The 114,522-nt window shown below is 67.7% G+C and carries 109 protein-coding genes, 2 tRNA genes, 1 pseudogene and 1 riboswitch (1 of these 113 only partly in view); of the genes and pseudogenes, 54 read left to right on the forward strand and 58 right to left on the reverse strand.

Features of this window, described 5'->3' with window-relative positions; all coding sequences use genetic code 11:
- The first annotated feature begins 20 nt into the window (after positions 1-20).
- Positions 21-170 (forward strand): hypothetical protein, encoded by a 150-nt coding sequence (locus ON33_RS40225; protein ID WP_083869479.1) that lies wholly within the window; start codon positions 21-23, stop codon positions 168-170.
- 327 nt (positions 171-497) lie between these two features.
- Here ON33_RS40225 and ON33_RS32480 read toward each other — a convergent pair.
- From ON33_RS32480 to ON33_RS32495, 4 genes are all read right to left on the reverse strand, one after another.
- Positions 498-569 (reverse strand) — tRNA-Val (locus ON33_RS32480).
- 63 nt (positions 570-632) lie between these two features.
- Positions 633-1,097, reverse strand: a complete 465-nt coding sequence (locus tag ON33_RS32485; protein WP_040863060.1) for a peroxiredoxin — start codon at positions 1,095-1,097, stop codon at positions 633-635.
- 108 nt (positions 1,098-1,205) lie between these two features.
- Complete coding sequence (locus ON33_RS32490) at positions 1,206-1,628, reverse strand: DUF3052 domain-containing protein (protein WP_040863061.1); 423 nt, start codon at positions 1,626-1,628, stop codon at positions 1,206-1,208.
- A 171-nt stretch (positions 1,629-1,799) separates the two neighbouring features.
- On the reverse strand, positions 1,800-2,357 hold the full coding sequence (locus ON33_RS32495) for an Rv2240c family protein (protein ID WP_040862980.1): 558 nt from the start codon (positions 2,355-2,357) through the stop codon (positions 1,800-1,802).
- Positions 2,358-2,600: 243 nt separating this feature from the next.
- Here ON33_RS32495 and aceE point away from each other — a divergent pair, with 243 nt between their 5' ends.
- The 6 genes from aceE (at position 2,601) to ON33_RS32525 (ending at position 11,131) form a co-directional block, all read left to right on the forward strand.
- On the forward strand, positions 2,601-5,468 hold the full coding sequence (aceE, locus tag ON33_RS32500; RefSeq protein WP_085996875.1) for a pyruvate dehydrogenase (acetyl-transferring), homodimeric type: 2,868 nt from the start codon (positions 2,601-2,603) through the stop codon (positions 5,466-5,468).
- 45 nt (positions 5,469-5,513) lie between these two features.
- On the forward strand, positions 5,514-6,815 hold the full coding sequence (locus ON33_RS32505) for a PucR family transcriptional regulator (protein ID WP_373281077.1): 1,302 nt from the start codon (positions 5,514-5,516) through the stop codon (positions 6,813-6,815).
- A 127-nt stretch (positions 6,816-6,942) separates the two neighbouring features.
- A complete protein-coding gene (locus tag ON33_RS32510; RefSeq protein WP_040862983.1) occupies positions 6,943-7,857 on the forward strand; it encodes an ACP S-malonyltransferase in 915 nt (304 codons plus the stop codon).
- A 105-nt stretch (positions 7,858-7,962) separates the two neighbouring features.
- Positions 7,963-8,268: a meromycolate extension acyl carrier protein AcpM gene (acpM, locus tag ON33_RS32515; RefSeq protein WP_033086997.1), complete on the forward strand. Its 306-nt coding sequence runs from the start codon at positions 7,963-7,965 to the stop codon at positions 8,266-8,268.
- 11 nt (positions 8,269-8,279) lie between these two features.
- A complete protein-coding gene (locus ON33_RS32520) occupies positions 8,280-9,530 on the forward strand; it encodes a KasA/KasB family beta-ketoacyl-ACP synthase (protein WP_040862984.1) in 1,251 nt (416 codons plus the stop codon).
- 170 nt (positions 9,531-9,700) lie between these two features.
- Positions 9,701-11,131 carry an acyl-CoA carboxylase subunit beta gene (locus ON33_RS32525; protein WP_040862985.1) on the forward strand — a complete coding sequence of 477 codons (1,431 nt, stop codon included), beginning with the start codon at positions 9,701-9,703 and terminating at the stop codon, positions 11,129-11,131.
- Between the two features lie 96 nt (positions 11,132-11,227).
- On the opposite strand, the gene ON33_RS32530 is transcribed toward ON33_RS32525, so the two are convergent.
- The 5 genes from ON33_RS32530 to ON33_RS42935 all read right to left on the reverse strand — a co-directional run bounded on the left by ON33_RS32530 (position 11,228) and on the right by ON33_RS42935 (position 15,282).
- On the reverse strand, positions 11,228-12,619 hold the full coding sequence (locus tag ON33_RS32530) for an FAD-binding oxidoreductase (protein WP_040862986.1): 1,392 nt from the start codon (positions 12,617-12,619) through the stop codon (positions 11,228-11,230).
- 171 nt (positions 12,620-12,790) lie between these two features.
- Complete coding sequence (locus ON33_RS32535) at positions 12,791-13,201, reverse strand: hypothetical protein (protein WP_040862987.1); 411 nt, start codon at positions 13,199-13,201, stop codon at positions 12,791-12,793.
- A 96-nt stretch (positions 13,202-13,297) separates the two neighbouring features.
- Positions 13,298-13,831, reverse strand: coding sequence for a DUF3145 domain-containing protein (locus tag ON33_RS32540; protein ID WP_040863062.1), 534 nt, complete (start codon positions 13,829-13,831; stop codon positions 13,298-13,300).
- Positions 13,832-13,953: 122 nt separating this feature from the next.
- On the reverse strand, positions 13,954-14,766 hold the full coding sequence (locus ON33_RS32545) for a serine hydrolase domain-containing protein (protein WP_040862988.1): 813 nt from the start codon (positions 14,764-14,766) through the stop codon (positions 13,954-13,956).
- 108 nt (positions 14,767-14,874) lie between these two features.
- On the reverse strand, positions 14,875-15,282 hold the full coding sequence (locus ON33_RS42935) for a hypothetical protein (protein WP_218001546.1): 408 nt from the start codon (positions 15,280-15,282) through the stop codon (positions 14,875-14,877).
- A gap of 162 nt (positions 15,283-15,444) precedes the next feature.
- Between ON33_RS42935 and ON33_RS32555 the strand changes: the two genes are divergently transcribed.
- Together ON33_RS32555 and ON33_RS32560 are read left to right on the forward strand one after the other, a co-directional pair.
- Positions 15,445-16,635 (forward strand): serine hydrolase domain-containing protein, encoded by a 1,191-nt coding sequence (locus ON33_RS32555; RefSeq protein WP_040862990.1) that lies wholly within the window; start codon positions 15,445-15,447, stop codon positions 16,633-16,635.
- A gap of 33 nt (positions 16,636-16,668) precedes the next feature.
- Positions 16,669-17,661: pseudogene (locus tag ON33_RS32560) on the forward strand (agmatine deiminase family protein); the annotation flags it as partial.
- 4 nt (positions 17,662-17,665) lie between these two features.
- Here the strand turns inward: ON33_RS32560 and ON33_RS32565 are convergent.
- Entirely contained in the window at positions 17,666-18,730 is a 1,065-nt protein-coding gene (locus ON33_RS32565) for a phosphotransferase family protein (protein ID WP_083869481.1), read from the reverse strand.
- 215 nt (positions 18,731-18,945) lie between these two features.
- Here ON33_RS32565 and pabB point away from each other — a divergent pair, with 215 nt between their 5' ends.
- Positions 18,946-21,078, forward strand: coding sequence for an aminodeoxychorismate synthase component I (gene pabB / locus ON33_RS32570; RefSeq protein WP_051153254.1), 2,133 nt, complete (start codon positions 18,946-18,948; stop codon positions 21,076-21,078).
- 191 nt (positions 21,079-21,269) lie between these two features.
- Here the strand turns inward: pabB and ON33_RS32575 are convergent, their stop codons facing one another.
- Complete coding sequence (locus ON33_RS32575) at positions 21,270-21,761, reverse strand: hypothetical protein (protein WP_051153255.1); 492 nt, start codon at positions 21,759-21,761, stop codon at positions 21,270-21,272.
- A gap of 120 nt (positions 21,762-21,881) precedes the next feature.
- Between ON33_RS32575 and ON33_RS32580 the strand changes: the two genes are divergently transcribed.
- Positions 21,882-23,480, forward strand: coding sequence for a TerD family protein (locus ON33_RS32580; protein ID WP_281033260.1), 1,599 nt, complete (start codon positions 21,882-21,884; stop codon positions 23,478-23,480).
- A 155-nt stretch (positions 23,481-23,635) separates the two neighbouring features.
- Positions 23,636-24,412 (forward strand): SDR family oxidoreductase, encoded by a 777-nt coding sequence (locus ON33_RS32585; protein WP_157184843.1) that lies wholly within the window; start codon positions 23,636-23,638, stop codon positions 24,410-24,412.
- Between the two features lie 14 nt (positions 24,413-24,426).
- Here the strand turns inward: ON33_RS32585 and ON33_RS32590 are convergent, their stop codons facing one another.
- A complete protein-coding gene (locus ON33_RS32590; protein WP_040862992.1) occupies positions 24,427-25,185 on the reverse strand; it encodes a hypothetical protein in 759 nt (252 codons plus the stop codon).
- Between the two features lie 110 nt (positions 25,186-25,295).
- On the opposite strand from ON33_RS32590, the gene ON33_RS32595 reads away from it, so the two are divergent.
- The 3 genes from ON33_RS32595 (at position 25,296) to ON33_RS32605 (ending at position 28,621) form a co-directional block, all read left to right on the forward strand.
- A complete protein-coding gene (locus ON33_RS32595) occupies positions 25,296-26,531 on the forward strand; it encodes an MFS transporter (protein ID WP_040862993.1) in 1,236 nt (411 codons plus the stop codon).
- A gap of 4 nt (positions 26,532-26,535) precedes the next feature.
- Positions 26,536-26,898 (forward strand): ArsR/SmtB family transcription factor, encoded by a 363-nt coding sequence (locus ON33_RS32600; protein WP_040862994.1) that lies wholly within the window; start codon positions 26,536-26,538, stop codon positions 26,896-26,898.
- A gap of 115 nt (positions 26,899-27,013) precedes the next feature.
- A complete protein-coding gene (locus ON33_RS32605; protein ID WP_040862995.1) occupies positions 27,014-28,621 on the forward strand; it encodes a flavin-containing monooxygenase in 1,608 nt (535 codons plus the stop codon).
- A gap of 60 nt (positions 28,622-28,681) precedes the next feature.
- On the opposite strand, the gene ON33_RS32610 is transcribed toward ON33_RS32605, so the two are convergent.
- Positions 28,682-29,707 (reverse strand): alpha/beta hydrolase, encoded by a 1,026-nt coding sequence (locus tag ON33_RS32610; protein ID WP_245550974.1) that lies wholly within the window; start codon positions 29,705-29,707, stop codon positions 28,682-28,684.
- 213 nt (positions 29,708-29,920) lie between these two features.
- The gene (locus tag ON33_RS32615) at positions 29,921-30,958 is read right to left on the reverse strand and encodes an alpha/beta hydrolase (protein WP_245550976.1); all 1,038 of its coding nucleotides are present in this window, start codon (positions 30,956-30,958) and stop codon (positions 29,921-29,923) included.
- Between the two features lie 258 nt (positions 30,959-31,216).
- Between ON33_RS32615 and ON33_RS32620 the strand changes: the two genes are divergently transcribed.
- The gene (locus ON33_RS32620; protein WP_040862997.1) at positions 31,217-31,633 is read left to right on the forward strand and encodes a PaaI family thioesterase; all 417 of its coding nucleotides are present in this window, start codon (positions 31,217-31,219) and stop codon (positions 31,631-31,633) included.
- An 8-nt stretch (positions 31,634-31,641) separates the two neighbouring features.
- On the opposite strand, the gene ON33_RS32625 is transcribed toward ON33_RS32620, so the two are convergent.
- Positions 31,642-32,256, reverse strand: coding sequence for a TetR/AcrR family transcriptional regulator (locus tag ON33_RS32625; RefSeq protein ID WP_040863069.1), 615 nt, complete (start codon positions 32,254-32,256; stop codon positions 31,642-31,644).
- Between the two features lie 98 nt (positions 32,257-32,354).
- On the opposite strand from ON33_RS32625, the gene ON33_RS32630 reads away from it, so the two are divergent.
- The 4 genes from ON33_RS32630 to ON33_RS32645 are packed head-to-tail and all read left to right on the forward strand — an operon-like array spanning position 32,355 to position 36,710.
- Positions 32,355-33,248, forward strand: a complete 894-nt coding sequence (locus ON33_RS32630) for a metal-dependent hydrolase (protein ID WP_040862998.1) — start codon at positions 32,355-32,357, stop codon at positions 33,246-33,248.
- Positions 33,245-34,279 carry a PDR/VanB family oxidoreductase gene (locus ON33_RS32635; RefSeq protein ID WP_040862999.1) on the forward strand — a complete coding sequence of 345 codons (1,035 nt, stop codon included), beginning with the start codon at positions 33,245-33,247 and terminating at the stop codon, positions 34,277-34,279. Before ON33_RS32630 ends, ON33_RS32635 begins: the two co-directional genes overlap by 4 nt.
- Before the next feature lie 14 nt (positions 34,280-34,293).
- Positions 34,294-35,793 carry a flavin-containing monooxygenase gene (locus tag ON33_RS32640; protein ID WP_083869466.1) on the forward strand — a complete coding sequence of 500 codons (1,500 nt, stop codon included), beginning with the start codon at positions 34,294-34,296 and terminating at the stop codon, positions 35,791-35,793.
- On the forward strand, positions 35,793-36,710 hold the full coding sequence (locus ON33_RS32645) for an SDR family oxidoreductase (RefSeq protein ID WP_083869467.1): 918 nt from the start codon (positions 35,793-35,795) through the stop codon (positions 36,708-36,710). The genes ON33_RS32640 and ON33_RS32645 overlap by 1 nt, the downstream gene beginning before the upstream one ends.
- 142 nt (positions 36,711-36,852) lie before the next feature.
- Here ON33_RS32645 and ON33_RS41895 read toward each other — a convergent pair whose 3' ends face one another.
- A complete protein-coding gene (locus ON33_RS41895; protein WP_157184844.1) occupies positions 36,853-37,272 on the reverse strand; it encodes a hypothetical protein in 420 nt (139 codons plus the stop codon).
- 9 nt (positions 37,273-37,281) lie between these two features.
- Here ON33_RS41895 and ON33_RS32655 point away from each other — a divergent pair, with 9 nt between their 5' ends.
- From ON33_RS32655 to ON33_RS32675, 5 genes are all read left to right on the forward strand, one after another.
- Positions 37,282-37,593, forward strand: coding sequence for a peptidase inhibitor family I36 protein (locus ON33_RS32655; RefSeq protein WP_281033261.1), 312 nt, complete (start codon positions 37,282-37,284; stop codon positions 37,591-37,593).
- A gap of 209 nt (positions 37,594-37,802) precedes the next feature.
- A riboswitch (cobalamin riboswitch) is annotated at positions 37,803-38,026 on the forward strand.
- Between the two features lie 139 nt (positions 38,027-38,165).
- A complete protein-coding gene (metE, locus tag ON33_RS32660) occupies positions 38,166-40,427 on the forward strand; it encodes a 5-methyltetrahydropteroyltriglutamate--homocysteine S-methyltransferase (RefSeq protein ID WP_040863002.1) in 2,262 nt (753 codons plus the stop codon).
- A 223-nt stretch (positions 40,428-40,650) separates the two neighbouring features.
- Positions 40,651-42,156, forward strand: coding sequence for a 2-methylcitrate dehydratase PrpD (prpD, locus tag ON33_RS32665; protein WP_040863003.1), 1,506 nt, complete (start codon positions 40,651-40,653; stop codon positions 42,154-42,156).
- Positions 42,153-43,067 (forward strand): methylisocitrate lyase, encoded by a 915-nt coding sequence (prpB, locus tag ON33_RS32670; RefSeq protein ID WP_040863004.1) that lies wholly within the window; start codon positions 42,153-42,155, stop codon positions 43,065-43,067. The genes prpD and prpB overlap by 4 nt, the downstream gene beginning before the upstream one ends.
- Positions 43,064-44,185, forward strand: a complete 1,122-nt coding sequence (locus ON33_RS32675) for a bifunctional 2-methylcitrate synthase/citrate synthase (RefSeq protein WP_040863005.1) — start codon at positions 43,064-43,066, stop codon at positions 44,183-44,185. Before prpB ends, ON33_RS32675 begins: the two co-directional genes overlap by 4 nt.
- A gap of 261 nt (positions 44,186-44,446) precedes the next feature.
- Here the strand turns inward: ON33_RS32675 and ON33_RS32680 are convergent, their stop codons facing one another.
- From ON33_RS32680 to ON33_RS32715, 8 genes are all read right to left on the reverse strand, one after another.
- Complete coding sequence (locus tag ON33_RS32680; RefSeq protein ID WP_157184845.1) at positions 44,447-45,205, reverse strand: DUF8020 domain-containing protein; 759 nt, start codon at positions 45,203-45,205, stop codon at positions 44,447-44,449.
- A gap of 34 nt (positions 45,206-45,239) precedes the next feature.
- Positions 45,240-45,893 (reverse strand): 3-oxoacid CoA-transferase subunit B, encoded by a 654-nt coding sequence (locus tag ON33_RS32685; protein WP_040863007.1) that lies wholly within the window; start codon positions 45,891-45,893, stop codon positions 45,240-45,242.
- 1 nt (position 45,894) lies between these two features.
- On the reverse strand, positions 45,895-46,659 hold the full coding sequence (locus ON33_RS32690) for a CoA transferase subunit A (RefSeq protein WP_040863008.1): 765 nt from the start codon (positions 46,657-46,659) through the stop codon (positions 45,895-45,897).
- Positions 46,656-47,258, reverse strand: a complete 603-nt coding sequence (locus tag ON33_RS32695; RefSeq protein ID WP_040863009.1) for an RBBP9/YdeN family alpha/beta hydrolase — start codon at positions 47,256-47,258, stop codon at positions 46,656-46,658. The genes ON33_RS32690 and ON33_RS32695 overlap by 4 nt, the downstream gene beginning before the upstream one ends.
- A 24-nt stretch (positions 47,259-47,282) precedes the next feature.
- The gene (locus ON33_RS32700; RefSeq protein ID WP_040863010.1) at positions 47,283-48,581 is read right to left on the reverse strand and encodes an MFS transporter; all 1,299 of its coding nucleotides are present in this window, start codon (positions 48,579-48,581) and stop codon (positions 47,283-47,285) included.
- A gap of 134 nt (positions 48,582-48,715) precedes the next feature.
- Positions 48,716-49,768 (reverse strand): beta-keto acid cleavage family enzyme, encoded by a 1,053-nt coding sequence (locus tag ON33_RS32705; protein WP_040863011.1) that lies wholly within the window; start codon positions 49,766-49,768, stop codon positions 48,716-48,718.
- A 47-nt stretch (positions 49,769-49,815) separates the two neighbouring features.
- Positions 49,816-50,709, reverse strand: a complete 894-nt coding sequence (locus ON33_RS32710; protein ID WP_040863012.1) for a TauD/TfdA dioxygenase family protein — start codon at positions 50,707-50,709, stop codon at positions 49,816-49,818.
- A gap of 25 nt (positions 50,710-50,734) precedes the next feature.
- Positions 50,735-51,709 (reverse strand): quinone oxidoreductase family protein, encoded by a 975-nt coding sequence (locus tag ON33_RS32715; RefSeq protein ID WP_040863013.1) that lies wholly within the window; start codon positions 51,707-51,709, stop codon positions 50,735-50,737.
- A gap of 297 nt (positions 51,710-52,006) precedes the next feature.
- Here ON33_RS32715 and ON33_RS32720 point away from each other — a divergent pair, with 297 nt between their 5' ends.
- From ON33_RS32720 to bfr, 4 genes are all read left to right on the forward strand, one after another.
- On the forward strand, positions 52,007-53,008 hold the full coding sequence (locus ON33_RS32720; protein ID WP_040863014.1) for an AraC family transcriptional regulator: 1,002 nt from the start codon (positions 52,007-52,009) through the stop codon (positions 53,006-53,008).
- 113 nt (positions 53,009-53,121) lie between these two features.
- Positions 53,122-54,042, forward strand: a complete 921-nt coding sequence (locus ON33_RS32725) for an SGNH/GDSL hydrolase family protein (protein WP_051153258.1) — start codon at positions 53,122-53,124, stop codon at positions 54,040-54,042.
- Positions 54,043-54,204: 162 nt separating this feature from the next.
- Positions 54,205-54,396: a (2Fe-2S)-binding protein gene (locus ON33_RS40230; RefSeq protein ID WP_083869468.1), complete on the forward strand. Its 192-nt coding sequence runs from the start codon at positions 54,205-54,207 to the stop codon at positions 54,394-54,396.
- 58 nt (positions 54,397-54,454) lie between these two features.
- Positions 54,455-54,934, forward strand: a complete 480-nt coding sequence (gene bfr, locus ON33_RS32730; RefSeq protein WP_040863073.1) for a bacterioferritin — start codon at positions 54,455-54,457, stop codon at positions 54,932-54,934.
- Positions 54,935-54,949: 15 nt separating this feature from the next.
- Here bfr and ON33_RS32735 read toward each other — a convergent pair whose 3' ends face one another.
- On the reverse strand, positions 54,950-57,751 hold the full coding sequence (locus tag ON33_RS32735) for an aminotransferase class I/II-fold pyridoxal phosphate-dependent enzyme (RefSeq protein ID WP_040863015.1): 2,802 nt from the start codon (positions 57,749-57,751) through the stop codon (positions 54,950-54,952).
- Positions 57,752-58,004: 253 nt separating this feature from the next.
- On the opposite strand from ON33_RS32735, the gene ON33_RS32740 reads away from it, so the two are divergent.
- On the forward strand, positions 58,005-58,238 hold the full coding sequence (locus tag ON33_RS32740) for a metallothionein (RefSeq protein WP_083869469.1): 234 nt from the start codon (positions 58,005-58,007) through the stop codon (positions 58,236-58,238).
- Positions 58,239-58,789: 551 nt separating this feature from the next.
- Here the strand turns inward: ON33_RS32740 and ON33_RS32745 are convergent.
- Positions 58,790-59,185: a hypothetical protein gene (locus tag ON33_RS32745; RefSeq protein WP_040863074.1), complete on the reverse strand. Its 396-nt coding sequence runs from the start codon at positions 59,183-59,185 to the stop codon at positions 58,790-58,792.
- 380 nt (positions 59,186-59,565) lie between these two features.
- Between ON33_RS32745 and ON33_RS32750 the strand changes: the two genes are divergently transcribed.
- The 5 genes from ON33_RS32750 to ON33_RS32765 all read left to right on the forward strand — a co-directional run bounded on the left by ON33_RS32750 (position 59,566) and on the right by ON33_RS32765 (position 63,215).
- Positions 59,566-60,345 (forward strand): DUF1206 domain-containing protein, encoded by a 780-nt coding sequence (locus ON33_RS32750; protein ID WP_040863017.1) that lies wholly within the window; start codon positions 59,566-59,568, stop codon positions 60,343-60,345.
- A 383-nt stretch (positions 60,346-60,728) separates the two neighbouring features.
- Positions 60,729-60,884 carry a DUF6131 family protein gene (locus tag ON33_RS42400; protein WP_085996876.1) on the forward strand — a complete coding sequence of 52 codons (156 nt, stop codon included), beginning with the start codon at positions 60,729-60,731 and terminating at the stop codon, positions 60,882-60,884.
- A gap of 332 nt (positions 60,885-61,216) precedes the next feature.
- Complete coding sequence (locus ON33_RS32755) at positions 61,217-61,420, forward strand: hypothetical protein (RefSeq protein WP_040863018.1); 204 nt, start codon at positions 61,217-61,219, stop codon at positions 61,418-61,420.
- 170 nt (positions 61,421-61,590) lie between these two features.
- On the forward strand, positions 61,591-62,010 hold the full coding sequence (locus ON33_RS32760) for a glutamate-cysteine ligase family protein (RefSeq protein WP_157184846.1): 420 nt from the start codon (positions 61,591-61,593) through the stop codon (positions 62,008-62,010).
- Positions 62,007-63,215, forward strand: coding sequence for an AI-2E family transporter (locus ON33_RS32765; protein WP_083869470.1), 1,209 nt, complete (start codon positions 62,007-62,009; stop codon positions 63,213-63,215). Before ON33_RS32760 ends, ON33_RS32765 begins: the two co-directional genes overlap by 4 nt.
- 107 nt (positions 63,216-63,322) lie before the next feature.
- Here the strand turns inward: ON33_RS32765 and ON33_RS32770 are convergent, their stop codons facing one another.
- From ON33_RS32770 to ON33_RS32780, 3 genes are all read right to left on the reverse strand, one after another.
- Complete coding sequence (locus ON33_RS32770) at positions 63,323-63,496, reverse strand: CsbD family protein (protein WP_040863020.1); 174 nt, start codon at positions 63,494-63,496, stop codon at positions 63,323-63,325.
- A gap of 441 nt (positions 63,497-63,937) precedes the next feature.
- A tRNA-Ile gene (locus ON33_RS32775) sits at positions 63,938-64,011 on the reverse strand.
- 74 nt (positions 64,012-64,085) lie between these two features.
- Positions 64,086-64,463 carry a DUF4234 domain-containing protein gene (locus ON33_RS32780; protein ID WP_040863021.1) on the reverse strand — a complete coding sequence of 126 codons (378 nt, stop codon included), beginning with the start codon at positions 64,461-64,463 and terminating at the stop codon, positions 64,086-64,088.
- 151 nt (positions 64,464-64,614) lie between these two features.
- On the opposite strand from ON33_RS32780, the gene ON33_RS32785 reads away from it, so the two are divergent.
- From ON33_RS32785 to ON33_RS32795, 3 genes are all read left to right on the forward strand, one after another.
- Positions 64,615-65,043: a nitroreductase family deazaflavin-dependent oxidoreductase gene (locus tag ON33_RS32785; RefSeq protein ID WP_040863022.1), complete on the forward strand. Its 429-nt coding sequence runs from the start codon at positions 64,615-64,617 to the stop codon at positions 65,041-65,043.
- A 175-nt stretch (positions 65,044-65,218) separates the two neighbouring features.
- Positions 65,219-66,262: a TerC/Alx family metal homeostasis membrane protein gene (locus tag ON33_RS32790; RefSeq protein ID WP_085996877.1), complete on the forward strand. Its 1,044-nt coding sequence runs from the start codon at positions 65,219-65,221 to the stop codon at positions 66,260-66,262.
- A gap of 114 nt (positions 66,263-66,376) precedes the next feature.
- Positions 66,377-66,859: a UCP032817 domain-containing protein gene (locus ON33_RS32795; RefSeq protein WP_040863023.1), complete on the forward strand. Its 483-nt coding sequence runs from the start codon at positions 66,377-66,379 to the stop codon at positions 66,857-66,859.
- Positions 66,860-67,292: 433 nt separating this feature from the next.
- Here ON33_RS32795 and ON33_RS32800 read toward each other — a convergent pair whose 3' ends face one another.
- The 7 genes from ON33_RS32800 to ON33_RS32830 all read right to left on the reverse strand — a co-directional run bounded on the left by ON33_RS32800 (position 67,293) and on the right by ON33_RS32830 (position 75,891).
- Positions 67,293-69,059 carry an SDR family oxidoreductase gene (locus tag ON33_RS32800; RefSeq protein ID WP_040863024.1) on the reverse strand — a complete coding sequence of 589 codons (1,767 nt, stop codon included), beginning with the start codon at positions 69,057-69,059 and terminating at the stop codon, positions 67,293-67,295.
- Between the two features lie 26 nt (positions 69,060-69,085).
- A complete protein-coding gene (locus tag ON33_RS32805; protein WP_040863025.1) occupies positions 69,086-70,195 on the reverse strand; it encodes a PDR/VanB family oxidoreductase in 1,110 nt (369 codons plus the stop codon).
- Complete coding sequence (locus ON33_RS32810) at positions 70,192-71,097, reverse strand: metal-dependent hydrolase (protein ID WP_040863026.1); 906 nt, start codon at positions 71,095-71,097, stop codon at positions 70,192-70,194. The genes ON33_RS32805 and ON33_RS32810 overlap by 4 nt, the downstream gene beginning before the upstream one ends.
- A 98-nt stretch (positions 71,098-71,195) precedes the next feature.
- Positions 71,196-73,151 (reverse strand): APC family permease, encoded by a 1,956-nt coding sequence (locus ON33_RS32815; protein ID WP_051153261.1) that lies wholly within the window; start codon positions 73,149-73,151, stop codon positions 71,196-71,198.
- Positions 73,152-73,276: 125 nt separating this feature from the next.
- Positions 73,277-74,068, reverse strand: a complete 792-nt coding sequence (locus ON33_RS32820; protein ID WP_040863027.1) for an N-acetylmuramoyl-L-alanine amidase — start codon at positions 74,066-74,068, stop codon at positions 73,277-73,279.
- 37 nt (positions 74,069-74,105) lie between these two features.
- On the reverse strand, positions 74,106-74,525 hold the full coding sequence (locus ON33_RS32825) for a MarR family winged helix-turn-helix transcriptional regulator (protein WP_040863028.1): 420 nt from the start codon (positions 74,523-74,525) through the stop codon (positions 74,106-74,108).
- Positions 74,515-75,891 (reverse strand): MFS transporter, encoded by a 1,377-nt coding sequence (locus ON33_RS32830; protein ID WP_040863029.1) that lies wholly within the window; start codon positions 75,889-75,891, stop codon positions 74,515-74,517. The genes ON33_RS32825 and ON33_RS32830 overlap by 11 nt, the downstream gene beginning before the upstream one ends.
- Positions 75,892-76,464: 573 nt before the next feature.
- On the opposite strand from ON33_RS32830, the gene ON33_RS32835 reads away from it, so the two are divergent.
- Positions 76,465-77,622 (forward strand): 3-ketosteroid-9-alpha-monooxygenase, oxygenase component, encoded by a 1,158-nt coding sequence (locus tag ON33_RS32835; protein ID WP_040863030.1) that lies wholly within the window; start codon positions 76,465-76,467, stop codon positions 77,620-77,622.
- Positions 77,623-78,143: 521 nt separating this feature from the next.
- Here ON33_RS32835 and ON33_RS32840 read toward each other — a convergent pair.
- From ON33_RS32840 to ON33_RS32860, 6 genes are all read right to left on the reverse strand, one after another.
- Positions 78,144-79,529 (reverse strand): YhgE/Pip domain-containing protein, encoded by a 1,386-nt coding sequence (locus ON33_RS32840; RefSeq protein ID WP_083869472.1) that lies wholly within the window; start codon positions 79,527-79,529, stop codon positions 78,144-78,146.
- Between the two features lie 667 nt (positions 79,530-80,196).
- Positions 80,197-80,667 carry an STAS domain-containing protein gene (locus tag ON33_RS40240; protein WP_051153262.1) on the reverse strand — a complete coding sequence of 157 codons (471 nt, stop codon included), beginning with the start codon at positions 80,665-80,667 and terminating at the stop codon, positions 80,197-80,199.
- Between the two features lie 760 nt (positions 80,668-81,427).
- On the reverse strand, positions 81,428-81,667 hold the full coding sequence (locus ON33_RS41900; RefSeq protein ID WP_157184848.1) for a hypothetical protein: 240 nt from the start codon (positions 81,665-81,667) through the stop codon (positions 81,428-81,430).
- Positions 81,668-81,700: 33 nt separating this feature from the next.
- Positions 81,701-81,964: a cold-shock protein gene (locus tag ON33_RS44295; RefSeq protein ID WP_063711118.1), complete on the reverse strand. Its 264-nt coding sequence runs from the start codon at positions 81,962-81,964 to the stop codon at positions 81,701-81,703.
- 58 nt (positions 81,965-82,022) lie between these two features.
- Complete coding sequence (locus ON33_RS32855) at positions 82,023-82,241, reverse strand: hypothetical protein (protein ID WP_040863031.1); 219 nt, start codon at positions 82,239-82,241, stop codon at positions 82,023-82,025.
- A gap of 520 nt (positions 82,242-82,761) precedes the next feature.
- Positions 82,762-83,184: an Hsp20/alpha crystallin family protein gene (locus tag ON33_RS32860; protein WP_040863081.1), complete on the reverse strand. Its 423-nt coding sequence runs from the start codon at positions 83,182-83,184 to the stop codon at positions 82,762-82,764.
- Between the two features lie 163 nt (positions 83,185-83,347).
- Between ON33_RS32860 and ON33_RS32865 the strand changes: the two genes are divergently transcribed.
- Entirely contained in the window at positions 83,348-83,677 is a 330-nt protein-coding gene (locus tag ON33_RS32865; protein ID WP_040863082.1) for a MerR family transcriptional regulator, read from the forward strand.
- 462 nt (positions 83,678-84,139) lie between these two features.
- Here ON33_RS32865 and ON33_RS32870 read toward each other — a convergent pair whose 3' ends face one another.
- From ON33_RS32870 to ON33_RS42405, 9 genes are all read right to left on the reverse strand, one after another.
- On the reverse strand, positions 84,140-85,153 hold the full coding sequence (locus tag ON33_RS32870; RefSeq protein WP_040863032.1) for a DUF5914 domain-containing protein: 1,014 nt from the start codon (positions 85,151-85,153) through the stop codon (positions 84,140-84,142).
- Positions 85,150-86,739 (reverse strand): FAD-dependent oxidoreductase, encoded by a 1,590-nt coding sequence (locus ON33_RS32875; protein WP_040863033.1) that lies wholly within the window; start codon positions 86,737-86,739, stop codon positions 85,150-85,152. The genes ON33_RS32870 and ON33_RS32875 overlap by 4 nt, the downstream gene beginning before the upstream one ends.
- Positions 86,739-87,068: a lycopene cyclase domain-containing protein gene (locus ON33_RS32880; protein WP_040863034.1), complete on the reverse strand. Its 330-nt coding sequence runs from the start codon at positions 87,066-87,068 to the stop codon at positions 86,739-86,741. Before ON33_RS32880 ends, ON33_RS32875 begins: the two co-directional genes overlap by 1 nt.
- Complete coding sequence (locus ON33_RS32885; RefSeq protein ID WP_040863035.1) at positions 87,065-87,415, reverse strand: lycopene cyclase domain-containing protein; 351 nt, start codon at positions 87,413-87,415, stop codon at positions 87,065-87,067. The genes ON33_RS32880 and ON33_RS32885 overlap by 4 nt, the downstream gene beginning before the upstream one ends.
- Before the next feature lie 9 nt (positions 87,416-87,424).
- Positions 87,425-88,414 (reverse strand): phytoene/squalene synthase family protein, encoded by a 990-nt coding sequence (locus tag ON33_RS32890; RefSeq protein ID WP_051153264.1) that lies wholly within the window; start codon positions 88,412-88,414, stop codon positions 87,425-87,427.
- Positions 88,411-89,937, reverse strand: a complete 1,527-nt coding sequence (gene crtI / locus ON33_RS32895; protein WP_040863036.1) for a phytoene desaturase family protein — start codon at positions 89,935-89,937, stop codon at positions 88,411-88,413. The genes ON33_RS32890 and crtI overlap by 4 nt, the downstream gene beginning before the upstream one ends.
- Positions 89,938-89,950: 13 nt before the next feature.
- Positions 89,951-91,057: a polyprenyl synthetase family protein gene (locus ON33_RS32900; protein WP_040863037.1), complete on the reverse strand. Its 1,107-nt coding sequence runs from the start codon at positions 91,055-91,057 to the stop codon at positions 89,951-89,953.
- Positions 91,054-92,310 carry a glycosyltransferase gene (locus ON33_RS32905; RefSeq protein ID WP_083869475.1) on the reverse strand — a complete coding sequence of 419 codons (1,257 nt, stop codon included), beginning with the start codon at positions 92,308-92,310 and terminating at the stop codon, positions 91,054-91,056. Before ON33_RS32905 ends, ON33_RS32900 begins: the two co-directional genes overlap by 4 nt.
- A gap of 487 nt (positions 92,311-92,797) precedes the next feature.
- Entirely contained in the window at positions 92,798-92,950 is a 153-nt protein-coding gene (locus ON33_RS42405) for a hypothetical protein (RefSeq protein ID WP_040863038.1), read from the reverse strand.
- Between the two features lie 819 nt (positions 92,951-93,769).
- Here ON33_RS42405 and ON33_RS32915 point away from each other — a divergent pair.
- A complete protein-coding gene (locus tag ON33_RS32915; protein ID WP_063711120.1) occupies positions 93,770-95,200 on the forward strand; it encodes a lipase family protein in 1,431 nt (476 codons plus the stop codon).
- A gap of 5 nt (positions 95,201-95,205) precedes the next feature.
- Here ON33_RS32915 and ON33_RS32920 read toward each other — a convergent pair whose 3' ends face one another.
- Together ON33_RS32920 and ON33_RS32925 are read right to left on the reverse strand one after the other, a co-directional pair.
- A complete protein-coding gene (locus tag ON33_RS32920; RefSeq protein ID WP_040863085.1) occupies positions 95,206-95,937 on the reverse strand; it encodes a serine hydrolase in 732 nt (243 codons plus the stop codon).
- A gap of 79 nt (positions 95,938-96,016) precedes the next feature.
- Positions 96,017-97,006: a zinc-binding dehydrogenase gene (locus ON33_RS32925; RefSeq protein WP_040863040.1), complete on the reverse strand. Its 990-nt coding sequence runs from the start codon at positions 97,004-97,006 to the stop codon at positions 96,017-96,019.
- Positions 97,007-97,260: 254 nt separating this feature from the next.
- Between ON33_RS32925 and ON33_RS32930 the strand changes: the two genes are divergently transcribed.
- The 10 genes from ON33_RS32930 (at position 97,261) to ON33_RS32975 (ending at position 105,389) form a co-directional block, all read left to right on the forward strand.
- The gene (locus ON33_RS32930; RefSeq protein ID WP_040863041.1) at positions 97,261-97,956 is read left to right on the forward strand and encodes a hypothetical protein; all 696 of its coding nucleotides are present in this window, start codon (positions 97,261-97,263) and stop codon (positions 97,954-97,956) included.
- A 7-nt stretch (positions 97,957-97,963) separates the two neighbouring features.
- Positions 97,964-98,596, forward strand: coding sequence for a TMEM175 family protein (locus ON33_RS32935; RefSeq protein ID WP_040863042.1), 633 nt, complete (start codon positions 97,964-97,966; stop codon positions 98,594-98,596).
- A 203-nt stretch (positions 98,597-98,799) separates the two neighbouring features.
- A complete protein-coding gene (locus ON33_RS44170; RefSeq protein ID WP_281033259.1) occupies positions 98,800-100,245 on the forward strand; it encodes a sensor histidine kinase in 1,446 nt (481 codons plus the stop codon).
- Positions 100,242-100,655: a roadblock/LC7 domain-containing protein gene (locus tag ON33_RS32945; RefSeq protein ID WP_040863043.1), complete on the forward strand. Its 414-nt coding sequence runs from the start codon at positions 100,242-100,244 to the stop codon at positions 100,653-100,655. Before ON33_RS44170 ends, ON33_RS32945 begins: the two co-directional genes overlap by 4 nt.
- Positions 100,652-101,005, forward strand: coding sequence for a DUF742 domain-containing protein (locus tag ON33_RS32950; protein WP_040863044.1), 354 nt, complete (start codon positions 100,652-100,654; stop codon positions 101,003-101,005). The genes ON33_RS32945 and ON33_RS32950 overlap by 4 nt, the downstream gene beginning before the upstream one ends.
- A 76-nt stretch (positions 101,006-101,081) precedes the next feature.
- Positions 101,082-101,627 (forward strand): GTP-binding protein, encoded by a 546-nt coding sequence (locus tag ON33_RS32955; protein WP_218001549.1) that lies wholly within the window; start codon positions 101,082-101,084, stop codon positions 101,625-101,627.
- Positions 101,624-102,886, forward strand: coding sequence for a cytochrome P450 family protein (locus ON33_RS32960; protein ID WP_040863087.1), 1,263 nt, complete (start codon positions 101,624-101,626; stop codon positions 102,884-102,886). The genes ON33_RS32955 and ON33_RS32960 overlap by 4 nt, the downstream gene beginning before the upstream one ends.
- Before the next feature lie 35 nt (positions 102,887-102,921).
- The gene (locus ON33_RS32965) at positions 102,922-104,109 is read left to right on the forward strand and encodes a cytochrome P450 family protein (RefSeq protein WP_083869477.1); all 1,188 of its coding nucleotides are present in this window, start codon (positions 102,922-102,924) and stop codon (positions 104,107-104,109) included.
- Between the two features lie 84 nt (positions 104,110-104,193).
- Positions 104,194-104,901, forward strand: coding sequence for a hypothetical protein (locus ON33_RS32970; protein ID WP_040863047.1), 708 nt, complete (start codon positions 104,194-104,196; stop codon positions 104,899-104,901).
- Positions 104,902-105,125: 224 nt separating this feature from the next.
- Entirely contained in the window at positions 105,126-105,389 is a 264-nt protein-coding gene (locus ON33_RS32975; RefSeq protein WP_040863048.1) for a GlsB/YeaQ/YmgE family stress response membrane protein, read from the forward strand.
- Positions 105,390-105,609: 220 nt separating this feature from the next.
- Here the strand turns inward: ON33_RS32975 and ON33_RS32980 are convergent, their stop codons facing one another.
- Positions 105,610-107,112 carry a PucR family transcriptional regulator gene (locus ON33_RS32980; RefSeq protein WP_040863049.1) on the reverse strand — a complete coding sequence of 501 codons (1,503 nt, stop codon included), beginning with the start codon at positions 107,110-107,112 and terminating at the stop codon, positions 105,610-105,612.
- A gap of 124 nt (positions 107,113-107,236) precedes the next feature.
- Here ON33_RS32980 and gabT point away from each other — a divergent pair, with 124 nt between their 5' ends.
- From gabT to ON33_RS32995, 3 genes are all read left to right on the forward strand, one after another.
- Positions 107,237-108,580, forward strand: a complete 1,344-nt coding sequence (gene gabT, locus ON33_RS32985) for a 4-aminobutyrate--2-oxoglutarate transaminase (protein ID WP_040863050.1) — start codon at positions 107,237-107,239, stop codon at positions 108,578-108,580.
- A 34-nt stretch (positions 108,581-108,614) separates the two neighbouring features.
- Entirely contained in the window at positions 108,615-110,069 is a 1,455-nt protein-coding gene (locus ON33_RS32990) for an NAD-dependent succinate-semialdehyde dehydrogenase (protein ID WP_040863051.1), read from the forward strand.
- A 179-nt stretch (positions 110,070-110,248) separates the two neighbouring features.
- The gene (locus ON33_RS32995; protein ID WP_245550978.1) at positions 110,249-111,685 is read left to right on the forward strand and encodes a cytochrome P450; all 1,437 of its coding nucleotides are present in this window, start codon (positions 110,249-110,251) and stop codon (positions 111,683-111,685) included.
- Here ON33_RS32995 and ON33_RS41905 read toward each other — a convergent pair whose 3' ends face one another.
- The 4 genes from ON33_RS41905 to ON33_RS33010 form a co-directional block, all read right to left on the reverse strand.
- Positions 111,686-111,976, reverse strand: a complete 291-nt coding sequence (locus ON33_RS41905) for a helix-turn-helix domain-containing protein (protein WP_157184849.1) — start codon at positions 111,974-111,976, stop codon at positions 111,686-111,688. It abuts the gene before it with no gap.
- Entirely contained in the window at positions 111,973-112,923 is a 951-nt protein-coding gene (locus ON33_RS33000; protein WP_051153266.1) for a ParB/RepB/Spo0J family partition protein, read from the reverse strand. Before ON33_RS33000 ends, ON33_RS41905 begins: the two co-directional genes overlap by 4 nt.
- 335 nt (positions 112,924-113,258) lie before the next feature.
- A complete protein-coding gene (locus tag ON33_RS33005; RefSeq protein ID WP_040863053.1) occupies positions 113,259-114,275 on the reverse strand; it encodes a GAF domain-containing protein in 1,017 nt (338 codons plus the stop codon).
- A 14-nt stretch (positions 114,276-114,289) separates the two neighbouring features.
- Positions 114,290-114,522: the final stretch of an SDR family NAD(P)-dependent oxidoreductase gene (locus tag ON33_RS33010; RefSeq protein WP_040863054.1), read on the reverse strand. The gene runs 583 nt beyond the window's last position; only the last 233 of its 816 coding nucleotides appear in the window; its start codon lies off the right edge, out of view — the gene reads right to left on this strand; the stop codon is at positions 114,290-114,292.

Consider the following 114,522-nt stretch of genomic DNA (forward strand, 5'->3'; position numbering starts at 1 on the left):
TCGACTGGGGTAACGAATCGGTGGCGAGGTTGGCGGCGGGCGCGTCGACGCCGACCACGTTGCCGTTCACCGGGCTCCAAAATCCCCAGGGCATGGCGGTCGACACGGCGAACAACGTATACGTCACCGACATGGGCTCCAATGCGGTGGTGAAACTCCCGGTCGGCTGAACCCCCGTTCCACGTACTGGCGGTCGTCGCAACACCCCGAACCTGGAGTCGTGCATGACAAATCGCTTCGCTGTGCGAGCGATGTGTGAGTGTTCGGTATCCGGGGTGGCAGCGGGCGATAGCGCGGCCCGGTAGTGGTGGCAGGCGGCTTGGGCCCACGGCTCGTATCGCACGAGTTACGCGACCCGCCATGGGACACTCCCCGCGCTTGCGCCCACATCGGCGAACAATCAGCTAGCGATAGCGGCTGCACAGATGCGAGCACGAAACGCATCAAAGATCGAATCTGATACCCGAAATCCCAGGTATGACTTGGGTTTTCGAATGTGGGCGCAGAGGGGATCGAACCCCCGACCGCTGGTGTGTAAAACCAGTGCTCTACCGCTGAGCTATACGCCCCAACTGCCGGGCCTGGGCCCGGGTTGGATGGTTGCGTTGGGCAACGGGTGCCCGGGCAACGGGTTATGAATCTAGTGTGGCGAGGGCTTTTTCCCAAGCGTGCTGGTCACGGGGCTCGCCGGGGCCGTTCATTTCGGCGAAGCGGATGATGCCGTCCTTGTCGATGACGAAGGTGCCGCGGTTGGGGTAGCCGGATTTGGCGTTGAAGACGCCGTAGGTCTGGGCTACCTCGCCGTGGGGCCAGAAGTCGCTGAGGAGGGGGAAGGTGTAGCCCTGTTCCGCCGCCCAGATCTTGTGGGTGGGCGGGGGGCCTACGGAGATGGCGAGGATTTCCGCGTTGTCGTTCTGGAACTTGGGCAGTTCGTCCCGAACCTTGCAGAGTTCGCCCTGGCAGATGCCGGTGAAGGCCAGCGGGTAGAACACGATCAGGACGTTCTTCTCGCCGCGGAAGCTCGACAGCGTGACGTCCTGATTGTTCTGGTCCTTCAGCGTGAAGTCCGGTGCGACCGAACCGACCTCGAGCGGCATAACCTTCCCCTCCATCCTCATGTCCTGAGCACAGCACCGAGCGACACGCCGTGGAAACACACGGATTCCACCGTTGTCACTCGGTTGACCGAAACCTTAGTGGAGGCCTCAGCGCTGCTTGGAGGGCGTCTTGGGCTGGGTGAGTTTGGTGCCCGTCCAGGTGCCCAGGGAGACCGGGGTGGTCGCGGTGAGGCCGGCGGGGGTGGCCGACTCGCCGATTTCGCTCGGATCGACATGGCCAGGTTGGCCGGTCTTGGGGGTGAGCACCCACACGACGCCGTCGTCAGCGAGGGGGGTGATCACGTTCAGCAGTTCATCCACCAGGTCACCGTCACCCTCACGCCACCACAGCAGCACGACGTCGACCACCTCGTCGGTGTCTTCGTCGAGCAGCTCGGAACCGGTGGTTTCCTCGATCTCGGCGCGGAGCGCGTCGTCGGTATCTTCGTCCCAGCCCAGTTCCTGAACCACCATGTCGTGTGAAATGCCAAGCTTCTGAGCGTAGTTCTGCGCGTCCGCCGCGGCGACCACGGTGGTGTCCTCCTCAACTCCCGACAATAGGTAGTTGCAAGCGAACATGGTAAAAGCCCTCAGCGCAAGCCGATCGGCCGAAATCGCACCCTAAATGTCGTATGTGAGACCGGTGAGATCCGTCGGACAGCCCGGTCTCACATCCCCGGACACCCGGCACGCGGGCCCGGATCACTTGGCCGGACAGGCGTTGCGAACCGCGGTCAGAGCATCGTTGACCTTGCGACTTGCGTCGTTCAGCGGCGCCACGGACGAGCTGGCCGTCATCTTCCGCACCTCCGCGCCCAGCGCTCGCGCCGCGGTCACGTAGTCGCCGAACTTCTGCCCCAGATCCGCCGGCAGGTCCGCGCCCGACGCGCCGACCTGAGTCTCGACCGTCTTCGCCGCGTCCTCGAGTGCCCCGGCGGCCGCGTCGCGCTTGGCGATCTGGTCGGCCGCGTTCCCGTCGTGCGCGTCGACGAATTCGTTGTAGCGGTCGACAGCGGTTCCGGTGGTCTTGCGGAACGGGTCGCAGTTGTCGGCGGTCGCCTTGGCGGTCGCCGCGGCCGCTTTCGAGGAGGCGGCCGCCGCCGAGGAAGACGCGGCCTCTGCCCTATACGACGTCACCTGAACCTGATTCGCGGTCGGGGTACCCTCGACCGTGTTCGCGCACCCGGCTAGAACCAATCCCCCCGCCACCGCCGCGGCCGCGCACACCAACCCGAACCCCTGCGGGTTCAGTAACTTCACTTGGTTCCTCCCCGATCCAGCCCGGCGGTGTTGGATGGCGTCGCGAGCGGCGCGGTTCCCTGCGCAACCGTACTGGATTTCCGGCTGACATGATGACCTGGGTCGCATCATCGACAAGGATGTGAGATGCGCCCCAAACCAATCGTTACGGGTATGCCGCCCATCAGCGGATACCCGGGGTATTGACGCCACACCAGATGTCCCACCCCATGTGTACGAGGAGCAAACGTCTTGACCGACTTGATGCACCCGACTTCGTCGAATTCCACCAATGGATCGACACGCAAATCCCCGGCGGGAGGCCGGGTTCGAGTGATTCGCGAGGGGGTGGCGTCATACCTGCCGGACATCGACCCGGAGGAGACCAGTGAATGGCTCGACTCCTTCGATGAAATGCTCACCCGCGAGGGCCCCGGCCGCGCCCGCTACCTCATGCTGCGCCTGCTCGAACGCGCCGGTGAGCGCCACGTCGCCATCCCGGCGCTGACCTCCACCGACTACGTCAACACCATCCCCACCGAGAACGAGCCGTGGTTCCCCGGCGACGAGGAGGTGGAGCGCCGCTTCCGCGCCTACATCCGCTGGAACGCCGCGGTCATGGTGCACCGTGCCCAGCGGCCGGGAATCGGTGTGGGCGGCCACATTTCGACCTACGCGTCCTCGGCGGCGCTCTACGAGGTCGGTTTCAACCACTTCTTCCGGGGCAAGGACCACCCGGGCGGCGGCGACCAGGTGTTCATCCAGGGCCACGCCTCCCCCGGCATCTATGCCCGCGCCTTCCTGGAAGGCCGCCTCACCACGGACCAGATGGACGGCTTCCGCCAGGAGTACAGCCACGGCGGCCCGGGCCACGGCCTGTCGTCGTACCCGCACCCGCGCCTGATGCCGGACTTCTGGGAATTCCCCACGGTGTCAATGGGTCTGGGCCCGATGAACGCCATCTATCAGGCCCGCTTCAACCACTACCTGCACGACCGCGGTATCAAGGACACCTCCGATCAGCACGTGTGGGCGTTCCTCGGCGACGGCGAGATGGACGAGCCGGAGTCGCGCGGCCTGATCCAGGTGGCCGCCAACGAGGGCCTGGACAACCTGACCTTCGTCGTCAACTGCAACCTGCAGCGCCTGGACGGCCCGGTTCGCGGCAACGGCAAGATCATTCAGGAGCTGGAGTCGTTCTTCCGCGGCGCCGGCTGGAATGTCATCAAGGTGGTGTGGGGCCGCGAGTGGGACGCCCTGCTGCAGGCCGACCGCGACGGCGCGCTGGTGAACCTGATGAACACCACGCCCGACGGCGACTACCAGACCTACAAGGCCAATGACGGCGCCTACGTGCGCGAGCACTTCTTCGGCCGCGACCCGCGCACCAAGGAACTCGTCAAGGGCCTGTCGGACGCGGAGGTCTGGAACCTCAAGCGCGGCGGCCACGACTACCGCAAGATCTACGCCGCCTACGCCGCGGCCATGGCCCACAAGGGTCAGCCGACGGTCATTCTCGCCAAGACCATCAAGGGCTACGGCCTGGGCAAGCATTTCGAGGCCCGCAATGCCACGCACCAGATGAAGAAGATGACCCTCGACGATCTGAAGGCGTTCCGCGACGTGCAGCGCATTCCGATCACCGACGCCGAGCTCGAGGCGAATCCCTACCTGCCGCCCTACTACCACCCCGGCCAGAATGCGCCCGAGATCCAGTACATGATGGATCGCCGCAAGCAGCTGGGCGGTTTCGTGCCCGAGCGCCGCACGCTGGCAAACCCACTGCAACTGCCCGGCGACGACGCCTACCGTTCGGTCCGCAAGGGTTCGGGCAAGCAGCCGGTGGCGACCACCATGGCCTTCGTGCGCCTGATGAAGGAGCTGTTGCGCGACAAGGAAATCGGCAAGCGCATCGTCCCGATCATCCCCGACGAGGCCCGCACCTTCGGTATGGACTCGTGGTTCCCTTCGTTGAAGATCTACAACCGCAACGGCCAGTTGTACACATCGGTCGACGCGGATTTGATGCTTGCCTACAAAGAGTCGAGCATCGGCCAGATTCTGCACGAGGGCATCAACGAGGCCGGTTCGACCTCGAGCTTCACCGCGGTGGGCACCTCCTATGCCACCCACGGCGAGCCGATGATCCCGCTCTACATCTTCTATTCGATGTTCGGCTTCCAGCGCACCGGCGACGGCCTGTGGGCGGCGGCGGACCAGATGGCACGCGGATTCGTGCTCGGGGCAACCGCCGGGCGAACCACGCTGACCGGTGAGGGCCTGCAGCACAACGACGGTCACTCGCTGCTGCTGGCGTCCACCAACCCGGCCTGTGTCGCCTACGACCCGGCCTTCTCCTTCGAGATCGCCCACATCGTCCGCGACGGCATGCGGCGCATGTACGGCGGTGGCCTGGCCCAGGGCTATCAGGAGGCGCTGCCCGGCACCGATCCCGAATCCCATTCGGTGCACCACGAATTCGGCGGCGAGGACATCTTCTACTACATCACCCTCTACAACGAGCCCTACGTACAGCCGCCCGAGCCGGAGAACCTGGACGTGGCGGGCCTGCTCAAGGGCATCTACCTCTACCGTCCCGCGGGCGCCGGCGACCTGCGCGCCAACATCCTGGTCGCGGGCGTCACCATGCCCGACGGTGTGCGGGCACAGGAGATGCTGGCGCAGGAGTGGGGCGTGCAGGCCGATGTCTACTCGGTGACCTCATGGGGTGAGCTCCGCAAGGAGGCGCTGGCCAAGGAGATCGCGAAACTCCGTCACCCCGACCAGGATCCGGGTCTGCCGTACATCACCGAGGTGCTGTCCAAGGCGCAGGGCCCGGTCGTGGCCGCCTCCGACTGGATGCGCGCGGTGCCCGACCAGATCCGCCAGTGGGTGCCCACCGAATACATCACCCTGGGCACGGACGGTTTCGGTTTCTCCGACACGCGCCCGGCGGCACGCCGCGTATTCAATGTGGACGCCGCGTCCATCGTGGTCGCCGCGCTGCAGGGTCTCGCTGCTCAGGGCCGTATCTCACCCGCCACGGTGGCCGAGGCGGCGAACCGCTACGCCATCGACGATGTGAACGCCGCGCCGAAGGCGGCACCCGGTACCGAAGGCGGCGACGCATAACCGAACATAAATACCGTGGAACGTAAACCGCCGAGGCCGCGCCGGATCAACGAAGAGGGCACCTCCTCCCACGAGGTCTATCTCCCGACCGGCGCGCTCTCCCCGAATCGGCAGACGCGCGACCCGCTTCCGGACACCCTCCTGAAACGGGTCAAGCAGTTCTCCGGTCGCCTGTCCACCGAGGCCGTGGCCTCGATGCAGGATCGGTTGCCGTTCTTCGCCAATCTGGACGCCGCCCAGCGGGCCGGCGTCCAGATGCTGGTGCAGACGGCGGTGGTGAACTTCCTGGAGTGGCTGCAGGACCCGGAATCGGATATCCGGTTCAGTCTCGATGCCTTCCAAGTGATTCCGGACGATCTGGCGCGGCGGCTCACACTGCGCCAGACCGTCGACATGGTCCGGGTGGCCATGGAGTTCTTCGAACAGTGGCTGCCGGCGCTGGCGCGCAACGACCGTCAGCTGGTGGCGCTCACCGAGGCGGTGCTGCGATACGGGCGTGAGCTCGGCTTCGCGGCCGCCTCGGTGTACGCCTCGGCCGCGGAGTCGCGCGGCGCGTGGGACACCCGATTGGAGGCCCTGGTCGTCGACGCGGTGGTGCGCGGCGACACCGGCCCCGAGATGCTCTCGCGAGCGGCCACTCTCAATTGGGACGCGACCGCTCCCGCGACGGTCCTGGTGGGAACTCCCCCCAAGGATCAGGTGGCCGTTGTCAGTTCCGTACATAGTGTGGCCGCCCGGCACGGCCGCAACGCGCTCGCCGTGGTGCAGGGTTCGCGGCTGGTGATGGTAGTCAGCGGACATCTTGGAGACACGCTGTACCCGTCGCAGTTCCTCGCGGATCTGCTCGCGGAGGCGTTCTCGGAGGGGCCGGTGGTGATCGGCCCGACCATGCGGGCCCTGTCCGCCGCGCATGTCAGTGCGGTGGAGGCGATGGCCGGAATGGAGGCCGTGGTGGGCTGGCGCGGTGCGCCACGCCCGGTGCACGCCTCCGAACTCTTGCCCGAGCGGGCCCTGCTGGGTGACCGGGCCGCGGTGGACGCTCTGAACGAGCTTCTCGTACTACCGTTGGCCGCCGCCAGCGCCGATTTGTCGGACACGCTGGACGCGTATCTGGATTGCGGTGGAGCCGTCGAAACCTGCGCCCGCCAGCTGTTCGTTCATCCAAATACAGTGCGCTATCGCTTGAAGCGGATCGGCGACATAACGGGCCGGGATCCGATGAACCCGCGCGATGCCTACGTGTTACGAATCGCCGCCACAGTGGGCAGGTTGACACGAACTCGTAACGAATCGCCGACTCCTGCCACTGATGTGACTCCCATCACAGACACTAAGGATGGGGTGTAACAAGATTCGGGCATCGGGCGATCCGGACAGCCCACTAGGTCTTTTGTGGACTCCTCACAAAACTGCCAACCAAGCTTCATTCGCGCCGACATCTCGTGAGAGCGGCCTCACAGTGTTTTCTTGAGTCGTGATCGCATTGCTCGCCCCTGGACAGGGCTCTCAGACCCCCGGCATGCTCACCCCTTGGCTCGAACTTCCCGGCGCCGCGGACCGCCTCGCGCTGTGGTCGAAGGCCGCGGGGCTGGACCTGCTGCGGTTGGGCACGACTGCGACCGCCGATGAGATCGTCGACACGGCTGTCACGCAGCCCTTGGTCGTCGCGGCCGCCCTGATGGCTTTCGCGGAAATCCCCCAGGATTCGCTTTCCGCGGATACAGTCGTCGCCGGACACTCGGTCGGCGAATTCGCCGCCGCTGCCGTCGCCGGAGTCATCTCCGCCGATGACGCGGTGGTCCTGGCCGCCATCCGCGGAGCGGAAATGGCCAAAGCTTGCGCACTCGAGCCGACCGGTATGTCCGCGGTGCTCGGTGGTGACGAAGCGGAGGTGCTCGCTCGTCTCGACGAACTCGGCCTGATTCCGGCCAACCGCAATGCGGTGGGTCAGATCGTGGCCGCGGGTAAGCTCGAGGCGCTCGAAGCCCTCGCCGCGAACCCGCCCGAAAAGGCCCGCGTCCGCAGCCTGCCGGTCGCCGGCGCCTTCCACACCGCGTTCATGGCACCCGCCCAGGACGCAGTGGCGGAGGCCATCGCCAAGATCGCTCCCAACGAGCCGGTCCGAACGCTGCTGTCGAACTTCGACGGGCAGCCGGTGAGCTCCGGCAAGGATGCGATCGACAAGCTCGCTGCCCAGGTCACGCGCCCCGTGCGCTGGGACCTGTGCACCGAAACGATCCGTGCGGCAGGGGTTTCCGCGGTGGCAGAGCTGCCGCCGGCGGGCACCCTGGTCGGCATCGCCAAGCGGGAGCTCAAGGGCACCCCGAATCTGGCGCTGAAGACACCCGCGGACCTCCCCGCGCTCGCCGAACTCACCGCGGCAAGCTAGCTTGGCTCGCGGCCCGCTCCCATCAACGGCGATGGAGCAACCGGGTCGCAAACAAAGAAACAACACATCCAACCCTCTACAGGAAACAAGAAGGGAGCCACCACAGTGGCCGCTCTGACCCAGGAACAGATCGTCGAAGAGCTCGGGAAGATCATCGAAGAGGTGACCGGTATCGAGCCCTCCGAGGTCACCATCGAGAAGTCCTTCGTCGACGACCTGGACATCGACTCGCTGTCGATGGTCGAGATCGCCGTCCAGACCGAGGACAAGTACGGCGTCAAGATCCCCGACGAGGACCTGGCGAGCCTGAAGACCGTTGGCGACGCGGTGGCGTACATCCAGAAGCTCGAGGCCGAGAACTCCGACGCGGCCGCTGAGCTGAAGGCCAAGTTCGGCGCCGAGGGCGAGTAGGAACCGACACCGTGACCACTCCTTCCACCTTGAACGGGAACTTTCCCAACGTCGTCGTAACGAGCATGGCGGCGACCACGTCGATCGCCGGTGACGTCGATGCGACGTGGAAGGGCCTCCTCAATGGCGAGAGCGGCATCGACACTCTCGAGGACGACTTCATTGCGGAGTACGACCTTCCGGTTCGAATCGGCGGCCACCTGAAGGTGTCGCCGGACACGCTGCTCGATCGGGTCGAAATCCGTCGCATGGCGTACGTCGAGCGACTGGCGACCGTGCTCGGTCGCGAGGTGTGGAAGAACGCCGGCTCTCCCGAGGTTGACCCGCTGCGGCTGGGTGTGGCCATCGGCACCGGTCTCGGCGGCGGCGACGCGCTGATCGACTCGGTGGACAAGCTGAAGAACGGTGGCTATCGCAAGATTTCGCCGCTGGCTGTTCAGATGGTCATGCCGAACGGTCCGTCCGCCGTCGTCGGTCTCGAACTCAAGGCCCGCGCGGGTGTGATCACTCCGGTCTCGGCGTGTTCGTCGGGTTCGGAGGGCATTGCCAACGCGTGGCGGATGATCGTCATGGGTGACGCCGACATGGTCGTCACCGGCGGTGTCGAGGGCTTCATCGACTCGATTCCGATCGCTGCATTCTCCATGATGCGGGCCATGTCGACTCGCAACGACGATCCGAAGGCGGCCTCGCGCCCCTTCGACAAGGATCGCGACGGCTTCGTCTTCGGCGAAGCGGGCGCGCTCATGGTCATCGAGACCGAGGAGCACGCCAAGGCTCGTGGCGCCACCATCCACGCCCGCCTCATGGGCGCGGGTATCACCTCCGACGGGTATCACCTGGTGGCGCCCGATCCGGAGGGCAGCGGTGCGGCTCGCGCCATGCAGCGCGCGATGCAGACCGCCGGGTTGTCCCCCAAGGACATCACCCACGTCAACGCCCACGCGACTGCCACCCCGGTGGGTGACACCGCGGAGGCCAACGCGATTCACAAGGCCGGCGTTCAGCACGCTTCGGTCTACGCGCCCAAGTCGGCCCTGGGCCACTCGATCGGTGCTGTCGGCGCCCTCGAGTCGGTGCTCACGGTGCTCAGCATCCGGGACGGCATCGTCCCTCCGACGCTGAACCTTGACAACCAGGATCCGGCGATCGACCTGGATGTCGTGCACGGCGAGGCTCGCCGTCAGGACATCGAGTACGCGATCAACAACTCCTTCGGTTTCGGTGGGCACAATGTCGCGCTCGCCTTCGGCCGGTACTGACACGGATTCATCCCGGTAAACCGGAATTCCGGCTCAGCTTTACCGGTCAGTAAGACAAGCGGTCCCGGCAGGGGTCTCGATTGGAGACCCCGCACTCGAAATCCCTGCCGGGACATCGACATTCGCAGCCGCTCTCAGCGACCGCATTTTCCTCAAGAGGAGAGTTTGCGATGACCATTATGGCCCCCGCACACGCGGACACCACGACCGATCCCCGTGACCCGCTGGGTCGGTTGCAGCGCTTCTTCGACCCCGGAACCGTTCTCCCGCTTCACCCCCGCGACAAGTCCGGTGTGCTCGCCGCCATCGGTGAGGTCGACGGCGTTCGTACCGTCGCCTACTGCTCCGACGCCACCGTGATGGGCGGCGCCATGGGCGTGGAGGGTTGCAAGCACATCGTCGACGCGATCGACACCGCCATCGATTCCAAGGTTCCCGTTGTGGGCCTGTGGCATTCGGGCGGCGCTCGTCTGGCCGAGGGCGTCGAGGCCCTGCACGCGGTCGGCCTGGTCTTCGAGGCCATGGTCCGCGCGTCCGGCCAGGTTCCCCAGATTTCCGTGGTGGTCGGCTTCGCTGCCGGTGGCGCCGCGTACGGTCCCGCACTGACCGACATCGTGATCATGGCTCCGGAAGGCCGCGTCTTCGTGACCGGTCCGGACATCGTGAAGACGGTGACCGGTGAGAGCGTCGACATGGCGACCCTGGGTGGCCCGATCACCCACGGCAAGAAGTCCGGCGTCTGCCACATCGTGGCCGACGACGAGTCCGACGCCATGCACCGGGCCCGCCGCCTGGTCTCGATGTTCGCCGAGCAGGGCGAATTCGACCTGGCCGCCGCCGCACACGGCGACGTCGACCTCAAGGCCATGATGCCGGAGTCGGCCAAGCGCGCCTACGACGTCAAGCCGATCATCAACGAGCTGCTCGACAATGTCGACGGCGAAAGCACTTTCGAGGAACTGCAGGGCGGCTACGCCCGCTCCATGGTGGTCGGCCTGGGCCGGCTCGGTGGCCGCACCGTCGGCGTGCTGGCCAACAACCCGATCCGCCTGGGTGGCTGCCTCAACTCCGAAAGTGCCGAGAAGGCTTCGCGTTTCGTGCGCCTGTGCAACGCCTTCGGTATCCCGCTCATCGTCGTCACCGACGTGCCGGGCTACCTGCCGGGTGTCTCGCAGGAGTTCGACGGCGTGGTGCGCCGCGGCGCCAAGCTGCTGCACGCCTTCGCCGAGGCCCGTGTCCCCCGCGTCACCCTGGTGACCCGCAAGATCTACGGCGGCGCCTACATCGCGATGAACGCCCGCTCGCTGGGCGCCACCGCCGTGTACGCCTGGCCGGGTTCCGAGGTCGCCGTCATGGGCGCCAAGGCCGCGGTCGGCATCCTGCACAAGAAGGCTCTCGCGGCCGCCCCGGAGGAGGAGCGCGAGGCCATGCTGGAGCGGCTGACCGAGGAGCACGAGCGCATCGCCGGTGGCGTGCAGCGTGCCATCTCGATCGGCGTGGTGGACGAGGTCATCGAGCCGGCCAAGACCCGCTCGACCATCGCCGCCGCTCTGGCCGCCGCTCCGGCGCGGCCGCAGAACAACAAGAACATTCCGCTGTAATCGGTTACGCGGCAACGCTGTAGTCGCCTACACGGCAGAACAGAAGCGGGCGGTCTCTTCGGAGACCGCCCGCTTTTCATTGGCTCGCAGCGCTTTTCAGGCCGGTGGAATGTTGGCGTTGTGATGGAAGACGTTGTCCGGATCCCAAGCGGACTTCAGGGCGGTGAGGCGGGAGTACTTGTCGCCGTAGGACTCCCGAAGTCGGGCGGGGTCGTCGTCGACCAGGAAGTTGACGTAGCCGGCGGCGGAGTTCGCGTAGGGGCGCAGGGCGTCCCAGAAATCGCGCACCCATTGGCGTTCCTCGGGGAAGCCGTCGGGATCGGGGGCGATGGCACTGATGTTGACCGCCCAGCAGGGGTGCCGGAGGCCGCTGAAAGCTGTTCCGCTGTCAGGCATTTCGCTGTATCGGCCGCGGAGCGGGAAGATCGGCACGAGCGACAGCGGCGAAGTGCGCCGTGGGAAGTGAGCGATGAGGGTGGCCAGCGCATCGGCGGTCAGGTCGTCGACGTAGAGGGACTTCTCGTAGGCGAACATCCCGCGCGGAGCCGCCTCGTCGAACATCTGCTGCAGCCCGGTGTACGGAATCGGGGTCACGAGCTCCCAGGCGGGCGCGGGTGCGGCGTCGCGCAGGGGGCGCACCACGGCCGCGAGCTCGTCCGGTTCGCCGAAACCAACTACGGCCACAACGAATCCCGGTCGGCCGTGATGGGATTCGGGCACGAAGGGGGCAGGTGGGGCGCTGACTGCCAGGATCGCGCCACAGTACCCCTCGGGCAGCGTTTCGATCAGGTCGCGGCCCGCGCCGAGACCCGCCGCGGCGTCCTCCGGGTTCCAGCACAGCATGGTCAGCTGGGCCAGTGACGGGACGGTATGCAGGGCGAAGGTGAAGCCGGTGACGATGCCGAAATTGCCTCCGCCGCCGCGCAATCCCCAGTAGAGGTCGGGGTTCTCGACCGGTGAGGCGACGATGATGCGGCCGTCGGCGGTGACCATCTCGGCGGCCGCGAGGCTGTCGCAGCTCAGCCCGCAACGCATGGTCAGCCAGCCCATGCCGCCGCCCAGGGTAAGGCCGCCGATGCCGGTGTCGCTGATGAAGCCGCCGGTGAGGCCGAGGGCGTGCGCGGTCGCCGCGGCGTCGACGTCGGCCCAGGTACAGCCGCCGCCGCAGTGTGCGAGCCGGGCGGCCGGATCGATGGTGACCCCGTCGAGGGCACTCAGATCGATCATCATGGCGTCGTCGGCCACCGCGTGGCCCGCGTAGTTGTGGCCGCCGCCGCGCACGGTCAGATCCAGTTCGCAGGCGCGGGCGGCCCGCACCGCGGCCGCGACCCCGGCGGCGCCGGCCGGCCGGACGATCACCGCGGGTCTGCGGTCGCAGCATCCGTTCCAAACCTGCCGCGCCACATCGTATTCCGCGTCGCCCGGGGCGATCACCGCCCCGTCGACGCTCGTCCGCAAGCCTTCGATATCGATCCCCACAGTGGTCATGGTTCCGCTCCTTCGATGGTTTCCGCCGTGACGGCGGACCCCAGGTTCCATGACGGTCGCCGGGCTCTCGACCCCGCGCCGTATCGACATCCCCTCGGTGTCCTGCCGCTATCCCGGCGTTACGCACAGCGGACACCCGAGGTTCATCCGCGACGGGGGCCGAGACCGGATTCAGGACTGGAGGCGGACCTTGTCGGCGGATTCGTTCTGGCTGGAGCATTCCTGCACCGGGTGGGGCGTGGACGCGCGTTCGCCGCAGACCCACCGGACGGTGTCGACGATGACGGCGATGTCGCCGGTGGATTGTTTGGCCCGCTCGTCGGCGTAGGCGCTGGCGACGGAGAGGGCGGTGGGGCAGAAGCCGTTGCCCTTGGCGGTGGAGACGACGACCGCGAGTCCCCAGGGGCCGGAACCGCATTGGATGGCTTCGTGGCCCGCGGCCGGGAAGGCGGCGGCGGAGGTGACGGGGCTCGGAGGGGCCGAGGGGCCGGAGGCGACGGTCGGGGTGCTGTCGTTGCAGGCGGTGAGGGCGAAGGCCGTCGCCAGGGTCAGGGCCGCGCCCGCGATCGCTGTGGTCCGCACGCATCCTCCTCGTCGGGTACCCCTTCCCTGGGCATTCTGCCTGTTTTGGGATGTTTGGGAGAGAAGGCTCGCGTAGCCGGGGGTGGGGCAGGTGGATCAGCCGACGTCGCGGCGCAGCCAGGTGACCTCCGCGCCCTCGCCACCGAGGCGGTAGGGCTCGAGGACATCGTCCCAGGCGGTGCCGAGGGCGCGGTCGATCTCGGCGGCGATCTCGGCGGCGGAGCCGCGGCCGTGAGCGCGGGCCTCGGCGACGATGGCGCGCAGCCGCATCTCGCCGACCATGATGTCGCCGCCGGCGCCGGTGGTGCCGCTCCAGAGTCCGAGTCCGGGAACGAAACTGAAGCGGGCGCCGTCGACGCCTTCGCTGGGGTCCTCGGTGACCTCGAAATAGAGCACGGGCCAATCTCGCAATGATCTGGCTAATTTTCCTCCGGTACCGACCGGGCCGTACCAGTCGGTGGTGGCGCGCAGATGTCCGGGATCGGCGTCCTGCGCGGTCCAGCGCAGTTTCGCGGGGGCCTTCAGAGTGGAGGTGAGGGCCCATTCGACGTGCGGGCACAGCGCGGCCGGCGACGAATGGACATAGACGACTCCAGACGTCGCCTCCGCGAACTGACTAGACGCGTGCACCACTGACACCTCCGGCTCGACGAGGGACGTCTTCCCCAACGGCCCCTACGCGAGCTCGGCGATGCCCGAGTTTACTGGAGTGCCCGGTGTTGCGTGTGTTACTTGAAGCACCGTGTCGACGGCTACGCGAACTCCGCGATTACGGCGTCACTGAGGGGTGGCCATGCCGCCCGGGCCCAGTCCCCGAAATTTTCGTCCGCCAGCGCGAGACACGCCATACCGACATCCGGATCCACCCAGAGGAATGTGCCGGACTGCCCGAAGTGGCCGAAGGTCCGCGGCGAGTTCGCGCCGCCTGTCCAGTGCGGTGATTTGTGGTCGCGGATTTCGAAACCCAATCCCCAGTCGTTGGGGCGCTGCGACCCGTAACCGGGAAGTACGCCATTGCGACCCGGGAATTGCACTGCGCTTGCCTCGGAAACCAATTCGGCACTCACGACACGAGGTTCCAGCAATTCACTGGCGAATCGCAGAAGATCTGCGACCGAGGAGCGCCCCGCATGTCCGGCGGGACCCACCAGCGCCGAGGAATTCATGCCCAGCGGCTCGAATACGGCCTCGCGCAGATACTGATCGAACGAGATACCGGTCTGCGCCGCAACGAAATCCGCGAGCACCTCGAATCCGGCGCTGGAGTAGATCCGCTTCGCGCCGGGCCGGGCCAGCACCGCGGTGGTGTCGAAGGCCAGTCCGGAGGCGTGGGCGAGCAGGTGCCGCACCGTCGATCCGGGCGGCCCGGCGGGCTGGTCCAGCTCGATGGCGCCCTCTTCGACGGCCACCAGAACCCCGTACGCCACAAGGGGTTTGGTGACCGAGGCGAGCGGGAAGACGCGGGCGGTGTCGCCTTCGGTGTCCACCACGCCCTTGCCGCGGACGGCGACGCCCGCCGCCGCGTTCCGAACCGGCCACTGTCGAATCTGCTCCAGCGCTCGCACGCGTCGAGCCTACGAGCCCGGGCCCGGCGGGTCGGATCGGGGCTGCATCACCGACCGGTCGGCTCCGAACCGGCTAGAGCGCCGCGACTTCGGCGGCCCCGACCAGGTTCATCGCCGAACGCCTGCGCCGCACCCGGAGTACACCACCAGCCCGACCGCCGACCACAGTGTGTCAGTGTGAACGCCGGCCAGGTCACGACCGGCAGATGGATCAGTAGCCACACGCACATGGCCAGGCCGAAGGACACCAGCGTGGGTGGCGTTCACCAGTTCCTCCCGCGGCACCGCCGAGCGCAGCGCGGCCAGTGCGGCGATGACGAAGGAGACGACGACGGGCCCGGCCAGCGGCGCGGCCTCGCCCAGGGCCACGAAGATACCGGTGCCCAGGGTGGCGCTGACCGACAGCGAGATCAGGCCCATGCTGCGCCGCCGTGCGGCGTGTTCGCCATCGGAGGTGAGCTGTTCGACTGAATTGGCCCGCAGCAGTGATATAGCAATCCACTGGAGTCCAGGCATGTGTGGCCATGCTGCCTGGTCGGACCGGGTGAAATGGCGCCAGGGTGGCCCGCTCGCGGGGGATTCGCACTGCGCACAGCTATGCACTGGCGTCGCAGTGGTGCGCACGGGCGTCACGGAAGCCTCGCGCGAACCGTATGCCCCGTTACGATCGAACCCATCATGAGTGAGCAGGTCACGATCCACGGCGAGGTGGACACGGGTTTCGGCCCGGTCGCCGACGCGTTCCGGCGCAACTTCAGCAGGCACGGCGAGATCGGTGCCGCGGTCGCGATCTACGACGGGGATCGGCCGGTGGTGGACCTGTGGGCGGGGTATCGCGATCGCAAGCGCCGGATGTCGTGGGAGCGCGACACCATGGCCCCGGCGTGGTCCTCGACCAAGGGCATGACCGCGTTCGCGGTGGCGTCGGTGGTGTCGCGGGGGCTGCTGGACTACGAGGATCCGGTGGCGCTGCACTGGCCGGAGTTCGCCACGCACGGCAAGGAGTCCATCACCGTGCGGCAGCTGCTGGACCATCAGGCCGGGCTGGCCGCGCTGGATCGGCCGTTCCGGCTCACCGATATGGCCGATCTGGATCGGATGGCGGCGGTGCTGGCCGAGCAGAAACCGTTGTGGCGGCCGGGAACCCGGCACGGCTATCACCCGATCACGGCCGGGCTGTACCAGGGCGAACTGCTGCGGCGGATCGATCCGGAGCATCGCACGCTGGGACGGATTTTCGCCGAGGACATCGCCGGACCGCTGGGCGCGGAGTTCTATATCGGCCTGCCGGGCGAGGTTCCGCTGGATCGGGTGGCCGCGTTGTCGGCCACCGAGGGCCTCGACATCCTGCGCTATGAACGGGATCTGCCGGTGCGCATCGGCATTCAGCTCTACAGCAAGCGCGGCCTGTCCTTCCGCGCCCTGAACAGCCCGCAGGTGGGTGCGCCCGCCCGGGCCGCCCGGCGCGAGTTCCTGTCGGTGGAAAGTCCGGCCGCCGGCGGCGTCGGGACCGCGCGGGCGCTGGCGCGGGTGTACGGCGCGGCGGCGGGGCGGACCGGTGAGCTGCCCATCGAGCCGAACGTGCTGGACCGCTTGGCCTCCCCCGACACCGCCGACGACGTCCCGGCCGAGGACCTGGTACTGCTCACACCGAGCCGCTACCACCTGGGTTTCCGCCGGTCCCGCGGCGGTTTCCGGTTCGGCTCCGACAAGCGGGCCTACGGCACCACCGGTTACGGCGGCTCGTTCGGATTCGCCGATCCGGCAACCGGTCTGGGGTTCGGTTATGTGATGAACCGCCTGGGTATGGCGGTGCTCGACGATGTCCGTTCGCGCAATCTCCGTGAGGCTCTGCTCCGCTGTCGTTGACCGAAGGGAATGACCGCCATGCCGCCGCAACCGTGGGTGATGCCCGACGAAGGACAGCCGCATCGGCGGACCTGGATGGCATTCGGGGCCGACGAACGGGTGTGGACGGCCGAGCTGCTCCCCCGCATCCGTGAGGATGTGGCCCGGATCGCCCGCGCCATCGCAAAGTTCGAGCCGGTGTCGATGCTGGTGCGGCCGGAGGAGATCGATCTGGCCCGCGCGCTGGCCGGGCCGGCGGTGACGCTGGTGCCCGCGGAGATGGACGATCTGTGGCTGCGCGACAGCGGCCCGGTGTTCGTGCGCGGTGACGGGGGCTGGGGCGCGGTCGATTTCAACTTCAACGGCTGGGGCGACAAGCAGGAGCATCGCCAGGACGCGCGGCTGGCCGGGCTGATCGCCGAACGCACCGGGGCAGAGTTGCTGAGCACCGAGCTGGTGCTGGAGGGCGGCGGCATCGAGGTCGACGGCGCGGGCACCGCCCTCGTCACCGAGAGCTGCGTGCTCAACGACAATCGCAATCCGGGCCGGCAGCGCGAGGACGTGGAGGCGGAACTGGCTCGGCTGCTGGGGATTTCGACGGTGATCTGGCTGCCCGGCATCGCGGGCTACGACGTCACCGACGGGCACACCGACTTCTACGCGCGTTTCGCCGGCCCCGGGGTGGTGGTGGCCGGTCGCGAGGACGACGTGGACAGCTACGACTACGACGTCACCCGCCGCCACCTGACCATCCTCCAGGCCGCCACCGACGCCGCGGGCCGCCCGCTGCGGGTGGAGGTGCTTCCCGCCCCGAAGCAGGTCCGTGAGGAGTTCGCCGACGACGAGTTCGCGGCCGGGTACGTCAACTTCTACCTCTGCAACGGCGGCGTCATCGCCCCCAGGTTCGGGGATCCGGAGGCCGACGCGCACGCGGAAGCCACACTGGCGCGGCTGTTTCCGGGCCGCCGGGTGGTGCAGATCGATATCGACGCCGTCGCCGCGGGCGGCGGCGGCATCCACTGCACGACCCAGCAGGAACCCGCGTAGGCCGTCACTCCATCAGCTTGCGCGCCTTCTCGAACAGCTCGAGGGTGATGGCGTGCAGGAAGTCGCCGACCTGCTTGGGCGCCTTGCCCGCGAAGGCGCGCGCGTGCGTGCCCTCCAGCACGATGCCGAGCTTGAAGCACGCCAGTACGGTGTACCAGGTGACATGGCTCAGATCGCGGTCGGAGAACTGCCCGTAGTGGGCGATCATCTCCTCGGGCGTGGGCAGTCCGCCGACCGCGCCCAGCGAGCCGATCAGGGCCGCGCCGGTGGTGCTGGGCTCGGGCCGGGTGGCGATCTGCCAGCCCAGGTCCAGCAGCGGGTCGCCGATGGTGGACATCTCCCAGTCGACCATGGCCACCACCTCGGGGCCCTCGAGGGAGAACATCATGTTGGCGAGATGGCAGTCGCCGTGCAGGATGCCGGCTTTCGGCTGCACCGGGCGGTTGCGGTCGAGCCAGTCACCGACCTGCTGGACGCCGGGAATCTCCGCTCCGGGGTAGCCCTCATTGGCGCTGTAGGAGTCGAGTTCCTTGAGCCAGCGCGGCACCTGGCGTTCCAGGAAGCCCTCCGGCTTGCCGTAGTCGGCGAGGCCGAGCGCCTCGTGGTCGATCGAGCCCAGGCGGGCGATGGCCTCGACCGCGGACAGGCCCATCTGCCGCCGCACCTCGGGGTCGGAGGCGTGCAGTTCGGGGAGTTCGTTCTGCGGGTTGAAGCCGGTGATCGTCTCCATGAGGTAGAAGGACGCGCCGAGCACGGATTCGTCGGGACAGGCGGCGATCACCTTGGGGGCGCGGATCTCGGTGTCGCCGAGGGCGCCGAGGATGCGGGATTCGCGCTGGATGACGGTGTTGCTGGCGGCCCGCAGATGCTTGGGTCCGCGGCGCAGCACGTACTCGCGGCCGCCGCGGCGGAAGCGCAGCATGATGTTCTGGGTGCCGCCGCCGAGCGGCTTCACCTCCTCGAACTCCCCGCCGGGCAAGCCCTGCTCTTCCATCCACTTTCCGACGATCGCGAAATCGACGACGTCACGATCCACTTCGACCGGCTGCGCAACAGACATGCCGCCCATTGTGCCGTAGGGGTCCATACGAACCGAAGGCAGTCGCCAGCAGTAATCGCCACCGAAAGGTCGCGGCCGCCTCGATTACGGACTGCGGCCTGATAGACCTCCGCCTCGGAGCGGGGGTGCGAAGCGGAGGGAGCAGAATCGAGGCGTTGGGGCCGCGAACCTCGCCCGGAGCGAAGCGGAGGGCAGATCAGGCACAGCGTAATGTGCGTGGTCAAATGCGTACGCTGTTGATCGATAACTACGACTCGTTCACCTACAACCTGTATCAGCTGATCAGCGTGGTGAACGGGGTCGAACCCGTGGTCGTGCGCAATGACGAGGTGGGCTCGATCGAGGAGCTCGGGCTCGCGGAATTCGACAATATCGTCATCTCCCCGGGGCCCGGACGGCCCGATGTGCCGCGCGATTTCGGCCTCTCGGCGGCGTTGATCGCCCGGGCCGAGCTGCCGTTGCTGGGTGTGTGCCTGGGGCATCAGGGCATCGTGATCGCGGCGGGTGGCGAGGTGGTCGCGGCGCCGCAGGCCCGGCACGGGTTCCCGGATCCGATCATCCATGACGGGCGGGACCTGTTGGCCGATGTGCCGCAGGGCTTCTCGGCGGTGCGGTATCACTCGCTGTGCGCGGCGCGACCACTGCCCGAGTCGCTGGAGGTCACCGCGACCGCACCGGACGGTGTGATCATGGGCGTGCGGCATCGCAGCCGCCCGCAGTGGGGGGTGCAGTTCCACCCCGAGTCGATCTCCAGCGAGCACGGGGAACTCCTGCTGCGCAACTTCGCGACCTTGACCGCGAAATATCAACGGCGACAGGGTATTTCTCCCGCCGCCCGGCGCACGGCCGCGGTACGCGCGCCGATCGGCGACGGGGTCACGACTGTGCGCGCGGTGGCCGAGCGCGTCCGCTATCGGGTCGAGCAGACGGTCGTGGAGCGGGCGGTCGACGCCGAGGCCGTCTTCGACGCACTGTACGCCGGTTCCCCGCATGCCTTCTGGCTCGACAGCGAGCATGTGGAGCCGGGTCTGGACCGCTTCTCGTTCCTGGGCGATGCCTCCGGTCCGCTGGCGGAGGTGGTGCGCTATCGGGTCGGCAGCGGCCGGGTCGAGGTCGAGTCGGCGGCCGGGTCGCGCACGGTGCCGGGCGGGGTGCTGGACTACCTGTCGGCCGAGCTGCGCCGCCGCGAGATCGAATTCCCGGATGTGCCTTTCGATTTCGCCGGCGGCTATGTCGGCTATCTCGGCTACGAGATGAAGGCCGACTGCGGCGCCGCCGCCGGGCATCGTGCGGCCACGCCCGACGCCCAGTGGATCTTCGCCGACCGGCTGATCGTGGTGGATCACGAGGCGGGCCGCACCCACCTGCTGACGCTGGCCGAGCCGGAAGCCGCTGCCGCCGCGCAGGATTGGCTCGCCGTCACCCGGGCCGTGGTGGAAACCCTTCCGACCTGGGAGAACCCGCCGACGCTGGAATTGCGCGCCGACGAGGGCACGGTCGCGCCGTTCCTCACGCGCGGCCGGGACCGCTATCTGGCCGATGTCGCGGCCTGCCGGGAGCAGCTGCTGGCTGGCGAGTCGTACGAAATCTGCATCACCGACAGCGCCTCTCCCCCGGGCGACGCCGACGGCCTCACCGTGTATCGCACACTGCGCCGGTGCAATCCGGCCCCGTACGCGGCCTTCCTGCGCTTCGCCGACCTGGAGGTGGCGTCTTCCTCACCGGAGCGCTTTCTCAAGGTGGACCGCTCCCGCACGGTGGAGAGCAAGCCGATCAAGGGCACCGCGCCGCGCGGGGCGAACGCCGACGAGGACCTCGAGCTGAAGCTCGAGCTGGCCCGCAACCCCAAGACCCGCGCCGAGAACCTCATGATCGTCGATCTGCTCCGCAACGATCTCGGCCGCGTCTGCGAGATCGGCTCGGTGCACGTCCCGAAACTCATGGCAGTCGAGACCTATACGACCCTGCACCAGCTGGTTTCGACCGTGCGCGGCACTCTCCGCCCCGACCTGGACGTCATCGACTGTCTCCGTGCGTGTTTTCCCGGCGGCTCCATGACCGGCGCACCGAAGCTCCGCACCCTCGAGATCATCGACTCCCTCGAAACCGAAGCGCGCGGTATCTATTCCGGCACTATCGGCTTCCTCGGCCTCGGCGGCACCGCCGACCTGAACATCGTCATCCGTACCGCGGTCCGCCACGACAACCGCTGGCGCGTCGGCGCCGGAGGCGCGGTCGTCCTCGACTCCGATCCGGCCGACGAGTACCACGAAATGGTCTGGAAGGCGGCCGCCGCCCTCCGCGCCCTGCCGGGTCTGGGCGCCCCGCCCTGTGCCACTCTCCACGCCGGCCGTTGAGGCGGCCGGTCCGCTGTCGGTGACCGGTGTCGGTGGGAGTGTTGGCGTCATCTGGCAACGCGGAGATGCCCATGTCAATGCGGCACAACGCCCGCCGTGTCCGCCCGAGTTCGTCGCGAACCGCGCAGCGACACGCCGAGTCTCGTGAAGGGTGAGCCAGAGAGCTCGCAACCGGTGACCGGAGGGGCCCGCTATTTGCGGCGGGAGCGGCGGGACTTGTCCTCGGGCGGTTCGGGTTCCGGGTTCTCGCGGGCGCCGGCGATCCGGCCCAGCAGCGAGACGCCGGGGAGTTTGTCGAGCCGGGTGACGACCTCCTCGCCGAGGGCGGTCACCGATTCGAGGCGGGTGAGGACGCGGTCGTAGGCGACGAAGGCGGGTTCGGCGAGGGCGAGGGTGCGGTCGAGACGGTCGATGGTGGAGTTGAGGCGGTCGACGGCGATGGTGAGGCTCTGGATGAGGTCGGGCAGCTGCGCGGCGAGCTGGATGGAGGCGGGCGGTAGCCGGACGGCGGTGTCGAAGGCGGTCGTCGCGGTCACCTGGGCCGAGTCCAGGGCCTGGCCGGCGGCGGTCTGGGCGGCTTCGACGGCGGCCTGCGCGGCCGCCAGGATGTCCCCGGCGGTGGGGACGCGCGAGGTCGAGCGTGGGGCGGGATTCGGGCGGTCGCTCCCCTTCGGGTTGGTCATACCTCTACTGTGCCGCACGATTTTCAGATTGGCCGCGAGGGCGGGGCGCACACGCTTGGGTCGGAGGGTCGCGGTGCTGTCGGAGGGTCGTGGCATAGTTCGACCACGATGAAACTGACCATGGGTGGCCATACGACGGTTCCGACATCGCTTCTGACGGTTGTCCTTTCGTGGCGGTCGGAGCACGCGGTGCGGGCGCAGGCCGTGCTGGTGGCGGAACACGGGCGGGCCCGGTCGGACCGGGATTTCGTCTGGTTCGACGCCCCCCGGCACGTCTCGCAGGCAGTGACGCTGGATCGCGAGCCCGCGCCGGGGACGGCGCGGCTGTCGGTCTCGCTACCGCGCACCGGGCCCGAGGTGGCGGGGATCGTGGTCATCGCCTCGGTGACAGGCGGTTTCGCCGAGGTGGCTGGACTGCGGCTCACCGTGTTCGATCACGACAACCCGGTTGCCCGGTACGACGTGGAGACCGCGGAGCCCGCCCCGGCCCTGGTGCTGGGCGAGTTCGCACGCGCCGGGGGCGGGTGGGAGTTCCGGGCGTTGGCCGACGCCGGCGTCAGCCTGGCCGGGCTGGTGCGCGAGTTCGGGGTGCGGATCGACCCCGCGCGGGGTTTCGAGCCCGAGCCGCGCCGCACCCCGCCACCGCCGAATTCCGAACGGGCGGAATGGCATCCGGATCCCCGCGATCCGGGGCGGCTGCGCTGGTGGGACGGCACGACCTGGACGGCGTCGGCACGACCTGTCCCGGTGCGGGATTCCCGCCACTGCCCGCGCTGCGGCGCGCCCCGCCGCCGGCTGTTCGGCGCGGCGCTGTTCGGGTCCGCGGCGCTGTGCCGCGAATGTGCCACCGAGACAGCCGAATACCTGCGCGGCTGGCGGCCGCGCGCCGAGCGCGCCCTGCGCGGACTCGCCCCGCACGACGACTGGGAGACGCTCTGGGCCGCGCTGCGCTTCCAGCGGGTCGAGCGTGCCGCCGCCCTCGACCTGCTGCGCCCGCTCGCCCTCGAGCATCTGGAACGCCTGGTGGCCTTCACCTTCGCCGACGGTGTGGTGGACGAGTCGGACGTGGGCGACTTCGAGGACACGGCCGAGGAACTGTCGCTGTCGGGCCCGGTCATCGAGGACCTGCGCCGGCGCCTGCAGCGCGGTCGGCTGCTGACCCGCCTGCGGTCCGGTGAGCTGCCGCAGCAGCCCACCACGGGACTGCACCTGGACCCCGGCGAGCGGGTCCATCTGAACCTTCCCGCCGTGCACATCCGGCAGCTGGCCCGCGGCCCCAAGCGCACCGAGGGCCGCCTGATCGTCAGCAACCGCAAGCTACGGTTCACCGGGGCGGACACCGGCACCGAAATGCCCTGGGCCCGCGTGGTTTCGGTGACTGCCGCCGGTGGCCTGGTCGAGGTGTCGGCCACCTCCTCGCGGGGCGGCGCGATCCTCGAGGTCGCCGATCCCGACTTCGTGGCCGCGGCCATGGAGGGCGCGCTGCGTATCGCGAAACGCCTGGCCCTCACCCCGGGCCGCCGCGACACCCGTTCCATCCCAACGGATGTCAAGGCCGTGGTCTGGCAGCGCGACGGCGGCAAATGCGTCGAATGCGGTGACAGCCACTACCTGGAGTTCGACCACATCATCCCGATCAGCCGCGGCGGCGCGACCAGCCCGGCCAATCTGCAGATCCTCTGCCGCGCCTGCAACCGCACCAAGGGCGCGCACATCTGACCCGCATCGTCGGCCCGGTCGGCCGGGCCGCCAACCGCATCGACACGCGGCACAGGGGCGAATGTAGATAATCGAACGGCATGCGATGAATCATGTCGATCGGCACACGGTGTGGTTCCAGCGTCGGAGGAAAGCCGGTCGGGAAGGGGATCGACATGCAGGTGGCGGTTGTGGGCGGTACCGGGACGCTGGGTGTGCCGGTGGTGCGGGACCTCGTGGCGCGCGGGCACACGGTGCGGGTGCTGAGCCGGTCCGCGCCGGCCGATCCGGCGCCGGGGACCGAGCATCACGCCGTGGATCTGGCCACCGGCGCGGGGCTGGACGCGGCGCTGGAGGGGGTGCACACGGTGGTGGACACGGCGTCTCATCGCGGGCTGCGCAGCGCACCGGTGATGGTCGAGGGCGTGCGCACCCTGCTGGCCGCCGAGCAGCGTGCCCGGGTCGGCCACCATGTGGAGATCTCCATCGTCGGCTGTGAGCGGGTGCCGTTCAGCTACTACCGCACCAAGGTCGCACAGGAGCGGGTGGTCACTCAGGGTCCCGTTCCGTGGACCCTGTTGCGCGCCACCCAGTTCCACGAGCTCATCGACGAAATGCTGGGCGGGGCAGCGAAGTTCCATATCACGCCCCGCACCGGCATGCGGTTCCAGCCGGTCGACGTGGTCGCGGTGGCGGGCCGGCTGGCCGACGCCGCCGAGGCGGGCCCGTCCGGACGGGTGCGCGATGTGGGCGGCCCGGTCGTGCAGACCCTCGGCGAGCTGGGCGAACTCCGGGCGCGCGCCCTCGGGCAGAAGCTGCTGCCGCTGCCGGTACCGCCGCTGGGCCGGGTGGTGCGACGGGTGCGCGACGCCGCGCTGTGTCTGGGCGCCGAGGGCGAGACCGTGTCGTACGACTATGCCGAGTGGCTGCGCCGGCACTACGGAAGGCCGTGACCTGACCCCGCGCGTCAGCGCTTCACGCGGAGAACCGTGGGTTCGGCACAGAACTGCCCGGTGGCCTGGTCCAGGCTGAGGCCGATGCGGTTGAGACCGCCGCTGTCGATGACCGTGCACTCGCTGCCGCCGACGTGCCCGGTGCCGTCGTCGAGCAGCCGGACCTCGGCGGTGACCAGCGGTTGCAGCCTCTCGGCGTCGAAGGTCCAGAACTCGATGTTCCAGAGTTCGTAGCTGTCGCGCGCGGTGACGACGGTGTAGCCGGCCGCGGAGGTGTCGATGCCGATGCCCGCGAGTTCGCCCGCCCGCTTGAACTGCCCGTCGCCGCCCGCGTGGTAGATGACGTAGCGAGTGTTGGCGCTGGCCAGCATGATCGGGATGACCAGCTCGTCGCGGCCGTCGTTGTCGAGGTCGCGCAGTCGCGGTTCGGTGGTCCCGACGGCCTGTTCGGCGATGCTCTGTACCTGTGCGCCGACGGGGTCGAGCACGGTGATGTCGACCGATCCCTGCTGGCCGGTACCGCGGTGGCGTACCTCGAAGGTCAGTCCGGCCGCGTCGTGGGATTGCAGGTAGCAGTCGGGTGGCGTGGCGGTCGTGGCGATATCACCGCAGGGCGAGAGGTCGGAGACGGGGGTGACCGGGCCCGGTACGACATGGTCGCTGGTGTGCGGGGAGAGGTCGCCGGCCATGGGAGCGGTGGCGGAATGCTGGGTGCACGCGGTCAGCGTCAGCGCGGCGCCGGCCAGGACACCGGCCGCGAGATTCCTCCCCATGGCCTCGAGGATAGCGACGAGTCCCGGGCAAGCGGACCGAGCGGGCTGATCGGACAGATATATCCGACATCATGTGCACAACTGCGCACATATAGGCTTATAGTGGTTCCGTGCTCGACGTGCTCCGCAATCCACAGTTCCGCAAGCTGTTCACCGCCCAGGTGGTCGCCCTGATCGGCACCGGACTGCTCACCGTCGCCCTGGGCCTGCTCGCCTTCGAGGTGGCCGGGGGTCAGGCGGGCGCGGTGCTGGGTACCGCACTGGCCATCAAGATGGTGGCGTATGTGGCTGTCGCGCCGGTGATCTCGGCCTTCACCCAGCGGCTGCCCCGGCGGCTGGTGCTGGTGTCGGCGGACGCGGTGCGCGCGGCGATCGCGCTCATGCTGCCGTTCGTCACGCACACCTGGCAGATCTACGTGCTGATCGCACTGCTGCAGTCGGCCTCGGCCACCTTCACGCCGGCGTTTCAGTCACTGATCCCCTCGATCCTGGTCGACGAGGAGGAGTACACGCGCGGGCTGTCGCTGTCGCGGCTGGCCTACGACATGGAATCGCTGCTGAGCCCGGTGCTGGCGGCCGCGCTGCTGACCGTCATCAGCTATCACTCGCTGTTCGTGGGCACGGCCGCGGGTTTCGTGGCCTCGGCGCTGCTGGTGGTGACCACCCGGCTCCCCCGGCTCGCCACGCCCGAGCGGTCCGCGCCGCTGCTGCGGCGCATCACCGAGGGCGCCCGGATCATGATGAACCGCCCGGTGCTGCGCGGGCTGCTGGCCATGAACATGGTGGTGGCCGCCGCCACCGCGCTGGTGATCGTGAATACCGTTGTGTACGTGCGAGATCAGCTCGACGGCTCCAATACCGCGGTGGCGCTGGCCCTGGGCTGCTTCGGATTCGGTTCCATGGCCGTGGCGCTGTCGACCCCGCGACTGCTGGCGCGGATGCCCGATCGCCGGTTCATGCTGACCGGCTGCGTGCTGCTGCCGCTGGGCCTGGTCGCGGCGTCGCTGCCGACGCTGCTCCCCCGCGGGGCGGGCGCGGTCGTGCTGGCGGTGACCTGGGTGCTGCTGGGCGCGGGCACCTCGATGATCAACACCCCGTCGGCCCGCCTGCTGCGCGCACAGTCCGAAACCGACACTCGCACAGCCGTTTTCACCGCGCAGTTCTCTCTCTCGCACGCGTGCTTCCTGGTGACCTACCCACTGGCGGGCAAGCTGGGCGCGCTGGCGGGTCTGCCGACCACGGCAATCGTGCTGGCCGCCGTCGCTACACTGGCTGCTACGGCAGCGGCCCACGCCTGGCCCGCGCACGTGCCGGCAGCCCCCGAGGCGGTGACGGCAGGAAGGTGATCAGGTGAGCGATCTCGAACCGGCACCCGCCACACCCAGCCTCACCCACCCCGTCCAAGCGGATCAGGCCCATCTGGACGCGGCCACCGCCACCTTCCGGATGCTCTCGGATCCGACCCGCCTGCACATCCTCTGGCTCCTCGCCGCCGCCGAAGCCGATGTCTCGGCCCTCACCGAGGCGTGCGGCGCCTCCCGCACCGCGGTCAGCCAGCACCTGGCCAAACTCCGCTTCACCGGCCTGGTCGACACCCGCCGCGAGGGCCGCCGCATCGTGTACCGCATCCGCGACGGCCACCTGGCCCGCCTCGTCCGCGAAGGGCTCAACCACGCCGACCACATGGTCACCGGCGAACCGTCCCACGGATAACCATCTCCCGGACCCCCGCTCCTGGTCAGTGGGACCTGCTATCGCCGAGTGCCCGCATGCGCCGTGACGATATGCCTATTCGAAATATCGCAAGACGAATAGTGAGAGGTCGCGCATGCATCCCGAGCAGGGCAGCCCATTCGATGTGATCATCATCGGTGCCGGATTCGCCGGACTCTATGGCGTTCACCAGGCGGCGAAGGCCGGATTGAACGTGCTCGGCCTGGAGGCGGGCGAGGACGTCGGCGGCACCTGGTTCTGGAACCGCTATCCGGGTGCGCGCTGCGACGTGGAGAGTGTCGACTACTCCTACTCGTTCGACGAGGACCTGCAGCAGAGCTGGACCTGGACCGAGCGTTTCGCGTCCCAGCCGGAGATCCTCGCCTACATCAACCATGTGGCGGACCGCTTCGAGCTGAAGCAGCGCTACCGGTTCGGTCAGCGCGTGGTCGGCGCCCGCTTCGACGACGACGCGGCGATCTGGACGCTGCGGACCGAGGCCGGCGACGAGTTCCGCTCGCAGTTCGTGGTTTTCGCCACCGGCTGCCTGTCCGCGCCGATCAAGCCGAATATTCCCGGCATCGAGACCTTCGCGGGCGAGGAGCTTTTCACCGCGCAGTGGCCGGAACAGGGCGTGTCGTTCGAGGGCAAGCGGGTCGGCGTGATCGGCACCGGTTCCTCGGGCATCCAGGTCGCGCCGATCATCGCGCGAGAGGCCAAGGCGCTCACCGTGTTCCAGCGCTCCGCCAACTTCAGCGTCCCGGTTCCGAACCGCCCGTGGACCGACGAGGAGCAGGGCGAGATCCGCGCCACCTACCGGCAGCGGCGCGAGAACTCCTACTACGCACCGGCCGCCACCCCGCACCGCTCGCTGGAGGTCAAGGCCCTGGACCTGACCGCCGAGGAGCGCGAGCAGGCCATGCAGGACCGCTGGGACGGCGGCGGCGTGCTGTTCAACAAGGTCTTCCCGGACCAGAACAGCGATCTGGCCGCGAACGAGCTGGTCCGCGAGTTCGCCGTCGCCAAGATCCGCGCCAAGGTGGACGACCAGGCGGTGGCCGACGACCTCATCCCCTACGACCACCCCATCGGCACCAAGCGCATCTGCACCGACTCGGGCTACTACGAGATGTTCAACCGGCCGAACGTGTCGCTGGTGAACCTGCGGCGCGAGGGCATCGAGGAGGTCACCCCGACCGGTATCCGCACCGCGGACCAGTTCATCGAACTCGACACCCTGGTCTACGCAACAGGTTTCGACGCCATGACCGGCGCCCTGCTGCGCATCGACATGCACGGCGCGCACGACGCCCGCCTCGCGGACCTGTGGGCCGACGGCCCGGTCACCTACCTGGGCTTCGGTATTCCGGGCTTCCCGAACATGTTCAGCGTCAACAGTGTCGGCACCCCGTCGGTGATGGCGAACATGGTGCTGCATTCCGAGCAGCAACTGGACTGGGTGCTCGCGCTCGTGGAGCACTGCCGCGCCAACGGGATCCGCACGGCGGAGGCCCGCGCGGAGGCGGCGGTCAAGTGGACCGATCACCTGCTCGAGGTCGCCGAGGGCACGCTGTTCGTGAAGGCCAACTCCTGGTATATGGGCGCGAACATCGAGGGCAAGAAGCGTGTATTCATGCCCTACATCGGCGGTTTCGGCAACTACCGCCGCTACTGCGACGACGAGCGCGAGAACGGGTACCCGAACTTCGAGCTCACCGCCTGATCACCGGCACCACGACACCGGCTCGCTCCCGGTGGGGGCGAGCCGGTGTCGTCGTTTCGCTCAGGCGGGCAGCCCCAGGCCGGCCGCCAGGACCGGCCAGGATCGCTTCACCGCGTCCTGCCAGTACCCCCACGAGTGGGTGCCGGTGAGCGTGAAGTCGAAGGTGGCCGGGATGCCGAGGCCGCCGAGTTTCACCGCGAGATTGCGGCTGCAGAGGTCGGCGGCGGCCTCGAGTCCGCCGCCGAGGGTCAACTGGTTGATCCAGCCGTCGGTGCCGGGCAGGGTGAACGGGCCACCGGGAAGGTCCCACCGGCCAGGCAGTCCGGAACCGCTGGAAATGAACAGATTCAGGCCGCGCAACCGGTCGGCGTGCACGTAGGGATCGTTGGCGGCCCACTCGGGATCGCCTTCGGGGCCGTACATGTTCCTGGTGTCACCGCCGCCCTTCGCCACCACGGTATCGACGAAGTAGTGGCCGAGGGGGTCACTGATCTGGGCGCAGCCACTGTAGGCCGCCACCGCCCGATACAGCCCGGGCGCGGCGATGGGCAGCTGCAGCGCCGAGGTGCCCGCCATGGACAGACCGGCAATAGCGTTGCGGCCGTTGGTGTTCAGCGCCCGGTCGATGAGCGGCGGGAGCTCCCGGGTGAGGAAGGTCTTCCACTTGTTCACGCCCAGTACGGGATCCGGGTCACGCCAGTCGGCGTAGTAGGTGAAACCACCGCCGATCGGTTCCACCACGGTGACATTCTTGCCGGCCAGGAAGTCGAGTACATCGGTCTTGGTCTGCCAGGTCACCTCGTCGACGCCGCCACCCGCGCCATTGAGCAGATACAGGACCGGGGCGGGCTGTGAGGTGTCGGCGGCGCGCTGCACATCGAGATCGATGATCTTGTCCATGGCGGCCGAATAGACCCGCATCCGCTGGATTCGCGCGTCGGTGGCCCCGAGGGAAGTGATGTGGGAGCCGTCGGTGGCGTTCGGCGAGGTGCCCGGGTCGGCGGAGGCGATGCCGGCGGCCAGCGGCAGGAGAACGGTTGCGGCCAAAGCCAAGACCGAGCTGCCGAAGAATTTTCTCGAACGCACGCTGTCTCCTCCGGCGGGTACCCGGGTGTTTCGAGTCAGCACTTCAGCGTGCCGAGCGGCGTCGGTCATGCTGGCCCGGAACTGAACTTCTTCTGAGGGTACGGTTCCGGATCGCGGGTCAGGGTGCGATTCCCGGCCTCGTGACCGCACGGGAACACAAGACGAAACCGGCTCGCTTCCCCTGAAGGCGTGCCGGTTTCGTCCTTTTGCCGGTCAGGCCGGTAAGCCCAGACCGGCAGCCAGGACCGGCCACGACTTCTTCAGCGCGTCCTGCCAGTACCCCCACGAGTGGGTGCCGGTGGGCGTGAAGTCGTAGGTGGCCGGGATGCCGAGGCCGTCGAGCTTGGTCTTCAGGTTGTGGGTGCAGTAGTCGGCGGCGGCTTCGAGGCTGCCGCCGAGCGCCACCTGGTTCGCCCAGCCTCCCGCGCCGGGAAGTGTGTGCGGACCGCCGAGGGTGTCCCATTCACCCGGCATCCCGGAACCGCTGGAAATGAACAGATTCAGGCCGCGGAGCTGGTCGGCGTGCACGTAGGGATCGTTGGCCGCCCACATGGGATCGCCCTGCGGGCCGTACATGTTCTTGCTGTCACCGCCGCCCACGGCGACCACGGTATTGGCGAAGTTGTAGCCGAGTGGATCACTGATCTGGGCGCAGCCACTGTAGGCGGCGACCGACTGGTAGAGGCCGGGCGCGGCGATCGGCAGTTGCAGTACCGAGGTGCCCGACATGGACAGACCGGCAATCGCGTTGCGGCCGTTGGTGTTCAACGCCCGGTCGATGAGCGGTGGCAGTTCCTCGGTGAGGAAGGTCTTCCACTTGTTCACGCCCAGTACGGGATCCGGGTCACGCCAGTCGGTGTAGTAGCTGAATCCGCCACCGATCGGCTGCACCACGGTGACGTTCTTGTCGGACAGGAAGTTCAGGACGTCGGTCTGCTTCTGCCAGGTCGCGGAATCGGTCCCGCCACCCGCGCCGTTGAGCAGGTACAGCACCGGCGTCGGCGCCGAGGTGTCCGCGGCGCGCTGCACGTCGACCTCGATGTTCTTGTCCATGGCCGTTGAATAGACCTGCAGTGTCACAGTGCGGGCGTCGGTGGCCCTGCTCGAGGCGATACGCGAGCCGTCGGCGGAGGTGCCGGATGCGTCCAGCGAAGGGCCCGGATCGGCGGAGGCGGCCCCCGCAGCCACCGGTAGCAGAACGGTTGCAGTCAAGGCCAACACCGCACTGCCCCAGGTCTTCGTTGAACGCACGATTTCTCCTTCGGCAGTTTTCGCTCGCGTTACGAGCCTTTTGTGCATGTTTTGCGAATCAGCTCCTCACCTTGCCCACGGGCTCTTAGCAATTGCTGGCCCGAAGCTGAGCTGCGCCTGAGAGTCCCGTCAGCGGGCTGTCGGCCCCGGTCAGCGCACTGTCGGTGAGCTGTCAGCGCGGGTCGGCAGTGTCATGGACACAATCGATTACCCGTGAGGTAATCGACTCGCGGTCCGGCGTCGGGCACAGTCGATCTCATGACCGACACCGAGATCACCACCGATCCGATGGGCACACAGCTGTTCGCCACCATGCCGTTCGCCGAGGGCCTCGGCGTCCAGGTCCTGGAGTGCGGCCCGGAACTGGTGCGCAGCCGCCTGGAATGGCGTGAGAACCTCTGCACCCTGGGCGGTGCCATGCACGGCGGCGCGCTCATGTCGCTGGCCGATGGCACAGCGGCGGTGTGCGCCTTCCTGAATCTGCCGGCGGGCAAGCAGGGGACGACCACGGTGGAGTCGAAGACGAACTTCCTGCGGGCGGTGCGGTCGGGTCACGCCACCGCCACCGCGCGGCCGCTGCACGCCGGGCGCAGTTTCATCGTGGTGGAAACCGAGATCCGCGACGACGCGGGCAAACTCGTCGCCAAGACGACCCAGACCCAGGCGGTCCTGTAGCCGCGGTCCTACCCGGCGAGAATCGGCACCAGGTACGAGCGCGCGAATTGCGCCAGCTCATCCGGGGTTTCGAGCGTGACCGTGCCGCCCTCGACCAGAATCATCGAATGCACGACGCGGCAGCAGATCTCGGTGCGCGCCGCCAGGTCGGGCGGGGCCTCGAACAGCCCCTTCGCGGCAGCCTGCGCCAGGATCTGAATGGTGGCCGCGACGGACATGGCGAAGCTGGTCGCGCCTTCGACGGTGAGATTCACCAGAATTCGGTCCGGCTCGACCGCGAGCAGCCGTTCGATCAGCGGATGGGCCCGCCAGCGGGTGATGACGGTGACGAAGACGTCGGCGACCAGCGCGGGCAGGTCGTCGTGCCGGTCCGGCATGGTCGACAGTTCCGCCAGCAGGTTGCCGACCTCACGACTGACGACGGCCCGCACCAGGTCGTCGCGGGAGCCGAGCCGGCGGTAGACGGTCACCCGGTCGACCCCGGCCTGTTTGGCGACATCCTCGATCGTCGTCTTCTTGACCCCGACCTTCTCGAACTGCACGAGTGCGGCGTCGAGGATGCGCGTTTCGATGTCATCGGCGGCATCCGTGCGGGTAGGCGGGGTTTTCGACGCGGTCGTCACCGCATCCACGCTAGCAGCATCCCCACTCACTGCAACAATCCAGGACAATTTGTAGCTGCAACATTGCAATAGCATTTGTTGCGCTGTACGGTTCAGGCATGGCTGACAAAGCTGGCGCGACGAAGCGCCACTACCGCGACGAGGCGCACGCCATCTCCGCCCGCGACGTGCGATTCGATTTCGATTCCGTTCCACTGCACTACATTCCGGGCGAAGTGCTGGTGACCCACGTTGTCGATGTCATGCACCTGGTGCTCCCCGAGGGCGAACGGGCCATGGCGCAGACACTCGCGGAGGCCCTCCCCCATATCCGCGACGAGCGGCTGCGGGAGGAGGTGACCGGGTTCATCGGGCAGGAGTCCATGCACGCCAGCAGTCATGAGGCGGCGCGCCGGCACCTGCAGTCCCTCGGGCTGGACGTCGATTCCTACGTCAACGCCATCGCCTGGCTGGTCGACCGGATCCTCGGCGATCACGGACTCACCGGCCGGGCCCGCGAAGAGTGGCTCAAGGAGCGGCTCGGCCTGTTCGCCGGAATGGAGCACTACACGGCCGTCATCGGCGAATGGATGCTCAACGCGGACGTGCTGGAGGCCGAGGGCATGCATCCCGCCATGCTCGATCTGGTGCGCTGGCACGGCGCCGAGGAGGTCGAGCACCGCAATGTGGTCTACGACGCCTACATGTATCTCGACGGCGGCTATCTGCGGAAGGCGCGTACCGCGCTGCTGGCCAGCGCTACGCTGCTGCCGCTGTTCATCGTGTCGGCCGGGTACCTGTACCGGAAGGATCCGTCGCCGCAGAAGGGGCGGTTCTGGGGGCGGCAGTTGCTGAGCGCGACGCGGCGCGGCATGATTCCGAGCTGGACGGTGTTCTTCACCGAGATCCCGCGCTATCTGCGGCCGGGCTTCCATCCGTCGCAGCTGGGCCCGATGGATGCGGCGCTGCGCTATCTGGCGCACTCCCCTGCGGCGCGGGCGGCGGCCGAATGAGCACGGAGGCCGTGCCCACGACCCTGCGCGTGCTGGGCGGGGCCATGGACGCCTACAAGCGGGTGTTCGTGAGCGGGCCCGCCGCCGCGCTGCTGTCGCCGTCGAATCCGGTGCGCCACAGCGGGTTCGAGCTGACGACCGTGGTGGAGAAGCTGGAGTGGCCCGCGCCCGATGTGCTCGCGGTGACGCTGCGGGCCGCGGACGGCCAGGAGCTGCCGAGCTGGCGGCCCGGGGCGCATGTGGATGTGTTCCTGCCCTCCGGGCAGCAACGGCAGTACTCGCTGTGCGGGGATCCGCGGGATCGGAGGCGGTACCGGATCGCGGTGCGGTTGATTCCGGACGGCGAGGGCGGCTCGCGGGAGCTGCACGAGTCGCTGTGGGTCGGGGACCGCCTGCGAATTCGCGGGCCGCGCAATGCGTTCACGCTGGTGGACGCCCCGTCGTATCTGTTCCTCGCGGGCGGGATCGGGATCACCCCGATCCTGCCGATGGTGCGGGCGGCGGGGGCGCGCGGGCGACTCGTGTACGCGGGGCGGTCGCGGGAGACGATGCCGTTCCTGGACGAGCTGCCCGACGCGGACATCCGCCCCGATGACGAGGCCGGCCCGCCGGACGTGGCCGCCATCATCGCGAGCGCGGAACCCGGTGCGGCCGTGTACGTGTGCGGTCCGCCCGCCATGCTGGCGGCGGCGCAGCGCTGCCGATTCGAGCTGGATCCGACGGGATCGCTGCACACGGAACGGTTCTCGGCAGTGCCGGTGGTGGACGGGCGGCCCTTCGACCTCACCCTGGCGCGCAGCGGCCGCACGGTCCGGGTCGGCGCGGACGAGACGGCGCTGGCCGCGGTCCAGCGGGTGCTGCCCGATGTGAACTACTCCTGCCGCCAAGGCTTCTGCGGCACCTGCAAGGTCGGGGTCCGCGCGGGCGAGGTGGACCACCGCGACCGGCTGCTCACCGCGGCCGAGCGGGACGACCGGATGCTGCTCTGCGTGTCCCGCGCCTGCGGTGACGCGCTCGTGCTCGATCTCTGAACCGGGGAACACTCATGTCGATTGATACGGAAACAGCTGTGGCCGAAGCCGATTCGAATCCGGCCGAACACGTCGGGATCGCCGTCGTCGGTGCGGGATTCGGCGGGATCGGGCTGGCGATCAAGCTGCGCGAGGCCGGGTTCGAGGATCTGGTTGTGCTGGAACGAGCCGAGGATCTGGGCGGGACCTGGCGAGCCAACACCTATCCCGGCTGCGCCTGCGACGTGCCCTCACAGCTCTACAGCTATTCGTTCGCGCCGAATCCGGACTGGTCGCGGACCTACGGGCGGCAGGAGGAGATCCTCGCGTATCTGCGCCGCGTCGCCGAGGACCACGATGTGGTGCGGCATATCCGGCTCGGCACGGAACTGCTGGACGCGCGCTGGGACGAGGAGCACTCGGTGTGGCGGGTCGAGACCAGCCGCGGTGCGCTCACCGCCGATGTCCTGATCTCCGCGGCGGGCATCTTCGCCGAGGCCAAATATCCCGAGCTGCCGGGACTGGATCGGTTCGCGGGCAAGGCCTTCCACTCGCTGCACTGGGATCACGGGCACGATCTGACCGGCGAGCGGGTGGCCGTGATCGGGACGGGCGCGTCGGCGGTACAGTTCGTGCCGGAGATCCAGCCGGTGGTGGATCGGCTGCTGGTGTTCCAGCGGTCCGCGCCGTGGATCGTGCCGCGGATGGATCGGCCCACGCTGGGGCTGGAACGGACGCTGCTGCGGCGGATTCCACTCGCCCAGAAAGCGATCCGCGGCGGCTGGTACGCGGCCATCGAGGGCTTCGGCCTGATCTCCCTGGTGGACAAGCGGTTCCGGCATCCGTACGAGGCGCTGGGCCGGTTGCAGCTGCTGCGGCAGGTGCGTGATCCGGCGCTGCGCAAGACCCTGACCCCGGACTACGTGATCGGGTGCAAGCGGGCCATCTTCTCCGATGCCTATCTGCCCGCTCTGGATCAGCCGAATGTCGAGGTCGTCACCGAGGGCATCGCGGAGGTGCGCCCGCACTCGATCGTGCTGCGCGACGGCACCGAGCACCCGGTCGACACCATCATCTTCGGCACCGGCTTCACCTCGATCCCGTCCGCGTATCACCGCTATATCGGGCGGCACGGCGAGTCCATCGCCGACCTGTATCACCGTGCGCCGCAGAGCTATCTGGGCGCGGCCGTCGCCGGATTCCCCAACTTCTTCTGCACGCTCGGCCCGTTCGGCGCGGCCGGGAACCAATCGGCCGTCTACATGATCGAATCCCAGATCGCCTACATCGTGGACGCACTGAAGACCATGCGCGACAGGGGAATCGACCGTGTCGAGCTGCGTCCCGAGGTCCAGGACGACTTCCTCGACGAGATGGATCGCCGCAGCACCGACACGGTGTGGCTGACCGGCGGCTGCCAGAGCTACTACACCACCGCCGACGGCCGCAATGCCGGCCTGTACCCCAACTGGAGCTTCGAATACCGCGGCCGCACCCGGCGATTCGACGCCGACTCCTACGAAATGAGCCGCTGATGTCCACTCCGCGTCTGATCTCCACACCGCGCTGTCTTCCCAGCCCCGGTCCTTTCCGGCCCGAGGGGCGGGTCGCCCTGATCACCGGGGCCGGTCAGGGTATCGGGCGGGAACTCGCGTGGCTGCTGCACCGCCGGGGCGCCTCGGTCGCCCTTGTCGACGTCGACGCCCGGGCCGCCACCACACTGGCCTCCGCCCTGGGCGATCGGGCGCTGCCGGTGATCGCCGATGTCTCCGACCGAGACGCCATGGCCGAGGCGATTCCCCAGGTCGTGGCCTACTTCGGGCATCTGGACATCGTGGTGGCGAACGCGGGCGTGGTGCCGCCGCCGGCGACGCTGCGGACCATGGATCCCGCCGATTTCGATCGGGTCATCGGCATCAACCTGACCGGGGTGTTCAATACCGTGCACCCCGCGCTGGACCACATCATCTCCGCGCAGGGGCATGTCGAGGTCGTGTCCTCGTGTGCCGCTTTCGCTCCGGGGATGGGCGGTGCGCCGTACATGATCAGCAAGGCGGCCGTCGAGCAGCTGGGCCGGGCGCTGCGGGTCGAGCTCGCAACGCACGGGGCGTCCGCGGGCATCGCCTATTTCGGGATCGTGGACACCGAGATGACCCACGCGACCCTCGACCGGGACGAGCTCGGCCGCCGCATCGAGGCGCTGCTGCCGTGGCCGCTGAATACCCGCATCACCGCTGAGCAGGCCGCGCGCACCATCGCCGAAGCCATCGAACACCGGGCGCCGCAGGCGATCTCGCCGCTCACCTGGATGCCGTACTCGCTGCTGCGCGGCGTGATCAACACCGTGCTCGATTCCCGGCTGGCCCGCGATCCGCGGGTGCACGCACTGCTGCGGGAGGTCGAGCGCCGCGGTCTCGAAAAACCGTCCTCACCTGTGAAAATACCCTCCTGAACGACAGCTTCCGCTGAGGTCGATTCCACCGCAGGTCCGGGCAGTACAGGTCGAGCCAGACGCCGAGATCGATGGCGCGGTCGAGACCGACCCGGACGTGCGGGTCCATCCGGACCGGATCCTCTTCCACGGCCCGCGGCAGTCACTCACGGTCGAGGAGGTGGAACAGCGCCGAATCATGTTCGGCCAAGCGCTCTTTCACATGCTGCTGCAGATTGGCGGCGTATCCGGGGTCCTGCGTGGACGGGTACGGCTCTTCACACGGTCCACGACCAACAAAGCTGAAGTAATCGAGATTCATTGCTATGCAGTAGCTTTGATCATTGTCCAGCTCCGGAATCCCGAACCAGGAGCCGGTACACACCAACCTCAGCAGGCGCCCGACCCCTCGATTGAGTAGGCACGGTGGGTTGTTCGGCGGACGCCCGGAACCAGCTGCCGTCCATTCGCTTCCCGGCAACACCCGCAGCTGGGTGTCCCGCCCGAGCAGGAAAACGTCCCGCTCGCACACCGCGCGTCTCGCGACCGTCGCCGCCGTCGCCTTGGCTTTCGGCGCGCTCACCACCACATCCTGGTCGCCGCGACCCCCGCGCACGCCTATGCCTACGACTGCCCCGGCGGCATGTTCTGCGGGTGGGACGGTCGCGGCGGCACCGGCAGACCGGTCGTGCAGACCGACAACGGCTGTTTCATCCACGACATCGGCAATGCCGGCGAAGGCGATCTGCTGACCTCCTATTGGAACCGCGCCGGCAAGCAGGTCACCCTCCTCAACTGGATGGGCGACCACTGGGAGACCCTGGCGGTCATTCAGGACAGCGAGCGCGGCACGCTCCCGCCCCACGCCGACGACAAGACCGACGCGGTCCGCCGCTGCGACTGACCGATCGACCGCCCGGCCGGCAGCACCGCCCGCCGGTCAGGCGGGCGCAGGCCGCAGGGAGGGGGCGCGACCTGCGCGAATCGGGCCGCGGCGCCGGGCCGCGTACCCGCTTCTCCGGAACCTTCGGCTATATTCGGCCTCGCAGCTGGTTCGCCGGAAGTGGAGTCGAGGAGCCCCTGATCCCACCGATGGCGTCGAAGCCCGGCGGCGCGTTCACGTGCCACACGGGTGAGAGGGAACCCGGTGGGAATCCGGGACTGTCCCGCAGCGGTGAGTGGGAACGACAGCCGTCATTCGCACTGGGCGCTCGAAGTGTGATGCCTGGGAAGCGACGGCCAGTAGGACCAGTCCCGGGCCCCGAGCCTTGGGGCCGACCCTTTTTTCGGGTCGATAGCCCACGAGTCCGAAGACCTGCCCGTTGTGCCGGATACGCCGTATCCGGCGGTCGTCGCCTCGTGGATTGGGCGGTACGCCGAGCGGGACCCGGACACGGGATCGATGCTTCGTGGGCTCCCGTCAGCGTGCGCTCGGTATGGGCGGCGGCCATCGGCTGCTGACCATGGAGTTCATCGATGTTGAACCCGGACAACACTTTCACCGCCACGGTGCTCGGCTTGCCGCGCATCGGGCCCAACCGCGAGCTCAAGCGCGCGATCGAGTCGTATTGGGCGGGGCGGATCGACGCCGCCGGCCTGCACGACGTCGCCGCGGGGCTGCGTGCCGCACAGCTGCTGCGGGTGCGCGACGCCGGCCTGGATTCGATTCCGGTGGGGACGTTCTCGTATTACGACCAGGTGCTCGACACCGCGGTCCTGCTGGGCGCACTGCCCGAGCGGGTGCAGGGCATCGAGGACGAGCTGGACCGCTATTTCGCGGCCGCCCGCGGCAATGCCGAGGTCGCGCCGCTGGAGATGACCAAGTGGTTCGATACGAACTATCACTACCTGGTGCCGGAGCTCTCGGCGGCCACCCGGTTCTCGCTGCATCCGGACAAGCCGCTGGCCGAGCTGAAAGAGGCCCTGGCGCTGGGTGTTCCGGCCCGTCCGGTGGTGATCGGTCCGATCACCTTCCTGAAGCTGGCCAAATCGCTCGACGGCAGCGACCTGCTCGAACGTCTGCCCGATCTGCTGCCACTCTACGAGCAGCTGCTGGGCCTGCTGGCCGAGGCCGGCGCGCGGTGGGTACAGGTGGACGAGCCGTCGCTGGTCACCGACCTGACCGACACCGAACTGGCCGTGGTGCACACCGCGTACAAGCGGCTCGCCGAGCTGTCCGCGCGGCCATCGATCCTGGTCGCGTCCTACTTCGGCCGCCTCGGCGACGCCCTGCCGGTGCTGGCCCGGACCGGCATCGAGGGCATCGCGGTGGACCTGGCGGCCGGCGGTGACGCCGATGTCTCCGCCGCGGGCGCGCTGCGCGAAACCTTGGTCGTGGCAGGCATCGTGAACGGCTACAACGTCTGGCGCATCGACCCCGATACCGCGCTCCCACGCCTGCGTGGGCTGCGCGCGGCCGGGGCCACGGTGGCGGTGTCGAGCTCCTGCTCGCTGCTGCACTCGCCGTACAGCCTCGAGCCGGAAACCCGGCTGGAGCCCCGCCTGCGCAGCTGGCTGGCCTTCGGCGCGGAGAAGATCGCCGAGATCCGGCTGCTCGCGACCGCCCTGCACGAGGGACAGGACGCGGTCGCCGAGCAGCTGGAGATCGCGCGAACGGCCGTGCGGGACAGGCGATCCGACGCCCGGCTGCACAATGCGACGGTGCGGGCCCGCGTGGCCGGCGCGGCCGGCGCCACGCGCCGCGCCCCCGCCGACGAGCGGCGGGCACTCCAGCGGCAGCGACTGGACCTGCCGCTGCTGCCGACCACCACGATCGGCTCGTTCCCGCAGACCACGCAGATCCGGGCGGCGCGTGCCGAGCTGTCCCGCGGCACGATCGACCAGGCGGAGTACGACGCTCGGATGCGGTCCGAGATCGCCGAAGTCGTTGCGCTGCAGGAAGAGATCGGCCTGGACGTGCTGGTGCACGGCGAGCCGGAACGCAACGACATGGTGCAGTACTTCGCCGAACAGCTCGACGGGTTCGCCGCCACCACGAACGGCTGGGTGCAGTCCTACGGCACCCGCTGCGTCCGGCCCCCGATCCTGTTCGGCGATGTGGTGCGCCCGGCGGCCATGACGGTCCGCTGGAGCGCCTACGCGCAGTCCCTGACCACGAAGCCGGTCAAGGGCATGCTCACGGGACCGGTCACCATCCTGGCGTGGTCGTACATCCGCGACGATCAGCCGCTCGCGGACACCGCACTTCAGATCGCGCTGGCCATCCGCGACGAGACCGTGGATCTCGAAGCGGCGGGCATCGCCATCATCCAGGTCGACGAGCCCGCCCTGCGGGAACTCCTGCCCCTGCGCCGCGCCGATCAGGCTGCCTACCTGGAGTGGGCAGTGGACGCGTTCCGCCTGTCGACCTCCGGAGTCGCCGACACCACCCAGATCCACACCCACCTCTGCTACTCGGAGTTCGGCGAGATCATCGGCGCCATCGCGGGTTTGGACGCCGACGTCACCTCGATCGAGGCCGCCCGCTCACACATGGAGGTCCTCGACGACCTCAATGCCGCGGGCTTCGACCTGGGCGTGGGACCGGGCGTCTACGACATCCACTCGCCCCGCGTCCCGGCCACCGAAGAAATCCAGACATCGCTGGGCCTGGCATTGAAAGCCGTTCCCGCCGAACGCCTCTGGGTCAACCCGGACTGCGGCCTGAAAACGCGCCGCACAGCTGAGGTGACCGCCTCGCTGCGCAACCTGGTCGCAGCGGCGCGGGCATTGCGCTGATCGCGCGCGCCGGGGCGCTCCGGGCCACGGGAGCGTCCCGGCGTGATGTCCTCACCCGGCGGACAGCTGCCGCCGCGGCCGGCAAGCGGGGTTTCCGCAACTTTCACAGATTCACAGGTTCGAGTCCGCAAAAGTAGGCAATTGCGGGGTATTTCCGCCGAATACAGCACTCGGTAGCGTCCGAAATGTACCGGTGAAACCGACGTCTGGGAGGACCCCGACCGTGAAGAACCATCTAGTCCGCACCCATCGCTCGGCCGAGCACTTCCCTCGCGAGGAGCACCTGGCCTGGCGGATTGCGGAGGTCGCCGCGGATGCCGTGGAGGTTGCTCCGGAGACGGAGGCGATGATCGTCAATCGGATCATCGACAACGCGGCGGTGGCGGCGGCCTCGATCACCCGGCGGCCGGTTGCCAATGCTCGTGCTCAGGCGCTGGCGCACCCGTATCGGCCGGGCTCGACCGTCTTCGGTGTCGAGGGCCGGTTCTCGCCGGAGTGGTCCGCCTGGGCCAACGGTGTGGCGGTGCGCGAACTGGATTTCCACGACACCTTCCTGGCGGCGGAGTACTCGCACCCTGGTGACAACATTCCGCCGATCCTCGCCGTCGCCCAGCACGCCGGACGCACCGGACGCGATCTGATCCGCGGTCTGGCAACGGGTTACGAGATCCAGGTGGATCTGGCGCGCGCGATCTGCCTGCACGAGCACAAGATCGATCACGTCGCTCACCTCGGTCCCTCGGCAGCCGCGGGCATGGGCACCCTGCTGGGCCTGGACACCGAGACGATCTATCAGGCCATCGGGCAGGCACTGCACACCACCACCGCCACCCGGCAGTCCCGCAAAGGCGAGATCTCCAGCTGGAAGGCCTATGCGCCCGCGTTCGCCGGGAAGATGGCCGTGGAAGCGGTGGATCGCGCCATGCGCGGCGAGGGCGCGCCCGCACCCATCTGGGAGGGCGAGGACGGTGTGATCGCCTGGCTGCTGGGCGGTCCGAACGCGGAGTACACGGTGCCCCTGCCCGGTCCGGGCGAGCCGAAGCGCGGGATTCTCGACACCTATACCAAGGAGCATTCGGCCGAGTACCAGAGTCAGGCGCCCATCGACCTGGCCCGGCGCCTGCGCGAACGCATCGGCGATCTGGATCAGATCGCATCGATCGTGCTGTACACCAGCCACCACACCCACTATGTGATCGGCACCGGCTCGAACGACCCGCAGAAGTTCGATCCCAAGGCCTCTCGCGAGACCCTCGACCACTCTGTCATGTACATCTTCGCGGTCGCGTTGCAGGACGGGACCTGGCATCACGAGCGGTCCTATGCTCTCGAGCGCGCGCAGCGCCCGGACACCGTCGAGCTGTGGCGCAGGATCTCCACCGCCGAGGATCCGGAGTGGACGCGCCGCTATCACTCCACCGACCCCAAGGAGAAGGCGTTCGGCGCCCGCGCCGAGGTGACGCTGAAGAGCGGCGAGGTGATCGTCGACGAACTGGCCGTCGCCGACGCGCATCCCCTGGGCGCGCGGCCTTTCGGCCGCGAGCAGTACATCGCCAAGTTCCGCACCCTCGCCGAGGGCGTGGTGGAGACCGCCGAGCAGGACCGCTTCCTCGAGGTGGCCCAGCGGGCGGGCGAGTTGTCCGCGGCCGAACTGCCGCAGCTCACCTTCACCGTCCCGGCGGATGTGCTCGCTCGCGCGCCTCGTTCGCCGAAGGGACTGTTCCGATGACCGGTCTGATCGCGGCCACCACGTCCGCCGCCGACAAACGCGCCGCGTTCCGGGCGGGCCTGGCCTCCGGCACCATCCAGCGCTTCCCCGGCGCGTTCAATCCGTTGGTGGCCAAGCTGATTCAGGAGATCGGCTTCGAGGGCGTCTATGTGTCCGGCGCTGTCCTCTCCGCCGATCTGGGACTACCCGACATCGGATTGACCACCCTCACCGAGGTGGCGGGGCGGGGGCAGCAGATCGCCCGGGTCACCGACCTGCCGGTCCTGATCGACGCGGACACCGGATTCGGTGAACCCATGAGCGCGGCTCGCACCGTCACCGTCCTCGAGGACGCCGGCATCGCGGGCCTGCACCTGGAGGATCAGGTCAACCCGAAGCGGTGCGGGCACCTCGACGGCAAGGCCGTGGTTCCGGTCGCGGCGATGGTGCGACGGCTGCGCGCCGCCGTATCCGCCAGGCGGGACCCGAATTTCGTGATCTGCGCGCGCACCGACGCCGCGGGAATGGAGGGCATCGACGCCGCCATCGATCGGGCCGAGGCATATGCCGACGCGGGCGCGGACCTGATCTTCACCGAGGCCCTCCACAACCCCGCCGACTTCGAGAAGTTCCGCGCGGCCGTGTCGATTCCCCTGCTGGCCAATATGACCGAGTTCGGCAAGTCCGAGCTGATCCCGGCCCGGACGCTGGAGTCCATCGGATACAACGCGGTCATCTACCCGGTCACGACGCTGCGACTGGCCATGTTCGCCGCCGAGACCGGGCTGCGCGAGATCTTCGCGACCGGAACCCAGTCCGGGCTGCTGGATCGCATGCAGCAGCGCAGCCGGCTCTACGAGCTCCTCCAATACGAGCGCTACAACGAATTCGATTCCGACATCTTCAATTTCACACTCGGAGGGAACCAGTGAGAACGGAGATACCGACCATCTACAAGGGCCTCGCCGGGGTCGTCGTCGACACCACCGCCATCTCGAAAGTGGTGCCGGAGACCAACTCCCTGACCTACCGTGGCTACGCGGTCCAGGATCTGGCGGCGCACTGCAGCTTCGAGCAGGTCGCCTACCTGCTGTGGCACGGCGAACTTCCGGGCGACGCCCAGCTGGAGCGGTTCCTCCAGCAGGAACGCGCCGCGCGCCGGGTGGATCGGTCGCTGCTGTCGCTGGTGACCAAACTGCCGGAGAACTGCCATCCCATGGACGTGGTACGCACGGCCATCAGCTATCTGGGCGCCGAGGACCCGGCCGAGGACGACAATTCGCCGCGGGCCAACCGTGCCAAGGCCCTGCGCATGATGGCGGTGCTGCCGACCATCGTGGCCGCCGACCACCGTCGTCGGCACGGGCTGGATCCCATTGCGCCGCACTCGCATCTGGGCTTCGCCGAGAACTTCCTGAGCATGTGCTTCGGCTCCGCGCCCGCACCCGAGCTGGTCAAGGCGTTCGAGGTATCGCTGATCCTGTATGCCGAGCACGGTTTCAACGCCTCCACCTTCGCGGCCCGGGTGGTCACCTCCACGCTCTCCGACATCTACAGCGCCGTCACCGCCGCCATCGGGGCGCTCAAGGGCCCGCTGCACGGCGGGGCCAACGAGGCGGTCATGCATGACATGCTCGCGATCGGGGACCCGGCGCTGGCCCCGGAGTGGCTGCGCGCCAAGTTGTCCCGGGAGGAGAAGGTGATGGGCTTCGGCCACCGGGTGTACAAGAACGGCGACTCCCGGGTGCCGACCATGCGGAAGGCGTTCCTGGACATCGCCGCCGCCACCGACGGGCAGCGGTGGGTGCGCATGTACGACGCCCTCGAGCGCACGATGTTCGAGGCCACCGGCATCAAGCCCAACCTCGACTTCCCCACCGGTCCCGCGTATTACCTGCTCGGCTTCGACATCGAGGCGTTCACCCCGATCTTCGTGATGAGCCGCATCACCGGCTGGACCGCGCACATCATCGAGCAGGGCGAGTCCAATGCCCTGATCCGGCCGTTGAGCGAATACGTCGGCGTCCCACCACGTTCCGTTGTCGCCTGACCCGGACACGCAGGGGTGCCGGCCCACCGCAGGAGGAAGATCCACGGGCCGGGGCACCCCGGCCATCGCCGGCCGAGGGGCACGGCCGGCGATCGCGGCTTGGGACGCCGCGGGATCGAGTCTCGCGGTTCCGGTGGATCGAATGCTCGACCGGCCGGAGTGAATTTCGGGGACGACTCACGCCATGGGAATGAGTCAGGCCCGGAAATCACACCGATCGTTCAAGGATCGACATCTCCCAGGTGAAGGTCCGGGCGCACCCTATTTGGCTTGCGAGGCCGGCTGCTGGGCCGGGTCCTTACAGTAGGCGAGTTCGGGTGGGCACGGGGTGAGCAAGGTGGTGAAGTACTGGATGGCGGAGAACAGGGTGACCGGGCCGCCGGCCAGCACGATCCCGGCCATCGAGCCGACGGCGCCGAGAGTGGCCATCCCGAGCACACATCCGGCGATGGCCGCCCCGACGAAGGGCACCAGCAAGGCGATGACCGGGCTGCTGATGGCGGCGCCGGCCGCCGCGCCGACCAGGCAGCCGACTCCCGCGCCGAGGACGGCACCGAGGACCGCGCTGACGGCCGCGCCGATCGCGACACGCTGCGCGAACGCGCCGAGAGCTTGCGAGTCGCGAGGCGTGAACGATTCCGCGATCTGGGCCGCGGCTCGATCGGTGGTCACGATATCCGAGGCAGCCACCGGCGTAACAGGCTGTGCCCCTTCCTTTTCCGGCGTCAAGGTAGCGGTCGCGCGGTCGACCCGGGTGGTGATCGGGTAGGCCTTGTCGTCGAGGCGATAGGCCAGCGGGATGGCCGCGACCGGCCGGTCGCCGCGGTCGAGGACGACCAGCTGGTCGTCGACGTGACGCAGCGAGCCGTTCTCGACCTTCAGCACGGCGGAGTCCCCGGAACGGGTGACTTCGTAATGCACCGGCGCGGGATCCTCGGCGCCGGGCGTGCCGTGGGCGGTGGCACTGGCGGTCGCCAAGGCAGCGGCCGCGACCGCTGCCGTCACTACGGTCCTGCTCATCTTCATGGAATTGTCCTCATCATCATTGGTGGGTTCAGGCGATGGTCAGGGGTGCGGCGGTGGCCGCGCGGACCTCGGCGACGGTGACGCCCGGCGCGCATTCGCGCAGGGCCAGCCCCGCCGGGGTCACGTCGATGACGGCGAGATCGGTGATGATCCGCTGCACCACCTTCTCGCCGGTGAGCGGAAGGGTGCAGCGGGGCAGGATCTTCGAGGCGCCGCTCTTGTCGGTGTGCTCCATGAGGACGATGACCCGGCGCGCGCCGTGCACGAGATCCATGGCGCCGCCCATGCCCTTGACCATGTGGCCGGGCACCATCCAGTTCGCGAGATCACCGGTGGCCGAGACCTGCATGCCGCCGAGGATCGCGGTGTCGATGTGCCCGCCCCGGATCATGCCGAAACTGGTCGCGGAGTCGAAGAACGACGCCCCCGCGAGGACGGTGACCGTTTCCTTGCCCGCATTGATCAGATCGGCGTCGATATCGGCCGCCCGCGGATACGGCCCGACGCCGAGGATGCCGTTCTCGGAGTGGAGCGCCAGCCGGATGCCGTCCGGCAGGTGGTTGGGAATCAGGGTCGGCAGGCCGATGCCGAGATTGACGTATTCACCGCTCCGCAATTCGCGTGCGGCGCGCGCGGCCATGGCGGTGCGGGACCAGCCGGCGACGATGGGGGCTGTCGTCATGTCAGTGCTCCTCGGCGACGGTGCGCTTCTCGATGTGTTTGCGCTGCGGCCCGGTGTGCACGATGCGATCGACGTAGACGCCGGGCAGGTGGATGTGCGCGGGATCCAGATCGCCCGCGGGAACCAGGTTCTCGACCTGGGCGACGCAGACACGGCCGGCGGCGGCCACGAGCGGGTTGAAGTTGCGGGCCGACTTGTCGAAGACCAGATTTCCCTCGGTGTCGCCGGTGAGCGCGTGCACCAGCGCGTAATCGGCGGTGAGCGCCTCCTCGAGGACGTATCGCCGTGCGCCCCGGCCACTGTCGAAGGTGCGGACCTCCTTGGCGGGCGAGGCCACGGCGACCGAACCGTCGGCCGCGTATCGCCACGGCAGGCCGCCCTCGGAGACCGGAGTGCCCACACCCGCGGGGGTGAAGAATGCCGGGATTCCGGCGCCGCCGGCCCGCAGCTTCTCGGCCAGGGTGCCCTGCGGGGTCAGCTCGACTTCGAGTTCGCCGGACAGGTACTGGCGGGCGAACTCGCTGTTCTCGCCCACATAGGACGCGGTGATGCGACGGATTCGCCTGTCCGCCAGCAGTATTCCCAGGCCGTGCCGATCGGTGCCGCAATTGTTGGAGATGATCTCCAGGTCGGTGACGGCCCGCGCGGCCAGGGCCGCGATGAGCGCGTCCGGGATGCCGCACAGTCCGAATCCGCCCACGGCCAGCCGGGATCCGGATCCGATGTCGGCGACCGCCTGGGCGGCCGAGGCGATTACCTTGCTCATCGTCCGGTCTCCCGGCCTGCCGCGGAAGCGGTGACCGGGTCGGTCAGCTCGCGCAGCAGTTCCTCGGCGCGTGGCCAATAACCGTGTCCGGACGCGGGATTCAGGTGTCCGACATCGCCGAGATCCACCAGGTGGCTGCCCCACGCCTCCGCCATACCCGCCACCCGCCGGTACGAGGCGAGCGGGTCGGTGGTGGAAGCGGCCACGATGCTGCGGAAAGACAACCGCCGCCACGGAATCGGATTCCAGCCGTGCGTGTCCAACTCGTCCAGGCTCGGATAGCCCTGCGGCAGTGGGGATTCGAAGTCGGGTGGCGTGGCCAGCAGCGCCCCCGCCACGGGTCGACTCGACTTTTGCGCCCAGTGCACAGTGATCATGACGCCCGCGCTGTGAGCGACCAGCACCACCGGGCCTTCGATATCGGCGAGGACGGCATCGAGGGCGGCGACGCGGGCGGCGCGAGAGAGTCCGTCACGCTCGAGCGGCGGCACGGTGCGCACCTTGTCCAGCCGTTCGGCGAGCAGGGTCTGCCAGTGCTCGGGCACATGGTCGCGTAACCCCGGCACGATCACGACGGTGGGTTCAGCGGTGTCGTTCATGGTCTACGACAGGTCCTTTCGAGATCAGAGCGAGTGGTCGACGGCCGCCAGCTTGCGCAGCCCCGAGGGATAGGCGCGCCGGCCCAGCAGCAGGGCGGCGATGGCGGCCAGATAGGCCAGTGGCGCCAGCCGCAGCGCGGTCGCCAGCCCGAGGTGATCGGCGAGAACGCCGACGACGAAGGGGCCGAGAGCGAGCCCGAGCAGGCTGTTGGCGAGGGTGAGGGTGCCGAAGGCCGACGCCCGCACCGAAGGATGGGTCAGGTTGGCGACCATGGCCGCGGTGGGCCCCGACGAGCCGCCTGAGAAGAAGGCGCCGACGCCGATCAGCAGCAGCTGCACCGGACCGGTGCCGACACTGAATCCGATGATCAGGCACGCCAGCGAGATCGCGCAGAACACCAGGGCGGCAGTCCATTTGCGGGACATGTCCACGCGGCCGGCGTGATCGGTGATCATGCCGCAGCCGACCATCCCGGCGCCGACGAGCAGCACGAACACCGAGGCAACCACGCCTGCCCGGTCCGGGGCCAGATGGTAGGCGCGATTGAAGAAGCTGGGCATCCACGACAGCAGTACCGCCGCGGTGAAGATCTGCAGCGCGCTACCCAGATAGGCCCACACCACCGCCGGATTGGTGAACAACGTCGACACCGGTGCCCGGAAACCGTTGCCGGCGTCGCCGGTTCGGGGATCGGCGGCGGCATGACTTGCGAGCTTCGCCTCGCTGACAACGGCGCGGAAGAGCAGCGCCAGCAGCAGACCGAAGACCGCCATGACGGCGAAGGACCAGCGCCAGCCCAGCCGCACGGCGATGAGGCCGCCCAGCCCGACGCCCAGCACCGACCCGAACGATCCCCCGGCCATGAACGCACCGCCCAGAGCGGCGTGCATGCGGGGCGCGAACACGCTGAGCACCAGCGCGATCCCGACGCTGCCGTAGGCTGCCTCGCCCACCCCGACCAGGAAGCGGGCGGCCAGCATCTGCTGATAGTCGGCGGCGAGGGCGCACACCAGCGTCGCGACGCTCCACAGCACGGCCATCAGCACCAGGCTGCGCACGCGCCCCCACCGGTCGGCCAGCAGCGACAGCGGCAGCGTGAGTATCCCGACCATCAGCGCGACCACGCTGGTGAGCGAGCCCAGCCGCGAATCCGACAGCGCCCATTCGGTTTTCAGGAAGGGGAAGACCGCACTGAGAACCTGGCGCGACATGTAATCGGCCAGCAGCAGACCGAAGGCCAGTGCGAAGACGACCCACGCGTACCGGCGGTTGCGCGAGGCGAGGGTGACCGCCGGGTCCGGGGCGGTGGTGTGCAACTCCATTGGTGCTCCTACGAATCCGGCGCACCGAGACGGTGGGCGATGCGCCGGAGCTGAGGGAAGAAGTGGAAGCGCAGCCCGTGCGGCTCACGCCCGATAGCGGGCGGGCACCGTGGTCCCCGCCCGGAGCCGCGCGCTCAGGCGTGGTGGGTGAATCCGACCTGCCCGGGCTTGCGGTTGGGAGCGAAACCGATCCTGGCCAGGGTTTCGTCGGCATCGGCGTAGCGCTCGTCGAGCTGGTAGATCTCGCGGGCCTCCTTGCCCGTGGCCACCGCGCGGCCCAGCTCACCGGCGACCCGCACCAGCTGCTCGACCTGCTGCACCGAGGTGATCTTCTCGCCCTTACGGCCCCACAGCGTGTCCTCGTTGCCGCAGCGCGCGTGCAGGCCCATGGCGATGGCCATGGTGTTGACCGGCAGGCAGCTGCGCATGAGCGTCTCGAGGGTCAGCACCGCGCCGTCGGGCACGCGGCGGATGAACTCCATCATGTTGTAGGGGTTGGGCCCGTCGAAGCCGCCGCCGATGGCGACCCAGGTCAGCATGAGCGGGCCGGTGTACACACCCCGGCGGATCAGTCGCTCCACCGTCTCCAGCTGCGGAATGCTGGACAGCTGGAAGTGCGGCTGAATTCCGGCCGCCTGCAACCGCTTCAGATGCTCCTCGACCCACGCCGGTCCGGCCGGGACCACCATCTCGCGGTATGCCTCATACACCTCCGGGCGGGTGAAGGAGGTGCCGGCGAGATCGTCGTCGGTCATCAGCTCGACGATGTTCATCTGACTGGTGTTGATGGCGATGGTGACCTGATCCGGCTTCGGGTCGAGTTCGGCGAGCATGTGCCGGGTGTCGTCGGAGAGCCACTTCGCGTCCGCGCCATCGCCTTCCGGGGCGAACGAGATGGAACCGCCGACCTGCAGGATCATGTCCGGCACCGCCTCCCGCAGCCGGCCGAGCAGCTCGTTGAACTTGGACAGCCGCTTGGAGCCCTTGCCGTCGAGTTCACGGACGTGGATGTGGAGGACGGTGGCGCCGGCGTTGTAGCAGTCCACCGCGGCCTGGACGTGCTCGTCCATGGTCAGCGGCAGGTCCTCGCGGAAGTCGTCGAGTTCCCATTCCGGGCCATAGGGGGCGACGGTGATGACCAGCTTCTCCTGGTTCTCGGGGAAGAGGGCGTCGTCGTGGAAATGCATGGGAATGCTCCTGTCGGAGATCGAATGATGGTGAAGGGAAGTCGTTCTCAGAAGGTGGCGTCGCCGATGATCCCGGCGCGCTCCATCTTTCGGACCGCGGGCCAGTAGTCCTGGACGGCGTAATGCTGCGTGGATCGGTTGTCCCAGATGGCGAAGCTGTTCTTCGTCCACCGCCAGCGGACCTGGTATTCGGGAATCGTGGCCTGGCGCATCAGGTAGTGCAGCAATTCGGCGGCGCCGGGCGCGTAGTCGACGCCGAAACGCACGTTCTCCGGGGTGTGGTGATTGACCAGGTGCGTGGCGAAGGAGTTGACGAACAGGATCTGCTCGCCGGTTTCGGGATGGGTGCGGACGACCGGGTGTTCTGCGTCCGGGAACCGTTGTGCCAGTTCGTGTCGCTTGTCGATCGGCATGGCCGCGCCGAAGCTGGCCTCGATGCTGTGCCGGGCCCGCAGTCCCTGAATGCGCTGCTTCACAGGGTCGGGCAGCCGCCGATAGGCCTCCACCATGTTCACCCAGATGGTGTCGCCGCCGACCGGCGGCGTCTCCACACAGCGCAGCACGCAGCCCATCGGCGGGTGCTGCCGCCAGGTCGCATCGCAGTGGTAGGCGTTCTCGTAGTGCTCGGCCGGGCTGTCGAGGTCCTTGTAGATGCGCACCAGACCGGGATTATCCGGGTCGCTGCCGGCCACGGGGTGATCCTCGAGCGGGCCGAACCGCTGTGCGAGAGCGACGTGGTCGGCGCGGCTGATGTCCTGGTCGCGGATGAACAGCACCTTGTGCTTCAGCAGCAGGGCGCGCAGTTCGGCGAACAGGGCATCGTCGTGCGCCACCCGGGCCAGATCGACGTCGAGGAGCTCGGCGCCGATCGTGCAGGTGAGCGGCTCGACGCGGAGGGCTCCGCGCACCGCCGAATCATGCAGTGGGGCAATGGTTGTCATGAATTCCTCCAGATGAGCGACCGGGTCAGAGGGTGAAGACCGAGGAGCCGATGCTGCGGCCGGACTCCAGATCACGGTGCGCGCGTGCGGCATCGGGCAACTCGTAGCGCTGATTGATCTCGATCCGGATGCGTCCCGCCGCGACATGGGAGAACAGCTCGCCGGCCAGTTCGGCGCGCTCCACGGGATCGGCGATGTAGTCGGCGAGCGCGGGCCGGGTGACGAACAACGAGCCCCCGACCGCCAACCGCATGGCGTCGATGGGCGGCACCGGACCCGAGGCGGTCCCGAAGCACACCAGCAGTCCGCGGCGCGCCAGCGCGGCCAGCGACGTGTCGAAGGTGGTCTTGCCGATGCTGTCGTAGACCACCGGCACTCCCGCGCCGCCGGTCAGCTCACGCACCCGGTCGGCGACGTCCTCGCGGGTGTAGACCACCACGTGATCGCAGCCGTGCGCCCGGGCGATCTCGGCCTTCTCCTCGGTCGACACCGTTCCGATCACGGTGAGCCCCAACAGCTTCGCCCACTGCGTGAAGATGAGGCCGACACCGCCTGCCGCCGCGTGCAGAAGCACGGTGTCACCGGCTTGCAGGGGATGGATCCGGCGCAACAGGTAAGCCGTCGTCAGGCCACGCATCGTCATCGACGCGGCCACCTCGAAACCGATCTCGTCCGGCAGGCGGATCAGGTGCTCGGCCGGCATCACCCGCTCGGTGCTGTACGCGCCCAGCGGACTTCCGGTGTAGGTGACCCGATCGCCGGGCCGGAAACCGTCGACGCCCGGGCCGGCCGCCTCGATCACACCGGCCGCCTCGACGCCCATGCCCGCGGGCAGGGCGGCCGGGTACAGGCCGCTGCGGAAGTAGGTGTCGGCGAAATTCAGTCCTACCGCCGCGTGCCGAATGCGAACCTCGCCCGGCCCGGGATCGCCTACCTCGACGTCCTCCCAGCGCAGAACATCCGGTCCGCCGGATTCGTGGAAACGAACAGCTTGTGCCACAACAGATCTCCTCTTCGACGCCGCCGCGCCCCGGTTCGGGATGCGGTCGGCCTTCGGGTCCGGCAACGGGGAGCCCGGCTCACTACGACCGCCGCCCCTCCCGGGGCGCACGGCGAGCCGGGCTATCGGGTGCGGGATGTCGGCGGGAGGCCGGGCCGGGTGCGCTCACCGGTCCCGATGTCGTCCTATCCGCCGATCACCGTCGCTGTGATGGACTCCACAGTAGGGCCGGGATTTCGTCTGTGCTTATCCTGTCGGGACAGGAATCTGTTCATTTCGGGACATAGGAGGGACCGCATGAAGCCCCTGGCCCGCTACGCCGCACTGCACGGCTACGTGGAACTCGGCCGTTCGCTCGGTCTCGAGCCGGTCGAACTGATCCGCGCGGCCGGTCTCGATCCGGGCAGCCTGAGCCTGCAGGACCGCTGGGTTCCCGCGGCCGCCATCGCCGATCTGCTCGAGCGGTCCGCGAACGCGTCCGGCTGCGAGGACTTCGGACTGCGCCTGGCCGAACGCCGCCGCTTCGCCAACCTCGGCCCGCTGAGCCTGGTCGTCCGTGAGGAACCCGACGTGCGCAGCGCATTACGCGTCATCTCGCGCCACCAGCACATGTACAACGAAGCCCTGCACACCCGGCTCACCGAGCACGACAGCATGGCCACCATCCGCCTCGCCGTCGACCTCAAGGAGCCCGGCGAAACCCGCCAGGCGACCGAACTAGCGGTCGGCGCCCTCCACGGCCTCCTGCGCGGATTCCTCGGAACCACTTGGCAACCCGCGGAAATCCGCTTCACCCATTCCGCGCCCCGAGACCGCCACAACCACCACCGCATCCTCGGCCCACACGTCACCTACAACCAGGACTTCAGCGGAATCATCGCCTACACAACCGATCTCGACTCCCCCAACGCCATGTCCGACCCCCAACTCCGCACCTACGCCCGCCAACTCTTCGAAGCCCCCCGCGACACCCTCACCGGAACCACCCTCGACCGTGTCCGCGAACTCATCGAACTCCTCCTCCCCACCGGCCGCTGCTCCATCGACCAGGTAGCCCGCAGCCTCGGCGTAGACCGCCGCACCATCCACCGCCATTTGGCCGCCGAAGGCGAGACCTTCACCTCGCTTCTGAACACCACCCGAGCCGAACTGGCCCAGCACATGGTCACCAGCCGTCGCCACACCCTCACCGAAATAGCCGAACTCCTGGCCTTCTCCTCCCCCGGCAACTTCACCCGCTGGTTCCGAAGCCTCCACGGCTGCACCCCAACCCACTGGCGAAACGCGGCCCAGGAATGAAATTCGAATTTTCGCCGAATTCGCGATCGATCCGCGGCGCTACCGTCGCGCCGCTACAGTAGACGTTCGAAACGGAAGCGTTTCGCAATGGATCGATAAGAGGTACACAGCCAGTGAAGAGTTCGGCTCGGTTGCGGTTGCTCGCGGCGTCCACGGCCTGCGGCACCGCAGCGGTGCTCGCAGCGATGGCGCCGCCGGCCACGGCGGAGGCCCCCAGCGGCAAAACCCTTGTGGCGATCGGCGATTCCTTCTCCGCCAACGGGGAGATCCTCGACCTGCTGAACCCGGGCGGGGATCCCGGCTGCAAGCACGTGCCCACGTCATGGCCGACACAGCTGATGCAGCGCATGGGTTTGCCGCAAGACGACGTCGAGGACACCTCGTGCCAGGGCGGCACGATCGACACCTCGGGCTGGACCCTGGTACACCAGGTGAAACGGGCCATGTCCGATAACGCGTTCGGACCACGCACCCGAGCCGTGACGATTCAGCTCGGCATGAACGACGCCTGGGGAACCGACAACCCCATCGCCCTGTCTCGCGCCTTCACCTGCCTGACCGACCTGATCGATGGGTGCGGTCGGGAAGCCGCAGCGCAGGGCCGCGCCCCCGACCTCGATACCATCACCGGCCAGGCCTATGCCGGCCGAGTCCGCCAAGCGGTGGAGTACATCCGCTACTACGCCCCGAACGCCCGGATCGTTTTCGTGGGATACCCGGAAATACACTCCCCCGGCCAGGATTCCGCCTGCGCGGGCATCCTCGGCATCAATGCGGTCCAGCCCCGGGCCGGCGCGGTCACGGGGTATCTGGACCGGATCGACACGGCCCAGCGCGAGGCCGCCGGCATTCTGAACGTGGACTTCCTCGACACCCGAGCGGTAACCGCCGGGCACGGCGCCTGCACCGCGGATTCCTGGGTGGACGGAGCCCTCGACCCACGCACCGAACTGCTCGGGTTCCCCTGGCACCCCACCGCGCACGGCGACTCCATGCTCGCGGCCGCCGTGCAGCAGCGGATCGCCCAAGGCTGAAGCAGCGGAAACCCACGACCATCGCCGGCCCCGCCCGCGCAATGGCCGCGGCGAGTCCGCAGGCTTTTCGATTCTCCCGAACGGTGCTATAAATTAGGAGAGCCTTACCTGCACGACAAGGTAGGCCCCTTCGTAAATCACTCTCGCCAGCGAGGCCCGCCCGTGTATGTCTGCATTTGCAACGCCGTCTCCGAAGACGACGTGCACGACTGCGTTTCGAGTGGTGCCCACTCCATCAGACAGGTGAAGCGCGCGTGCGGCTGGCGACCGGGCTGCGGCAATTGCGCGACGCGCCTGGCGGAGACTTTCAGCCAGGCCCGGGCGGTGTCCGGCGCCGAGTCACCGGCGGCCTGATCCGACACGCACGCTCGCACGTCACCACTCTCTGGTGATCTGTGCCACTATCACGCCCATGAAGGGCGACAAGGACATCATTGCACTGCTCAATGACCAGCTGACGGCCGAACTCACCGCGATCAACCAGTACTTTCTGCACGCCAAAATGCAGGAGCACTGGGGCTTCCCGAAGCTGGCCCAGCACACCCGCGACGAGTCGATGGACGAGATGCGGCACGCGGAAACCCTGACCGATCGAATCCTGTTACTCGATGGGCTGCCCAACTATCAAAAGCTCGGCGTGCTGCGAATCGGGCAAACCGTCCCCGAGCAGCTACAGGCCGATCTCCAGATCGAAATCGAGGCCGTCGACCGGCTTCGCCCGGGCATCGAGCTGATGCGCTCGCGGGGCGACGCGACCTCGGCACGCATCTTCGAGCAGATCCTCGAAGACGAAGAGCAGCATGTCGACTACCTGCAGACCGAACTCGACCTGCTCGAGAAGCTCGGTGAACCGCTCTATCTCCAGCGCTATACCGACGCCTCGGAGGACTGATCCCACCCGGACAGCTCACGAGACCCTTCCAACGGTGACCGATGCCCGTGTCGGAGTGACAGCCGGCGCACCGTCGACCGCGGCGGCACCCAGGCGGAGGGCCGTGAGTCGTGCGAGCGCGTCCTCGGTGAAGACCGACAACCCGAGGTCAGGGTTGTAGCCGTGGATCTCCTTGACGTCGAGCTCGGCCAGGAAATAGAGGATCTCCCGCGAGATCACCTGACCCGGGACCAGCACCGGGAAGCCGGGCGGGTAGGGAACGACGAAAGTTGTCGACACCAGGGTCTTTCCCTGGGCGAGCCGTCGCCCGGCCTCGCCGAGCAGCACGTGTTCGCGGTCGGACTCCTCATACCCGGCGTAGAAGGCCGATCGCATGTCGCCGAACGAGCTGGCGCCGCTGGGACGGAACGCGGTGTCGAACTCGCTGAAGTCCGGTAGCGCGGGGAGATCCTTGGTGATCGCGTCGACCTGGCGCAGGTGCAGGGCACGATCGGCCTTGCCCGCCGCGCTCTCGGCGCGCTCCAGGTCGGTGGCGATCCGCCGCAGCACGTCGAGCAGGTACTGCACGCTCGACCAGGTGACGCCGATCGTGAAGATCAGCAGCACACTGTTGATCGAGGTCTTGTTGATCTGGATGCCGAACCGGTCCATCAGGATCTTCCCGCGGAACTCGTATCCGTTCATGCCGGTCTTGCCGATGAACAGGGTGACCCGGGTCGGATCGAGCACGAACTGATCGGACCGCCACGCCTCGTTCCACTCCGCCAGGCCACCCTGCCTGACCTGCCGGTACGAGCTGACTTCGGAGACCCGGAACGCCTCGGGCACGAGGTCGGCCTCGTCCAGGATGCGGAACCACTTGCCGATCAGCCGGTCCTTGCGGACCCGGTGCCGGAAGACCAGCGCCATGTTGTAGACGTTCCGGACCAGCTGGAAGCCCTCAATGTCGACCTGCCGGCGCGCCAGGTCGAGCGACGCCAGCAGTTGCTGGTTCGGTGATGTCGAGGTGTGGGTCAGGAACGCCTCGCTGAACACCTCGCGCACGAGAGCAGCGAAGTCCTGGTCGCGGATATGGATCATCGACGCCTGCCGCAGCGCCGACAGCGACTTGTGGGTGGAATGCGTCGCGTACACCCGGACCCGTGCGCGCCCGGGGTCGGGAAGCAGCCGGTGGTCACTCCACTCGGCACGATCCACTCCCCGCATCGATGCCTGCCACTGCCGGTACTCCTCGGCGTACTCGGGCGACGACAAGGTCGATTCGAGCTGGCCGGCGGCAACCATCGCGGTCCGCTGCCGGGCCCACGGCACCGCGGTCGCGAACGCGTACCACGCTTCGTCCCACAGGAAGCAGATGTCCGGCTTGATCGCCAGGACCTCTTCCATCACGCGCCGCGGGTTGTAGACGATGCCGTCGAACGTGCAGTTGGTGAGCAGCAGCATACGCACTCGGTCCAGCAGCCCGGCGGCCTCGAGGTCCAGCAGCGCCTTCTTGATGGTGTGCAGGGGTACCGCTCCGTAGATCGCGAACTGCTCGAGCGGGTACGCGTCCAGGTACATCGGGTACGCCCCGGCGAGCACCAGTCCGTAGTGGTGCGATTTGTGGCAATTGCGGTCGATCAGAACGATGTCGCCGGGCCGGGTAAGGGCTTGCACGACAATCTTGTTCGCGGTGGATGTTCCATTGGTGACGAAGTAGGTGTGATCCGCGGACCAGGTCGCGGCAGCCTTGTCCATCGCCGCCCTGATCGTGCCGTGCGGGTCCAGCAGCGAATCCAGCCCGCCGGAGGTGGACGACGTCTCGGCCATGAAGATGTTGCGCCCGTAGAACTCTCCCATGTCCTGCAGCGACTTGGAGTTGAAGATGCTGGCGCCGCGCGCGACGGGCAGGGCGTGGAATTGTCCGACGGGCGCGGCCGCGTAGGCCCGCAGGGCGTCGAAAAACGGTGTGGCGAAACGGCTTCGGATACCGGCGAGCACCGTACTGTACAGGTCGGTCACATCGTTGAGCCGATAGAACGTGCGATCGTAGACGTCGCGCTCGTCCTCGGTCTCGGCGGCGATCGACTCGTCGGTGAGCAGATACAGGTCGATATGCGGCCGCAGCTCCCTGATCCGTTCGCCGCATTCGACCCAGTCCCGCGTGCGGTCGGTCACGACCGCATCCTGTTCGGCGCCGAGCAGCGTGGTCATCAGCGGCACCCGGTCGTGTGAACGCAGCGGCAGGTCATGGCGGATGATCGCCGCCTGAATCTCGCCGTTCAACGCGACGGCGGTGATGGCGTCCTCGATGCTCGCCACGACGAGCAGCTCGAACTGCACCTCGTCGGACGGGTCTCGCAGCGCCCGCAAACTCTCCGCCAGGCTCTCGGGAGCCTCGGGCGGGGAATCGTCGCCGAGCAGGACGGTATAGAACTGCTGCTGTCTGGTCCGCGCCACGAGTTCCTGCTCGGCCAAGGGCATGGACGGGTCGAACAACGCTGTGCGGTCGCCGTATTCGGAGAGCAGGCGGACGGCCAGCGACACCTCCTCGGTGAGCCGCGTCGTAGCGAGATCGGCGACATATCCGCGGAATGCGGCCAGTCGCTCCGATCCCGGATACAGCCAGTAGCGCTCATAGGCGCCGAGACGATCGAGGAGACGCCGCACCCGGGCGGCTTCGTGCGTGGTGTCCAGACCGGCATGGTTGACATCGGCCAGCCGGCGGCACGCGTCATCGAGCAGATTCCACGTATCGATGCGTGAGTACGACGGGTTGGCTACCGCCGCCAGCGCGGAAACACTCAGTCGTTCAGGGCGCTCGCCGTCTCTGTGCATATCGTCGGTTCCGCCCCCAATCAGTGCTGACGAGGTGAATGTGCTGAACACGACAAACCGGTCTGGAACCGTGATCCCTGGACATATTGTGTCCCGCCGCCGAGCAAATGCCTAGCCACGCTCGGCGGTCCGTTGTCCCGCCGCCTGAAGCCTGCCGATCGGAATCGCGTTCACGACTCCTCGAGCCCTGGTCAAGGGCACATAATTCGGAACTGGAGACACCGAACCGATCCCACGGAGTAGCGTGCGATCCATGAGCGCATGCGAGGTTTGCGGAAACGATTACGCCATGCCGATCGTCGTCGAAGCTCAGGGAGTGCGGCACGTCTTCGACTGCTTCGAATGTGCGATCCACCGCATGGCACCCATCTGCGAGCACTGCAACTGCAAGATCATCGGCCACGGCGTGGAGTCCGAGGGCCGGTTCTTCTGCTGCGTGCACTGCGCGGTCTCCGAGGGTGCCATAGGCCTGGTCGACCACATCTGAAAGCGGCGTGATCCCCGAGCCAAGGGGATCTCCCGTGATGCCTGGCGATGCCCAACGCCATCAACCGTGGGCATCGGTGCCGTTCGCGCGCCTGCTTCCAATACTCCTGCGGCACTTCAGCATTCGGGACTGCGCAGCGGGCAGTGTCATCGCGCCGAACGGACCGACGCGATGATGCCGCCGGCGGCAAGGTATCTGGAGAACCGCTGGCGTTGCTTCGTATTGGAACAGCCCGACCAGGCGAGGCGGGGTATCCCGCGGGCGACAGTGGTTTGTGGGGCGGGCGGGGCCCCAACCACGACCAATGGACTATCGGTCACAACGACCGAGAGTCGGTCAACCACGGCCACAGGGCGCGACGTCTGCGACACAATCGGCGTACGGGCCGCTGCCCAGCCCTGGCGCGCGGGGCAGTGTCATGCGATCGCAGTGTCATGCGATCCACACGCCTTCAGGCGCCGACCCGACCATTGAACGCGACGAAGTGGTCGCGATCACATCGGTGCTCATGTTCGCGAGACCCCGACAGCCGGAGAATCCTCGGATCAATGTCAGGGGCTGTGCGGGGCCTGTCCAGAATCAGTCCCCCGCCGCGTCTCACCTGACTTCGTATCCGGATCGATCTTATCCGCGCGCTCCCACTCCTTGTCCAGCTCGGTTCGCGAATCCGCCGCCTCGCCGCGCTGCATGTGCGTCTGTTGGGCAAGCTGCTCGGCCTGCGCCGCCTTGGCCTCGCTTTCGGCCTTTACCGCCCGGCTCCTGGCGGCAATCTCATCCGCCCGCGCCTCCCGCTGAGCGACCTCGAATTCCTGTTCCGCCGCGCGGTCCCGGATACCCGCAGCTTCGACCCGCTGATGTTCGCGCCGTTTGCGCATCAACAACCAGGCCACAAGCAAAATGATCACAACCGCGACGACGATGATCACGATCACAATGGTGGTGCTCATCTTTTGACTCCTCGCACCCGCCCCCATCTACCATAACGCCACTCGACGACCTCTGAACTGGGAAAATAATCGATCGGATGCCCAGGCTGATCCGGCCCCGCAGCTACCGCCAGCGGGGAAGGCGGAGCTACGCTGACAGCGCGGCGAAACCACACAACGGACCGCCTGTGATAGCCGATATCGGGTGAGTTCCCGGAGACGCCCGGCCGCACGGTCGGCTTCGGGACCGCGCTCCCACACACCGCTCGTCGCACCTCCAGCGGAGCTCGCACCACCACTGATACGAGGCGAGACCATTGCCCGACAACAACCCATCCTCTCCGTCGACCGGCGGATCGTCGTCGGCGTCGTTCGAAAACTCGTCCTCGGTCGCGGGCCGGGTGGCTCAGAACAGCATCTTCGAACGATCAGCCCGCGCGGGCTTCGTCGTAAGCGGCATCGTGCACCTGATCATCGGCTACATCGCCATCCGTATCGCCCTCGGCGGCGCGGCGGGCACGGCCGACCAATCCGGAGCCATGGCGGAACTGGGCGCCAAGCCGGGCGGCGTCATCGCCCTGTGGGTGTGCGTCGTCGCATTCGGGCTGATGGCGCTGTGGCGGCTCGCCGAAGCGGCACTCGGCAGCGCGTCCGAACCCGCCGCCGACAGTAAGAAATCCGAAGCGATCGATCGCGTCAAGGCGGCTGGGCTGGCGGTGGTCTATTTCGCCTTCGCTCTCTCCGCGTTCGAATTCGCCCGCGGCAGTGGCAAGTCCAGCAGCGGCCAGAGCACGGGGATCACCGCCCGCATGATGCAAACCACCGCCGGCACGATCGCCCTCATCGCTGGCGGGCTGATCATCATCGCGATCGGCGGCTACCACGTCTACAAAGGAGTGAGCCAGAGCTTCCTCGAGGACCTCGAGGGCGCCACCAGCGACCTCGTACGAAGGTTGGGCACGGTCGGATACATCGCCAAAGGGCTGGCCATCGCCGCGGTCGGGTTGCTGGTTATCCTCGCCGTGAGTCGATCCGAGCCGGACAAAGCTGCCGGACTCGACGGCGCCTTCAAAACCGTGGGAGCTCAACCCTACGGAGCGGCCCTCCTGATCGTGGCGGGCCTGGGCATCATCACCTACGGCCTCTACAGCTTCGCTATGGCCCGGTACACCAAGATGTAGTCGGATAACAGCCGAAGCGACAATGGCTCGAGCGTTATTGCTCCCGGTCTTCGCGCAGAAGAACTGCTCCTGATCCGCGCCGACCACACCGGCTCGTGAACGCATGGCTGACCGATCCCTGTGCGGTGCATCTCAGCCCGAACGCACCGCCGCAACACTGCCGAGCTGCGACTTCGATCGACAGGGGGGTGTACATCCCTGGTCCTGAGGCGTCTACTGGAATATGCAGCGCATCGGGTTGATCATCGTGGCTTTGTTCTTCCCGTGGCCGTGGTCGGGTGGGCGTAGTGAGCGGTGCTGGCATTGGCACATAATCGATACCAGCACTGGAGGGTTTCTCGGGCCCCTCGAGTACAGCAGCGAAAAGAAGCCAGGTACCGACCATGATCGTTCTCGGAGTCATTCTTCTTATTGTTGGGTTCATATTTGGTATCCCGATCCTGTGGACCATCGGGATTGTGGTCCTCGTCATCGGTCTCGCGTTGCTGCTGTTGGGGTCGATGGGCCACGCCGTTGGCGGCCGACGCCACTACTACTGACCACTGGATCCCGTTCGCACTCCTGATCCCGGCCGCCGTACCGCTGCCAGGCTGACCGCGCTCAGCGGCGGGCCGAGCAACTTCCAGCAGGCGAACATGCATCGCGGCGAGGCGGCGGACTCGCGAACCGAGCTGGAAAAGGAGTGGGAGCGCGCGAATAAGGTCACCTTACAGGCATTGTGCCGTATCCCTGAATATCTCACATCTTTTGAAATCAGGCAGCTCTCTTGATCATTCTCGGAGTAGCCTCCTCATCGCCGGATTCCCTTTCGTAATTCCGGCCGTGCCGCGATTATCCGTTGTGGCGACCTGAATAAAGGAGGAAACGGGTGATGCGTCGTCTGATGTCATTGCTGGTGCTCGTATGGCTGATCATCGGGGTGATCGCGGCGGGTCAGCGTGGATACTTCACCCACCGGGAGCAGAACTGCGCAAGTGTGGGAACCATCGCGGTCACGGTGATCGCCGGGCCCTTGAACTATGCGGGAGTCAACCCTAAGGTCACCAACTGCAACGTTCCCAAACCCAGCCCGTAGGCCGCCGATCGCACAGTGAGGCGCTGTTTCCACAATCGGCGTCTGGGTATGTCGAGTTGGCATAGGTCGAGGAAGAGGGCGGTTGCGATGCGGCAGGCACTCACGGTGTTTTTCGAAGAAGAGTGTGCGGGGCCCATGCGGGCGTCGACGATCAGGATAAGGCTGTCGCGGTGGTGAACCACCTGCGCCCCTGGTTGCCGACCCTGGTCGAACGCGGGGTCCTCATCGACCAGCACATGTCGTTCTGGTTGGCCCGTCCTTCCGAGAGTCATCCCACTGTGGAGGTGCGAGCAGCCGATACCGCTGCGACCGCCGACGACGCTGTGCTGCAAGCGGTGCTCACCCGAGGCTTGGTGCAAACGGCGTTGCGCATGCCGGCAGAGGGAATCGAAGGACCGCGCATCGACGATCAGATGGAGGCGGCCGCGGTGTGTCACGGCACCGGTGCCACCCGACAACGGATCGCCGCACCCCTGGGCATCGGCGACCTTGTCGGTGCTTTTCGACTGACGAGCGAGGGTATGCCCCTTTCCGCCGGCGGACATGATTGCTCTGCCGTATTCGCGCCACCCCGCGGATCCACGCCATGAACGAAGACAACGACCGCGGCCGAACCGAGGAGCGCCATACCACTGACGGGCCAGAGCAGGGCCACAGTGATCTGGTCGCGCAACCCCACACCACCGACGAAGGCGGACCGATCATTGCCGCGGAAGCGGCGGCGGCGCGGGCCAGCACGACGCAGAACCCGCTGGGCAAGCCCGGGCGGCGATTCGATCCGCGATCGCCGTTCATGGTCGGCATGGCAGGCGCTGCCGGGGTCGCGGTGACCTACGGCGCGATCCAGGTAGTGATCGCCGCCAGTCAAGTGCTGGTCTTGATCACCATCGCGCTGTTCCTGGCAATAGGTTTGGAACCTGTCGTGTCGTGGCTGGTTCGGCCTTGGTTTCCGCGATGGGCGGCCGTGACCGTGGTATTCGTGGTCGCGATCGGCTTGCTGGCCGGGTTCCTCGCGGCCGCGATACCTCCGCTGGTCACCCAAGGCAGCGCGCTGGTCCACAACGCTCCGGACTACGTCAACCATCTTGCGCAACGATATCCACTCATCGACGCGCTCAACACTCGTTTCCATCTCCAGGACCGAGTCCAGCAGTGGGTGGGGTCGGATCCCTCGAACCTGGCCGGTGGTGTCCTCGGCGCGGGCCGCCTCGTCTTCAGCATCGTCAGCGGCACGGTGATCGTCGCTGTGCTGACCGGCTACTTCATGGCCAATTTCGCACAGGTTCGCGCCTCGATCTACCGGCTGTTTCCGCGCTCGCGCCGACCGCGAGCGATCCTGATCGGCGACGAGATCTTCACGAAGGTCGGCGGCTACATCCTCGGGAATTTGGTCATCTCGGTGATAACCGCGGTGTTGACCTTCATCTGGCTGATGATCTTCGACGTGCCCTACCCGCTGTTGCTGGCCATCCTGGTCGCCGTCCTCGACTTGATCCCGGTGGTGGGTTCCACCATCGCCGGGATCATCGTGGCCCTGGTCGCGCTCACCGTATCCATACCCGTCACAGTGGCCACCGTCATCTTCTTCATCGTCCTGCGGCTGTTCGAGGACTACGTACTCGTGCCCAGAATCATCGGCAGAACGGTCCGGGTGCCGGCGATCGTGACGGTGGTGTCGGTTCTGCTCGGTGGCGCGTTGCTCGGGATAGTCGGCGCCCTGCTCGCCATCCCGGTCGCCGCAGCAGTGCTGCTGATCATCAGTGAAACGGTATTGCCGTCCCTGGACGACAGCTGACTATCGGCGTTCGGCTCCATAGCCCGGCGGACAGCCGTCACGGGCGCGCGTCGAACGGATGACCACGACGGGCCATCCGGTCGCGATCGACGCTGGCCAACGCCTGGTCAGTGGCGGAAGGCGTCCTTGACCTTCTCGCCCGCATCCTTGAGGTTGGACTTGGCCTGATCGGCCTTGCCCTCGTTCTGCTTACTCTTGTCGTCGGCGGCCTTGCCGTACTTCTCCTTGGCCTTACCGGCGAGTTCCTCGGCTTTGTTCTTTGCCTTGTCTGCAGTGCCCATGATTGCGGCTCCTTTGTTCGAAGGTGCCGGCCTGCTATTTCCAGCCGGTCCTCTGGCGGGTAGCCCACATTCGGGCGGCCAAACAACGGCCCGCCAACGCAGTGTTCTCGGCACCCGCTCGGTCATCACCGAAGCGAGTGTGAGCTGGTTCGCTATCCCGACCGAAATAGGCGGTAATGCATCCGCCCGCGATCTTCGACGCGGGCAGCGGTAGACGTACTACTGGCGCTAGCGGCCCATGTCCGCGCTCTCGGTCTCGAACACCTGCATCGCCGACACCACTCCTCGCAGGTTCCGCAGAATGCCAACGGGCGCAGCCACTTCGACCAATCCGGAGTACGAGGTCGAACAGGTCGCCCTGCATCGTGTGGTCACAGTCGCAGGCCCTGCCGAGCGTCTCGACCTAACGAGGCGGAGTATCCGCAGGTGAAAGGGGGTGTGTGGGGCGGGCGGGGCTCGAACCCGCGACCAATGGATTATGAGTCCACGGCTCTAACCGACTGAGCTACCGCCCCCGACCGCTTCAGATCACTCTGCGGGCTCCGCGAGATGGTACCGCCTCGGGAGGGTCGATGCCCAGTTGGACTCGCTAGACGGCGTAGCGGTCGGCGATCTTGTTGAGTTCGAGCTGGTAGTAGAGGACGCCGAGGCCGAAGACGAGGTTGAGGAGGAAGCCGTAGAGGGGGTTGCAGGTGCCCTCCAGGCCGGCGGCCTCCTGGGTTTGGCGGATTCGGGTTCCGGTGCGCCAGAAGCTGATGATGGCGGCGATGCCGGTCCAGGAGAGGAAGAGCATGACCAGGAGGGGGCCCGCGACGGGGGCTTCGGGGTCGCGGCGGAGTTCGGCCATCTCCTTGTGGATCTTGTAGTACCAGACGAGGAAGTAGATGCCGAGGGTGACGAGCGGCCAGACTAGCCACACCAGCACCGGGTTGCGGGGCTTGATCGGCGTGGCGAGGGCGGTGGTCATGCGATGAATCCTTTTGTTGTCGTGCGATTTTCGATATCCCGGGGCGAACCGGCTCGGGAAACGTATCCACAAGATCGTGACCGGATCGTGAAGCGTTAATCTGGGCTTCTCCACGACGATTCGGGCCTGTTCACGACCAGGGAGGAACACGATGGCGAGTCTGTTCGCGAACGTGCTGAAGGCACATCAGTGGATCTACGAGAACAGCAACGGCCGGGTCGGGCACAAGCTGCTGTTCGGCAACCCCACGCTGCTGCTGCGCACGGTCGGCCGCAAGACCGGCAAGGAGCGCACCAATGCGCTCACCTACGCGCAGGACGGCCCGGACTACCTGGTGACCGCGTCCAACGGCGGGTCGCCGAAACCGCCGGGCTGGCTGGCCAATGTGAAGGCCAAGGCGGACTGCGATATTCAGATCGGCACCAAGCGGATCCCGGTCACAGCGAAAGCCACCTACCCGGACGATCCGGAGTACGCCCGCCGGTTCCAGCTCGTCGACAAGGTCAACCGGGGCCGCTACACCCAGTACCAGACGATGACCTCGCGTCCGATCTCCGTGGTGGTCCTCACACCGCGCTGAACCACGTTTCGAGTGGACCTCGCGGGTAAGGGTCGACTATCCTGGCTGACTTGAGGGGAGTACTTCCCAAGAATCACTCCGGTCAGTACGGGCCGCGCCGTCGCGTCCCCCGGGTGGTTGCCTGCGGACACAGGTGAAGGAGACCTCGGCTGGTTTCCCTGCCCGAGGAGGTCCCATGAGTCCTACCCTGTCCGTTCTCGCGAGTTCCACCGCCATCCAGAGTGTCGGTACCCCTTGGCTGTGGGCCGGGACGATCGCCGCGGTGCTGGCCCTGCTGGTCCTCGACTTCGCGCTCACGCGCCGCCCGCACGAGGTACCGATGCGTGAGGCCGTCGCCTGGACCGTCTTCTACATTGCCCTGCCCATCGGCTTCGGCGTGTTCCTGTGGTTCAACAACGGCGGCACCCCGGCCGTGGAGTTCTTCACCGGCTACCTGCTGGAGAAGTCGCTGTCGGTGGACAACCTGTTCATCTTCATGCTGCTGCTGTCGGCGTTCGCGGTGCCGGCGGTGCTGGCGCAGCGGGTGCTGTTGTACGGCATCGCGGGCGCGCTGGTGTTGCGCGGCATCTTCATCGCGCTCGGCGCGGCCGCCCTGGCCACCCTGGACTGGGCGTTCCTGCTGTTCGGCATGATCCTGCTGGTGACCGCGGTGAAGCTGCTGGCCGACGCGGCCGGCGGGCACGAGCAGGAACTCGATGTCGCGAGCATGAAGTCGGTGCGGCTGCTGCGCCGCATCTGGCCCGTCACCGACGACTACCGCGGCACCGAGATGGTGGTCCGCGAGGCGGATCCGGCCCAGCCGGGCAAGTTCCGCCGCGCCCTCACCCCGCTGGCGCTGGTGGTCGGCGCGGTCATGGCCACCGACATCGTCTTCGCCGTCGACTCGGTGCCCGCCGTGTACGGCGTCACCGGCGACCCGTTCCTGGTGTTCGCCACCAACGCCTTCGCGCTACTCGGCTTGCGCGCACTGTATTTCGTCCTGCACGCCGCGCTCTCCCGCCTGGTGCACCTCGCCTACGGCCTGGCCGCCATCCTCGCCTTCATCGGCGTGAAGCTGGTCCTGCACTGGGCGCACGGCATCTGGAGCGGGGTCCCCCAGATCCCCACGGCCGCCTCACTATTGGTGATCGTGCTGGTGCTGGCGACGGTGACCCTCTCCAGCCTTCGCGCCACCCGCGGCGATCAGGGACGGGCCCAGGAAACCGCCGTCGACGCGTAGTGAGCAGGGCTCGATCCCCCGGTCGAAAACGGCAGGGCCCCTGATGGTTACCCGTCGGGGCCCTGCTCATGCGCTTACTCGCCAACCGCGCCGATATCGACGTAGCGTGAAGCCATGCTGCACCGTTCCCGGCGCCCACGAATCGACCGGATCAACAGCGCCGTGGACGCGCTGGAACTTCCGGAGGCGGTGTTCAAGACGTGTCCGTGGCAGCCGCGGGAACTGGTGGAAACCGGTCTGCGGCAATGGTTGCGCTGCTGCGGGGCGGCGATGCGGGACGATCGGGTGATCGGCATGCCCTCGCATGCGGTGGACGAGGCGTGGCACGGGCTCATCCTGTGCACCAAGCGGTACGCGCGGTTGTGCGACAGCGCGTACGGCCGGTTCCTGCATCACTTCCCCGACGGCGAGGGCACAGGGTCGGGTGACCCGATGGCGGAGCAGTTGGGGCGCACGGTGGTCGCCTGGTCGTTCGTGGCGCGACCGGGCGAGGAATGCGTGCTGTGGGACCTGGATACCGTTGTGGGAGTGGACCATCCGTGGGGAATCCAGTCGGAGCGGGTCCGCTCCATCGAGGCCGCGCTACGCGCGGGCTGACCGCCACACGGTCGGGTATCGGGACAGTCGGCTAACCGCCGCCGCAACCACCACCCCCGCAGCCACCGCCACCGCAGCCACTGCCGCCGCCGCACCCGCTGTGCCCACCGCCGCAGCCGTGGCCGTGGCTACCGCCACCGTCGGACCACCCGCCGCCCCCGTCGCTGCCGGCCGCCCCGTATCCCCAACTCTTGCTGCGACTTCCACGACGGCGATCGGGCTCTTTCCGGTTCGCGGCAGAAATCGTCACGGCGATCAGCGCGATCACGATGCCAACCAGGATAATTCCGCCAACCATCGTCGGCCTCCTCCCCCGCCTCGCGGCCCCTACCGCGAGGTATAGCCGAAAGCTACGCCGGGAAGAATCGGTCCGACAAACCCATTTTCTGGGGGGCTCATCACCGGTGTGAGCCCCCGCCGAAATGGGTACCTCCTACGTCAGTTTCACGCGGGCCGCGAAGAAGCGGGCCACCGCCGGGGCGAAACGGTTGAAGCGGTACTGCAGCCAGGCTTCCGGGGTCACCGGGACGACGTCGCGGCCCTGCTCGACGGCCTTGACGATCTGATCGGCGACCTTCTCGGGGCCGTAGCGGCGAGCGGCGTAGAGCTTGTCGTAACGCTGCTGCTTGGCGGCCTCTTCGTCGGCGGAGACACCCGAGAAGCGGGTGGTGGCAACGATATTGGTGTGCACGATGCCGGGGCAGATGGTGTGCACGCCGATGCCCTGTCCGGCCAGTTCGGCGCGCAGGCAGTCGGAGAACATGAAGACCGCGGACTTCGAGGTCGAGTAGGCGGCGAAGCCACGCTGCGGGGTGTAGGCGGCCATCGAGGACAGGTTGACGATGTTGCCGCCGAGGCCGCGGTCGGCCATGGCCTTGCCGAAGGCGCGGCAGCCGTTGATGACGCCGTGCAGGTTGATGTCGAGGACCCGGTTGAATTCGGCCGCGGGAGTGTCGAAGAAGTCGCCCGCCGCGCCGACACCGGCATTGTTGATCAGGATGTCGGGCACCCCGTGCGCGGCGATGACGGCGGCGGCGTGCTCGGCGACGGCGTCCTCGCTGGAGACGTCGAGCTGGTAGGCGTGCGCGGTACCGCCCTCGGCGGCAATGAGATCCGCGGTCTCCTTGGCCGAGTCCACATTGATGTCGGAGAGCACGACCTCCGCGCCCTTGCGGGCGAACGCGAGCGCCGTCTCGCGCCCGATGCCGCTACCGCCGCCGGTGATCACCAGCAGCTGGTGCTCGAAAGGCCGCTGCTCCCGGCCGACTTCGGCACGGCGAAGCGTCCGCGGCCTCTCCCCGGTGCGCAGCGAGTCGATGAGTTCGGCGGTGGAGGTAGCGAGCAGTTCCGGGTGCGAGAACGGCAGCCAGTGCCCGCCGCCGACCTCGCGCCGGTACAGGTTGGGCGCCCAGTCCTTGGTGTCGTCGTAGCCGGCGGGCCGCACCGCGACATCGCGGCGCGCGATGATCAGCTGCACCGGCACCTCGGTGCGGCGCTCGCGCGGATCCCCCAGGCGCTGCAGGATATTGGCGCGGTAGATGCGCATGCCGTCGAAGAAGTCACGTCGGAACTCCGGTCCGAGCTTGATGTTGTCCGGCGAGGTCTCGTTCATCAGCCCGACGAAACGCGACCACATCTTCTCGGTGCCCAGCGGCTTGAGCACCACGCGCGGCACGCCCGGGGTCATGAACAGCCCGGTGTACATGGAGGACAGCAGCTGGGTGAACGGCCCCCACACCTTGCCGCGCGACAGGCTCGACCGCACCCACGCGCCGAGGTGGTCCAGGTTGGGCCCGGATACCGAGGTGAAGGAGGCGACCCGCCCGGCGGCCTGCGGCTCGCAGACGGCCTCCCACATCTCCACCGAACCCCAGTCGTGGGCCAGGATGTGCACGGGCGCATCGGGACTCACCGCGTCGGCGACGGCGAAGAAGTCGGCGGCGAAGTGCTCGAGCCGGTAGTCCTCGGTGCGGTCGGTGCGGGTGGAGCGGCCGTGCCCGCGGGTGTCGTAGGTGACCACGTGGAAGCGGTCGGCCAGCAGCGGCACCACCCGGTCCCACAGGTGGTTGTCGTCGGGCCAGCCGTGCACCAGCACGATGGTCTCGGCGGAGGGCTCACCGTATTCGTAGACGGCGATGTCGAATTCGCCGCTGCGCACCAGGCGTTCGGCGGCGGAGATGACGGTGGGGTGATCGGTCACGATCTTCTCCTCATTGAGAGACGGCGCTAGATGTCCAGCACCAAACGGTCCCCGCCGCAACGGGATACACAGATGAGCATGTCGCCGGCCGCGCGCTCGGCGTCGGTGAGCACGGTGTCGCGATGGTCGACCTCGCCGGAGCGCACCCGCACCACGCAGGTACGGCAGAAACCCTGCCGGCACGAATACGACGAGTCGGGACGGGCTTTGAGCACTTCCTCGAGCACCGACTTGTCGGCGGGCACGTCGATGACCTCGCCGGTGCGGGCCAGCTCCACCCGGAAGGCGGTGCCGTTCACCACCGGCGGTGGCGAGAAGCGCTCGGAATACAGTTCCACGCCGGGCATCTCACGCACGGCGTCGGCGATGATCTGGGTCATCACGACCGGCCCGCAGCAGTAGACGGAGGTGTCGGGACCCACGCCGGGCAGCAGGTCCGCGGCGCTGGGAATGCCGTGCTCGTCGTCGGTGCGCACGGTCACGCGCGAGCCGAACGACTCCACCTCCGGCAGGAACGGAATGGTGTCGCGGGATCGCCCGGCGTACACCATGCTCCACTCCACGCCCAGCCGGTCGGCCATCCGGATCATGGGCAGGATCGGCGTGATGCCGATGCCGCCCGCCACGAAATGCACTCGGGCGGCCGAGGATCCGTAGCCCGGCAGCACGAACGGGAAGGCGTTGCGCGGCCCCCGCACGGTGACCTGGGTGCCCACGGCGAGCTCCCCGTACACCTCGAGCGAGCCGCCGTTGCCGTCCGGAATACGCCGCACCGCAACGCGATACGCGTGCCGGTCGGCCGGATCGCCGCACAGCGAGTACTGCCGCACCTTCCCCGAGGGCAATTCGAGATCCAGGTGCGCGCCGGGCCGCCATTCGGGCAGCGCCCGACCATCGGGCGCGGTCATCAACAGGCCGATCACGTCGGTGTCGTGGGCCTCGACCCGGCGCTCGGCCACCACCAGCGGGATCCGCCAGTCGTTCACCCGCACATCGGGTTCACGCCGGTTCACGAAAGTGGTCCAGCGCAAACGGCTTTCGGCGATGAAGTCCAGTACCCGGGTGGTCCGGTCCGCGCGCCCCTTACCGAACAGGTCCTGTGGCGCTGCTACCGGAACAGGTCGGATCGCGCTCACGAGGCCAGCGCCCGGGCGGCCGGGGACTGCGCCAGGTAGGCGATCGCCTGCGCGGTCGAGCCGACACCCTCGGGGCTGTAGCCCGGCTTGAAGGTGGACAGCGCGCTCACCAGCAGCGACGGGATCCCGGGCACGGAACCGCGCCACATGGCCGCGAAGATCCGCCCGACCAGCATCGGGTAGCGATGGTTGGGCAGCGACGGGTCGGCGTGCACCAGGAACTTGGTGCCGCGCAACAGCAGGGCGATGAAGATCGGGAACACCATCAGCATGAGCGCCCCGCGGCGCAGATAGCCGACCTCGAAGTACTCGGCCACGTCATGGGCGACCATGCGGTGCTCGACCTCTTCGGCGCCGTGCCAGCGGAACAGGTCCAGCATCTGCGGGTCGGCGTCGAACTGCTCGAGGTCGGCGTTGATGACCCAGTCGCCGAGGAAGGCGAAGAAGTGCTCGAGCGCGGCGATGACGCCGAGCCGCTCGACCAGTTGCTGCTGCAGCGCGGCCGGGGTGCCTTCGGTGCGCGGGCCCAGGGTTTTACGGAAGAGGAATTCCGCCTGCCGCACATAGGGTTCCACGTCGATGCCGTGCGCCTCGAGCACCGCTTCGAGCGCGCCGTGGTGGCTTTCGGCGTGCATGGACTCCTGGCCGATGAAGCCGATCATGGCCTCGCGCAGCTTCTCGTCCTTGACCAGTTCGAGGGCCTCGCCGAAGGTCACCAGGAACATGCGCTCACCTTCGGGCAGCAGCATGCTAAGAGCATTGAGGACGTGCGAGGCGATCGGTTCCTGCTTCAACCAGACCGGTTCGGTCCGCGACCAATCGAACTGCACATTCCGGGCATGCAGGGCTACCTCTCCGGGTTCGGTCACCGGTCGGCGGCCCAGCTTCGGAAGTAGCTTCATCGGTACTCCTGGTCTCAATATCGCGTTTGCTGCGTGAGCGTAGCAATATTCTACCTATGTATGAAACCAGGAGTTACACCTAGATTTTTCGGCCTCGGTCAGCTATCGACGTGCACATGCGGCCGCTGCGACCGCCGCGGAATCGCCCGGCGCAGGATCTCGCGAGTGACCGGCGCCACCTCGCCCTCACCGAAGAACATGAAGCGCATCAGGTTCATGAGCGGATTGCCCTCGGTCCACTCGAAGTACACATGCGGGCATTCACCGGTGCGGTCGCGGATCGCGATCAGGATCGAGGCGATGCAGTTCGGCACGGCCGCGGCCTCGACGGTGAGGATGTGGTAATCCTCCACGTTGACCTCGGTCACGTGCAGTTCGGTGCTGAACTCCGACGGGTCCTTGACGATGACCTCGAGGAAGAGGATCGGCTCCGTCTCGGGGATGTGACTCTCGCGACGCTGGTCGGCTTCCTTCTCCGCGTACTCCTCGGGCGAACGCCCATCGGTGATGTCGTGGGTGACGATGCGGATCTCGCCGCGCTCGGCCAGCTGATCGATCATCCGGCAGGCCTTCTCGTCGAAGATCACCTCGACGGATCGCAGCTCGAAAGCCCGGCGAACCCGAGAGGCGAACGACACCACCATGATCGCCACCACGAAAAGGATGGCCAGGTGCAGACCGGCCGGCTTCTCGATGATGTTGTCGATCGTGGTGTAGACGAAGATCAGCGACACCACGCCGAAGCCCAGCACGCGCGTGTGCTGCTTCTTACGCCGGGCCGAGATCGTCACGGCCACCGCAGCGGAGGTGATGAGCACCAGCACACCGGTCGCGTAGGCCGCGCCCTGGGCGTCCACGCTGGCATCGAAGTACCAGGTGATACCGAAGGACACGAGCGCGAAAACCAGGGTCAGCGGCCGGGTCTGCCGCGCCCACTCCGGAGCCATGCCGAAGCGCGGCAGGTAGCGCGGCACCAGGTTGAGCAGGCCCGCCATGGCCGAGGCACCCGCGAACCACAGGATGGCGATGGTACTGACGTCGTAGACCGTGCCGAACGCATTGCCCAGATACTCGTGCGCCAGATAGGCCAGCGCGCGGCCGTTCGCCTGCCCGCCCTCCTCGAACTCCTTCTCCGGAATGAGGATGGTGGTGATGAAGCTGGTGACGATGAGGAACCCGCTCATGATGACCGCGGCGGTGGTCAGCAGCTTGCGGGTGCCGTTGATCCGGGTGCGGGGATATTCCTTGGAATCGGCCGGATTGCCCTTGATCTGCGGCATGACCGCGACCCCGGTCTCGAAACCGGACAGACCCAGCGCCAGCTTCGGGAAGACCAGCAGGGCCACGCCGATCATGGCGAAGATATTGCCGTGTTTGGCTGTCAGCAGATGCGACCAGTCGGTGACCAGGTGCGGCGCCTGCAGCACTTTCGCGATGCCGACCACGGCGACAACCAGATTCAGCGCCAGATACGCGCCGACCAGCCCGACCGCGATGCCGATGGCCTCACTGAATCCCTTGAGGAACACCGCGGCCAGCAACGCCAGCAGGACCAGCGTGATGGTCATGTTCTGGTTCTGCAGTAACGACGGAACATACGGGTTCTCGACGATGTGCGCTGCACCGTCTGCGGCCGAGAGCGTCATGGTGATGGTGAAGTCGGTGGCCGCGAAGCCCAGCAGCACCAGAATGGAGACCTTGCCCCACCAGCTCGGCATGAACTTGGCGAACATGGCGATCGAGCCGCCACCGTCATGACTTTCCCGGGCCACGCGACGGTAGACCGGCAATGCGCCCAGCAGGGTGAGGGCCACCAGCACGATGGTCGCCAGCGGCGACAGCACACCTGCGGCGAGCGCCGCGATGCCGGGCTGATAACCCAGTGTCGAGAAGTAGTCGACACCGGTCAGGCACATCACCTTCCACCAGGAATGCTGATGCTCCTTGGGAGGCTTCTTGGCCATCGGGCCCGGGATCTGCGAGTAGTGCTCCCCGGCGTCTTCCAATAGCCAGTTCGCGAATCGCGAGCGCGGCCGAACGTCGGTCGTGGTCAAGGAGTCCTCCCCGGAACTCTGCTGGTCCGGTTTCCCGAAATTATGCCGTAAATGACGTGACGAATGTACTCACGGCAAACCGGGCACAGACAGTGCCCGCGCCGTGAGTCGTTCAGCCTGGTGTGCTAGCCCAGATAGGCCGCGATGGCATTGGCGATGGCCTGCGCGAATCGCGCGCGGCCATCCGGTGATTCGATGACCGCGGCGTCGCCGGGATCTCGCATATTGCCGCACTCGACGAGGGCGGTCGGGCGCTCGGAGAAGTTCAGCCCGGCCAGATCTGCGCGCGGGTTCAACCCGTCCGAGCCGACGTAGGTGGAGGTGGTGAAGCCCGCGCCGGCCATGGTGTCGCGCAGGGCGGTGGCCAGCCGCACCGACGGCCCGGACTGGGCGTCGTTGAGCGCTGGCGAGGAGTAGGCGACGTGGAAGCCGTGGGCGCCCGCGGGCGCGCCATCGGCGTGAATGGAGACCACGGCCGCCGCGCCGACCCGATTGCCGAGGGTGCCGCGGTCGTTCACGCACGGGCCGACGCCGGTGTCGCTGTCGCGGCTCATGATCACCTGGTAGCCGCGGGCGCTGAGCAGGTCGCGCACGCGCTGGGCCACATCCCAATTGAATTCGTGCTCGGTGTAACCGTCGTCACCGCTGGTGCCGGTGGTGTTGCAGGGCTTCATGCCGCCGCGACCGTCTGGCACCTGGGCATTGATCTCGTCGCTGTGCGCCGCGCCGCCGCCGTTGTGGCCGGGATCGAGGACGACCGTCTGGCCGGCGATCGGAAACAGCGGGCGGGCAGGAGATTCCGGCGCCGGGCGCGCGAGCGACCCCGAAACCGGTGCGGCGGCGATGCTCTGGCCGCTGCCCGCGATCAGCAGGGCGCCGCAGAGGGCCGCCAGGGACTTCCAGGTTCGGTGTCGCACGGGACAAACGATAACGGTTGAATCACGAACAGGTAAGTCAGTGTTCGAGTTTGCGCAGCAGTTCGTGGAGTGCGCGCAGGTCGGCGGGGTTCAGGGCGGCCAATTCCGCGGGCGCCGGGTCCGGCGTGGCGAGCGCCTCGGCCAGCACCTCCTGCCCTGCACGGGTGAGCGAGATGAGTTTGCAGCGCCGATTGGCCGGGTCGATCTCGCGGATCACCAGGCCGCGCTCCTCGAGATCGTTGACCACGACCGTGGTGGCCGGGGCGTCCATGGTGGCCGCCCGGGCCAGCTCCTTCGCGGTGAGCGGGCCCGGCAGCAGCCGGCGCAGGATGCGAATCCGGCTGAACGGCATGCCGGTTCGCTCCACCACCGCCCGCTTCCAGCCGTCGCGGGTGTCCATCACCAGGTGGGTGAGCTGGCGCCAGACCACATCGGTCGTGGGCGTGTCATCCGGCATGAGCGGGGACCTTCTGTTCGAGCAGGGGGGCGACGCGGTCTCGCGAACGGTACGCCCAGTCGGTATTGGCGGCGACGCCGAGCGCGGTGACCGCGGCGGCGAAACCGGTGATGGTCCACCACAATCCCGCGCCCGTGAGCGCACCACACAGTGCCACACCGAGACTCACGCCGACCTGGCGGCTGGTCGACGCCACCGCGGACGCCGCACCCGCGCGATCGAGCGGCATGCCGCTGACCGCGGTGGTGGTAATCGGCGCGTTCACCATGCCGAAGCCGATGCCGAACAGCGTGAAGGTGACGATCAGCTGCCAGATCGGGGTGTCCGGGTGCAGCAGGGTGAGGCCGATCGCGGCCACGGCCATCAGGACACCGGCGGCCAGCAGCGAGGGCCGGGTGCCGTAGCGGCCCACCAGCCGCCCCGACAGCGGCGAGAAGAACAGCATGCCCAGCGCCATCGGCAGGTACAGCAGGCCGGTGTGCACGGCCGAGAAGTGCCGGTTCCCTTGCAGATACAGCGACATGTCGAACAGGAACGCGCCCAGCGCCGCGAACGAGCAGACCGCGATGACGGTGGCCGAGGAGAACGGGAAGCTGCGGAAGAACCGCAGATCGATGAACGGCGACGGATGCCGCGACTCGTGCCGGACGAACCCCGCCAGCGCGAGCGCCGACACCACGAATACCGCGGGTTCCCGCTCGATCAGCCCGAACACCAGCGTGAACAACACCACGATGACCAGCGCCTGCCCGATCGGATCCATCCCGCGCGGATTCGCCGACTTCGATTCCGGCACATACACGGTGGTCAACGCCAACGCGACCGCCACGATCGGCAGATTGATCCAGAACACCGACTGCCACCCCAGACTGTCGATCAGCGCCCCACCGACCATCGGCCCCAGCGCCGTCGAGATCCCGACCACCGCACCCCACACACCGACCGCCCGAGCCCGCTCCACCCCGCCGGTGAAAGTGGTCGTAATGATCGACATGGCAACGGGATTCAGCATCGACCCGCCAACCGCCTGCACGAACCGCGCCCCGATCAACACCTCGATACTCGGCGCGATACTGCACAGCAGCGACCCCAGCGCGAAGGTGAGCAGCCCGATCCGGAACACCCGCTTACGCCCGAAGCGGTCCGCGGCCGCACCCGACAGCATGAGCAGACTGGCGAGCGTGAGCGTGTAAACGTCGACGATCCACTGCAGCCGCGACAGCGGCGCCCCCAGATCATGGCGAATCGTGGGAATCGCGACATTCACGATGGTCGCGTCCATGGACGAGATCAGCAGACTCAAACAGCAGGTGACCAGAATGATCGTCTTCCTGCGCTCGCTCAGCCCCTCAACAGTTGTAAGCACACAACGATTGTGAATACACAACTGTCACGAGGCAAGGCCCCGGACGAATGGCGCAGGTCACATGTGAAGACAGGCGATGGTTGCCACAGACCGCTGAGTAGCGTGACGGTTCTCGTATCCGGCCGTCACCGGCCGATAATCACACCCAGCCGCACCCACGCACGGCCGAGCCGAGATAGGCCCCGAACTTCACGGAGACTGGGCGTATCCGGCCCGCGCTCGAGCCGGAAGGTCTGGGCCCCAGCAGAAATCACAGGCTGGGACCCGGACCTACTCGCAGACCGAGGCGGATTCGCGATTGCGCCTCAGGGTCGGCCCCGCCGCTGCACCGCGGGGCCGGCCGAGGCTGCGCGCGGATGCCTCCAGCCGCCGCACTTGGCAAACCATTGCTCTGCATACCGCGTCGGCAGGGTAGTGAGCTGAGACACGGTTGTTCGTCGTGGAATGTGTTCTGCCAGCTCGAATGTCGATGACGGTCACACTGTTCCGCCTTCGAGAGTTTGCGTTGCCACGGACTTGCCTCGAAGCTGAGAGCGTTCCGAATGTGTTGGCGCACTGGGTAGGTAGACAACGATGGTCACGACTCCACCGAAACACACGTCCAGTGTTCGTCAGATCGATGTGGGCGATGCGCCTGCGCGGTTCGCGCGGGGGTGGCACTGCCTGGGTCTGGCGGCGGTGTTCCGGGACGGGAAACCGCATGCGAGAGAAGCTTTCGGGACCAAGCTGGTCGTGTGGGCCGATCAAGCAGGTGAGCTGCATGTACTGGACGCTTACTGTCGTCACCTCGGCGGCGACCTGTCACGGGGCGAGGTCAAGAACGGCGACATCGCCTGCCCATTCCATGATTGGCGTTGGAACGGCGCGGGCAAGTGCACCGACATCCCGTATGCGCGGCGGGTGCCTCCCCTGGCCCGCACCCGCGCCTGGACCACGCTCGAGCGCAATGGTCAACTGTTCGTCTGGCACGACCACGAAAACAACCCGCCCACACCGGAAGTCACCATCCCACTGATCGAGGGCCCCTGCCTCGCAGACGGTGGCCACAGCGACGAGTGGACCCCGTGGACATGGAACTCACTGCTGATCGAGGGCGCGCACTGCCGCGAGATCGTCGACAACATCGTGGACATGGCCCACTTCTTCTACATCCACTACGCGTTCCCGGTCCACTTCAAGAACGTCTTCGAAGGCCACGTCGCCACGCAGTACCTGACGACCAAGCCCCGTACCGACATCGGGTTCGCCGCCGAATACGGTGACACCGTACTCATCTCGGAAGCCTCCTACTTCGGGCCGTCGTACATGATCAACCCACTGCGCAACAGCTTCGGCGGCTTCGAGGTCGAAAGCGTCCTGGTCAACTGCCACTACCCGGTCAGCCACGACTCGTTCGTCCTGCAGTGGGGCATGACCCTGCACAAGCCCGCCGGAATACCCGACGACGCCGCCGACATGCTGGTAGCCAAGATGGAGGAGGGAATCAGCGCCGGTTTCCTCCAGGACGTGGAGATCTGGAAACACAAATCCAAGATCGACAACCCGCTGCTCTGCGAGGAAGACGGCCCCGTCTACCACCTGCGTCGCTGGTACGAGCAGTTCTATGTGGACGTCGCCGACATCGACCCGAAATCGGTGCAGCGCTTGGAATTCGAAGTCGACACCACCAAAGCCAACTCCGCATGGGAGGTCGAGGTCGCCGAGAACCTGTCCAAGCGCGCGGAACTGTAACCCGCTTCGACTGCTGGCCTGCGGCGCCACCGCCTCGATCACTGTGCACGGCGGTAACGGGCCTGCCCGGGACGGATTCCTGCTCGAGCTCGTCGGCAGTGACGGCACGTTGACTGCCACCCCCACCCAGCCCGGGACATTCATCCACTGGGACGACTGGAATATCCGGATCGACGACGAGGTGCCGGCCGTGCCCGACACCTATCGCACGGTCCCGGCGAGCGTCCAGTCCGGCCCACCGGCCAACGTTACAGCCCTCTATCAGGAGGTCGCGCGGGCCAGGCCGCAGGTCGTCAGCCGTATCCCAGCTTCGAGACCGCCCTGCGCCATCACCAGCTGCTCGCGGCCATCGAACAGTCCGCAGCCGATGGACTTGTCCGACCCGTCCCGTAGTCGAGACGTCGCGCGGAATCGACCGCCCCGGCCTCTGCCCGCTCACAGCCGGCAGATAGAGCCTGTCTGCGATCCTGGCGGCCGGAGGTTCGAATCCTGGCGGGCAGGTTGCGGAATACTCACGCCCGCTATGACATCCGGGAAAGTGATGCCGCGGGCGCGCCCGATGGCGACCGATTCAGCTTGCTCAGCGCGATACGAGTGCCGGTCGGGGACGCTGCCGTTCTGGTCATGCCGCGGCGGTCGTAGAGGTAGGTCGTGGTGATGCCCAGCGTGATGCCGAACGCCAGGCCGAGCAGCGACATCCACAGTCCTCGCGACAGACCGGCGGCGAGGCGAGCGTCGAAGTAGGAAATGGCCCGGATGCCCAGATAGACCTGTCGCATCGGCTCGAAATGCGACAGCCACGCGATAGGTCTGGGCGTCTCCTCCACCGGGATCGTGCCGCCTGTCGAGGGCAGGCCCAGGACGACGAACAGCACCAGGTTCACCAGCAAGCCAGCGGTGCCCAAGGCCGCCAGCACCGACAGGGCGGTGACACCGACCGCGGCGATGACCAGGGCGCTGTAGAGGAACAGGGCGAGTGCGTGCGGGTCGGGCACGCCCAGCCACGCTCCGACAGCCAGCAAGATGGCCGAGGCGACCGGCGCCACCGCCAGCATTGTCAGCCATTTGTAGATCAGGGTGCGGAGGCGGGAAATCGGCACGGACGGCAGGTGCGCGAACCACGGGCCGTACTCGGTGGGAGTGAAACCGAGACCGGCGTCGACCATCGTATGGATGATCATGGCGCCGATGAATCCGGCCAAGACCAGTGTCAGCGCGTAGAAGAACGCCGACAGACCTTGTCCGGTGCCGCTGGCGAGCGGACGGTGCGGTACAACCACCACCTTGATCGGCTGGTCCAGGGCGAGACGGGCGGCTCCGGTCAATTCGGTTGCGGGAGCACCATTGTGCGAGTTCAGCGTGGCGGTCACGGTGTCGGAGAGCTGTCGTCCGACCGAGGTGTTCACCGCGGTGAGCGCTCGATCGGCGATGCGCGTCACCGTGGCGGTCGCGTAGGGCCCGATCCTCGGATTGGTCTCGACGGTCAGGATCGGCCGCTCGACATCACCGGGGACCACCCCGGACGCGGCGAGGATGCCGAGCCGTTTGGTGAAATCGCTGGGAATGACGATGGCGCCGAACACTTTCCCGTCATCCATCAGCAGGCCCGCCTCGTTGGCCCCGACCAAACGCAACCGCACTTCGGCGGCCGGGATCGAACTCGACAGCGCACTGCTGATCTGATCGCCGACATTCGTCGGCTTCCCGTCGATCACATCTCCTTCGTCCGAGTTGACCAGAGCGATCGGGAAGTCGTGCAGATTGGCCTCCGGGTCGGCCGCATAGGCCAGATACATCGCGCCCAGTACCGCGATGAGCACCGCGATCACCACCGCCGGGTTGAACCAGACCCACCACACCCGCGCCCGGTTCGCAGGGCTCCGCGGGGCGTCATCGCGCGTATTCATCTGTCGTCCTCCCATCAGCGCTGGTCCGCACCAGCGCCTTTCACGATCGTTTCCGCACCGGCGCGGCACCCAGTGCCGGACGTCACCGCGCGAGAGGACCAAAGCCGCGACATACCAATCGCTCTCAGCGCTACGACCGCTGCCCCAGTGGCCGACAACACTGTTCCGGCCAACTCGCGGGTGGACACTGAACTGACGACAGCGGCTCCATCGCGCCCTGGACTCACGGCGCGCCCATGACTTCCAGGTCCGCAACCGGACGTCACCCGGCTGTCCTCGTTCGTGTGGCCCATCTCGGCCTGGACGGGCACAACGCGTTCCGTCTGCCCGATTCGGGGGCGGCCATCAGCCGTGGAGAGCAGCACTGAGCATCAACACGATTCAGTCCTCGACCAGAGCATCCGAGTCCCGCGGCGGCTGTCAGAGCAGCACACCGACTCCCTGCCACTCCGCCGCGCGGTTCGTTCTCTACACCCGCAACTGCCTGACGTCCATGACCCTCGCCGTCACCAACTCCAGGCCCTCACCGGCGAACTGCTTTGCCAGGCAGCGGATTTGGCGGCGCTGGCTGGCGAGCACCTGCACGGCGCCATCCCTGGCGAAAGACCTGTACCGCCAACGCACCCCCTTGTCCGGAAGGGCGTGGCAGGTATATGTGTTCGACCGGTCAGGCCGACAACACGCGGTGAGAGCTGACCGCTCTGCGGGTGTGTGGCTGCGGGGTGCAGGCGGCGGAGATCGTGTCAGTGAGTACCAGGCCGTGCGCCGGGACGCAGACTTCGAAGAGCCGGTCGACGCAGCGAGCTCCGGCGACCACTCGCAGAACTCTGCGGCGCCGGCAGGCCAGTGCCTGTGCGTCGAGCACGGCCTTCAGCCCCGAGACGCTGAAGAAGGTCAGCCGCGACAGGTCCACCACCACCAACCGGGGACCCACGGTGAGGGCATGCCCGAGATGTTCGCGGAACACCTCGACCGTGTTGTAGTCGATCTCGCCGGTGACGGTCATTACCGTTATCGACGGCGAGGGCGTGCTGTAGGCGACTCCGAGCTGGGTGGATCCACACCAGTCGGCTTTCGCCGATCCACCAGCGACGATGAACGAATTCGGCATCAGGATCAGATCCTTGTCCGGTTGCATACGACACCCGCAAAGAGAAGAGACGGCCGTATTGCGTATCGCCCGCACCGAGAGACCCGGGCGCAGACTGGGCTGCTGGTTTTCAACCGTGAAAACGGGGTACCCAAGATGGCGGTGAGATACACCCGTGACCTCCCCCACAGAGATTGCGGTCGTCATTGCGGGTCGGGCACGTCAGCCCGGCAGATCCACAGATCCCCGCCTCCAACTGAGCCAGGCGTGGATCGCAGTCCGGCAAGAGCGTGCGCGGCGAGTCTCCAACGAGCCGACCCCTCGTCGCGCAGGCACTTCGATCCTTCCCCCATACCGCGCGGCGCTGCTGCAGCCACAGCTCGGTATCCGGAGGACAGCGATCGGTGCGATGCGACAACCGCTGCGCGAAGCTTTCCGTCCACGCCGCCGATTCCGAATCCTCGCTGGGCTGGCCTGCGCGCTGCCCCGGACTGTTCGCGGCGACCCCACGCTGCTTCGCCTCACCCGGGCGGGCCTGCAGCGCCAGCAGCCGCACACTCCAGGAGACATACGCCTCCACGTTCATCCCCGCGCACTCGGCTGCATCGCTGAGCGTGAGCCAGTCGTCCTCGCCCACCGTCACCACAATCCCTGCTGACCATCCCACCAACGCTGAACCTCGGCCTGCCATAACCATCCACATATGTTCGGAAAACGATCGGGTGCAAGGTGATGCGGTCGGTGTGCCCCGCAGGTCTCGCCGAAAATGCAACGAAGCTCCTGCGCGGCCCCCGCGGGCGTGGCCGGGTCAGCGATGGGTGGCGCTTCGGGCGGGTCTGGATCGGGGCAGGTGGGGGTTTCGGGCCCGGGGGTGGCGCGGGTCGGGGGATCGGGGGACCGCGGGGTCGGCGGGCATGGCGGGGCCCATGATCGTGTCCCACCACGGGCGTAGGTGACTGGGTTCGGGCCAGTACACCACCAGGGTGTCGGGTTCGCTGCGGATGCTGGGGGCCGGGGTGTGGTCGCTGCCGGCGATAGCGGTGGTCACGGAGGTTCTCCGATCTGGGTGTGTTGGCCGGTGTCAGGCCGCGCGAGCGCGGCAACGGGATCGGCGCAGTGCCGTACCTGGTGTGCGGTGGTGGTGGCCGGCAATGGTGTGGGGGTAGGGAATGACGCGGGTGGCTTCGGGTCCGCGCCCGCTGTCGGTGGCGGTGTAGATGACGGGTTGTCCGGCGGTGAGGTTCTTGTAGCCGGGGACGTCGATCACGCTGTAGTCGACGAACACCGCCGGGCCGGTGTCGGGGGTGAGGAACCCGAATCCCTTCGCGGCGTCGAACCATCCCACCCGGGCGCGATGCCAGCGGGGCAGGATTGCGTCCGGGTGAGTGCTGGTGTGTGCGTGGTCAATAGGCGAGGCAGTCGTAGTCATCGCGGGGTTGGGGGGTGATCCAGTTCTGGTCGATATGGTCGGCGATATCGGCGGCGTCGAATACGGCGCGCACACGCTCGGCCAGTGGGTGCAGTGCGGTGGTGTCGGGGCCGAGTTCGCGGTCGTCGGCGTCGACGAGGGTGTGCTGTTCGGCGCGGTCGAGGTCGCTGCCGGCCGGAAAGACAGCGGTCATCGGTGGTCTCCTTTCCGCGCTGCGCGGACCGAGCGGTTGCCCGTAGGGAAGGGGGGCCGGGTGAGCCCGCAAGCATGCCGCTGAACGGGCTCACCCGTCGATGGAGGGGGATCTCGAACTGTGTGATGCGAGTAGGTGTCTCACCGTGGGGGCGGTATCACAGTGCCTGCTGCTGCCACGTGCGGTGGCCGGGCGCCGCGTCGCGAACACGCGGGTCGGCGACGACGCGCTGCGAGGGTGCAGGCTCGGGGTCGACTGCCTGGCCCCCACGCGAGAACCACTGTGTCGCAAGGTCTGACAGGCATCACCTCACTTTCACAAGCTGGGTGACTATCGGGCGCAGCGCGCCGACTGGGGTGGGCCATCGACCTCGGCGGAGAACTCCTCGATGTCGGGGTTCAACCCCGCAAACCCCGGCTCGAGCCACCACCGCCGCGCGGCCGATCTCCTGGTCGTCTCACCGATCGGGCTCATCATCACAGGACCCACCACCTCTCCCGTGACGGCCGGGGCCGGAGCGTCAGACGTTGATGGCCTGACGGTCGGGCTCGGCGCGGGTGATCTCGATCTTGCGGGGTTTGGCCTTCTCCGCGACCGGAATCGACAGGCGCAGCACGCCGTCGCGGTAGTCGGCGCGAATCGCGTCGGTGTCGAGGTTGTCCCCCAGGAACAGCTGACGGGAGAACACGCCGCGGGTGCGTTCCGCGGCGATCATCGACCGGCGCGGATCCAGTTCCGGGCGTGAGGCCTTCACGGTCACCACATTGCGTTCGACATCCAGATCGAGAGAGTCCGGGTCGATGCCGGGCAGATCGAATTCCACGAAGAACTCATCACCCTCGCGCCAGGCGTCCATCGGCATCACGGCCGGACGCGCCGGCGTGCCGAACACGGCCTGCGTCAAACGATCCAGGTCACGGAAGGGATCGGTACGCATCAGCATGGTCGCCACCTCCGGTTCACTCCAATCTCGATCGAAGGAAATTCAGATAACCTCTGTCACCTGACAGAGATAATATTTAGCACTCGACCCAGTCGAGTGCAAGTACCAGCAAGAGGTAATCTTCAGGCAGGCGTCCATGAGCGAGAAACGGGAGACACAGCAGATGCCAGAAGGTGCAAACGGCCATCTGCCACCGGCTGGGCAGGCGGTGTATGCGATCTCGGTGGCCGCCGAACTGGCCGGCGTCGGGATACAGACCCTGCGCCTCTACGAGCAACACGGGCTGATCACCCCGGTCCGCAGCCCCGGCGGCACCCGCCGCTACAGCGGCGAGGACCTCGCACGGCTGGCACGCGTGAGCGCCCTGGCCGGACAAGGGATCAACCTCGCCGGTATCGCGCGCATCCTCGACCTCGAAGACGCCAACACCGCGCTACGCGAAACCAACAACGCCCTCACCGCGCAACGCGACCGCGACCCGAACCAGCGCTGACCCCGTCCGGCAGGCGGATTCGCCGGAGCATGAACGGTGATATGGGGTGCTGTCGATCCGGGCATCGCGCGGGCCCCGGCTGCCGCACGGACATCCGCGACGTACGGCATCGGACATGCCCGGCAACGCGCACCACCGTGCGGGGTTCCCGCGCCGAGAGCGGCCGCCGGTTCAGCGCGAAGCGGGCAACCGGACTTCGAACATCGACAACAGCCGAAACAGCAGTAGATATGGCGCAATCGATTGGTAGACAGCGGGCTTCACACTCGATCTGTTGTCTGGGCGAAATGATCGGATGTCCCGGAAGCCGAAAGGCCAACGGAACACCGTACATCGCGACTTCCGGTCCAGCTCACACTGTTCCGTAGGAACGCTCCGCGAACCGTGCCGCTCAACCCCGCTATCCGGCGCCATTCGAGTATGGGTGAGCCATTGCGCGCCCGCGCAACCGTGACCGCGGCTCTACCTCTGGTGCGTGCGCAATTGATAACGCCGTTCGGCGTAGGCGAGGTCGTCACGCCACAAGCGGGTCGCAGCGTGGTTCATCGCGGATCGCAACAGGGGCAGTGCCCGGCGCGCGTGCCGGAAACCCGGCCGCTCGGAGTTCGCGATAGTGGTCTCGACCACCGCGGTTCGGGCGCGACCGTCCGGACCGAGACCCAGTGGGGTGGCGTGGGTTTCGACCACGCTTCCTGTTCCTTCGCCCTCGACGATGCGCATCACGATGGTGCGTGGATCCGGGCAGCTGAACTCGGCCTGCACCGGCACACCGAGTCGGCGGGTCACCCGGAACGTCACCGTCAGCAAGAACCGGTGGTTCTCCTCGGTGATCCCTTCGCGCGGCGGCGTCCGGGTGACGTCCAGATGGGCGAACGAGTAGGGGTGGAACCATGAGCCGTGCCACGGGTCGAGTCGATTGGCGATGATGTCGCGCGGCTCGCATACCCCGACCAGCCGCGTCACCGCATGCACCGTGGTATCCACAGGCCGTTCACTCAGTATCGGCGCGTCGGTCGGCGACTCTCCGCCGAGGGCGTCCAGCCGCACCCAGGCCAGCACGCCGTCGTCATGGCTCGGGTAGGGGCACCACCGCGACGCGCTCTCGGTGGACCCTACTCGCATGCCGTGCCAGCGGCAGATCAGCGCGTTGTTCTCGACCTGCGCGGTGGACAGCGGCGCACCCAGATGAGGACAGGCGCCGGGCCCGGCGTACAGGCCGCCCGTCTCATCGCGCCAGAGAACCACCTCTGTGCCACCGACTCTCGTACCGAACGGCCGATCGTGGCGGATCGCGGTGCTGGCGGCGATGGCGTACCAGTTACCGGACGGGCGCTGCTGCGACCAGCGCAAGGCGGCCGCGATCAGACAGGGATCGGCGTCCTGATAGGTGGGTCGCTGACGTGACCACTTCTCGGGCGAGAACCGTTGCAACGGAGAGCTCTTCGGCCAGGAGGCGAGTTCGGTGCGAATGTTCATCGCAGGCGCCTTTCACGGGTCGCGAGCGAGCGCAGGAGCGCCGAGCGCCCGCGCGCGGGGACCGAGTGCAGGGTGTGTCCGGCCGCATTCCATTGGCGCAGCAGCGAATTGGCCGCCATCCAGCCCGTGGTCGCGGCGCGTTCCATCAACGCGACCGGCAGGTCGACACGGATGCCGTCGCCGGCGAGGGCCAGCCTGGGGTGCGGGGTCGTCACGCCCGGGCGTGTGGCGAAGTCACCCGGGGAGAAGCGCGGGCAGTCTTGACGCCAGAGCATGGACTCCCCCACGATCTCCGCCGCCGCGGTCTCCGGATATAACGCGTGCAACCGTGCCAGCAGCCGACCACGCAGCTCGGCGCCTTCGGCGGGCGGGGGTATCCTGGCGGCCGCCGCGTACGCGTGCAGTTCCACGACGCTGCCGCCAGTAACGCGGGCCCAGTCGGCCGCCTGCCATTCATAGCGGTTCACAACGCTGATGTTGTCGAGCGGATCCAGACCTCCGGTGCCGAGGAAACATGCTCGGTCGGCGCGGACCGGCCGGTCCAGCCACAGCCGCTGCACCGCGAATGCCGGAGCGAGCTCCAAGGCGGCTACGCGTGCACGCCATTCGGCGTCGCCCAGTGTCGGCGAGGCTGCGACGATGCGGCGCAGGCCGGCGATGTCGACGGCGAGAACGACGGCGTCGACAGCCATGGTCGCCCCGGTGTCGTCGGCAAGCTGGAATCCCTCGCCTCGGGTGTCGACGCTGTCGATGGAGACACCGCGGTGGAACCGGACGCTACCGGGCCGTTCCGGCGTGGCCGGCGCGGTCAGATGGTCCGCCAGCGGGTTCCACAGGCTGACGTCAAAGTTGTCTCGCGCCACATCGAAGATCAGGCCCTCGCTGGAGCCGAGGAAGTAGATGTGGAACATCGCCGCGAGCTCGGCGGCGGACATCCGCCGTGGTTCGATGAAGAAGCTGCGCGAGAACACCTCGAATGCCAAGTGCCGAGCGGACTCCGGGAAGTTGATGTCGCGCAGAAACGTCTCTGCGTCCAGATGATCGAGCTGGGCATAGATCTCCGGCACCGAGACCGCTGCCAGCGGAGCGGCGGCTTGCGGGTTCATCCGGACCAGGTCCCGTAATCGGAAGGTGGGGCTGCGCAGCGCGAAAGCCAAGGCGTTCCAGGGCGGAGTTCGCGGCAACCCGCGGAAGGTGTCGCGTCGCCCGTTCGCGTCGACGAGCGGATAGTCTTCCAGCCGGTGCAACCGCTGCAGCTGAGGATCGGTGCGCCCCAGCAACTTTCGCAGGTTGTAGTACTGGGCGAAGAACGCGTGGAAGCCGCGGTTCATGCCGACGGCGGTGCCGTCGGCCAGCCGCTCGTTCCAAGCTCCGACGCGACCGCCCAGATAACGCTCCCGTTCCACAACCTCCACGTGGCATCCGCGTTCGGCCAGTCCGGTCGCGGCCGCCAGGCCCGCGATTCCGGCGCCGACGACAGCCACTCGCGGCGCGGGTCCGACTCGTCCGAGGTCGCGATGTCCCGGTACCGCCGGGTAGTGCACCCGCCGCCGATCGCGGCCGTAACCGGTGCTCGGTATGGTCATCACCGAGAGCCTTCCCGTCGCTGCCGTGTGCGTTCCCATCCCAGTAGAACTGCCGTCACCAGGGCGAACCCGAATAGGTAGTCCTCCACGGGGATTCCCCACGGAAATCGAAGTCCGAGAATATGGTGTGGGTTGTACACCACGATCGGCGCCGGACCCGTGGTGAGCCATCCGTCGACGAGGGTCTGGAATCCGAGGACGATCAGCATCGTCAGCCAGTATGCGAGGCGCCGGAACAACCCGGTACGCATCATCATCGACTCGGTCAGGCACACGGTCACCACGCCGGCGACCGCGGGCAGCGTGTATCCCGCTCCCGTGAAGTTCATTGCCGGGTCGCCTTCCTCGCGCTGCCGAAGCGACGGCATCCCACCGCGAGGATGTTCTCGACCGCGACGTAGGTGAGCAGACCGCAAACCGGTACGACGAGGAAGAACAGCAGTTCCTCGAGCGGCATCGCTCCCGGCAGCGTCACCCCGAGGGTGTATCGGCGATCGAAGCTCCACACGCCCGCGGCGATCGCGATCAGATCCCAGGCCACGAACAGCACCGCCGCCGGCCACAGCGCGCCGAGCAGCAGGCGCGGACGCCGGTAGACGCCTCGGCCGAACAGCTCCAGCGGTGCGGTCACAGCAACGCAGGCCGCCAAGACGAACAGGTAGTGCCAGTGGTCCATATCCTGTCCTCACCTGTGCTCACGGGGATCGGCGGTCTCGAACGGTGGCGTTGTTTCGTCCGGTACCGGATGGGGACCGGCAGTCCGGCGTGCCTGCCACGCGCGCACGAAACCCGCTGTCCCGACCAGGATCCTGCGTCCGGTCCCCACCCTGGCCCGACGGCCGAACACCTCGAAATCACTGGCTTCGATGCGGTCGAGGATCTCCCCGTACAGCACCGCCGCCGTTTCGACACAAGGCCGCGAGCGTGGCGCCAGGAGTTCGGTTCCGCGTCGGGCGTAAGCGTAGATGCCCCTGGTGATCTCGAGTTGTTCCGACAGCGCGCGCCGCACCTTCGGATCGACGCGGCGTCGGTTCCGGCACCACCGCAGCAGGTCCCGGTCCACCCCGTGGGCGGCGAGTTCGTCGGCAGGCAGGTACACCCGATTGCGCGCCAGATCCTCGTCGATGTCACGCAGGAAGTTGGTGAGCTGAAAGGCTTTTCCGAGCGCGGCCGCATACGGCGCGGCCGCGGCCACCGACTCGGTGGTGCCCAGGATCGGCAACAACTGCATGCCGATCACCTCCGCCGACCCGTAGACGTAGCTGTCCAGGGCCTGCCGGTCCGGGTAGTCGGTGACCGACAAGTCCATCCGCATGGATGCCAGAAACGCTTCGAAGAGGTGCCCGGGTATCCGGTAGCTGTGCGCGGTGTGCAGTACCGCGGCCAGAACCGGATCACCGGCGGAATCGGCGGCGGCGAATTGCCCGGCGAGCTTGTGCAATCGGGTCGCTCGCTCGGACGGTGTCAGCGCGGGGTCGAATTCGTCGAGGATGTCGTCAGCGCGGCGGGCGAAGCCGTAGAGCGCGTGGACGGCGGGGCGCTGGTCGGGCGCCAGCAACCGGGTCGCGAGAAAGAAGGTCTTGCCATGAGCGGCATTGAGCTCGCGACAGATTTGGTAGGACCGGCGCAGGCGCGGGTCGGTGATGCCCGCAGCGTCGAGTTCGGCGCGCGTCATTTCGGCATCCGAACCGAGGTGGCGCCGGCGGTGACGGCACTGGTGTCGGCCCGCCGATGCCCGGTGACGCGGTCGGCGGCCAGACGTCCGGAGATCAACACCGGCGGGATCCCCACCCCGGGAACGGTCGACCCGCCGGCGAGCACGACATTGTCCACTCCGCGAATCATGTTGGCGGGCCGGAACGGACCGGTCTGAGCGAAGGTGTGCGCCAACGCGAACGGGCTGCCTGCCAGCATGTCCCGACGGGCCCAATCGGCGGGAGTGACCATCCGCAGCACCTCGGCGTCGCGAAGTTCCGCCCCGAGTCTGGCGCGCGCGAGTTCGAGAATTTCTTCCGCGTACCCGGTTCCCGACCGCTCCCAATCGATATCGCCTCGAACGAGATTGGGCACCGGCGCCAGCACGTAGAGCAGATCGCGGCCCGTGGGGGCCAGGCCCGGATCGCTCGCCGTCGGACGGGTCACCAGCAACGACGGATCGCTCATGACCCGGCCCTGGTCGATGATCTCGCGGAAAGCGGCGTGCCAGGCCTCCCCGAACAACAAGCTGTGATGCGGAATTCGCGCGTCCCGCGCACACGCGACGTGCAGTACGACGGCCGACGGCGCGGCCCGCACGGCGACGGGACGCCGCGAGCGGTGCCCGAGCAATTCGTAGGCCCGGTGCAGTTCGGTCGTCAGTACCACTGCGTCACAGGCGATCCGCTCGCCTTGATCGGTCTGTATCGCGACCACCCGCCCGGCGGAGCGCTCCAACTCGGTCACGCTGGATCTGTAGCGGAAGCGCACGCCCGCGTTCTCGGCCGCCGCCGCGAGTGCGTCGGGCACCGCCCGCATGCCGCCGCGCGGAAAATAGACCCCGGACATGGTGTCCATGTAGGCGATCACCGCGTATGCCGCCAGCGCCTGTTCGGGCGCGACTCCGGCGTAGAGCGATTGGAAGGTGAATACGCGCCGCAACGTGGGATCGGTGATGAACTCGCCGACCTTGCGATCCCAGCGACGGAATCCGCCCAGTGCGGCGAGGCCGGCGAGCGCCGGAATCGACATCTGCAGCGGAGAGTCGAAGTTCGCCGCGACGAACCGATCGAACTCGGTCGCGTACAGGCGGGTGAGCCAGTTACGCAACCTGCGATAGCCCGCGGCCTGGTCCGGGCCTGCGAAGCGGGTGATCGACCGAACCATCCGATCCTCGTCACTGTGCACCTCGAGGGTTCGGCCGTCCGCGAATGTCGCGTGGTAGGCGGGATCGACGGGGAGGAGATCCAATCGATCCGCCATCCGCTCCCCCACGGCGGCGAAGACCTCGTCGATCAGCGCGGGCATCGTCAGCACCGTCGGACCGGTATCGACGCGGTACCCGCCCAGATCCAGCCTGCCCATCCGGCCGCCCGGCACCGCTTCTCGTTCCACCACCGTCACCGATCGGCCGCGCCCGGCCAGATGGATCGCGGTGGACAGGCCCGCCAGACCGGCGCCCACCACCACGACGTGGTCGCTGTGTCCCTTGACCGTGCGCATCGGTTTCCTCTCGTCACAACCGCCGTGCGGTGCACAGCAACGCCATCTGTTCCAGTGCCGCGCGCCGATCCCCGCCGAGCGCGCGCTCCTGTATTGCGCGCACGGCATCATCGACCCGGTCGGCGATCAATTCCTCGATGCGCTCGGGCGCACCCGATGTCGCGATCAGCGTCCTGCAGCGATCGATCGCGGCGTGGTCCAGTTCGGGCCGGTTCACCAGTTCCGACAGCTCGCGACGAGTGGTCGCCGGAGCCATCTCCAGCGCGGCGACCACCACGCTGGTCGCCTTGTGCTGCCCGAGATCGCTGTCCTGCGCCTTTCCGGTGATCGAATCCGCGCCGAAGACTCCGAGCAGATCGTCACGCAGCTGAAACGCCTCGCCGATCCGAGTTCCGTAGTGGCCCAGGGCTTTCAGCGTCCGCTCGCTCGCACCGGCCAGCGCAGCACCCAATTCGAGCGGCCGCCGGACGGTGTAGTTGCCCGACTTCGCGCGGGCGATGCCGAGCACGGTCTCCAGGCTGGGACGCTCTCGTATGTCGTTGCCCAGATCCGCGAACTGGCCCACCGCGAGCTCGATCCGCATCGCGTCGTATCGCGGCCACAATCGAGCCAGTGCGTCGGCACCGACGCCGCTCTCGCGCAGCATCTGTTCAGCCCAGACCAGACACATGTCGCCGAGCAGGGTCGCAGCCGACGTTCCGAAATTCGGTGTGACGCCGGTTCGGCCGCCCTGTCGAGCGGACAGACGGATGTGGGCGGCATCGGACCCCCGACGTAGCACGGCGTCGTCCATGACGTCGTCCTGAAGCAACGCGAACGCGTGCAGCAGCTCCAAGCTCGCCGAAGCACGCACCGCCGCGGCGTCGGGCTCGCCGGCGCACAACCAGCCCAGGTACATGAACGCCGACCGCAGGCATTTTCCGCCGACGGCGTACTGTGCCAGCACGGCGTCCACGCCGACGGCGGACAGCTCGTGCACGCGCACCCGGTCCAGGAAGTTCGTGAGTTCGGCGAGCACCCGGGAACGGGTATCGGAATGCCAGCTCTGGAATCCCGTGGCGAGATCCGGCACCGACGGTCCGAGCGATGCTCGAGCGGGATCGAAGGACACCGTGCTCATCGCGACAGACAGTTCCGTGAGGGAACGGCCGGCCGGGATGAGGCGGCCCCGATATCGATCAGCACGCCCGAAATCACTTCGAACGGCGACATTCTCGTCATTTCTCGCCCCAATCTCGCGGCTGCGGAACGAAATTCACCGACACTCAGCACCCGATCGATCGCGGCAGCTATCGCGCCGGATCCCGGGCGCGCGGTACCGAGATCGATCCCCGCTCCCGCGTAGGCCACCCTCGCCGCGACCTCCGGTTTGTCCGCGGTCTCTCCCGCGACGATCACGGGTACGCCGTGGCAAAGCGCCTGTTGCACACCGCCGTAGCCGCCGTTGGTGATCATCACGTCCACCCGTGGCAGCAGGTGACCGTAGGGCACGGAATCGGTGACATGGGCGTTCCCCGGGACAGGTCCGATCGACGAGGACGAACCGCCGGTACACGCCACGACGACTACGTCGGCCCGCCCGCGCAATGCCGACAGCGTGGGCCGGATCAACTGGCCGAGATCGGTATTGTTCCAGGTCCCCTGTGTCACATGGATGACAGTCTTCCCCGTGGACAGTTCGCTCCACCAAGTCGGCAGCACGGCCTCCCCGGGAACCGGGACCGGAAGCGGTCCCGTGAACACCACCGTGCGCGGCAGATCGCCGCGCGGATATTCGAAGCTGGGCACGGTGAACTGAAGCAGCCGGTCGGCGAGCAGGGGCCAATCGAGCAGATAGACCGGCAAAGGCCCCAGCCCCAGCGTGCTCAGCATCGAATCCAGCCGTCTGCGGTCCGCTCTGAACAGCACCTGTCGAACGAATCGATTCATCGCCGTGTAGTCGCGGCCGGGTCGCGGCTGCCAGCCCATGCCGAACGGTGGGACATCGGTGCTGGACAGCATCAGCGGAACGACACCGCACACCAGCACCGGCGGTCGTGGCTGTGTCCCGAGCAGCAGCGGAATGGCGCCGGTGAACATCACGTCGACGAACACGGCGTCGAATTCCGTTCGGGCCAGCTGGGCGGTGAGTGCCCGGAACTGACTCTCTATCGGTTCGAGGAAGCTGGCGCGCAGGTCTGCGCGGCCGTTCCGCCATCGGCGCGGCAGGCCAGATACCCGTCCGTCGGGCACTTCACTGGATGTCACAGCTGTATCGGCCTCGAGCGTCGCACAGGGAATGCCTTGTGCCACAGCCTTTTCAAGGAATATCGCACCGGTGAGCAAGCGCACCTCATGACCGCGACGACCAAGACCCGCGGCGAGGACCTGCATGGGAGCGGCGTGTCCGGGAATCGGACTCGCTGCCACGAGATATCGCGCCACGCCGCGACTCCTCCGCTGCTCATTCGCCCTGTTGCCTACAGCCGATCCGGCTCCCCATCGAGCCGTTCGGATTCGATCAAAAACGATGGTACCTCAAACGATGCAAATTCGATGCACTCAGAGTTGCCATCGCTGATCAGCCGGGACCGCTGACCGAATTTCCCGAGGGCGATCTCGAGCGCCCGGACCCGATTACCTCTGTGGCAATACGAATCCCTCCCATCCCGGTCCTGCCCAACATCCGCGACCACTCTCCACGGAACAGAAGCCGCGGTCGGCGAAGCCTGCGACCACAGCACCACGATCGGTGCACGCTGCTGTTTGGCCGCGCATCCGCAAGGGCATCGGCCCGCACCGAACCGACCCACCGAACAACAGCGCCGGAATTCCGCGTTCAGCCGAGTCCGAGCGGCGGCCGAGCGCCTCAACGCCGACCTCAGCTCTTGTTCCGGGAGACCATTCCCCAGGCCGCTGTCAGCAGGAATAGGATAACACCGATGATCGCCAGCCAGAGCAGACCTTTGACGACAAACCCGAGTACCACCAGCACCAGCCAGATGATCAGCAGAATACCGATGAGTGTCAGCATTGCTCAACAATGGCACGAAGCATATCCATTTCTCCGAAAGACACTCGGCGGGCGAAGAGAAGGATCAAATCCGAGTACCGCCACGAAGAGGGAGAACCACGACTTGACCGAAACGGCATGAGTGAAATCGAGCCTGGACGTTGGGCATGGCAATGATTGGTAGACGTCGAATGTGACCGATTCAGCCATCGTCGTTCTCGGCGTTGACGCGACACTCGTAGACTCCGACTATCAGCACGCGCTCGCCGGGTATCGCGCTCCGCGTTCGGCAAGCGAGGTCTATCCATCGCGGCTACGCCGGCTGATCGGCATGGCCGGACACCAGCTGCCCACTCGCTGGGCGGCGAGGATCTCGAGCGCAGGGTGGGTGAAAACCACCCGGCACCGAGCACAAAACGATGCATAATCAATGCAAGAACTGAGTCGTTTGCTCTTAGGTTCATGTGCACGGGTAACCAGCAGTCGAATCGGTGGTGCTGCATCCGCTGATCAGTGCTTCGCTTGTGAACCGAGCGGTGGCAGGCGATCGACGTGAGTTCGCCGCCGAAGCGGTCGGGCTGGATGAGATGGCGGTGTCGGTGTCGGTGTCGGCGCCAAGGACATCACCCCGAATCACGCCGAGTCCGAAGAGGTTACGCACCGATGCTCGGAATGACAGGCGGGCGCGCCGCAGAGGGCAGCGTGACGAATGGCCGAAGTCAGTGCGTGGGAAGTATTTCAGCCGTCAGCGTGGACCAAGCGCCCATTACATCTTCTGTCCGCTTTTCGGGGGGTGTCGAAATCCCGCGGTTGCGCTCTTATGTCGTAGCTTGAGGGACCGTGAAACATTCGTTGGCCGCGGCCATGATGGTACTGGGTCTTTCGATGGCAATGGGGCAGGTAACTGTCCGGGCGGAGGCGGATCCACCGGAATTTCCGGTGCCGGTCATCCCGTCCTTCGGCGTGCAAGGGAGTCCGAATCCGCTGCAGCAGTGGATCGATTCCCATGTTCCCCCGCCGACGAATATGCTGCCGCGCGCGTCGCGGCCCCTCGCGGCGCCGGGTGATCTGCCGCAGGAACTGACAGCGCTGTGGAGTGCTGTGCAGTCCGCGCCGACCGGTGACCCATTCTTCGACAGCTGGCCGGCGGATCTCGACCGCTTTGCGCCCGGCGACATTCTGGAATGGCGGGATGTGACGGCGTCGGCGATGCCGACGATGCTTCTTTTGAATCTCACGTCCATTTCACGTGCCACTCTGCTGAAATTCCGCACGACCAACTCCGCGGGTGAGCCTTCCATCGGCACCGCGACGCTGGTCCTTCCCCCCAATGCGTGGACCGGGCCCGGCCCCCAGCCCGTGCTGGTGAACGCGCCGGCCACCAACTCGCTGAACAAGCGCTGCACCCCGGGTTACGTGCTCTCCCACGGCATGGAGGTGCCGACCGGCAATGATTTCACGCCGTCGCCGACCACCTGGGCGATGCAGCACGGCTACGCGCTGATCATCCCCGACCACGAGGGTCCGCTGATGGCCTATTCGGAGCCGTCCGTGGCCGGACACAATGTGCTCGACTCCATGCGCGCGGTCCGCAATTTCGCCCCGGACCAGTTCGGCGACAGCCGTTTCGCCTCGACCGGATACTCCGGCGGTGCGATCGCTTCCCACGCCGCGGCCATGCTGGTACAGGAATACGCGCCGGATCTGCTCCCGAATTTCGCCGGCGCGAGTTTCGGTGGATTGGTGACCGACTATCGCCGGTTCGCGCACGCCTTCGATGGTTCCTACATCTCCGCGTTCCTGCTCAGCACCGTGCTCGCGCTCAGCCGGGAGCACCCGGAAATCCTCGGTCTGATGAACCATGCCGCGGAGTGGCTGGCGACATCCCCCGTAAAGGACAACTGCAGCGGCAGTTTCGGCGCGCTCGGGATCATGCCCATCCCGCTCGACACGATGGCCAACACCGACAAAGCGCTCAACAGCGAATCGGCTGAGGCGATCTTCCAAGATCTGAGTATGCGCGGCCGGAAATCCGGCGTGCCGCTGTTCATCAACCACGGTATCCACGATCCTTGGATTCCCGTGGCGGAGGCCGAGCAGCTGTGGAGCGAGCAATGTGCGCTGGGGGTGGCCGCGACGAAGAACATCGTCGGCGGTGAACATCTGGCGGCCTACGTCAGCTCCTATGGCGCGACCATGGATTGGCTGGATCAGCGATTGCGCGGTGAGCCCGCACCCGGAAATTGCGCCGCGGCGCCCGGCGGGCGGTGACACGGTCAGTGTTTGGGAGTCACCAGCGCCGTCAGCGCTGACCACGCGGCGAGCACATCCTCGGTCTGCTGCTCGGCAGTGCCGTAAGTGTGTGCGGCGACGGTGAATCCGGGGCCGAAGGACACTGAGGCCACCTCTGGGGCGCCGACATCGGCCCAGCCCCACTTGGTTCCGTAGACCTGGGGCAGCCGCGCGGTTCCCCAGTCTTGGCGAGTGCCGTCGGCGGCTTTGTCGCTGGGCTGCTCCATCCAGGCGAGGATCGGGCTGTCGGGTTCGTCGCGGAGTTTCGCGGCGAGGAAGTCCGCGACGTCGGCGACGCTGGTGGTCGACATTTCCCAGCCGCCGGCGCCGTGGGTGGCGGGGAGGTTGTATTCCTTGGCGATGGAGTCGATGGCGTAGGGGTATTTGGCGGCGATGCGATTGGCCGCGGCGTCATCGGATTTGCGAATCATGCGCTCGCCCAGGTCTCGATCCTCGGCGGAGCCGTCGCCGTGGCGGAGGGCGTAGTCGGCCATGAACAGCTTGGCGATGGAGAGGGCGCCGCGTTCCTCGGTCTCGTTGTCGGTGCCCCAGCCGGCGCCGGGCACCAGGGTGCGCACCGCGAGTGCGGTGCGCGGTGGGATGTGAACGGGTTGCAGCATTCCCGGGTCGATGCCCGGTTGGGCGCCCGCGGCGCCCGCCACTGCCACCCAGACCCCTGCCACCACGGCCGCGACCGTACCGGCCCTCCTGCCCATCGCCACCTCCGCGTCGCTTCCGCCCGGTCTCACCTTGCTCTCCGAGACTGGGCGGATGTTCACGACACGCCGATGGCGCTCATACGGTGAGGATGGTCCGGCCGATGGCCGCACGGGAGCCGATGGCGCTGTGTGCGGCGGCGGCCTCGTCGAGGGGGAAGGTCTGGCCGATGACGACCTCCAGGCGACCGGCGGCGACCTCGGTTTGGGCGCGGTCGTGGAGGCTGAGCCAGTCGGTGTCGGGGGTCGCGATCTCGAACAGCGGGACGAGGGTGATGTCCTGGGCGGCAGCGGTTTCCGCGTCGACCGCGGCGAAGCCACCGGCGGAGTTGCCGTAGGCGATGAACAGACCGCCGGGTGCGGTGGCGGCCAGGGCGGCACGGCCGATGTCGCCACCCGCACCGTCGAGAACCACCTGGACGCCGCCGGTGCGCTCCCGGACCTTCTCGGCCCACCCGGGTTTCGAGTAGTCGACCACCTCGTGCGCGCCGAGCCGTTGCGCCAGAGCGAGTTTCGCCTCACCACGGGCGGCGGCGATGACCCGCGCGCCGGCCGCGCGGGCCAGCTGGATGAGCAGAGTGCCCAGCCCGCCCGCCGCCGCGGTGATCAGCACCCATTGGCCCGGCTCGAGGGCGGCCCGGTCGGCGACGGCGAGGACCGTCCGCCCGTCGTGCACGAGCGCGGCGGCCTGCTCGAAGCTCAGTTCGTCCGGGATGACGGCCAGGGTGGCGGATTTGGCAAGCGCCAGTTCGGCATAGCCGCCGACGGGCAGGCCGCCGCCGATGCCGCTGGCCGCGGTCGGGGTGGCGACCCGTTTGCCGACCCAGGCGGGATCCACATCGGGTCCGACCGATTCGACCGTGCCCGTGACCGCGCCGCCGGGCACGAACGGGGGTTCGACGGGGAAGAAGTCGCGCGCCCACCCGCTGCGCAGGGTCGTGTCCAGGAACATGACGTCGGCGGCCGCGACCCGCACCACCACTTCACCCGGTCCGGCGACCGGATCCGCGACCTGCCGCACGGTCAGCACGTCGGGGCCACCGAACTCCTCGGCCTGCACTACACGCATCTCGTTGCCTCCCTTTCGCTTTCGACGGGGCTGTCGATGACTCCAGCATCGAACCTCGACTTATGTTGAGGTCAAGTGCGCGGTCCGAGGTTCCGCTGTGGGCGAACCGGGCAACCATGTCGCTACGACCCCGGAGCCCACCCACACCGGCTCTGAACTGGTGCGTCGTGTCCCGGAACCGGTGTGGACACGTGCAAGAATCGAGCGGTGGCGGCGATCATGATCGAGGCCCAGACCTGCGTGAGGCGGTTCCCGTGAACACCGTCGTGCCACTACTGGCCGCGCTGCTGTCGCTCGCCGCGGCGGCGGCCCGGCTACCACGCTGGCGGGTGCGGGGATCGCGGCCGTTCACCATCGCCATGGTGTTGCTCGCGGCGTGGGCGCTGCTGCGGACACCGGCCATCAATGGCTCGGCCGACGAATTGGCCTTGCCGAGTGGGCATTTCGAGCGCTCCCCGGGTCTGGTCGCGGATCTGGCGCTGGTCGGCGCGGGGGCGCTGATCGGGGTGACGGTGGCGGAGGTGTGGGGGCGTTCGCTGTTGAAGCGGGCCTTCTATCTGGGGCTCGTGGCGATGGAGGCCGGTCTGCTGCTCACCTACGAGCCACTGCAACCGTCGTACCTGACCATCGAGACCCACAAGTGGATCGTGGCGCTGTCGGGGATCGCGGTGAACGGCGCGGTGGTGATCGCGGCGGGACTGAGCCTGCGCACCGTGCCGGCGCGGTTCCGGCTGCCGTTGTCGCTGTTCATGTTCGGCGGGTTGAGTGGATTCACGCTGGCGGCGATCCGGGTGGTGACGCTGCTGCGACCGGAGGGGCCGCAGGTGAATTCGTGGTCGCCGATCGTCGCGATTCCCATTGTCGGGTTCGCGCTGGGGTCACTCGTGGCGAGTGCGCGTCTGCGCACCCTGGAATTGGCGGACATCGCATCCGGCACGCGCACTCGATAATGACCGCATGCTGTACCCCGAATCGCGGCTTTCCGACACCACGCGCGTGGAAGCCTTCAGCGACGGCGTCATGGCCATCGCGATCACCTTGCTCGTGCTCGAGATTCGCATTCCGGAGACCGATGACGGCTCGCTGTGGCATGAGCTGACCGGATTGTGGCCCAGCTATCTCGCCTATGCCGGTTCGTTTCTCACCATCGGCGTGATCTGGCTGTGCCATCACCGTTTCTTCGGCCGGGTCCGGCAGATGGACGGGCTGCTGCACTGCGGCAATCTGCTGCTGCTCCTGGCGGTGGCATTCCTGCCGTTCCCGACCACCGTGCTGGCCCATCATCTGGAGGACGGCGGCTGGAACGCCCGGGTGGCGACCGCGTTCTACGGGGTGGTGGGCGCGGTTCAGGCGGCCGCCTGGTTCGTGATGTGGATTGCCCTGCGCCGCAACCCCGATCTGTTCGAACCCGGTTACGATGCTGACTATGCGCGCCGGGAGAGCCTGCAGGCGGTGATCGGTTTCGCGGGCTTCGATCTGATCGCGGCCATCGGCCTGGTGCTGCCCGCGGCGGCGTTGCTGCTGTATCTGGCGGCGGTGCTGGGCTACGGATTCCTCAGTACCCGCTCGCGGGTTTTCGCCCGCGCCTGAACGATTTTCCCACTCAGTGGGACAGAGGTTTGAAGGTGGGTACGCGCTGGGGTAGCGCTACCCGCCCGGTGCGCTTATGCTGCGTCCGGCAGATCCGAATCCGCTTGCCGGTCCGCGCATTTGGCACGGTACCCAACAATGCGGGCGCGGTCGGGGGCATCGGGGCGTTCGCCCCGATGAAAGTCGGTGCGGAAGTGCGGAGCGTGTCGGAATCAGTGAATCCGCCGAGCGGGGAGCAGCAGCCCGTCCGGCGCCAGCGCCCGCCCCTGTTCATCCTGGCCGGATCGCTGGCGGTCACCGCGGCAGTGGTGGCGGTCGCGGTCTTCCTCTCCCCCATCGATTTCCGGGTGCCGCTGGCCATCGGCGCGAGTGTGGCGGCGCTGGCGCTGACCGCGGCGATCACGGCCGCCGCGTACTACCGGGATCGGGTGCAGGCAGTACGGCAGGAGGCGCGGGAATACGCCGCGCAGGCCGATGCGCATGTGGCCGCGGCCATGTCCGCGGCCCAGGCCCGAATCACCGAGTCCGAGGGCCGGATTCACGGCACTCGCGAGCAGGTGGCGGCGCAGGCGCGGGCGGCCAAGGAGAGTGAGAGCCGTCGTGCCGCCGCCATGGCCGCGTTCGCCGGGGCGGCGGGACGCATGCAGGCCATGAGTACCAGCATGCTGGCCGAGCTGCGCGAGATGGAACACCGGCACGCGGACCCGAAGGTGCTGGCGGACCTGCTGGAACTGGACCACCGCACCGCCCAGGCGGGCCGCCTGGCCGACAGCATCGCGGTGCTCAGTGGTGCGCGTTCGGGCCGCCGATGGGCGAAACCCATTGCCATGGAGTCGATTCTGCGCGGCGCCATGGGCCGGGTCGCGGGCTACCAGCGGGTGCGCCTGCGCGCCATCACCGAGATCGCGGTCGCGGGCCATGCCGCCGAGGGTGTCATGCACGCTCTGGCCGAGCTGCTCGACAACGCCTGCAACTTCTCCCCGCCGACCACCGAGGTGCACGTCTACGCCGCCGAGGTGCCGGCCGGTGTGGTCATCACCATCGAGGACTCGGGCCTGGTCATGAGCGAATCCGCGCTCCGGCGAGCCGAATCCGCCGTCTCCGGCCCCCGCGCCGGCTCCGATCTCTCGTCGCTCTCGGGCACCCGCCTCGGCCTGGCCGTGGTCGGCCACCTGGCCCGCAAGCACGACCTCACCGTCAGCTACCGGCCCTCCGCCATCGGCGGCACCGCCGTCGTGGTGGTCGTCCCCCGCGAGCTCACCACTCGCCTGGAACGCAATTCCGAGACCTTCGGCCGCCTCGCCCCGGTCACCACCCGGCCACCGACCGACCCCCCGACCGGGGACGCAGCGGCCCCGGCGCCGCAGTCCGCCTTCGCCGCCGCGGCCGACATTCTCACCGCCCAGGCCGAAAACGACCAGCGCGCAGCGACTTCCACCGGCCTCCCGAAGCGCCGCCGCGGCAGCACGCTGGCCGCCGTCCACCCGGACGGGCTGACCGGCCCGGCGGCACCCCAGCCGCCGCGCGCGCCGTCCGCGCCGTCCGCCATGGCCGCCTTCCAGCGCGCCGTCAGTGGCCGCGACGACGACCGCCGATTCACCACCGACTCATTCCCCGTCCCCACGACCCCCTCGGAGACCGATCGATGACATCGTCCGCCGCACAACTGGGTTGGCTGCTGGAGCAGCTGCTGGCGCGCACACCGCGGGCGCGGCATGCGCTACTGCTGTCGGGGGACGGGCTGAAGATCTGCCATACGGCCGGGCTTGCAAACGACAGCGCGGATCAGCTGGCGGCGATCGCCGCTGGGATCCAGAGTCTTTCGCACGGGGCGTCGGTGGAATTCGGGGACGGGCGGGGCGGTGTGCGCCAGTCGATGACCGAGTTCTACGGGGGCATCCTGTTCATCGTGGAGGCCGGGGTGGGCGCGCACATCGCGGTGGTGGCCGCGGAGGACGCCGATGCCGGGCTGGTCGGCCACACGATGCGGGAACTGGTCGAGCAGCTCGGCGAGCATCTGGCCGCCGCCCCGCGAGTGCCGGGGGCGAGCGTGTCGTGACCAGGCCAGACGAGGATCCGGATCGGCTGTACACGCTGACCGGCGGTCGCAGCCAACCGGATTCGGACGCGTTCGATCTGGTGACCCTGGTGGTCAGCGAATGCGATCCGGTGCGTGGCATGCAGTCCGAGCATGCCGCCATCCTCGACATGTGCCGCGCACCGACCGCGGTGGTGGAGATCGCGGCCGAGCTGCGGCTGCCGGTCGGCATCACCGTCATCCTCCTGTCGGACCTGCTGCACGCGGGCAAGATCACGGTGCGACACCCGGATCACGCGACGCGGCAATGGAATTGGACGCCCGATACCAACATGCTGGAAAAGGTGCTCGTTGGACTCCGCAAGCTCTGACATCCGCGTCGCCGGGCCCGTGGACACCCGTCCGGCCCGTGCCGACGCACCGCTGCACGCCGATGCCCGGCAGGGCCTGAAGATCGTGATCGTGGGCGGGTTCGCCGTCGGCAAGACCACCATGGTCCGTTCGATCAGCGAGATCCGCCCGCTGGACACCGAGGCCACCATGACCCAGGTCGGCCAGGGTGTCGACGATCCGGCGGGCGCGCCCGGAAAGACCACCACCACGGTGGCTTTCGACTTCGGCCGCATCACCATCGATACCGAGCACGTGCTGTACCTGTTCGGCGCGCCCGGGCAGGAACGGTTCTGGTTCCTGTGGGATCGCCTGTTCGCGGGCGCACTGGGCGCGATCGTGCTGGTGGATCAGCGGCGCATCGCCGATTCCTGGTACGCCATCGACCGGCTGGAGCATCAGCGCACCCCGTTCATCGTGGCGTGCAACAACTTCGGACCCGGCCCGGCCCTGTCGGCGGTGCGGGAGGCGCTGGATCTGGATCCGGACATTCCGCTGGTCGACTGCGATGCCCGCGACCGCGAGTCCTGCAAGAACGTCCTGATCGCCCTGGTCGAACACCTCTACCACCCGAAGACCGCGCTTTGGAGGAATCCCGCATGACCTCGCCCGCGCCGGGTACCTGTCCCGTACCGCACGAGCCCGGTGCGGTGCCGCTGAGCGGCCCCCGCTTTCACACCGATCCGCACTCCCTCTATCGCGAGATGCGCCGCGACCACGGGCCGGTGGCCGCGGTCGAGCTGCCCGGCGGAATTCCGGCCTGGCTGGTGCTCGGGTATCGGGAGATGCACCAGGTCACCAGTTCTCCCGAACTGTTCCCCCGCGATGTGAGCCTGTGGAATCAGTGGCCCAATATTCCGCCGGACTGGCCGCTGCTGCCCATGGTCGGCTCGCCCATGCCGTCGATCTATTTCACCGCGGGCGCCGAGCATCGGCGGCACCTGGCCATGGTCGAGCCAGCGCTGGAGTCGGTGGATCCTTTCGAATTGCGCCGGGTCTGTGAGAGTTTGGCCGATCGGCTGATCGACGCCTTCTGCGGTCGCGGCCAGGCCGACCTGGTGGGCGAGTTCGCCGAACCGCTGCCCGTGCTCGTATTGGCCTGGCTGCTGGGCATTCCCGACTCGGAGGGCCCCGGGCTGGCACGGGCCATGAAGGCGCTCGCCGATGGCGGTGCGGACGCGCAGGCAGCGCACCTGCAGTTCATGCAGTACATCCAGCATCTGCTGGCGGTGAAGAAGGCCGCGCCGGGCGATGATCTGGTCTCGCGCATGCTGGCCTTTCCGGCGCCGTTCACCGACGAGGAGTACGTCAACGACCTGATGGCCGTGACGGCCGCGGGCCATCTGCCGACGGCGGACTGGCTGGTCAATTCGGTTCGGCTGATGCTCACCGACGACCGGTTCGCAGCCGCACTGGGCGGCGGGCGGCGCAGTGTCGATCAGGCCATGAACGAGGTGCTGTGGGAGGACTCCCCCACCTCGATCCTGGCCGGCCGCTGGGCCGCGCGCGATACCCGCCTGGCAGACAGGACGATTCGCGCGGGCGATCTGCTGCTGCTCGGGCTGGCGGCGGCGAACACCGATCCGCATGTGCGCCAGGCGGTCGGCGAGACGGCCACCTACTCCGGCAACAACGCGCACTTCGCGTTCAGCCACGGCGAGTACCGCTGCCCGTTCCCGGCGCAGCAGATCGCGGAAGTGGTGGCGCGCACCGGGATCGAGGTGCTGCTGGACCGGCTGCCGGACATCGATCTGGCGGTGCCCGCGCAGAACCTGGTGCGGCGGCCATCGGCGTTCCTGCGTGGAATGACTTCTCTTCCTGTTGTTTTCACTCCAGTTCGCGCTCTCGGAGGTTTCCAGTGAGTTCCCCTTGCCCGCATGCCATCGCCATAGATCCGATGGTGGGTGATCTCGCCGGCGAGACCACCCGTCTCCGGGAAGCCGGGGCGATCACCCGGATCGATCTGCTCGGCGCCCCCGCCTGGACGATCACCGACCACACCATCGCCCGCCAGCTGCTCACCGACACCCGGCTGGTCAAGGACATCAACGCCTGGAAGCTGTGGCGCGACGGTGTCGTCACCCGGCAGTGGCCGCTGATCGGCATGATCGACGCCGGCCGTTCCATGTTCACCGTGGACGGCCCGGAGCACCGCCGGCTGCGCATCAAGACCACGCAGGCGCTGACCCCGCGTCGGCTGGAAGCCTTGCGCCCCACCGTAGAACGGCTCACCAAGGAACTGCTCGACGATCTGGACGAGGTCGGCCGGGACGGCGCGGCGGTGGATCTCAAGCAGGTCGTCGCCTACCCGCTGCCCATGCGGGTGATCTCCGAGCTCATGGGGGTGCCGCGCGCGGACCACCCGATGCTGCTGGACTGGTACAAGAAGTTCTTCTCCATGGTCACTCCGCAGGATGAGCGGCTGCAGATCATCGAGGACATGGACGTCTACTTCACCGAGATGGTCCGCCGCAAGACCGCCGAACCCGGTGACGATCTCACCAGCGCACTCATCCTGGCCGACGAGGGTGGCGAGCTGCTCACCGAGGAAGAAGTGATCGGCAATCTGAAGGCGCTGGTCGCCGCAGGGCACGAGACCACCGTGAGCCTGATCCTGAATGCGGTGCGCGCCTTGCTGACCCGGCCCGAGCAGCTGGCCCGGGTGCGGTCGGGGGAGGTGGAGTGGAAGCAGGTCATCGAGGAGACGCTGCGCTGGGACGGCCCGGTCACCCACCTGCTCATGCGCTTCGCCACCGAGGACATCACGGTGGGCGGCACCGTGATCGAGCAGGGTGAGGGCGTCGTCATGTCCTACCGTGCCATCGGCCGCGACACCGCCGTCTTCGGCGAGGACGCCGACGAATTCGACATCACCCGGCCGAGCGCGCACCGCAATATCTCCTTCGGCTACGGGCCGCACATCTGCCCGGGTGCCGCCCTGGCCCGTCTGGAGGCAGGCATCGCCCTGCCCGCCCTGTTCGACCGCTTCCCGGACCTCCGCCTGGCCACCCCGGCCGAGGAGATCGTCAACCTCCCTGTCATGACCCAGAACGACATCGCCGCCATGCCGATTCACCTGGGCTGAACCGAATCCGGCCCCGGCGCGTCCGGATCCGGCCCGGCGAGCCGTTCACGCGGTCGCCCGACGACTCCTGGCACACTCTGGCGGATGACGACCAAGGGAGTGCTGCTGTCGGCGACCGCGTGCGCGGTCCTGCTCATCGCCGGATGCGGCGGAAGCGATGGTTCCTCGAAATCGGATAACGCACCGAGTACGCCCCGCGACCAGCTGGTACTCGTCGAATCCGAGTTCCCGGCGGGCGCCAAGAAGATGGACATCCCGCAGGACAAGCTGCAGACGTCCCTCGCGGGTACCACCGGCTCGCTGGCGAATGCGACGGTCACACCGGAGGATTGCCGCGGGCCCAAGGTCGATCTGGCGGCCGCCGCCAATGACATGCTCGCCAAGTCGACGTTCTCCGTGGCGTCCACCCCCGACCTGACCAATTACGTCGACTACGTCTCCGGCACGGCGATGGATCTGTCGAAAATGGCCGACAATTACGCCAAATGCCCGGAGGTTAAGGTCACCACCACCGGCTCCGGCGACCCGGTCGACACCACCACCAAGTTCGAGAAACTGACGGTTCCGGGCGCGCTCGCCGGAACCGGCGCCCTCGCCTACCGCTCCTCCAGCTCGAGCAGCGTGGCAGGCTCGGGCTTCCCGATCTCCCAGACCACCTACGAGGGCTACGCGACCCTGCGCGGCGTGACGGTCGGTGTCCGGGCCACCTCCCTGGGCAGCTCCGTCCCGGACCAGGCCGTCTTCGACAAGTTCTTCACCGCCGCTGTCCAGAAAGTCCAGAACGCCAAGTAGTTTCGCGGCCACGTGCCGTCGCGAGGCAGCCACTGCCGTCAGGACCTCATGGCCTCTGTCATGGCCCGGAAACCCAGCGTCGACGTTGGTTTCGTGGCCCGAGACGCGGGTATTCAGCGCCGGAACCGGGACGAAACGCGGGCACCGATGTATTGCGACACGCTCATTTCGGGCACCGGCCCTGCTACCTTCGACATGCGGTACCTCAAGGCAAGGAGCATGCCATGGGCATCATCACGATGATCATCATCGGCCTCATCGCGGGCGCGATCGCCCGCCTTCTGGTCCCCGGCAAGGAGGATTTCGGCATCATCTGGACCGTCGTCCTCGGCATCATCGGCGGTTATGTCGGCGGCACCCTGGGCAGCATGGTGTTCGCCCCACACAAGTTCAGCGTCCATCCCCCGGTCCAGCACACCTTCCTCGGCGCCATCATCGGCGCCATCGTGGTGCTGGTCATCTACAAGTGGATCAGGGCCCGCGTCTGACCCCTGCCGCACAACCGAATACGACAGAGGAGCGGGGCCGCTGTATCGCGACCCCGCCCCTCTTGCGTCGACAGCCTTGCGCGCGATGAGGGGTCCGCACAATCCCGCCGTCACGACGCCGTCCCCACGGCGCCCTCGGCCGCAGGTGGTCCACGGCCCGAGCTCTTACTACGTACCTACTAAGTAGATACGTAGAACATAGCAGTGCCCGGGGCCGGGATCAATGAGGTTCGGCGAGGAGGGCCAGGAGAAGTTCGGCTCGGGTTCGGGCGTTGTCGAGGTCGCGGCCCAGGAGGGTGGCGGCGGCGGTGATGCGTTTGCGGAGGGTGTGGCGGTGGATGCCGAGGGCCGCGGCGGCGGATTCCCACTGGCCGTTGGCCTCGAGGAAGGCGCGGAGGGTGGAAACGAGAGCGGTGCTGTAGCGGCGGTCGTGGTCCCGCAGTGGAGCGAGGTGGGTGTGAGCCAGGGTGGTGAGGGCCTCGCGGGTGGCGGGGATGGCCAAGAGCGTCAAGGTCGTGAAGTCGGTGGGCGGGGCGCCGCGTTCGGCCGCGGCGGCGGCCAGGTGGGCCGAGTCGGCGGCGGCGCGGAGGTCACGGACCCGGTGGGGGCCGGAAAGCCCGAGGCGGATGAGAGATCGTGCGCTGCCCAGCGTTTCGGGACGGATTAGAGCGGGAACTGCGATACCGGCGGGCAGCACGACCAGCACGCGGGTCGAATCCTGGTGCAGGAACAGCGGATGGCCGGCCGCGAGCACGGCGGCGGAGAGCGCCGCGCCGGCGGTATCGGCGACATCGGCCGAATCACAGTCGGCGACCAGGACTCTGATGCGTCCGTGCGCATCGGCCGCCCGGTCGAGCTGCCCCCATGCGGGAGCCGGATCGGTGGGCGCGCCCAGCAGCAGACCCAGGGCCAGAGAGTTGAGCCGATGCTGTGCCGCGTGCAGCCGGTCCGGTTGCTCGAAGTTCAGGGCCAGCAGGGAATTGGCGTGACCGAGGAGGATCTGGTCCACGTGCCCCAGCGGTGTTTCGCTCACTACGACCAGGTCGCCGTGGTGGCGGCGGCCGACGCCGATGCGCTGATGGGTGATCGCGCCCGAGTCGTCGGCGCTCACCCCGGCCGCGGCCGGGCCGCGGGACAGCACAGTCCGCACGCGGGCGAGCAGTTCCGGCCCGGGTTGCGCTGGGTGGCAATCGATCACGGCTCCGGCGGGGTCGAACACCAGCACGGTCGCGCCGAGTGAGCTCGCCAGTTCCCGCACGATGGCCCCGCTGCCGGATCGGATGAGCGCACGGGTCATGCGCGGCTGGGCCCGGCCGGCCCGCAGGACGGCGTCGTAGCGGAGTTCGGCGATGCGGGCCGACACCTGCTTCACGATGGCGGCGAAGGCCGTCGCGAGGGGCACTTCGAACAGGGGGATGCCGATCTCGTCGGCGGCCGCGATGAGCTCCGATGGCACCTCGTCGTGGGTCAGGCCGGTGCCGAAGCCGATGCCCGCGACGCCGCACCGATCCAGCCCGCGCACGTATTCGGCGCGCCCGGGCCCGTCCGGCGGCAACCGCATACCGGTGGTGAGCACGAGTTCGCCGCCGGAGAGCCAGCGGAACGGGCTGTCCAGTTCGGTGGTGACGACGAGGTCGATCTCGCGGCGCACGCCGGCGGCCCCGCCGCGCAGCCGCAGCGCGAGGTCGGGCTGGGCCAGCACCCAGCCGAGGGAAACGGCCATCGGCCGAAGTGTACAGATCGTCGATTCCCAACCGGCGTGTTGTCCAATTCGGCACGGGTGATCCCGGGTTCCGTGCCGCAGACTGAGGACCGCCGTCATCGACCTTCGACCGGGAGAATTCGCCATGACCTCGATCGACTATCGCCTGCCGCAGCGTCGCCACCTCGTCACCGAACTGCCGGGTCCGCGGTCCCGGGCGCTGACCGCGCGCCGGCAGGCCGCCGTGGCGGCGGGGGTCGGGTCGTCGGTGCCGGTGTACGCGGCCGACGCCGACGGCGGAGTCATCGTCGATATGGACGGGAACTCGCTGATCGATCTGGGCTCGGGCATCGCGGTCACCTCGGTCGGCGCGTCCAATCCGGAGGTGGCGGCCGCGGTCGCCGAGCAGGCCGCGCGGTTCACGCACACCTGCTTCATGGTCACGCCCTACGAGGGCTATGTGCGCGTTGCCGAGGAGCTGGCCGCGCTCACTCCGGGCGACTTCGACAAGCGGACCGTGCTGTTCAACTCGGGCGCGGAGGCGGTGGAGAACGCGGTGAAGGTGGCGCGCCTGGCGACCGGCCGCCCGGCGGTGGTCGCGTTCGATCACGCCTATCACGGCCGCACCAACCTGACCATGGCGCTGACCGCGAAATCCATGCCTTACAAGGCGCATTTCGGCCCGTTCGCGCCGGAGATCCACCGCATGCCCATGTCGTACCCGTACCGCGACGAGCCGGGCATGGCCGGGGAACAGGCGGCGCGACGGGCGATTTCGCGGATCGAGGTGCAGATCGGGGCCGATTCGCTGGCCGCGATCATCATCGAGCCGATCATGGGCGAGGGCGGATTCATCGTGCCCGCTCCGGGATTCCTTGCCACGCTGGCGGATTGGGCACGTTCGCACGGGGTGGTATTCATCGCCGACGAGGTGCAGACCGGATTCGCCCGCACCGGAGCGTGGTTCGCGTGCGAGCACGAGGGCATCGAGCCGGACATCATCACCATGGCCAAGGGCATCGCGGGCGGCATGCCGCTGTCGGCGATCACCGGGCGCGCCGAACTGCTGGACGCGGTGCATCCGGGCGGACTGGGCGGCACCTACGGCGGCAATCCGGTGGCGTGCGCGGCGGCGCTGGCCGGTATCGAGGTGATGCGATCGCTGGACCTCCTCGCCCGGGCGCGGGCCATCGAGACCTTCGCCATGCCGCGCCTGCGCGAACTGGCCGCCGCCACCGGCGTCATCGGTGACCTGCGCGGCCGGGGCGCGATGCTCGCCGTCGAGTTCGTCCTGCCCGGCACCGACACCCCCGATCCGGGGCTCACCAAAGCCATTGCCGCCGAGGCGCTCTCACGCGGCGTGGTGCTGCTCACCTGCGGCACCTATGGGAACGTCATCCGGCTGCTGCCCCCGCTGGTGATCGGCGACGACCTGTTCGCCGACGGGCTCGGGGTGCTGGCCGAGACGGTGCGGGATCTGACCCGCTGAGTTCGAAATCCGATGAGTACGAGGAGAACCCGCGATGCGTGATGTGGCCGAACTGCTGGCGGCCGTGCCGGCCCAGCTCTGGATCGGCGGGGAGCAGGTTCCGGCGAGCGACGGCGGCACCTTCCCCGTGCACGATCCGGCGACCGGCGAGGTCCTCGTCGAGGTGGCCGACGCCACCCCCGCCGACGGGGCGCGGGCCCTGGACGCCGCGGTCGCGGCGCAGGCCGCCTGGGCGGCCACGCCTGCCCGGGAGCGGGCCGAGATCCTGCGCCACGCTTGGGAATTGGTCATGGCGCGCCGCGACGACTTCGCGCTGCTCATGACCCTGGAAATGGGCAAGCCGCTGGCCGAGGCGCAGGGCGAGGTCACCTACGGCGGCGAATTCCTGCGCTGGTTCGGCGAGGAGGCGGTGCGCGTCAACGGCCGCTACACGCCGTCGCCGTCGGGGAACGGCCGCATCCTGGTCACCAAGCAGCCCGTCGGGCCGACCCTGGCCATCACCCCGTGGAACTTCCCGCTGGCCATGGGCACCCGCAAGATCGCGCCGGCGTTCGCGGCGGGCTGCACCATGGTGGTCAAGCCGGCCGGTGAGACGCCGCTGACCATGCTCCTGCTGGGTGAGGTCTTCGCCGACGCCGGGCTGCCGGCGGGCGCGCTGTCGATCCTGCCGACGTCGAAGTCCGCGCGCCTGACCGATCCCCTGTTCGAGGACGATCGCCTGCGCAAGGTGACCTTCACCGGCTCCACCCCGGTCGGCAAAACCCTGCTCGCGCAATCGGCTTCGCGGGTGCTGCGCACGTCGATGGAGCTCGGCGGCAATGCGCCCTTCCTGGTGTTCGCCGACGCCGACCTGGACGCGGCGGTGGACGGCGCCATGGCCGCCAAGATGCGCAATATCGGTGAGGCGTGCACGGCCGCCAATCGATTCCATGTCGACAATGCGGTCCTCGAAGAGTTCACCACGCGCCTGACCGAGCGCATGCGCGGGCTGAAGATCGGGCCCGGAACCCTGGAAGGCGTGCAGGTCGGGCCGCTGATCACCGAGAAGCAGCGTAATTCCGTCGCCGAGCTGGTGGCGGACGCGGTCGAGAAGGGCGCGACGGTCGCCACCGGCGGCGCCGCCGTGCCGGGAGCGGGCTGGTTCTACGAGCCGACCGTGCTGGCCGAGGTGCCCGCGGACGCGCGCATCCTGCGCGAGGAGGTGTTCGGCCCGGTCGCCGCCATTACCGGATTCGACGGCGAGGCCGCCGGTATCGCGGCAGCCAATGACACCGAATTCGGTTTGGCCGCCTACATTTACACCCGCGATCTGGAGCGCGCGCTGCGGGTGTCCGAGGCGCTGGAATCCGGGATGGTGGGCGTGAACCGGGGCATCATCTCCGATGTGGCCGCGCCGTTCGGCGGCGTGAAGCAGTCCGGGCTGGGCCGGGAGGCCGGGGTCGAGGGCATCGAGGAATACCTGGAGGCCAAGTACATCGCTCTGCCGTAGCGGGCGCCGAAAGTCATGGAACCACCCTGGCGACATTCCCTGCGGAAACCGCTACCCGCCAGTAGCATTTTACCGTAAGCCCAACGGGGTGAACGACTTTCGATCGCACGGGATGGTCCATGACAGCACCGGCCGCAGGAAGCAGCGAACTCCACCCGCCACGATGGCAACCCGCACCCATGCGCTGGCACAACACACCGGTCACCTGGGGTCAGTCCTGGCGGCTGGCGCTGGGACTGCCCGGGCGGATCCGGGAGCGCACAATCATGCAGTACCTGGCATCGGATCTGCCGGGCCAGGACGATGTGCTGGTCGCCCGGTTGCCGATGGCGAAGTACGTCGTGGTGCGCAGTCCGGAACTGGTCCGGCACGTGCTGATCGGCAATCACGAGAACTATGTGCGCGGTGCCGAATTCGACATGCTCGCAGTCGTTTTCGGCCAAGGTCTGGTGACGCAGCGCGACGACCGGCTCTACCACCGCAACAAGCGCCTGGTGCAGCCGATCTTCGCGCGCAGCGCCATCGACCAGTTCGCGGTACCCATGGTCGAGGCGGCACAGGAGGCGGCCACCCGGCTGCGGCAGGCCGGTGCGCCGGTCGACGTGGGCGTGGAGATGACCCGGCTCATGCTGGATATCGTGGCGCGCACCATGTTCGGCGCCGATCTGGACGGGCCGATCTCGAAGATCAAGCTCGAGCGGCTGCTCAAGTTCTTCGGGGTGGGCGTGGTCACCAATGTGAGCCGCACGCTGCGGCCGCTGTCCATGTGGCTGGTGCGCCGCACCGAGAAGCCGGAGAAGCAGGCGGGCTCACGGATTCCGATCCGGGCCGTCCGCGCCGCGGCGTGGACGGTGGCCCCGCACATCATGTTCGAGCTGCGCGGCATCGAGAAGGCGGTGGCCGGAATCATTTCCGACCATCGTGGGGGCCGCATCACCCGCAAGGACAATCTACTCGGCCTGCTCATGGCCGCCACCGATCCCGAGACCGGGCACTGCTACACCGATCTCGAGATCCGGGACGAGCTCATGACGTTCATCGGGGCGGGCATGGAGACGTCGGCCACCGCGCTGACCTGGGTGTGGAAGCTGCTCGCCGACCATCCCGAGGTACGGCAGCGCCTGCACGAGGAGCTCGACTCGGTGCTCGGCGGGCGTACCCCCACCGCCGCCGATGTGGACAAGCTGGTGTGGACCAAGGCCATCTTCCTGGAGACGATGCGCCTGTATCCGCCGATCATGGCGTTCAGCAAGGTGGCGCTGGGCGAGGACGTGCTGGCGGGCTACCGCATCAAGCCGGGCACCACCATCATGATCAGCATGCACGGCGTGCACGGCAATCCCCGGGTGTGGGATCGGGCGGGCGAATTCGATCCGACACGCTATCTGCCGGAGAACATGACCCGGCCGCATCGGGAGGCGTCACTGGCGTTCGGTGCGGGCAAGCGGATCTGCATCGCGCAGAACTTCGCGACCATGGAGGTGGTGCTGGCCATCGCCACCATCGCCCAGCAGCTGGATCTGCGGATCGCCACGAACGAGCCCATCCGGCCGCAGCTTTCGTTCATCGGCGCGCCGGACAAGCCACTGCTCATGCGGGCGGTGCCGCGGGACTGATCAGCGAGCTGCCCCGGCCGCCCGGTAGGCGGCCGGGGTCATGCCCAGCTCGATGCGGAAGGCGCGGTAGAACTGTCTTTCGGTGGCGAAGCCGGAGTTGTGGGCGACGGCTGTGACCGCGAGATCCGGTCGGGCGGCGAGTAATCCGCAGGAGTATTCGATCCGCATTCGGCGCAGCAGCGTCGCGGGGCCCTCGTCGAACTCTTCGAGGACGCGGTACCGGGTTCGGCGCGATACCCCGCACTGCCGCAGTTTCCTTCGGCGTAGCGCTGGGTCCTCAGCGTCGGTCAAGCGGCGGTGTTCTTCTCGGCGGTGGCGACCCTTTTGTCGGCCATGGCGATTCGGCTCGCGGTTCGGGCCAGGGTGGCCCAGTTCTTGGCCTGTTCGGCGGCCAGCTCGGCGAGCAGGCCGGCGCAGTATGGCGTGAGGTCGCCCACCAGGTCTGCCCAGGCGGCGGGGTTCGCGGGGCTCGCGTCCAGCAGGCGCAGCAGTTCCCGGCCGGATTCGGTGCGGTGCAGGGCGGGGTCCGAGCGCAGATTCCACAGGGCGCGAGCGGGGTACGGGAGTTCCGCCGGGACGGGCACGGTCGCGGCCTGCTCGTCACGGGCGTGGTCGGTGCGGCACTGGCGCTCGAACGGCTGCGATGCGGGGGCGATGGGCGCGCGGCGCTGCAGACGGGGGCCGGGGTTGGCCGAGCATCGTTTCCGGACAGCCGCGATCGTCCGCTCGGACAGGCCGATCACCTCGGCCAGCTTGCGATTCGACCAGTCGGGATAGAACGCCAGCGCCCGCGCGGCCGCGGCCTTGCGGTCGGCGGCGGACAGCGGCAGGCCGCGGGTGCTGTTCAGCCGGATCGCGAGCAGCAGGGCTTGGCCGTCGTCGCCGTCGAAGTAGACGGCGTCGATCCACTGGGAGCCGCTGGAAAGTGCGGCGCGCACCCGATGGGCGCCGTCGATGACCGTCATGCGTGATCGGTGCACGACGATCGGCGGCAGCGCCGCGGCGACCTCCGACAGGGCGCTGACATGCCGGATGTTCTCGCCGGATTGCCGGATCGGGGTGTCGATGTGCAGGCGGTCCAGGGGGATTCGCACGATGTCGGAGGTATTGGGGTCCGGGAAGGGGAAATTCACGTCCGGCCGCGTCGAGATCTCGCCCACCGTGATCGCCCGGGTCACGATCCACTGCCAGATGGTGCCGCGGGGGTAATTCCACCACGCGTTCTTCGGTCCGAGCATCGTTGCCGCCTCCCAACGCCGAGCAGCCCCGACTCCCCGGAGCACTCTCCGCGAGCCTCTCCCGGGCAGGGCCATTCATCGACGCGCCAAGCGGCGCCACAGGGGATCGCCGACAGGATTCCCGCTCGCGCGGGTGCGTGTACACGGCAGTGTATCGACGCGCACACAGTGTGATCAATTGAGCAAATCGTGCGCCTGCCTGCTTATTTCGTGGCGAAATACGCTGACCTGGAACGGACGTCCGCGGCGGGTTCCGATGGTGTTACATACACAACAAACATTGCCGTTGGTTTGTTTGCTGGCGGTCGCGTGACCAACGTCCATGGTCGGTACACCTAGTCCGTGTCGAGTGCCTCGGGATCCCGAACGGTCACCAGCGCGGCCGTCGTGTGCTGATCCAGCGCCATGAGCACGGCGCGCGCCTGCACCGATTTCCAGCCGCCGTCGAGCGTCCGGAGCCGCAGCCGGCCGGCGGTGCGGGAGTGGGCGAGATTGCGGCTCATGGTCTTCGCCGTGTCGAGGTCGTCCGGGTGAATCGCCGGTTCGGGCTCCCCCGCCAGCGACTGCCAGGCGATACGCGGCATGGCGGGACCCATCCAGCGCAGCAGCCGCAGCGTGCGCAGATCGACGATGGCCCGGAAGTCTCCCTCGGCCGCGGCGGCGTCGAGCACCCGATGCTCGAGGATCACCGGTGGTGGTGCGGCGCTGACATCGGTGGCGTCGCCGATGTCGTGGGTGACGCCGCGCATGAACACCTCCGTCTGCCCTGCGGCATCGGTCTCTTCGAGGATCCGGCAGGAGAAGTGTGCGGCCCGCAGCGCGCCGTCGTCACGGCGGACGGTCCACACCGCCTGATGCTCGGTGCCCGGCGCCGACCGGACCACCTTGGCCAGGGCGTCGGACTCGTCGCTATTGGTGATGACGCGGGCGAACACGCCCGCGATGGCATGCTCACGGGCTCGGTTCTCCGGCGCCACGCCATAGAGGTCCAGCAGATCATCCGACCGGGTGGACTTCGACGTGGACAGGTTGAAGTACCACGCCCCCACCGGATCTCGCGGCGGCACCTGCTCATCCACCGGACCCGACCACACCAGCACGGCATGCATGCGGTCCGGTGTGATCAGCAGCGGCGCTGTCACCGTCCGCCGGCGGCCGCCGTCGCTCAGGACCTCCACCGGCGCCAGCGCGTCCGTGGTCGCCGTCACCGCGCCGCGGATCGTCGCCAGCGTCTCGCGCTGCCGGAAGATCTGCGTCAACGGCACGAATTTCCTGGGCGCACTGCCCAGTCCGACGACGGTCGGTTCCCCACCGCCGAACGTCTCGATCAACAGCCATCGCGTACCGGCCATCGTGCCTTCCCCTCTTATCCCCTGACCACGAGGCGAATCAGCTTCTCGTACTGCCCGCCCGCCACCCTGGCGGCGACTTCGGCAAGGATCGCGTCGGGTCCTATCAGTACACGACTCTTCCCGCGCGCGATACCACGCAGAATCACGTCCGCCGCGACACCGGGATCGGTGCGGGCCACATGCTGGTCGAACCGCTGCGCCGCCTGCGCCGCGTTCACCCCCACCGCCGACAGCGCCGACCAGGCGA

The organism is Nocardia niigatensis NBRC 100131 (assembly GCF_000308655.1).
Classification (GTDB): domain Bacteria; phylum Actinomycetota; class Actinomycetes; order Mycobacteriales; family Mycobacteriaceae; genus Nocardia; species Nocardia niigatensis.

Excerpts from the sequence above, each read along its gene's own strand:
- ON33_RS32485 (WP_040863060.1), bottom strand. The coding sequence starts at position 1,097 with ATGCCGCTCGAGGTCGGTTCGGTCGCACCGGACTTCACGCTGAAGGAC.
- aceE (WP_085996875.1), top strand. The coding sequence starts at position 2,601 with ATGCACCCGACTTCGTCGAATTCCACCAATGGATCGACACGCAAATCC.
- ON33_RS32525 (WP_040862985.1), top strand. The coding sequence starts at position 9,701 with ATGACCATTATGGCCCCCGCACACGCGGACACCACGACCGATCCCCGT.
- ON33_RS32530 (WP_040862986.1), bottom strand. The coding sequence starts at position 12,619 with ATGACCACTGTGGGGATCGATATCGAAGGCTTGCGGACGAGCGTCGAC.
- ON33_RS42935 (WP_218001546.1), bottom strand. The coding sequence starts at position 15,282 with ATGCCTGGACTCCAGTGGATTGCTATATCACTGCTGCGGGCCAATTCA.
- ON33_RS32555 (WP_040862990.1), top strand. The coding sequence starts at position 15,445 with ATGAGTGAGCAGGTCACGATCCACGGCGAGGTGGACACGGGTTTCGGC.
- ON33_RS32565 (WP_083869481.1), bottom strand. The coding sequence starts at position 18,730 with ATGGGCGGCATGTCTGTTGCGCAGCCGGTCGAAGTGGATCGTGACGTC.
- pabB (WP_051153254.1), top strand. The coding sequence starts at position 18,946 with ATGCGTACGCTGTTGATCGATAACTACGACTCGTTCACCTACAACCTG.
- ON33_RS32575 (WP_051153255.1), bottom strand. The coding sequence starts at position 21,761 with ATGACCAACCCGAAGGGGAGCGACCGCCCGAATCCCGCCCCACGCTCG.
- ON33_RS32580 (WP_281033260.1), top strand. The coding sequence starts at position 21,882 with ATGGGTGGCCATACGACGGTTCCGACATCGCTTCTGACGGTTGTCCTT.
- ON33_RS32585 (WP_157184843.1), top strand. The coding sequence starts at position 23,636 with ATGCAGGTGGCGGTTGTGGGCGGTACCGGGACGCTGGGTGTGCCGGTG.
- ON33_RS32590 (WP_040862992.1), bottom strand. The coding sequence starts at position 25,185 with ATGGGGAGGAATCTCGCGGCCGGTGTCCTGGCCGGCGCCGCGCTGACG.
- ON33_RS32605 (WP_040862995.1), top strand. The coding sequence starts at position 27,014 with ATGCATCCCGAGCAGGGCAGCCCATTCGATGTGATCATCATCGGTGCC.
- ON33_RS32620 (WP_040862997.1), top strand. The coding sequence starts at position 31,217 with ATGACCGACACCGAGATCACCACCGATCCGATGGGCACACAGCTGTTC.
- ON33_RS32630 (WP_040862998.1), top strand. The coding sequence starts at position 32,355 with ATGGCTGACAAAGCTGGCGCGACGAAGCGCCACTACCGCGACGAGGCG.
- ON33_RS32635 (WP_040862999.1), top strand. The coding sequence starts at position 33,245 with ATGAGCACGGAGGCCGTGCCCACGACCCTGCGCGTGCTGGGCGGGGCC.
- ON33_RS32640 (WP_083869466.1), top strand. The coding sequence starts at position 34,294 with ATGTCGATTGATACGGAAACAGCTGTGGCCGAAGCCGATTCGAATCCG.
- ON33_RS32645 (WP_083869467.1), top strand. The coding sequence starts at position 35,793 with ATGTCCACTCCGCGTCTGATCTCCACACCGCGCTGTCTTCCCAGCCCC.
- metE (WP_040863002.1), top strand. The coding sequence starts at position 38,166 with ATGTTGAACCCGGACAACACTTTCACCGCCACGGTGCTCGGCTTGCCG.
- prpB (WP_040863004.1), top strand. The coding sequence starts at position 42,153 with ATGACCGGTCTGATCGCGGCCACCACGTCCGCCGCCGACAAACGCGCC.
- ON33_RS32680 (WP_157184845.1), bottom strand. The coding sequence starts at position 45,205 with ATGAGCAGGACCGTAGTGACGGCAGCGGTCGCGGCCGCTGCCTTGGCG.
- ON33_RS32685 (WP_040863007.1), bottom strand. The coding sequence starts at position 45,893 with ATGACGACAGCCCCCATCGTCGCCGGCTGGTCCCGCACCGCCATGGCC.
- ON33_RS32690 (WP_040863008.1), bottom strand. The coding sequence starts at position 46,659 with ATGAGCAAGGTAATCGCCTCGGCCGCCCAGGCGGTCGCCGACATCGGA.
- ON33_RS32695 (WP_040863009.1), bottom strand. The coding sequence starts at position 47,258 with ATGAACGACACCGCTGAACCCACCGTCGTGATCGTGCCGGGGTTACGC.
- ON33_RS32700 (WP_040863010.1), bottom strand. The coding sequence starts at position 48,581 with ATGGAGTTGCACACCACCGCCCCGGACCCGGCGGTCACCCTCGCCTCG.
- ON33_RS32705 (WP_040863011.1), bottom strand. The coding sequence starts at position 49,768 with ATGCATTTCCACGACGACGCCCTCTTCCCCGAGAACCAGGAGAAGCTG.
- ON33_RS32710 (WP_040863012.1), bottom strand. The coding sequence starts at position 50,709 with ATGACAACCATTGCCCCACTGCATGATTCGGCGGTGCGCGGAGCCCTC.
- ON33_RS32720 (WP_040863014.1), top strand. The coding sequence starts at position 52,007 with ATGAAGCCCCTGGCCCGCTACGCCGCACTGCACGGCTACGTGGAACTC.
- bfr (WP_040863073.1), top strand. The coding sequence starts at position 54,455 with ATGAAGGGCGACAAGGACATCATTGCACTGCTCAATGACCAGCTGACG.
- ON33_RS32735 (WP_040863015.1), bottom strand. The coding sequence starts at position 57,751 with ATGCACAGAGACGGCGAGCGCCCTGAACGACTGAGTGTTTCCGCGCTG.
- ON33_RS32740 (WP_083869469.1), top strand. The coding sequence starts at position 58,005 with ATGAGCGCATGCGAGGTTTGCGGAAACGATTACGCCATGCCGATCGTC.
- ON33_RS32745 (WP_040863074.1), bottom strand. The coding sequence starts at position 59,185 with ATGAGCACCACCATTGTGATCGTGATCATCGTCGTCGCGGTTGTGATC.
- ON33_RS42400 (WP_085996876.1), top strand. The coding sequence starts at position 60,729 with ATGATCGTTCTCGGAGTCATTCTTCTTATTGTTGGGTTCATATTTGGT.
- ON33_RS32755 (WP_040863018.1), top strand. The coding sequence starts at position 61,217 with ATGCGTCGTCTGATGTCATTGCTGGTGCTCGTATGGCTGATCATCGGG.
- ON33_RS32765 (WP_083869470.1), top strand. The coding sequence starts at position 62,007 with ATGAACGAAGACAACGACCGCGGCCGAACCGAGGAGCGCCATACCACT.
- ON33_RS32770 (WP_040863020.1), bottom strand. The coding sequence starts at position 63,496 with ATGGGCACTGCAGACAAGGCAAAGAACAAAGCCGAGGAACTCGCCGGT.
- ON33_RS32780 (WP_040863021.1), bottom strand. The coding sequence starts at position 64,463 with ATGACCACCGCCCTCGCCACGCCGATCAAGCCCCGCAACCCGGTGCTG.
- ON33_RS32785 (WP_040863022.1), top strand. The coding sequence starts at position 64,615 with ATGGCGAGTCTGTTCGCGAACGTGCTGAAGGCACATCAGTGGATCTAC.
- ON33_RS32790 (WP_085996877.1), top strand. The coding sequence starts at position 65,219 with ATGAGTCCTACCCTGTCCGTTCTCGCGAGTTCCACCGCCATCCAGAGT.
- ON33_RS32795 (WP_040863023.1), top strand. The coding sequence starts at position 66,377 with ATGCTGCACCGTTCCCGGCGCCCACGAATCGACCGGATCAACAGCGCC.
- ON33_RS32810 (WP_040863026.1), bottom strand. The coding sequence starts at position 71,097 with ATGAAGCTACTTCCGAAGCTGGGCCGCCGACCGGTGACCGAACCCGGA.
- ON33_RS32825 (WP_040863028.1), bottom strand. The coding sequence starts at position 74,525 with ATGCCGGATGACACGCCCACGACCGATGTGGTCTGGCGCCAGCTCACC.
- ON33_RS32835 (WP_040863030.1), top strand. The coding sequence starts at position 76,465 with ATGGTCACGACTCCACCGAAACACACGTCCAGTGTTCGTCAGATCGAT.
- ON33_RS32840 (WP_083869472.1), bottom strand. The coding sequence starts at position 79,529 with ATGAATACGCGCGATGACGCCCCGCGGAGCCCTGCGAACCGGGCGCGG.
- ON33_RS40240 (WP_051153262.1), bottom strand. The coding sequence starts at position 80,667 with ATGCAACCGGACAAGGATCTGATCCTGATGCCGAATTCGTTCATCGTC.
- ON33_RS32855 (WP_040863031.1), bottom strand. The coding sequence starts at position 82,241 with ATGACCGCTGTCTTTCCGGCCGGCAGCGACCTCGACCGCGCCGAACAG.
- ON33_RS32860 (WP_040863081.1), bottom strand. The coding sequence starts at position 83,184 with ATGCTGATGCGTACCGATCCCTTCCGTGACCTGGATCGTTTGACGCAG.
- ON33_RS32865 (WP_040863082.1), top strand. The coding sequence starts at position 83,348 with ATGCCAGAAGGTGCAAACGGCCATCTGCCACCGGCTGGGCAGGCGGTG.
- ON33_RS32870 (WP_040863032.1), bottom strand. The coding sequence starts at position 85,153 with ATGAACATTCGCACCGAACTCGCCTCCTGGCCGAAGAGCTCTCCGTTG.
- ON33_RS32875 (WP_040863033.1), bottom strand. The coding sequence starts at position 86,739 with ATGACCATACCGAGCACCGGTTACGGCCGCGATCGGCGGCGGGTGCAC.
- ON33_RS32880 (WP_040863034.1), bottom strand. The coding sequence starts at position 87,068 with ATGAACTTCACGGGAGCGGGATACACGCTGCCCGCGGTCGCCGGCGTG.
- ON33_RS32885 (WP_040863035.1), bottom strand. The coding sequence starts at position 87,415 with ATGGACCACTGGCACTACCTGTTCGTCTTGGCGGCCTGCGTTGCTGTG.
- ON33_RS32890 (WP_051153264.1), bottom strand. The coding sequence starts at position 88,414 with ATGACGCGCGCCGAACTCGACGCTGCGGGCATCACCGACCCGCGCCTG.
- crtI (WP_040863036.1), bottom strand. The coding sequence starts at position 89,937 with ATGCGCACGGTCAAGGGACACAGCGACCACGTCGTGGTGGTGGGCGCC.
- ON33_RS32900 (WP_040863037.1), bottom strand. The coding sequence starts at position 91,057 with ATGAGCACGGTGTCCTTCGATCCCGCTCGAGCATCGCTCGGACCGTCG.
- ON33_RS32905 (WP_083869475.1), bottom strand. The coding sequence starts at position 92,310 with ATGCAGGTCCTCGCCGCGGGTCTTGGTCGTCGCGGTCATGAGGTGCGC.
- ON33_RS42405 (WP_040863038.1), bottom strand. The coding sequence starts at position 92,950 with ATGCTGACACTCATCGGTATTCTGCTGATCATCTGGCTGGTGCTGGTG.
- ON33_RS32920 (WP_040863085.1), bottom strand. The coding sequence starts at position 95,937 with ATGGGCAGGAGGGCCGGTACGGTCGCGGCCGTGGTGGCAGGGGTCTGG.
- ON33_RS32925 (WP_040863040.1), bottom strand. The coding sequence starts at position 97,006 with ATGCGTGTAGTGCAGGCCGAGGAGTTCGGTGGCCCCGACGTGCTGACC.
- ON33_RS32935 (WP_040863042.1), top strand. The coding sequence starts at position 97,964 with ATGCTGTACCCCGAATCGCGGCTTTCCGACACCACGCGCGTGGAAGCC.
- ON33_RS32945 (WP_040863043.1), top strand. The coding sequence starts at position 100,242 with ATGACATCGTCCGCCGCACAACTGGGTTGGCTGCTGGAGCAGCTGCTG.
- ON33_RS32960 (WP_040863087.1), top strand. The coding sequence starts at position 101,624 with ATGACCTCGCCCGCGCCGGGTACCTGTCCCGTACCGCACGAGCCCGGT.
- ON33_RS32965 (WP_083869477.1), top strand. The coding sequence starts at position 102,922 with ATGGTGGGTGATCTCGCCGGCGAGACCACCCGTCTCCGGGAAGCCGGG.
- ON33_RS32970 (WP_040863047.1), top strand. The coding sequence starts at position 104,194 with ATGACGACCAAGGGAGTGCTGCTGTCGGCGACCGCGTGCGCGGTCCTG.
- ON33_RS32975 (WP_040863048.1), top strand. The coding sequence starts at position 105,126 with ATGGGCATCATCACGATGATCATCATCGGCCTCATCGCGGGCGCGATC.
- ON33_RS32980 (WP_040863049.1), bottom strand. The coding sequence starts at position 107,112 with ATGGCCGTTTCCCTCGGCTGGGTGCTGGCCCAGCCCGACCTCGCGCTG.
- gabT (WP_040863050.1), top strand. The coding sequence starts at position 107,237 with ATGACCTCGATCGACTATCGCCTGCCGCAGCGTCGCCACCTCGTCACC.
- ON33_RS32990 (WP_040863051.1), top strand. The coding sequence starts at position 108,615 with ATGCGTGATGTGGCCGAACTGCTGGCGGCCGTGCCGGCCCAGCTCTGG.
- ON33_RS32995 (WP_245550978.1), top strand. The coding sequence starts at position 110,249 with ATGCGCTGGCACAACACACCGGTCACCTGGGGTCAGTCCTGGCGGCTG.
- ON33_RS33000 (WP_051153266.1), bottom strand. The coding sequence starts at position 112,923 with ATGCTCGGACCGAAGAACGCGTGGTGGAATTACCCCCGCGGCACCATC.
- ON33_RS33005 (WP_040863053.1), bottom strand. The coding sequence starts at position 114,275 with ATGGCCGGTACGCGATGGCTGTTGATCGAGACGTTCGGCGGTGGGGAA.